The organism is Reyranella sp. CPCC 100927, assembly GCF_007859315.1.
Taxonomy (GTDB): Bacteria; Pseudomonadota; Alphaproteobacteria; order Reyranellales; family Reyranellaceae; genus Vineibacter.
In genome coordinates this window covers 1-85,631 of record NZ_VOHA01000030.1, presented here as the reverse complement: position 1 = coordinate 85,631, position 85,631 = coordinate 1, and the positions used below count along the sequence as shown (strand labels likewise).

87 protein-coding genes, 2 pseudogenes and 2 riboswitches are annotated in these 85,631 nt (G+C 67.3%); of the genes and pseudogenes, 41 read left to right on the top strand and 48 right to left on the bottom strand.

The genetic code is table 11. The annotated features are described in order from the left end of the window. Positions 1-94 precede the first annotated feature (94 nt). The 5 genes from FQU96_RS38290 to FQU96_RS38270 all read right to left on the bottom strand — a co-directional run bounded on the left by FQU96_RS38290 (position 95) and on the right by FQU96_RS38270 (position 4,266). The gene (locus tag FQU96_RS38290) at positions 95-565 is read right to left on the bottom strand and encodes a molybdenum cofactor biosynthesis protein MoaE (RefSeq protein ID WP_146546689.1); all 471 of its coding nucleotides are present in this window, start codon (positions 563-565) and stop codon (positions 95-97) included. A gap of 8 nt (positions 566-573) precedes the next feature. Continuing rightward, entirely contained in the window at positions 574-825 is a 252-nt protein-coding gene (gene moaD / locus FQU96_RS38285; protein ID WP_146546688.1) for a molybdopterin converting factor subunit 1, read from the bottom strand. Further along, positions 822-1,511, bottom strand: a complete 690-nt coding sequence (pgsA, locus tag FQU96_RS38280; RefSeq protein WP_218575036.1) for a CDP-diacylglycerol--glycerol-3-phosphate 3-phosphatidyltransferase — start codon at positions 1,509-1,511, stop codon at positions 822-824. The genes moaD and pgsA overlap by 4 nt, the downstream gene beginning before the upstream one ends. Further along, positions 1,486-3,513 carry an excinuclease ABC subunit UvrC gene (uvrC, locus tag FQU96_RS38275; protein WP_146546687.1) on the bottom strand — a complete coding sequence of 676 codons (2,028 nt, stop codon included), beginning with the start codon at positions 3,511-3,513 and terminating at the stop codon, positions 1,486-1,488. The genes pgsA and uvrC overlap by 26 nt, the downstream gene beginning before the upstream one ends. A gap of 342 nt (positions 3,514-3,855) precedes the next feature. Beyond that, positions 3,856-4,266, bottom strand: a complete 411-nt coding sequence (locus tag FQU96_RS38270) for a dihydroneopterin aldolase (RefSeq protein WP_146546686.1) — start codon at positions 4,264-4,266, stop codon at positions 3,856-3,858. A gap of 161 nt (positions 4,267-4,427) precedes the next feature. Here FQU96_RS38270 and FQU96_RS38265 point away from each other — a divergent pair, with 161 nt between their 5' ends. From FQU96_RS38265 to FQU96_RS38255, 3 genes are read left to right on the top strand one after another with little or no spacing between them, the layout of a single operon-like run. Further along, complete coding sequence (locus FQU96_RS38265; RefSeq protein WP_146546685.1) at positions 4,428-5,279, top strand: protein-disulfide reductase DsbD domain-containing protein; 852 nt, start codon at positions 4,428-4,430, stop codon at positions 5,277-5,279. Between the two features lie 26 nt (positions 5,280-5,305). Then, the gene (locus tag FQU96_RS38260) at positions 5,306-5,950 is read left to right on the top strand and encodes a redoxin family protein (RefSeq protein WP_146546684.1); all 645 of its coding nucleotides are present in this window, start codon (positions 5,306-5,308) and stop codon (positions 5,948-5,950) included. Between the two features lie 27 nt (positions 5,951-5,977). After that, positions 5,978-7,108 carry a DUF3500 domain-containing protein gene (locus FQU96_RS38255; protein ID WP_146546683.1) on the top strand — a complete coding sequence of 377 codons (1,131 nt, stop codon included), beginning with the start codon at positions 5,978-5,980 and terminating at the stop codon, positions 7,106-7,108. Positions 7,109-7,153: 45 nt separating this feature from the next. On the opposite strand, the gene FQU96_RS38250 is transcribed toward FQU96_RS38255, so the two are convergent. Beyond that, positions 7,154-8,077 (bottom strand): helix-turn-helix transcriptional regulator, encoded by a 924-nt coding sequence (locus tag FQU96_RS38250; protein ID WP_178131057.1) that lies wholly within the window; start codon positions 8,075-8,077, stop codon positions 7,154-7,156. 49 nt (positions 8,078-8,126) lie between these two features. Next, a complete protein-coding gene (locus FQU96_RS38245) occupies positions 8,127-8,507 on the bottom strand; it encodes a hypothetical protein (protein WP_146546681.1) in 381 nt (126 codons plus the stop codon). Positions 8,508-8,700: 193 nt separating this feature from the next. Here FQU96_RS38245 and FQU96_RS38240 point away from each other — a divergent pair, with 193 nt between their 5' ends. Both FQU96_RS38240 and FQU96_RS38235 read left to right on the top strand, forming a co-directional pair. Then, positions 8,701-10,449, top strand: coding sequence for a peroxidase family protein (locus FQU96_RS38240; protein ID WP_146546680.1), 1,749 nt, complete (start codon positions 8,701-8,703; stop codon positions 10,447-10,449). A gap of 49 nt (positions 10,450-10,498) precedes the next feature. After that, the gene (locus FQU96_RS38235) at positions 10,499-10,900 is read left to right on the top strand and encodes a hypothetical protein (protein ID WP_146546679.1); all 402 of its coding nucleotides are present in this window, start codon (positions 10,499-10,501) and stop codon (positions 10,898-10,900) included. Between the two features lie 34 nt (positions 10,901-10,934). On the opposite strand, the gene FQU96_RS38230 is transcribed toward FQU96_RS38235, so the two are convergent. The 4 genes from FQU96_RS38230 to FQU96_RS38215 form a co-directional block, all read right to left on the bottom strand. Continuing rightward, positions 10,935-12,998, bottom strand: a complete 2,064-nt coding sequence (locus FQU96_RS38230) for a BTAD domain-containing putative transcriptional regulator (protein WP_178131055.1) — start codon at positions 12,996-12,998, stop codon at positions 10,935-10,937. A 151-nt stretch (positions 12,999-13,149) separates the two neighbouring features. Then, complete coding sequence (locus FQU96_RS38225) at positions 13,150-14,421, bottom strand: YcaO-like family protein (RefSeq protein WP_146546677.1); 1,272 nt, start codon at positions 14,419-14,421, stop codon at positions 13,150-13,152. A gap of 75 nt (positions 14,422-14,496) precedes the next feature. Continuing rightward, positions 14,497-15,252, bottom strand: coding sequence for a PhoH family protein (locus tag FQU96_RS38220; protein WP_146546676.1), 756 nt, complete (start codon positions 15,250-15,252; stop codon positions 14,497-14,499). A 320-nt stretch (positions 15,253-15,572) separates the two neighbouring features. Then, positions 15,573-16,175, bottom strand: a complete 603-nt coding sequence (locus FQU96_RS38215; protein WP_146546675.1) for a YqgE/AlgH family protein — start codon at positions 16,173-16,175, stop codon at positions 15,573-15,575. 233 nt (positions 16,176-16,408) lie between these two features. Here FQU96_RS38215 and FQU96_RS38210 point away from each other — a divergent pair, with 233 nt between their 5' ends. Beyond that, entirely contained in the window at positions 16,409-18,493 is a 2,085-nt protein-coding gene (locus FQU96_RS38210) for a protein-disulfide reductase DsbD (protein WP_218575035.1), read from the top strand. Positions 18,494-18,598: 105 nt separating this feature from the next. On the opposite strand, the gene FQU96_RS38205 is transcribed toward FQU96_RS38210, so the two are convergent. Next, the gene (locus FQU96_RS38205; RefSeq protein ID WP_146546673.1) at positions 18,599-19,402 is read right to left on the bottom strand and encodes an IclR family transcriptional regulator; all 804 of its coding nucleotides are present in this window, start codon (positions 19,400-19,402) and stop codon (positions 18,599-18,601) included. Between the two features lie 109 nt (positions 19,403-19,511). On the opposite strand from FQU96_RS38205, the gene FQU96_RS38200 reads away from it, so the two are divergent. Both FQU96_RS38200 and FQU96_RS38195 read left to right on the top strand, forming a co-directional pair. After that, positions 19,512-20,861 (top strand): Rieske 2Fe-2S domain-containing protein, encoded by a 1,350-nt coding sequence (locus FQU96_RS38200; protein WP_146546672.1) that lies wholly within the window; start codon positions 19,512-19,514, stop codon positions 20,859-20,861. Between the two features lie 107 nt (positions 20,862-20,968). Continuing rightward, the gene (locus tag FQU96_RS38195; protein WP_178131053.1) at positions 20,969-21,943 is read left to right on the top strand and encodes a tripartite tricarboxylate transporter substrate binding protein; all 975 of its coding nucleotides are present in this window, start codon (positions 20,969-20,971) and stop codon (positions 21,941-21,943) included. Here FQU96_RS38195 and FQU96_RS38190 read toward each other — a convergent pair whose 3' ends face one another. Then, positions 21,944-22,441, bottom strand: coding sequence for a hypothetical protein (locus FQU96_RS38190; RefSeq protein WP_146546670.1), 498 nt, complete (start codon positions 22,439-22,441; stop codon positions 21,944-21,946). A gap of 130 nt (positions 22,442-22,571) precedes the next feature. Here FQU96_RS38190 and FQU96_RS38185 point away from each other — a divergent pair. After that, positions 22,572-23,054: pseudogene (locus FQU96_RS38185) on the top strand (peroxiredoxin). Positions 23,055-23,167: 113 nt separating this feature from the next. After that, positions 23,168-23,650, top strand: a complete 483-nt coding sequence (locus FQU96_RS38180) for a peroxiredoxin (protein ID WP_146546669.1) — start codon at positions 23,168-23,170, stop codon at positions 23,648-23,650. A 180-nt stretch (positions 23,651-23,830) separates the two neighbouring features. Here the strand turns inward: FQU96_RS38180 and rnhA are convergent, their stop codons facing one another. The 3 genes from rnhA to ispH are packed head-to-tail and all read right to left on the bottom strand — an operon-like array spanning position 23,831 to position 26,234. Then, positions 23,831-24,322, bottom strand: a complete 492-nt coding sequence (gene rnhA / locus FQU96_RS38175; RefSeq protein WP_146546668.1) for a ribonuclease HI — start codon at positions 24,320-24,322, stop codon at positions 23,831-23,833. Continuing rightward, complete coding sequence (locus FQU96_RS38170) at positions 24,319-25,278, bottom strand: homoserine kinase (protein ID WP_146546667.1); 960 nt, start codon at positions 25,276-25,278, stop codon at positions 24,319-24,321. The genes rnhA and FQU96_RS38170 overlap by 4 nt, the downstream gene beginning before the upstream one ends. Further along, positions 25,278-26,234 carry a 4-hydroxy-3-methylbut-2-enyl diphosphate reductase gene (gene ispH / locus FQU96_RS38165; protein WP_146546666.1) on the bottom strand — a complete coding sequence of 319 codons (957 nt, stop codon included), beginning with the start codon at positions 26,232-26,234 and terminating at the stop codon, positions 25,278-25,280. Before ispH ends, FQU96_RS38170 begins: the two co-directional genes overlap by 1 nt. A 108-nt stretch (positions 26,235-26,342) precedes the next feature. On the opposite strand from ispH, the gene FQU96_RS38160 reads away from it, so the two are divergent. After that, complete coding sequence (locus FQU96_RS38160) at positions 26,343-26,582, top strand: CDGSH iron-sulfur domain-containing protein (protein ID WP_146546665.1); 240 nt, start codon at positions 26,343-26,345, stop codon at positions 26,580-26,582. A 45-nt stretch (positions 26,583-26,627) separates the two neighbouring features. After that, complete coding sequence (locus FQU96_RS38155) at positions 26,628-27,167, top strand: hypothetical protein (RefSeq protein ID WP_146546664.1); 540 nt, start codon at positions 26,628-26,630, stop codon at positions 27,165-27,167. 85 nt (positions 27,168-27,252) lie between these two features. Here the strand turns inward: FQU96_RS38155 and FQU96_RS38150 are convergent, their stop codons facing one another. Further along, positions 27,253-27,828, bottom strand: coding sequence for a TetR/AcrR family transcriptional regulator (locus tag FQU96_RS38150; RefSeq protein ID WP_146546663.1), 576 nt, complete (start codon positions 27,826-27,828; stop codon positions 27,253-27,255). 338 nt (positions 27,829-28,166) lie between these two features. Then, positions 28,167-28,262: riboswitch (glycine riboswitch) on the top strand. A gap of 1 nt (position 28,263) precedes the next feature. Beyond that, positions 28,264-28,369: riboswitch (glycine riboswitch) on the top strand. A 51-nt stretch (positions 28,370-28,420) separates the two neighbouring features. Here FQU96_RS38150 and gcvT point away from each other — a divergent pair. The 4 genes from gcvT to gcvPB all read left to right on the top strand — a co-directional run bounded on the left by gcvT (position 28,421) and on the right by gcvPB (position 33,187). Further along, complete coding sequence (gcvT, locus tag FQU96_RS38145) at positions 28,421-29,548, top strand: glycine cleavage system aminomethyltransferase GcvT (RefSeq protein ID WP_146546662.1); 1,128 nt, start codon at positions 28,421-28,423, stop codon at positions 29,546-29,548. Between the two features lie 195 nt (positions 29,549-29,743). Beyond that, a complete protein-coding gene (gene gcvH / locus FQU96_RS38140) occupies positions 29,744-30,121 on the top strand; it encodes a glycine cleavage system protein GcvH (protein ID WP_146546661.1) in 378 nt (125 codons plus the stop codon). 127 nt (positions 30,122-30,248) lie between these two features. Then, positions 30,249-31,595: an aminomethyl-transferring glycine dehydrogenase subunit GcvPA gene (gene gcvPA, locus FQU96_RS38135; RefSeq protein ID WP_146546660.1), complete on the top strand. Its 1,347-nt coding sequence runs from the start codon at positions 30,249-30,251 to the stop codon at positions 31,593-31,595. Positions 31,596-31,642: 47 nt separating this feature from the next. Further along, positions 31,643-33,187: an aminomethyl-transferring glycine dehydrogenase subunit GcvPB gene (gene gcvPB, locus FQU96_RS38130; RefSeq protein WP_218575038.1), complete on the top strand. Its 1,545-nt coding sequence runs from the start codon at positions 31,643-31,645 to the stop codon at positions 33,185-33,187. 243 nt (positions 33,188-33,430) lie between these two features. On the opposite strand, the gene FQU96_RS38125 is transcribed toward gcvPB, so the two are convergent. From FQU96_RS38125 to FQU96_RS38105, 5 genes are all read right to left on the bottom strand, one after another. Next, entirely contained in the window at positions 33,431-34,045 is a 615-nt protein-coding gene (locus FQU96_RS38125; protein ID WP_146546658.1) for a hypothetical protein, read from the bottom strand. Between the two features lie 323 nt (positions 34,046-34,368). Further along, a complete protein-coding gene (locus tag FQU96_RS38120) occupies positions 34,369-35,154 on the bottom strand; it encodes an SDR family NAD(P)-dependent oxidoreductase (protein WP_146546657.1) in 786 nt (261 codons plus the stop codon). 29 nt (positions 35,155-35,183) lie between these two features. Further along, positions 35,184-36,185: an NADP-dependent oxidoreductase gene (locus FQU96_RS38115; protein WP_146546656.1), complete on the bottom strand. Its 1,002-nt coding sequence runs from the start codon at positions 36,183-36,185 to the stop codon at positions 35,184-35,186. 369 nt (positions 36,186-36,554) lie between these two features. Then, complete coding sequence (locus FQU96_RS38110; protein WP_146546655.1) at positions 36,555-37,028, bottom strand: redoxin domain-containing protein; 474 nt, start codon at positions 37,026-37,028, stop codon at positions 36,555-36,557. Positions 37,029-37,056: 28 nt separating this feature from the next. Continuing rightward, positions 37,057-37,785 (bottom strand): hypothetical protein, encoded by a 729-nt coding sequence (locus tag FQU96_RS38105; RefSeq protein ID WP_218575034.1) that lies wholly within the window; start codon positions 37,783-37,785, stop codon positions 37,057-37,059. 88 nt (positions 37,786-37,873) lie between these two features. On the opposite strand from FQU96_RS38105, the gene FQU96_RS38100 reads away from it, so the two are divergent. Further along, positions 37,874-38,434, top strand: a complete 561-nt coding sequence (locus FQU96_RS38100) for a MarR family winged helix-turn-helix transcriptional regulator (protein WP_146546654.1) — start codon at positions 37,874-37,876, stop codon at positions 38,432-38,434. A gap of 9 nt (positions 38,435-38,443) precedes the next feature. Here FQU96_RS38100 and FQU96_RS38095 read toward each other — a convergent pair whose 3' ends face one another. The 11 genes from FQU96_RS38095 to mddA all read right to left on the bottom strand — a co-directional run bounded on the left by FQU96_RS38095 (position 38,444) and on the right by mddA (position 46,549). Continuing rightward, positions 38,444-38,941, bottom strand: coding sequence for a hypothetical protein (locus FQU96_RS38095; RefSeq protein WP_146546653.1), 498 nt, complete (start codon positions 38,939-38,941; stop codon positions 38,444-38,446). 72 nt (positions 38,942-39,013) lie between these two features. Next, positions 39,014-39,508 carry a paraquat-inducible protein A gene (locus FQU96_RS38090; RefSeq protein WP_146546652.1) on the bottom strand — a complete coding sequence of 165 codons (495 nt, stop codon included), beginning with the start codon at positions 39,506-39,508 and terminating at the stop codon, positions 39,014-39,016. A gap of 181 nt (positions 39,509-39,689) precedes the next feature. Beyond that, entirely contained in the window at positions 39,690-40,223 is a 534-nt protein-coding gene (locus FQU96_RS38085; protein WP_146546651.1) for a F0F1 ATP synthase subunit B, read from the bottom strand. Then, positions 40,223-40,714 (bottom strand): F0F1 ATP synthase subunit B', encoded by a 492-nt coding sequence (locus FQU96_RS38080; RefSeq protein ID WP_146546650.1) that lies wholly within the window; start codon positions 40,712-40,714, stop codon positions 40,223-40,225. The genes FQU96_RS38085 and FQU96_RS38080 overlap by 1 nt, the downstream gene beginning before the upstream one ends. 68 nt (positions 40,715-40,782) lie before the next feature. Beyond that, the gene (locus tag FQU96_RS38075) at positions 40,783-41,007 is read right to left on the bottom strand and encodes an ATP synthase subunit C family protein (protein WP_146546649.1); all 225 of its coding nucleotides are present in this window, start codon (positions 41,005-41,007) and stop codon (positions 40,783-40,785) included. 80 nt (positions 41,008-41,087) lie between these two features. Then, a complete protein-coding gene (locus FQU96_RS38070) occupies positions 41,088-41,816 on the bottom strand; it encodes a F0F1 ATP synthase subunit A (RefSeq protein WP_146546648.1) in 729 nt (242 codons plus the stop codon). A gap of 35 nt (positions 41,817-41,851) precedes the next feature. Next, positions 41,852-42,184, bottom strand: a complete 333-nt coding sequence (locus FQU96_RS38065) for an AtpZ/AtpI family protein (protein ID WP_146546647.1) — start codon at positions 42,182-42,184, stop codon at positions 41,852-41,854. Positions 42,185-42,425: 241 nt separating this feature from the next. Next, the gene (locus tag FQU96_RS38060; protein ID WP_146546646.1) at positions 42,426-44,525 is read right to left on the bottom strand and encodes an alpha/beta hydrolase; all 2,100 of its coding nucleotides are present in this window, start codon (positions 44,523-44,525) and stop codon (positions 42,426-42,428) included. 4 nt (positions 44,526-44,529) lie between these two features. After that, the gene (locus FQU96_RS38055; RefSeq protein WP_146546645.1) at positions 44,530-45,144 is read right to left on the bottom strand and encodes a TetR/AcrR family transcriptional regulator; all 615 of its coding nucleotides are present in this window, start codon (positions 45,142-45,144) and stop codon (positions 44,530-44,532) included. Positions 45,145-45,275: 131 nt separating this feature from the next. Continuing rightward, positions 45,276-45,719, bottom strand: a complete 444-nt coding sequence (locus FQU96_RS38050; RefSeq protein ID WP_146546644.1) for a hypothetical protein — start codon at positions 45,717-45,719, stop codon at positions 45,276-45,278. Positions 45,720-45,766: 47 nt separating this feature from the next. Further along, on the bottom strand, positions 45,767-46,549 hold the full coding sequence (gene mddA / locus FQU96_RS38045) for a methanethiol S-methyltransferase (protein WP_146546643.1): 783 nt from the start codon (positions 46,547-46,549) through the stop codon (positions 45,767-45,769). A gap of 230 nt (positions 46,550-46,779) precedes the next feature. On the opposite strand from mddA, the gene FQU96_RS38040 reads away from it, so the two are divergent. Genes FQU96_RS38040 through chrA form a run of 3 tightly spaced genes read left to right on the top strand, consistent with a single transcriptional unit; the run spans position 46,780 to position 50,025 of the window. Then, positions 46,780-48,243: a thioredoxin family protein gene (locus tag FQU96_RS38040; RefSeq protein WP_178131051.1), complete on the top strand. Its 1,464-nt coding sequence runs from the start codon at positions 46,780-46,782 to the stop codon at positions 48,241-48,243. Next, positions 48,240-48,755 carry a UGSC family (seleno)protein gene (locus FQU96_RS43090; RefSeq protein WP_304623184.1) on the top strand — a complete coding sequence of 172 codons (516 nt, stop codon included), beginning with the start codon at positions 48,240-48,242 and terminating at the stop codon, positions 48,753-48,755. The genes FQU96_RS38040 and FQU96_RS43090 overlap by 4 nt, the downstream gene beginning before the upstream one ends. 40 nt (positions 48,756-48,795) lie before the next feature. Further along, positions 48,796-50,025 (top strand): chromate efflux transporter, encoded by a 1,230-nt coding sequence (gene chrA, locus FQU96_RS38030; RefSeq protein WP_178131049.1) that lies wholly within the window; start codon positions 48,796-48,798, stop codon positions 50,023-50,025. Here chrA and FQU96_RS38025 read toward each other — a convergent pair. Together FQU96_RS38025 and FQU96_RS38020 are read right to left on the bottom strand one after the other, a co-directional pair. Next, entirely contained in the window at positions 50,008-50,790 is a 783-nt protein-coding gene (locus FQU96_RS38025) for a class I SAM-dependent methyltransferase (RefSeq protein ID WP_146546642.1), read from the bottom strand. The genes chrA and FQU96_RS38025 overlap by 18 nt on opposite strands. A gap of 11 nt (positions 50,791-50,801) precedes the next feature. Next, positions 50,802-52,223, bottom strand: coding sequence for a M20/M25/M40 family metallo-hydrolase (locus FQU96_RS38020; protein WP_218575032.1), 1,422 nt, complete (start codon positions 52,221-52,223; stop codon positions 50,802-50,804). A gap of 204 nt (positions 52,224-52,427) precedes the next feature. Here FQU96_RS38020 and FQU96_RS38015 point away from each other — a divergent pair, with 204 nt between their 5' ends. Further along, positions 52,428-53,216: an FkbM family methyltransferase gene (locus FQU96_RS38015; protein WP_146546641.1), complete on the top strand. Its 789-nt coding sequence runs from the start codon at positions 52,428-52,430 to the stop codon at positions 53,214-53,216. 28 nt (positions 53,217-53,244) lie between these two features. Then, on the top strand, positions 53,245-53,871 hold the full coding sequence (locus FQU96_RS38010) for a hypothetical protein (protein WP_146546640.1): 627 nt from the start codon (positions 53,245-53,247) through the stop codon (positions 53,869-53,871). On the opposite strand, the gene FQU96_RS38005 is transcribed toward FQU96_RS38010, so the two are convergent. Next, the gene (locus FQU96_RS38005; protein ID WP_146546639.1) at positions 53,795-54,796 is read right to left on the bottom strand and encodes a LysR family transcriptional regulator; all 1,002 of its coding nucleotides are present in this window, start codon (positions 54,794-54,796) and stop codon (positions 53,795-53,797) included. The genes FQU96_RS38010 and FQU96_RS38005 overlap by 77 nt on opposite strands. A gap of 105 nt (positions 54,797-54,901) precedes the next feature. Here FQU96_RS38005 and wrbA point away from each other — a divergent pair, with 105 nt between their 5' ends. From wrbA to FQU96_RS37990, 3 genes are read left to right on the top strand one after another with little or no spacing between them, the layout of a single operon-like run. Next, positions 54,902-55,528 (top strand): NAD(P)H:quinone oxidoreductase, encoded by a 627-nt coding sequence (gene wrbA / locus FQU96_RS38000; RefSeq protein WP_146546638.1) that lies wholly within the window; start codon positions 54,902-54,904, stop codon positions 55,526-55,528. A gap of 1 nt (position 55,529) precedes the next feature. Continuing rightward, entirely contained in the window at positions 55,530-56,714 is a 1,185-nt protein-coding gene (locus tag FQU96_RS37995; RefSeq protein ID WP_146546637.1) for an MFS transporter, read from the top strand. A 50-nt stretch (positions 56,715-56,764) separates the two neighbouring features. Then, complete coding sequence (locus FQU96_RS37990) at positions 56,765-57,652, top strand: transporter (protein ID WP_178131047.1); 888 nt, start codon at positions 56,765-56,767, stop codon at positions 57,650-57,652. Positions 57,653-57,769: 117 nt separating this feature from the next. Here FQU96_RS37990 and FQU96_RS37985 read toward each other — a convergent pair whose 3' ends face one another. After that, a complete protein-coding gene (locus FQU96_RS37985; protein ID WP_146546635.1) occupies positions 57,770-58,990 on the bottom strand; it encodes an MFS transporter in 1,221 nt (406 codons plus the stop codon). Between the two features lie 245 nt (positions 58,991-59,235). Here FQU96_RS37985 and FQU96_RS37980 point away from each other — a divergent pair, with 245 nt between their 5' ends. After that, the gene (locus tag FQU96_RS37980) at positions 59,236-60,123 is read left to right on the top strand and encodes a LysR family transcriptional regulator (RefSeq protein WP_146546634.1); all 888 of its coding nucleotides are present in this window, start codon (positions 59,236-59,238) and stop codon (positions 60,121-60,123) included. 53 nt (positions 60,124-60,176) lie between these two features. On the opposite strand, the gene FQU96_RS37975 is transcribed toward FQU96_RS37980, so the two are convergent. Further along, positions 60,177-60,905, bottom strand: a complete 729-nt coding sequence (locus FQU96_RS37975) for a DUF899 family protein (RefSeq protein ID WP_146546633.1) — start codon at positions 60,903-60,905, stop codon at positions 60,177-60,179. Positions 60,906-61,091: 186 nt separating this feature from the next. Between FQU96_RS37975 and FQU96_RS37970 the strand changes: the two genes are divergently transcribed. Continuing rightward, a complete protein-coding gene (locus FQU96_RS37970; RefSeq protein WP_146546632.1) occupies positions 61,092-62,027 on the top strand; it encodes an alpha/beta fold hydrolase in 936 nt (311 codons plus the stop codon). A 474-nt stretch (positions 62,028-62,501) separates the two neighbouring features. Here FQU96_RS37970 and FQU96_RS37965 read toward each other — a convergent pair whose 3' ends face one another. After that, the gene (locus FQU96_RS37965; protein ID WP_146546631.1) at positions 62,502-63,260 is read right to left on the bottom strand and encodes an adenylate/guanylate cyclase domain-containing protein; all 759 of its coding nucleotides are present in this window, start codon (positions 63,258-63,260) and stop codon (positions 62,502-62,504) included. Between the two features lie 232 nt (positions 63,261-63,492). Then, positions 63,493-63,717 (bottom strand): hypothetical protein, encoded by a 225-nt coding sequence (locus FQU96_RS37960; protein WP_146546630.1) that lies wholly within the window; start codon positions 63,715-63,717, stop codon positions 63,493-63,495. Positions 63,718-63,859: 142 nt separating this feature from the next. Between FQU96_RS37960 and FQU96_RS37955 the strand changes: the two genes are divergently transcribed. Continuing rightward, positions 63,860-64,936 carry an alkene reductase gene (locus tag FQU96_RS37955; protein WP_146546629.1) on the top strand — a complete coding sequence of 359 codons (1,077 nt, stop codon included), beginning with the start codon at positions 63,860-63,862 and terminating at the stop codon, positions 64,934-64,936. Positions 64,937-65,092: 156 nt separating this feature from the next. Beyond that, positions 65,093-66,157 carry a tellurite resistance/C4-dicarboxylate transporter family protein gene (locus tag FQU96_RS37950; protein WP_146546628.1) on the top strand — a complete coding sequence of 355 codons (1,065 nt, stop codon included), beginning with the start codon at positions 65,093-65,095 and terminating at the stop codon, positions 66,155-66,157. Positions 66,158-66,188: 31 nt separating this feature from the next. Here FQU96_RS37950 and FQU96_RS37945 read toward each other — a convergent pair whose 3' ends face one another. Beyond that, positions 66,189-66,317: an SDR family oxidoreductase gene (locus tag FQU96_RS37945; RefSeq protein ID WP_178131045.1), complete on the bottom strand. Its 129-nt coding sequence runs from the start codon at positions 66,315-66,317 to the stop codon at positions 66,189-66,191. A 2-nt stretch (positions 66,318-66,319) separates the two neighbouring features. On the opposite strand from FQU96_RS37945, the gene FQU96_RS37940 reads away from it, so the two are divergent. The 9 genes from FQU96_RS37940 (at position 66,320) to FQU96_RS37900 (ending at position 76,165) form a co-directional block, all read left to right on the top strand. After that, a complete protein-coding gene (locus tag FQU96_RS37940; protein ID WP_178131043.1) occupies positions 66,320-66,673 on the top strand; it encodes an ROK family protein in 354 nt (117 codons plus the stop codon). 125 nt (positions 66,674-66,798) lie between these two features. Then, positions 66,799-67,545, top strand: coding sequence for an SDR family NAD(P)-dependent oxidoreductase (locus FQU96_RS37935; RefSeq protein ID WP_146546626.1), 747 nt, complete (start codon positions 66,799-66,801; stop codon positions 67,543-67,545). A gap of 547 nt (positions 67,546-68,092) precedes the next feature. Next, entirely contained in the window at positions 68,093-68,605 is a 513-nt protein-coding gene (locus FQU96_RS37930; RefSeq protein ID WP_146546625.1) for a hypothetical protein, read from the top strand. A 357-nt stretch (positions 68,606-68,962) separates the two neighbouring features. Further along, positions 68,963-70,069 carry an ABC transporter substrate-binding protein gene (locus FQU96_RS37925; RefSeq protein WP_178131041.1) on the top strand — a complete coding sequence of 369 codons (1,107 nt, stop codon included), beginning with the start codon at positions 68,963-68,965 and terminating at the stop codon, positions 70,067-70,069. A 245-nt stretch (positions 70,070-70,314) separates the two neighbouring features. Then, a complete protein-coding gene (locus FQU96_RS37920; protein ID WP_146546623.1) occupies positions 70,315-72,195 on the top strand; it encodes an ABC transporter permease in 1,881 nt (626 codons plus the stop codon). Positions 72,196-72,347: 152 nt separating this feature from the next. Beyond that, positions 72,348-73,130, top strand: a complete 783-nt coding sequence (locus tag FQU96_RS37915; RefSeq protein WP_255468804.1) for an ABC transporter ATP-binding protein — start codon at positions 72,348-72,350, stop codon at positions 73,128-73,130. Further along, complete coding sequence (locus FQU96_RS37910; RefSeq protein WP_255468802.1) at positions 73,123-73,860, top strand: ABC transporter ATP-binding protein; 738 nt, start codon at positions 73,123-73,125, stop codon at positions 73,858-73,860. Before FQU96_RS37915 ends, FQU96_RS37910 begins: the two co-directional genes overlap by 8 nt. 176 nt (positions 73,861-74,036) lie before the next feature. After that, positions 74,037-75,773, top strand: coding sequence for an FAD-binding protein (locus FQU96_RS37905; RefSeq protein WP_146546620.1), 1,737 nt, complete (start codon positions 74,037-74,039; stop codon positions 75,771-75,773). Beyond that, positions 75,770-76,165 (top strand): 2Fe-2S iron-sulfur cluster-binding protein, encoded by a 396-nt coding sequence (locus tag FQU96_RS37900; protein WP_146546619.1) that lies wholly within the window; start codon positions 75,770-75,772, stop codon positions 76,163-76,165. The genes FQU96_RS37905 and FQU96_RS37900 overlap by 4 nt, the downstream gene beginning before the upstream one ends. A gap of 116 nt (positions 76,166-76,281) precedes the next feature. Here FQU96_RS37900 and FQU96_RS37895 read toward each other — a convergent pair whose 3' ends face one another. From FQU96_RS37895 to FQU96_RS37875, 5 genes are all read right to left on the bottom strand, one after another. Continuing rightward, on the bottom strand, positions 76,282-76,683 hold the full coding sequence (locus FQU96_RS37895; protein ID WP_146546618.1) for a PIN domain nuclease: 402 nt from the start codon (positions 76,681-76,683) through the stop codon (positions 76,282-76,284). Next, positions 76,680-76,883 carry a type II toxin-antitoxin system VapB family antitoxin gene (locus FQU96_RS37890; RefSeq protein WP_146546617.1) on the bottom strand — a complete coding sequence of 68 codons (204 nt, stop codon included), beginning with the start codon at positions 76,881-76,883 and terminating at the stop codon, positions 76,680-76,682. Before FQU96_RS37890 ends, FQU96_RS37895 begins: the two co-directional genes overlap by 4 nt. Positions 76,884-76,994: 111 nt before the next feature. Then, positions 76,995-77,594 carry a hypothetical protein gene (locus tag FQU96_RS37885; protein WP_146546616.1) on the bottom strand — a complete coding sequence of 200 codons (600 nt, stop codon included), beginning with the start codon at positions 77,592-77,594 and terminating at the stop codon, positions 76,995-76,997. A 56-nt stretch (positions 77,595-77,650) separates the two neighbouring features. Then, complete coding sequence (locus tag FQU96_RS37880) at positions 77,651-78,070, bottom strand: hypothetical protein (protein WP_146546615.1); 420 nt, start codon at positions 78,068-78,070, stop codon at positions 77,651-77,653. 339 nt (positions 78,071-78,409) lie between these two features. Then, the gene (locus tag FQU96_RS37875) at positions 78,410-79,033 is read right to left on the bottom strand and encodes a nuclear transport factor 2 family protein (RefSeq protein ID WP_146546614.1); all 624 of its coding nucleotides are present in this window, start codon (positions 79,031-79,033) and stop codon (positions 78,410-78,412) included. A 180-nt stretch (positions 79,034-79,213) separates the two neighbouring features. Here FQU96_RS37875 and FQU96_RS37870 point away from each other — a divergent pair, with 180 nt between their 5' ends. The 3 genes from FQU96_RS37870 (at position 79,214) to FQU96_RS37860 (ending at position 82,339) form a co-directional block, all read left to right on the top strand. Next, complete coding sequence (locus FQU96_RS37870; protein ID WP_146546613.1) at positions 79,214-81,064, top strand: acetyl-CoA hydrolase/transferase C-terminal domain-containing protein; 1,851 nt, start codon at positions 79,214-79,216, stop codon at positions 81,062-81,064. A gap of 183 nt (positions 81,065-81,247) precedes the next feature. Then, entirely contained in the window at positions 81,248-82,063 is an 816-nt protein-coding gene (locus FQU96_RS37865) for a universal stress protein (RefSeq protein WP_146546612.1), read from the top strand. Positions 82,064-82,081: 18 nt separating this feature from the next. Next, positions 82,082-82,339 (top strand): hypothetical protein, encoded by a 258-nt coding sequence (locus FQU96_RS37860; RefSeq protein ID WP_146546611.1) that lies wholly within the window; start codon positions 82,082-82,084, stop codon positions 82,337-82,339. Positions 82,340-82,372: 33 nt separating this feature from the next. Here FQU96_RS37860 and FQU96_RS37855 read toward each other — a convergent pair whose 3' ends face one another. Together FQU96_RS37855 and FQU96_RS37850 are read right to left on the bottom strand one after the other, a co-directional pair. Continuing rightward, complete coding sequence (locus FQU96_RS37855) at positions 82,373-83,167, bottom strand: APH(3')-II family aminoglycoside O-phosphotransferase (RefSeq protein WP_146546610.1); 795 nt, start codon at positions 83,165-83,167, stop codon at positions 82,373-82,375. 90 nt (positions 83,168-83,257) lie between these two features. Continuing rightward, positions 83,258-85,631: pseudogene (locus FQU96_RS37850) on the bottom strand (chromosome segregation protein SMC); the annotation flags it as partial.

Sequence of the window (85,631 nt, the reverse complement as noted above, 5' to 3'; positions counted from 1 at the left end):
GAGAAAACTGTTACCCATGTGGTGAGCACAAACTGTTACCCATGTTGCGGCTGAAGACCTTCGGCCACCTCCCCCAGCGAAGCTGGGGGAGGGTTCAGCTCTTCTCCCACTTTTGGGCCGCTGCATCGTCGTCGCCGTGCGCGTCGACCCACTGCTCGCCCTTGGGCGTCTCTTCCAACTTCCAGAACGGCGCCTTGGTCTTGAGCCAGTCGATCAGGAAGCGGCAGGCATCGAAGGCGGCGTCGCGATGTGGCGAGGCGGTCAGCACCAGCACGATGCGCTCGCCCGGCTCGAGCCGGCCGTGGCGGTGCACGATCAACGTGGCATCGAGCGGCCAGCGCCGATGCGCCTCGGCGTCGATGTCGGCCAGCGCTTTCTCGGTCACGCCAGGCCAGTGCTCCAGGGTCATCGCCTGCACCGTGTCGCGATGATAGCCCTCGCGCACATGCAGATCGCGCACCAGCCCGATGAAGCTCACCACGGCGCCGATGCGCGGGGTGTCGCGCGTCAGCGCATCGATCTCGGCGCCGACATCGAAATCCTCGCGCTGCAGGCGGATGGCCATATCAGGGCTCAGCCGCCGGTGAAGGGCGGGAAAAACGCAACTTCGCGCGCACCCGTGATCGCGGCGTCGAACTGCACGACCTGCTGATCGACGGCGGCGCCGAAGATCTTGGCTTCGCTGAAGGCCTCGGCATGCCGCGGGCTGCGCTGCGACAGCCAGTCGACCAGATGCTGCACCGTGCGCACGTCGTCGGGCAGGACCACGTCTTCCTCGGCGACACCGGTCTTCTGCCGCAGCCAGGCGAAATACTTCACCTTCACGACGCTCTCCCGTCGGCCGGCCGCTTGTCGTCCTCGGATCGTGGCGGCGATGCCGGTCGCGGCGGTGGCACGGCGGCGGGATCGTCGAGCATGTGCTTTAGCCCGGTCCGCAGATAGTCGTAGCCGGTCCACAGCGTGAGCGCCGCCGCGAACCACAGCAGCGCCAGGCCCAGCAGCATCACCCAGTCCGGTCCGGCATTGCCGACCAGCAGGACGCACAGCGCCGCCATCTGGATCGCGGTCTTCCATTTCGCGGCATTGCTGACCGGCAGGCTGACGCGCAGCTCGGCCAGGAATTCGCGCAAGCCCGAGACCAGGATCTCGCGGCACAGGATGATCAGGGCCGGGATCACATGCACGCCCCGCAGCGTCTCGAAGGCGCACAGCAGCAACAGCACCGACGCCACCAGCAGCTTGTCGGCAATCGGATCCAGGAAGCGGCCCAGCCGCGAGACCTGCTGCCAGCGCCGCGCCAGCCAGCCGTCGAAATAGTCGGTCACGCTGGCGATGAAGAACAGCACGGCCGCCGTCCATTGCGCCCAGCCGCGATCGAGCCAGAACGACGCGACGACCAGCGGAATCGCCGCGATGCGTGCCAGGGTCAGCAGGTTGGGCAGGTTGAACAGCATCGATCTGCGGTGAGTGGCGGGGGTGCCGACTCTAGCCGCCGCTTCGGAAGTGGTCATAGATTTTCTTCGCCATGGTGCGTGAGACGCCGGGTACGGCCTGCAGGTCCTCCAGCGTCGCCGTCGCGACGGCACGGGCCGAGCCGAAATGATTGAGCAGGGCCCGCTTGCGGCTGGCGCCGATGCCGGGCACCTCGTCCAGTCCGGAACGCGAGATGCCCATCGAGCGCCGCGTACGGTGGGTGCCGATGGCGAAGCGGTGGGCCTCGTCGCGCAGGCGCTGCAGGAGATAGAGCACGGGATCGCGCGGCTCGAGCGCGAACGGCGGGCGGCCCGGCATGAAGAAACGCTCGCGGCCGGCGTCGCGGTCGGGGCCCTTGGCGATGGAGACCAGCGCCACGTCGTCGACGGCGAGCTCGGTGAAGACCTCCAGGGCGACATTGAGCTGGCCCAGTCCGCCGTCGATCAGCACCAGGTCGGGCCACAGGCCTTTGTCGCGCTCCGGATCCTCCTTCAGCGCGCGCTTGAAGCGCCGGGTCAGCACCTCGCGCATCATGCCGAAATCGTCGCCGGCGGTGATGGTGCCCGCCGCGATGTCATCGGGCGTCGGCACAGTGCCGGGCGCGGCGGCGGTGCGGATGTTGAACTTGCGGTACTGGTTCTTGTTGAAGCCTTCGGGACCGGCCACGATCATGCCGCCGACCGCGTCGCTGCCCTGGATGTGGCTGTTGTCGTAGACCTCGATGCGCTGCGGCGGCGCCTCCAGCCCGAATACCTGCGCCACGCCGTCCAGCAGCTTGCGCTGCGAGGCGCTTTCGGCGACGCGTCGGCCCAGGGCCTCGCGCGCGTTACCCAGCGCATGCTCCATCAGGTCGCGGCGCGGCCCGCGCTGCGGGCAGATGATCTCGATGCGCCGGCTGGCGCTCAGCGACAATGCCGCAGCCAGCAGATCGGCCTCGGGCAGCGCGTGGCTCACCAGGATCTCGCGCGGCACCGGGCGGCCGCTGTAGAACTGGCCGACGAAGGACGACAGGATCTCGCCGATCTCCAGCTCCTTGCCGTGGCTCGGGAAATAGGCCTTGTTGCCGAGATTGTTGCCGGCACGCACGAAAAAGACCTGCACGCAGACTTGGCCGCCTTCTTCATAGGCGGCGAAGACATCGGCTTCCTCGATGCCGGTAATTTCGATCGACTGGTGGGCCTGGATCGCTGTCAGAGCCCGGATGCGATCGCGCAGCACCGCGGCACGCTCGAACTCCAGGTTGGCGCTGGCCGTTTCCATGCGCTGCGAGAGGTGCCCCTGCACCTCATGGCTCTTGCCGCCGAGGAAGCCGCGCACGTCGTCGACGATCGTGGCGTATTCCTCGTCGGTGGCGCGCCCGACGCATGGCGCCACACAGCGCTTGATCTGGTACTGCAGGCAGGGCCGCGTGCGGTTGGCGAAGATCGAGTCCGAGCACGAGCGCAGCGGGAAGGCGCGCTGCAAGGTGTAGAGCGTCCGGTTGACGGCGCCGGCCGAGGCGAAGGGGCCGAAATACTCGTCGGTCTCGTTGCGCACGCCGCGATGCTTGGCCAGTTGCGCCCAGGGATGGTCGCGGCGGATCACGATATAGGGGAACGACTTGTCGTCGCGCAGCAGCACGTTGAAACGCGGCTTGAAGCGCTTGATCAGGTTGTTTTCCAGCAGCAGCGCTTCGGCTTCGCTGTCGGTGACGACGAATTCCATCGTCGTGGTCGCCTGGACCATGCGCATCAGGCGCGTCGACAGGCGGGTGGGCTGGGTATAGGCGGCGACCCGGTTCTTCAGGGTGCGCGCCTTACCGACGTAGAGCACGTCGCCCTTGGCGTCGATCATGCGATAGACGCCGGGCTTGCGCGGCAGGGTCTTGACGTAACTGGCGATGATGGCGGTGCCGGCCGCCAATGTTCCTTCCGCCGGCATCGCCTCGATGGCCGGGTCGATCTCGTCCACAGGCACCGCACCGTCCGGCACGCGTCCCTCGTCGGCGGGCCGAAGATCGGCCGGCACGGCAGCGGGGGAGGTGTCGAGCTTACCGGACATCGCTGAATATCTTAGTCTTTCTGACCTTAAATCGGCCGTCCGTCTGGTTGTGACCAGTGGAAAATCCGCATCGGAGACGCCCACCGGTGGGTGGGCGTTCCTGTGTGGATGTGGATAACCCTGTGGGTCAGCGCAACGGGCCGCGGATGAGCGGCGGATCGCCGACATTGACAGCCATCGTTTACAGTTTCGCCGAAAGACGAAGGTGCCGCAGGCAGTCGATTGTTCAGCTTTGGAAAAGGTCGCCTTGATAAAACTGTAACCAAGCTGTCAATAGGACAGTGCCTCTCCCGTATCGGCCTGGAATCACCCTCGGACGGCCTGTGTACAGTTTCCGGCTCGTCAGCCGGCGTGGCGCTCGATTTCCACACCCACCGCGGCGGCATCGGCAAAGACCTCGAGCTTCTCGACCCGCACGCGGGCGGTCCGCACGCGCCGGTCACGCAGGCACAGCGTCGCCACCCGTTCGGCCAGCGTTTCCACCAGGTTGACGTGGCCCTCAGCAGTGAGTGCCCGCACGCCTGTCACGATAGCCTCGTAATCGACCACGTTGGCCAGGCGGTCGTTCAGCGACCGGCCGTCTTCGGGCACCAGCAGCTCGATATTGATGCGCACGCGCTGCGGCGCCTTCTTTTCGCGCCGGTGGACGCCGATCCGCGCCGTGGCGATCAGATCGCGCACAAAGACGCGGCGCACGGTGGCTGCGGCAGCAGCAGCCGGTGGACGCAGCGGCTGGACAACGGATCGGGCCATGGCTGCTTTGCCTCGCGTCCGAGCAAGTGGGCGGCGACCATAGTGTGTGGGGCTGCACGCCGCAATCAGCCATCGCGCCGCAATCGCGACTGCGTGAGTTGACCCCGTGGCATGGCCCCGCAGACCATGGGCACTGAGGATCGGTATCGTCGGAGTGGTACATGGCAAGCGGATGGACCGGTGCAGCGATCGTGTCGGCTCTGGCGATGGCGATCGCGCCGGCATGGGCGCAGATCGAATCGGCGCCGGTTGTCACGGACCGCACCCGCGCCACGCTGGTCGCGGATGGCACGGCGGCACCGGGCGCGGCGCTGCCCATCGTCCTGCACCTGCAGCTTAAGCCGGGCTGGCACACCTACTGGCGCAATCCCGGCGATTCGGGCGAGCCGGCATCGGTGGTGTTGCATGTACGGGGCACGGATATCAAAGGTCCCGACGTGTGGCCGGTGCCCGAGCGGATCGATGCCGCCGGCATCATCAGCTATGGCCACCACGGCGACGTGGTCCTGATCACCACGATCCCAGCGGCGGCGGTGATCGCTGGTTCCGACCTTCAGATCGACGCCGAGGCGACCTGGCTGGTCTGCGAAAAGGTGTGCGTCCCCGAGACGGGACGCTTTGCGCTTCGTGTGCCGGTCGCGGCGGGCGCGGCGCCGGCCGGCGCGCACAGCCTGCAGAAGCGGGTACCGCCATTGCCGTCGATCACGTCGGCGTCGTTCGCCAGGACGGCGCAGAGCCTGACCTTGCATGTGCCGGTGGCGTCGCTGGGTGCGGCGGACGGCCGCGTCAGCGGGGTCTACTTCTTTCCCGAGCGCGGCGATTTGGTCGATCATTCGGCGCCACAGGTCCTGCAGCCGACAGACAACGATGTGGCGCTTGCCATGCCGGTCACCCAGCTTCCCGCGGCGTCCGTGACGATCATGCGCGGCGTGCTGGCGATCACCCGCCAGCGCAGCGATGGCACGCAGCATACCGAGGCTTTTCAGCTCGCCGCGCAGCCGGCGGCACCCTAGTTCACCCCACGCAGGAGGCCGGTCTCATGACACGTTCAACGCTTTTCACTCGCCGCACGTCGCTCTTGGCATTGGGCGGCGCGGCGGCAACGCTGGCCGTGCCCGGCGTCGTTTGGGCCAAGCCGCAGGTCGGTGCGCCGTCGCCGGCTTTCAGCGGCGTCGGTAGCGACGGCAAGCCCTACAAGCTCGCCGACTACCGCGGCAAGACCGTGGTCCTGGAATGGACCAACCACGAGTGCCCCTATGTCGCCAAGCACTATCGCTCCGGCAACATGCAGGCGCTGCAGAAGGACGCGGCGACCGGCGGAGTTGTGTGGCTGAGCGTGATCTCCTCGATGCCGGATTCGCAAGGCTATGTCAGCGCTGCTCAGGCCAACGATCTCAGCAAGGCGCGCAATGCGGTGCCGGCCGCGGTTCTGCTCGATCCGGACGGCATCATCGGCCGCGCCTACGATGCGCGCGTCACGCCGACCATGGCCATCATCGACGGCAAGGGCACCCTGATCTATCTCGGCGGCATCGACAGCATCCGCTCCACCGACCTGGCCGATGTGCCCAAGGCGACGCCCTACGTGAAGGATGCGCTGCGTCAGCATGCGGCAGGACAGCCGATCACCCACGCGGTGACCCAGGCCTACGGCTGCACCATCAAGTACAAGCCGACGGCGTAGCGCAACCCGTCGCCCGGAGGGCACGGCATGCCCCACGATGGCGTGATCGGACCGCATTCCCATGGGACCGAAGGTCCCGACACCCACGACGATGGTCACGGTCACGCCCGTCATGCCTATCCGCACGACCACGGGGCGTCCGGGCATCGGGCGCCGCCGACACGCAGGGCCATTCTCGCAGCCGGGACGAGTCTTCTGGCACCGCTCACGCCGGTGACGGCGAAGGCACAGGTCGTTGAACGCATGGCGCGCGCGGCGATGGACTGGCTGGCCGAGCTTGATGCGCCGCGGCGGGAGCGCGCCATCGTCACCTTCGGCGATGGCGAGCGCGAGAACTGGCACTACGTGCCGCGGTCACGCCGCGGGCTTGCGCTGCGCGACATGTCGGAAAGCCAGCGTGCGCGGGCGATGGCGCTGTTGGACAGCGGCCTGGGCAGCGCCGGCGTTGCCCGCATTCAGGGCGTGCGCCATCTCGAAGGTGTCTTGCGGCAACACCAGGGCGCCTGGCGCGATCCTGACAACTACGCGCTGACCATCTTCGGTGCACCCGGCGCGTATCCCTGGGGTTGGCGCTTCGAAGGCCATCACCTGTCGCTGAACTTTGCCGTCATCGCGCCTGATCGCATTGCCGTGACGCCGGCGTTCTGGGGGGCCAATCCGGCGCGCACGTCGGATGGTTTCCGCCTGATGGGTGCCGTCGAGGATCTCGGGCGCGCGCTGGTCCGCGGCCTGCCGGACTCCGCGCGCCGCACCGCGACAATCGCTGAACGCAGTCTGGGCGACATCGTTGCCGGTCCCGGCCGCGAGCGCGACCTGGGGGCGCCCCGTGGCCTGGCGCTGGCGGACATGGACGAGGCGGCCCGCAATCGGGCCCTGGCGATCATCGGCGGTTTTCTTGAGGCACTGGCGCCCGACGTTGCTGCCATGCAGCGGCGCCGGGTGATGGAGGTCGGTGCTGCCACCATGCGCTTCGCCTGGGCCGGCCCGCTGGATGAAGGCCGCGCGTACTATTTCCGGCTGCAGGGTGCGACGACGCTGGTCGAACTCGACAACAGCCAGGACGATGCCAACCACGTCCACTCGGTCTGGCGCGACCTGGTCGCCGATTTCGGCCGCGACGCGCTGGGCGACCACTATCGCCGGCAGCCGCACCGCTGATCGCCGCATCGAGGGTGGGCGAACGCCAGGCCCACGGCTGCACCATCAAGTACAAGCCGACGGCGTAGGGACCGGCGAGGCGCGTCGATCGGGATCGTGCGGGCTATCGGCGCAGTAGCATTGGGCCGGCGCCACAAGCGAACACACCGCCGCGGCCTGTGGATGTTGCTCGTCCGCGCCGTCGCTCGCCGGTAGCGTGGTGCGCCTTGCGCAGCCCTGCGTTCGCTTGATTGCGATCGGCGACGCCACCGCCGGCAGGCCGCAGAGCAGACGGGCAAGGCCGACCTGGGAATGGACACCCAGCTTCTCGAAGCAACTGCCGAGATGGCTCTTCATGGTTGGCGTCGACACCTTCAATCGCGCCGCTGTCTGCGGTCCGCCGAAGCCGCCACCCACCAGGGCCGCCACGCGGGCCTCCGTCGGCGTAAGGCCTGCCGCCGACTGCAGCACCGCCTCGACGTTGCGCAGCTGGGGTTCGGGGTCGACGATCAACACCAGTGCCAGCTGACCACTGCTCGCCCTCTCACTCGCGACGGGAGCCGGCAGCATGGACGCAGCCAGGACCAGGAGTGCAGCGCGGCCAGACGGCCGGGACAGGCGCACGGGGCCGTGCACGTGCGTGTCGTCCGTCGGTTTGGCGGACAGGGCTGCGGCAAAGCACCGGTTTAGGGCTTTGCCTTCGGCCGGCAGCGCCGCCACCGGGCGCAGGCAACCGGCGCGATCCAGATGGAGTCCGTCACCTTCCCGCAACAGGGTCGTGGCCGCCGGATTGGCGTGCACGACGCGGTGGTGAACATCCAGCAGCAGCGCCGGCCCTGGCATGAATTCCAAAACGTACCCGACCTGATTCAGTCCCAGTCGGGTCATTTCCGGCGCGGGTTCGATGGAAACATCACGGAGCGGGCGGCCGCTGCTGGCCGCATCGATGCTGCGGGCGCGCCAGGCGGTGTGATTGTTGAGGCCACCCATGACATATTCCTCCAAGGCAGCGATGCTCGTGAAATGCCACGTCGGATTGTCAGGCGATCTCGACGGCATCGAAGATCCAGCCGCGACAAGCCTTGGTGAGGGTATCGATGCCAACGACCTTCAGGCGTCGCGGTCCGGGGCTGTCGAAGACGACGACCGAGCCGATGGCCTTGAAGAAGTTCGGATCGGTGGTTCCGGCAGGCAGTCCGGGCAGGATCATGAAAACGGCGGCGCCCTCCAGGGCAACGGTCCGACGGGCATAGAGCGTGTTGCCGATGTCGCCCGAGGCTGGCGCCGCGGCGATGGTCAGCAGGTTGCCGCGCAGCGTGACGCGCAGGCGTTCGACCTGGGGCTCTGTTGTCGGCTGGTCGGGCGTGTGGCAGGCGGAGAACTGCAGCCGGTTCTGCATTAGGATCGAAAAGTCGTTCATGCCGTCCCCGACGTCTGCTGCGGCGTTCCGGGCCTGTCATCGGCCCACCCGCATTGAGCCGCAGGATGCGTAAACGCAGCGTGAGTGCGTGGCGGCATGGGCGCGTGGCTTGCGGTTTGCAGCGATTCACAGTGCATTTACGCTGCCGTCCATAGAGTGGCGGAAAGGCTGGCCCAGGGGCGTGGGAGGGCACATGGCAGGACATGGACCACAGTCGCTGGCCGTTCTCGGGAAGCACCTGCTGGCGCCCACGGCGCCGGCCGGGAACGCGGCCGGCAGGGGCTTTCGTCATCTGCTTGCGGGAGATCCGCGCTTCCGCCCCTTCCACTATGATGGTCGGCCGGTCGATCTCGATGACGCGGCGCAGCTGAAGGCCTTGCGCGCCACGATTGGCAGGCTGTCAGCCATGTTGGAACGACCGCCAACGGCAGCGGAGGCCAAATTTTTCGAAGACCCGACCGATCCGACCGACGAACTGAACAACACCAAGGTGCCGGCCGGCTACACATACCTTCTGCAGCTTGTCGCTCACGACCTCGTCCAAAGCGCGGCATCCCTGTCGATGGTCGGCGACGGTCGCCTCGCCTTGCACAACAATCGTACCCAGTCTCTGGCGCTGCAGACGCTCTACGGCGATGGCCCCGCGGGCCTGCCGCTGATCTACAGGCAAGCATCGCCGCCTGTAGCTGGGGATGAGGCGCAGACTTCCGCTTACCTCCGCCTGGGTTCGATGCAAAGCGGCGATCAGAAATGTCCGTTTCGCGATCTTGCCCGGATCAACATCGCATCATCGCAGGAAGAACCGTCGGCGGGGTTGCCTGACGTGGTGATCGCCGATATCCGCAACGATGACCACGCGATCCTGTCGCAGCTGACGACGGTGTTTCATCTTTTTCACAACGGCATCGTCGCGCTGCTCGAGCAAGCCTCGCCGGCAGACGCGGTCCCTGATGGCGGCGATCCGGCGTTCGGACGCTATGCTCTGGCGCGATGCATCACGACGCTGGTGTATCGCGAGATCATACGGCGCGACCTGTTGCCGTTGATCCTTCATCCAGCGGTGGCTGAGGCATACAAAGACAGCGACGCTCCGCTGATCGAGCCTTTTGACGGCCGCATCCCGCTGGAGTTTTCATATGGTGCTTTCCGGCTGGGCCACGCCATGGTGCGGCCCCGGTATCTGATCAACGGTAACGAAGCCTCCAAGTTCTCCTTGCAGGACATTCTCGATCAGACATCGAAACGTCGTCCCCAAGCCATGCCGTTCACGTTCGACTGGGCGGTGGCGTGGTCGCTCTTCTTCGACATGGGTGAGGTGCAGCCCAATCTCAGTCGGCGTATCCGGCCATTCTACAGCACCCAGTTCCTGCACCCCGGAGTCTTTCCGGCATTCGACGAAACCGACAGGATCGGCCTCGCCTATCGCGACATGCTGAGCGCGGCGTTCGCCGGGCTCTGGTCGGTACCGGCGCTTGTCGAACGGCTCCGCGACATGCCGCGACTGGGGCGGTTCTTCCAGGAGTCCTGGGTTGCCGACCGGGAGAAGCGGGAGGCGGCGCTGAGCGCTTGGCTCAACGAGTCGATGCCTCCGGGTGATCTCCTGCCGTCGGGCGATGTCGAGGCGCTGGTCAAAGACCCGCCGCTGCCGTTCTTCCTGCTGTTCGAGGCCTGGCATGATCCGGCTTCGGAAGGCCGGCGGTTCGGTCCGGTCGCCTCTGGGATTGTCGCAGATGTCATCATCGGTGCCCTGGCGCAGGAGCGCCTTGTCGCCGATGAAGGGCGTACGGGCCTGAACGAGATCGTCACGCGTCTGGTGGGCGGGCGAATACCACCGGACAGACTGAACAGCATTGCGGGCATTCGCACGATGGCGGACATGATCAAGGCCACGGCGCGAATGCACGGACTGGATGAGGCCGGAACGACACCGGCGTTCCTCTAGCGGCATCGACTGTTCAAGCGTTCCACGTCAAGCGAACGGGAGAGAGAACATGGCCATCGATCGGGTCACGGTAACTGGAAGCTTTGTGAAGTTCGGCGAACTGGTGAAGCAATGGGCCAAGGACCCCGGCACCAGGCCGACGTCCCTCGCGGCGTTTCGCGATCAATGCGCGGCGCGCCAGGTGACCGTGCAGATACCGTCTTATGTCGAGGGTGTCGTCTTCGTTCAGCACCAGAAGGAAGTGCTGACGATCCACCTGCCACCCGCCGACATGCTGAAGGATGCCGAGCAGCAGCTGGAGAATGGCGGCGCCTATCCGCTTCCCCCGTTCTATCCGGAGCGTTTCGGGGCACCGCAGCTTCAGTTCCCGGACACGCCGGCAGGAAAGAAGGCGCGCAAGGACTTTCATAGCGAGAGGATCGGTGACTACTGCATCTCGCTGTGCGTCTGATGCCGGCATCCGGTGCGCCGCGATCACCCGGCCGCTACATGAGATCGCGCCAGGCGGCGCGATGCTCGATCGCGCCGGCATCCGGCGCGCCGGCACCCACCAGGCCATCGCGCAGGCGGCGCCAGTCGTCCGCATGGGCGATGGGATAGAGGTGCAGCAGCCAGCGGAACAGGTTGAGGTCGGTCGCCGCCAGGGCGCCTTTCCACTGCGGCCGCAAGGCATCCAGGAAGGCGCGCAGGTCGCGCCGTGCGTCGTCGATTCGGCCGAGGTGGTACAGGGCCGCCGCGCGCCACGCGACGTTGCTCAGGACAGCGTCGCCCGAACGCTGGCTGGCCGCCACGCAGCCCTCGTCGTCGCCGCCGAGGAAGCTCACGGTCGATTCGTACACCCAGTGCGTGCGAAACGGTGAGGGTGCGATCAGCCGGGCCTGGTGCGCGAGGTCATTGGCGCGCGCCGATTGGCCGGCGAAGCCATAGGACAGCGCCGCGGAGATCAATACCCAGGGATCGTTTTCGTTGAGTTCGGTGGCGAGGCCCATGTGGATCTCGGCACTGGAGTGGCTGCCGGCCATCTGCAGCGCCCAGCCCAGGGCCAACTGCGCGCGCGAGTCGACAGGGTCGAGCTGAACCGCCATGCGGGCCAGCCGCAGCGCCTCCTGTTCCCGTTCGGATGTGCGGAAGAGACCGGGCTGTGCGATATGCGCGCCGGTGTTGATCTGCGCCAGGCTGCTGTAGGCCGGCGAGAAGTGCGGCGCCTCGGCGATGGTGGCCTGGAAGATCTCGGCCGTCTGCTTCCACTCCCCGGGACTGAAGCTGCGAATGATCACCTGGGCGCGCAGCCAGCGATCATAGATATCGGGCGGGATGCCGGGTTCGCTCGCCACGCGGTTGAGCCGGTTGACGGAGACGTGGACGTTCAGCGAAACGGCGATGCGCCGGATGATGGCTTGCTGTGCCTCGAACCAGTTGGCGAGCGTGATGTCGTAGCGGTCGCTCCAGACAAAGATGCCGGTCTGCGTATCGCGCAGCGTCAGGACCAGGCGAATGGCATGGGGTGTCGTAAGCGCGCTGGCATCGATGCGGTACTGCGCCGTGGCGTCGGGGCGGGCGACGCCGGCAGCGCCGTCCTGCGAATCGTCACGTACGTACCACTCGCGAAAGCGCACCAGGCTGGCGACAAGCTCGAGGCGGAAACCGTGAACCAGATAGCGCTGGTCCGGGCTGGTGCCGTCGATATCGAAAGCACCGATGGTGATGACCATGTTCCGCGGCGGCGCGTGCACCGGCGCGCTCTGCAATGGCAACAGTGCGGGGCTGCCGGGCGCGTGGTCGGCCTGCCCCGGCGTTTCTTCGGGCGGCGACGTCCGGAAGGCGGTGAACTGGTCATCCGGCGTCATCAAGCTGCGGATGCCGACCACCAGCTTCTGCGTCTCCGCCGACGGCTCGACGTCGAACTCGCTTTCCAGAAGATCCCACAGGCCCTTGTACAGCCGCAGTGCGGCGCCGAAATCGCCGCGGTCGGCACGCGCCTGGATGAGGTGCCGGCAGGCCTCCTCGTGGCTCGGGTCGAGGTGCATGATCGCATTGGCAACCGCTTCGCGCAGCGACGCATCGGCGGCCGTGCGCATGCTGGCCTCGAGGCCGCGCAACAAGCGGTCCTGCAGCGTCTGGCGCTTCGCCTGCAACCAAGTCCGGAACGCCGGATCGACGTTGTCATAATCTTGTAGGAGTGTTTCCGGCAGGCGCGCGGTGTCGACCAGTTTGGGATGGGCGTGGCCGTTGTCGGCCGCGGCGACGATGTCCTTGAGATCGACGGTCAGGCGGGTGCGATCCAGCGACAATGACCGTTTGTCGATCAGGAACCCGTCGAAATCGGCCGCGCGGAACGCTTCGCGGATTTCATGGATCACCTGGCGCAGCGAGGCGCGTGCCTTTTCCTCCGGGGTTTCGCTCCAGAACAGGCCGACCAGTCGTTCGCGGGTTTCGACCTGGTCGCTGATCGCCAGATAAGCGATCAGCGCGCGTGCCTTGCGGCTGACGATCGGCAGCGGTGCACCGGCCAGCATCAGCTCAAGTCGGGGAACCGTGGTGACATCCAATTGGGTTGGTCCGCGGACCAACGGCGGCGTCCCCCGACCCCGACGCTCCGGCTGCGCTGCTAACGCCATTGGTTGCTCCCGATGCGCGACACTACGGGAGCGGCTGCGCCATCGTCCAGCGCGATCGGGCGCGCATCCCGATGCGCCCGATTCAGAGCAGTTCGATGCCGTGCGTGTGTTGCGCACCACCGCCATGGGCGTCGATCGCGGCAGCCAGTCGTGCGGTAACAAGCGTCGAGGGCAGGGCCTGCAAGGCCGGCGCCACGGCCCGCACCACCGGCAGCTCGATATCCGCCCGCGACAGGTCAAGCCAGCAGGCCGCGACTCCCTGCGCTGCCAGCCGTTCCAGGACGGCGTGTGGCGCGGCAGCGATGCGCTGTGCGTCCATGCGCCGGGGCATGCCGATGCCATGCAGCAGCTGACATTTTGATGCGTCCAGCTGCGTGGCGCGGCGCAGGTGCCGGCGATCGGAGTCGCTGAGCGCGGCATCGCCCGCTTCGCGCCGTTTGGCGGCGATGACCGTCAGTGCCAGTTCAACCTGCATCATCTCGAGGGTCGCAGCCTGCGCGGCCACGCCGGCGTCCAGGCGGGCGGCGATGCCGCAGGCCACCTCGAAGCCGGCGTCGTTCGCCGAGAGGGCCGCGATGACCGGGATGTCGAACTCGGTCGAGATATCCAGCAGCCAGCTCGATCGGCCGTCGGCGCCACCCCGCAGAAGGGGCAGCAGACGGGCGGCCTCCAGCGCCGCGGGCGCGTCGGCTGCCACGGGCCGGCCGCACCGGCCGCCGAGCCACCAGAGCGCCGCGGCGTCGCGCTCGATCAGTTCCAGAAGCGCATGCAGCGCCGCCGCTTCGAACGAGGTACCGGCCGCGCACCCGGTACTCAAGGCGCCGCGCGGCGTGATGCCCAGCCGCCCGTCCTGGCGCCGCAGGCAAAGGTCGGCTGGCAGCAGCGCGGTACGCCCCGACAGGGGCAGCACGCCCTCGACCCAGTCGAGCGTATCAGGTGCGCCATCACTGCCGTGCTGCTCGATCCACCGCGCAATCTCGGAAGTGACTCGGTCACCGAGATCGGCGAGGGGCGCCGACAGCCGGATATCATCAGGGCGTTCGACTTGCGCCAGGTACTCGACGCCTTCGCCGATGCATGACGCCACCGCGCGGTCGCGCGACATGCCCGTGCCGCCAGCGTTGACCCGGACCGGTTTGCCGTCCGGCCAGCCCGCCACCGTCGCCTGGGCGCCGACGAAATGGGAGTTCGCCGCGAACGGCGATCGCAGCGTGAAGATGCGGTCGAAGTGACGGCGCGCCCGCGCGGTGGCGGTGCCGAACTGCCGTTCGATCGACGCCAACAGGTCGCGACCCGCGGCGGAGTCGAAATCGAGCAGGGAGAGCAAGCCGGCATGCCGGCCGTCAGCGTGCATGACTGCCTTCCCGGCCGACGACACAGGCGCAACCGCCGGGGTTGCGCCTGTGTGCTGGATGGAGAGAACCTCTTTTTACAGAACGCCCAGCATGCGGCCCACCAGCGGGTGGCGCACGACGTCGGCCTGGGTCAGGCGCACCACGGCGATTTCCTCCTGGCCGTCGAGCCGGCGTGCGATCTCGCTGAGGCCCGACAACTCGGGCAGCAGGTCGGTCTGGTCGGGATCGCCGGTCAGCACCATGGTCGAGTGCCAGCCCAGCCGGGTCAGCAGCATCTTGAGCTGGCCGTAGGTGCAGTTCTGCGCCTCGTCGATCAGCACGAAGGCGTTGTTGAGCGTGCGGCCGCGCATGAAGGCGACCGGCGCGATCTCGATGCTCCCGTCATCGAGGCAGGCGCGCAGCCGCTTGGGGCCCATGCGGTCGTTCAGCGCATCGAACAGCGGTCGCAGATAGGGGTCGAGCTTCTCGCGCATGTCGCCCGGCAGGTAGCCCAGGCTCTCGCCGGCCTCGACCGCCGGGCGCGACAGCACGATGCGGGCAATGCGCTTGCGCTCCAGCGCCTCGACCGCGGCGGCGATTGCGAGATAGGTCTTGCCGGTGCCGGCCGGCCCCAGGGCCACGGTGAGCGACCGGCTGTCGATCGCCTCCATCAGCTGCCGCTGGTTGTCGCTGCGCGGCCGGATATTGCGGATGTAGCTCTGGTCCCTTTGTTGCTCCCTTTGCTGCACCTCGAAAGGCACGACCGTGCGTGGTGAATCGAAGAACAGGCTGTGCACTCTCCCGGTTTCGTCGGTTTCAAGACGGCTGCGACGCGCGGCACGCTTGGCCATGAACCACTCCGCTACAGGTTTGAGCTGAGGATCGCCCGGGCCGCCAAACGACAAACGCCTCCCCGAGGGGAGGCGCGAAAAGGACGGATCGGGCGGATGCGAAGGTTGCGGTGCGACATCCGGTACGGTCGGCGCTGGCGCCGTCGTCGCCGGTAGATCCGAGAGGGATCGGAGCCCGCTGGAGGATTGCCTGCCTCCTTCGCAACGCACAAACCGTACGCTGTCTGCAGCGGACTGTCACCTGATTTTGGGAATTGTCGCAGAAATTTAATACAAGATATTGATTTTTCTGCGATTTGGCCCGATCCGGCCCCGGCGGGTCAGGCCCGGCCGTAAGTCGACGAGAACGTACCGGGATCGTTGCCCAGCTGGCCCAGCTTGCCGCCCAGTTTGGCCAGCGACCGGTTCCACTTGCCGTCGTAATCCTCGTCGAAAATCAGGGCTTCGTCGGCCGGCACCACGAACCAGCCGCTTTCCTGCAGCTCACGGTCGAGCTGGCCGGCGGCCCAGCCGCTGTGGCCCAGCGCCAGGATGGCCTTGGTCGGCCCGGCGCCGCGCGCCATGTCGCGCAGAATTTCCAGTGACGCGGTCAGGCCCAGCTTGTCGCCGCCGACGGCAGCCGTGTCGTCGCGCTTGTAGTCGAGGCTGTGCAGGACGAAGCCGCGCTCCGGTTCGACCGGACCGCCCCAGACGGTGAACCGCAGATCGCCGTCGGTCGGCGGATCGATATCCAATTGCTGGAACAGCTCGGCCGGTGTCGGCGAGGCCAGCGCCTTGTTGAGCACCAGGCCCAGCGCACCCTTGTCGTCGTGCAGACACATGTAGATCACGGTGTGCTTGAACCGCGGATCCGTCATGGCAGGGGTCGCCACCAGCAATTTGCCGCTGATGTAACCCGAGGAGGAGGCATCTGGCTGCGCCATGGATCTTGGCTACCGCGATCCGGCGCGCGGCGCAATGCCGCTCTCGACACGCGCTTGTGAAGCATTGCGATTGTCACAACCGGCGTATTTACGGCCTGTATTGTCTTGGTCATCAACTGCCGCCGCAGGCGGCAGTGAGAGTGCGCGGCAGAGGCCGCGCCAGGTAGTGGGTCAACATGTTGGCATCGGTTCTGCGAAGAGGGGTGTGTGTCGTCGTCGCGGCGATGGGATTCATGCCCACGATGGCGGCGGCTGCCGGTTCCGACTGGGTACGCACCGAGCAGACGCAAGTGCGGCTGATCTCCGCCGTCGACGGCGTCGGTGATTCGCGCACCGTCACGCTCGGTCTGCAGTTCACCCTGAAGCCGGGTTGGAAGATCTACTGGCGCGCCCCCGGCGACGCCGGCTTCCCGCCCAGCATCGACTGGAGCGGCTCGGCCAATCTCGGCACCACGCAGATGCTGTGGCCGGCGCCGCATCGCTTCGACGTCGCCGGCCTCTCGACCATCGGCTACAAGGGCGATGTCGTGCTGCCGATCCAGGTGACGCTGGCCGAGCCGGGCAAGCCGCTGTCGGTGAAGGCCAAGGTCGACTACCTGACGTGCGACGACGTCTGCATTCCCTACACGGCAGCCTTCACCCTGGACCTGCCGGCGGCGGCGGCGCGGCCCAGTGGCGAGGCGCCGCTGATCGCCGGTGCGATGTCGGCACTGCCGCGCGCCGCCGGCGTCGACAGCATCGCCTTCACCGCACCGATACTGGCGGAGATCGATGCGCCGGGCGGCAAGGAGGGTGAGCAGGCTGTGATGCTCTCGCTCGTCGTGGACGCGACGCAGCCGTTGAAGAATCCCGATCTGTTCGTCGAGCATCCCAAGATCATCGTGGCCGAGCCGCCCTCGGTTCAGATCGAGGAGGGCGGCCGGCGCGCGGTGATCACGTCGGTGCTGGTGGGCGACAAGCTGAAAGCAGCCGACCTGGCGGCCGGCAACCTCACCCTCACGCTGGTCGACGACACGCAGGCCGTCGAAGGAACGGTGCGAGCGACTACGGGCGCCATGCCGGCGGCCACCGGCAGCAGCGCATCCGGTAACGACCTGTGGTCGATCCTGCTGGTGGCGCTGCTGGGCGGCCTGGTCTTGAACCTCATGCCCTGCGTGCTGCCGGTGCTGTCGCTGAAGGTGATGGGCGCGATCGGTCACGGCGGTGCGGCGCCGGCGCGCGTGCGGGCCGGCTTCCTGGCCTCGGCGGCGGGCGTGATCGCGTCGTTCCTGGTCCTCGCCGCCGTTGCGGTCGGCTTGAAGCAGGCCGGGCTCGCCGTCGGTTGGGGCATCCAGTTCCAGCAGCCGGCCTTCATCGGCTTCATGGTGGTGGTGGTCCTGCTGTTCGCCCTCAACCTGGCCGGTGTGTTCGAGATCCCGCTGCCCGGTTGGTTGGCCGAGAGCGCCGTGGCGGGCGAACAGCGGGCCGGCCGCTCCGAACTGGCCGGGCATTTCGTGGCCGGTGCGTTTGCCACCCTGCTCGCGACGCCCTGTTCGGCGCCGTTCGTCGGCACGGCCCTGTCGTTTGCCCTCTCGCGCGGTCCGCTCGATATCGTCGCCGTATTCCTGGCACTGGGCGTCGGACTGGCGGCACCCTACCTGCTGCTGGCGCTGTTTCCACGCTGGGCGGCGCGCCTGCCCAAGCCGGGCGCCTGGATGGTGATCTTGAAGAAGGTGCTGTCGCTGGCGCTGTTCGCCACCGCGGTCTGGCTGCTGTCGGTGCTGTTGGGCGCCGCCGGCACGCCGGCGGTGATCGCTGCCGTGGTCGCCGCCGTGCTGATGTCGGCGTTGCTGATGGCACGCCGCAGGGTCGGTCGCGTCGCCATTCCGGCGGCCGTCGCGGCGGCGCTCGCCGCCATGGTGCTGCCGGCCGTGTTGGCCTCGACGGCGGGACCGGCGACCGCGGCGGTCGACGGCCGCTGGGTCCGCCTCGATCCGACGCGCGATATCGCTGCCCAGGTGCGCCAGGCGACGGCGGGCGGCAAGGTGGTGCTGGTCGACGTGACCGCCGACTGGTGCGTCACCTGCCAGGTCAACAAGAAGCTGGTGTTGAACGCCGAGAGCATCGTGCAGCGCCTCGCCGAGGCCCAGGCGGTGTCGCTCAAGGTCGACTGGACGCGGCCCAGCGACGCCATCTCCCAGTACCTCGCCGCCAACAACCGCTACGGCATTCCCTTCAACATCGTCTACGGCCCCGGCGCTCCCCTGGGCATCGCGCTGCCCGAACTGCTCACCGTCGAGGTGGTCACGCAGGCGCTGGAGAAAGCCGCGGGTCGTTAGTTTTTTTGGACCACGCGCGTCCACGCGCGCATCTCGTGCGAAAGCCTTGCTCGCTCTGCGCTTCGCTTCGAGCGCGTGCGGGCGTGGATGCCCGCGATCCGGAACTCACCCGATCTGATCGCGGATCATGCGGGCGCAGGCCAGCAGCGCCGGCGCCAGGGTCGGCTCGAACTGTTTGGCGCGCCGCGTCCATGATGGCGAGACGGCGTTGAGCACCAGCAGCTCGCGGTTCGCCAGTCGGCCGACCGGAACCGCCAGCGCGAAGATGCCGGGCCGCCGATCGCCGTACGATACGCAATAGCCCGTGTCGCGGAATGCCGCGAGGGTCCGCGTGATCGTTGCGCCGTGCTGGCGCCACAGGTCGGGAGTCTTGATGCGCAGCTCGTTCAGCAGCGCCGTGCGTTCGCGCGGCGCGCAGCCGGCGATGTAGGCGCGGCCGATCGCGCTCGAGGCGATGGGATGCGTCATGCCGATGTCGGAGAGCTGGAACGACGACGTCGCCCGGCTGCGGCAGGTCTCGACATAGACCATGTTGGTGCGATCGCGCATGCCCAGCGACACCGAGCCGCTGACCTGGCGCGCCAGCGCCTCCATCGCCGGCCGCACGACCTGGCGAAAGGCGAACGAGGCGATCAGCGGGTAGCCCAGCGACAGCACCGCCGGTCCCAGCCGGTAGTGGCCGGCCGCCTGGTCGGGTCGCAGGTAGCCCATCGCCGCCAGGGTGTAGGTGAAGCGCGAGATGGTCGGCTTGGGCAGGCCGGTGCGGCGCGCCAGCTCGGCGGTGGCCAGCACCGGCTGCTGCGGCGTGAAGCAGCGCAGGATCTCCAGCCCGCGCGCCAGGGTCGTGGCGAACTGGCGGTCGCCGGCATGCTCGGCGAAGCCGGCAGGGGTGCGATGGATGATGCTCATCGGCGTTCCGCATAGTCGAACGGCATATGGAACAATGAAACGCCGGCGTGGAACGATCCAGCGCTGGTTTCTCCCCGGCGGAACGGGGAAGCAAGAAGAGGAGGCGCCGATGCTCAGCCGGCAGGACAACGAGCTGCTGACCCGTACCGACTCCGGCACGGCGATGGGCGACTATTTCCGCCGCTTCTGGCAGCCGGTGCTGCTGTCGCGCGAATTGCCCGAGCCCGACGGTGCGCCCAAGCGCGTGCAGGTCCTGGGCGAGACCCTGCTGGCGTTTCGCGATACCCAGGGCCGCGTCGGCCTGGTCGAGCCGCGCTGCCCGCATCGCGGCGCCGATCTCTATTTCGGCCGCAACGGCGAGTGCGGCCTGCGTTGCGTCTTCCACGGCTGGAAGTTCGACGTCGACGGCAAGTGCCTGGAAACGCCGACCCTGCCGCCGGCATCGACTTTCCGCGACAAGGTGTCGATCAAGGCCTATCCGACGCGCGAGTTCGGCGACGTGATCTGGGCCTACATGGGACCGGCGGCGCACCTGCCCGAGCTGCCGCATCTGGAGTTCGCGCTGCTGCCGCCAGCGCACCGCTATGTCAGCAAGAAGCTGCAGGAGTGCAACTGGGCGCAGTCGGTCGAAGGCGGTATCGACACCGCGCACTTCTCGTTCCTGCACATGGTCGTGCCGCAGGCGGCGGGCGACGCCGAGACATTCATGAAGGGCGCCGCCATGGGCGACCAGGCGGTGAAGAACGATCGCGTGCGCTGGGTGCGCGACGATCCGATGCCGCGCTTCGAGGTGACGCAGCATGCCGGTGGTCTGCTGATCGGCGCCGCGCGCACGGCGGACGACGACCAGCTCTACTGGCGCATCACGCAGTTCCTGGTGCCCAACCATTCCTTCGCGCCGGCGGCGTTTCCCGGCGAGACGCATTACGGCCAGACCTGGGTGCCGATCACCGACACCAGCTGCTGGATCTATACCTACTCGTGGAATCCCGACCGGCCGCTGACGGAACAGGAGCGGGCGCAGTTCGCGGCCGGCCATGGCGTGCATTCGGCGGTCGACGACGACTACGTGCCGCTGCGCAACCGGTCGAACGAATACCTGATCGACCGCGAGGCGCAGCGCCATCGCAGCTACAGCGGCATCCAGGGCGTCTCGGAGCAGGACGCCTGCATCCAGGACAGCCAGGGCTTCATCCACGACCGCACGCGCGAGATCCTGGGACCCACCGATCTCGCCATCATGCGCTTCCGCCGCCTGATGCTGGAGGGCGCCAAAGGCCTGCAGGACGGTCGCGAACCGCCCGAAGCGGCGCATCCCGAGGCCTACACGGTGCGCGCCGGTGGCTGGGTGACGCAGGGCGACAAGAAGCTCGCCGAGGTGATGACCGAGCGCTTCGGCCACCCGACAGGCGATGCCAACGCGCTCTACCAGGACAAGACGCTGCGTCGCGCCGGTTGATTGCCCGTCATTCCGAGCGCAGCGCGGAATCTCCTCGACATGACGCAGCGACGCCAATGCGCGCGAGATCCCTCGTGCGTCGGGTGACACGTGAAAGGAAAAAACGCATGACAACGCGACGGGCGGTGCTGTGCGCCGGCGGGCTGGCGGCACTGGGGCTGGCTCCCGCGCGCGCGCAACCATATCCGGCGCGGCCGCTGCGCCTGATTGTGCCGTATCCGCCGGGTGGTGTGGGCGACACGTTCGGCCGCGCCCTGGGCGAGGGGCTGTCGGCCGGGCTCGGTCAGCCCGTCGTCATCGACAACAAGCCGGGTGGCAGCCAGATCATCGGCGCCCAGGCGGCGGCCGAGGCTGCCGCCGATGGCTACACGCTGTTTCTGGGCAGCGTCAGCAGCCTGGCGATGAACGTGGCCCAGCATGCAAGCCTGCCCTACGACCCGCTGACCAGTTTCGCACCCGTATCGCTGGGCTTCACATCGCCGCTCTACCTCGTCGTTCATCCCGACGTGCCGGTCACGTCGGTGCGCGAGCTCATCGCTTATGCCAAAGCCAATCCCGGCAAGCTCTCCTTTGCCTCGATCGGGCCGGGATCGTCGCTGCATCTGGCGGGCGAGATCTTCAATCGCATGGCGGGCCTCGACATGCTGCACGTGCCCTACAAGGGCAGCATGCCGGCGTTGACCGACATCATGGCGGGCCGCGTCCAGGTGATCTTCGATGCCGGCACCTCGGCGCTGCCGCAGGTGCGGGCCGGCCGGCTGCGCGTGTTGGCGGTGACCAGCGCCGAGCGGTTCAGCGGCACGCCCGACATCCCGACCATCGCCGAAAGCGGCCTGCCGGGCTACGACATGACCCTCTGGTTCGGGATCGTCACCCGCGCCGGCGCACCTGATGCGGCGATCCAGACGCTGTCGGCGGCGATCGGCGCGGTCCTTGACAGGTCCGATCTGAAGGCGCGCTTTCTGGATCTCGGCGTGCAGCTGTCGCCCAGTTCACCTGAAGCCTTCCGTGCGCTCATCGCGCGCGAGGTCTCGCGCTGGACGCGCATCATTCGCGACGAGGTCAAGCTCGAGCCGCAGTGATCACGGCGCGGGCTGCAGGTTGGTATCGCACAGCCGGCATCCCGCCAGGCCCTGGAAGACGTCGTGCTGGGGGCAGCGCCGCACCAGATCGGCATCGGGTGCCGCGCGCCAATCGCCGAAATGCGCCGACACGGTCGGCACGGGCGTGAAGCTTTCGACCATGGTGCGATAGGTCTCCAGATAGCCCTGCGCGAAGGGCGGATCGTAGGTCAGCAGGTTCCACCCGTGCCGGGTCAGCGCCTTGTCGATGACGGCGAGCAGGAAGCGGCGCTCCTCGGGTGCGTCCGACGTCCACGGCAGTTCGTCCAATGCGAAGCCGGCGAAGCCGTAGCCGAAGCGCTGGCTGTCGGCGAACAGCAAGGCCAGGTTCTGCTGCCACGGCGTGTGCGCCAGCGGACAGCTCGCCAGGGTCATGACGTCCAGGAAGACGTCGGTTCCGCCGTTGGAGAGGTAAAGGTCGAGCCCCTCGCCGCGCGTGATGGAGTAGGTGTTGCCCATATCGGTCCAATCTAGGCATCGGGCTGCTGTTGCCAAGGGCCCGGCGTGGACAACCGCGGGAGGCGTCACTACGGTCGGTGTGGCCATCAGCGGATGGCCGTACATGCACTATGAGGAAGGACAGGTGGATATGGCGACTGTAGGGGACAAGGTACCATCGGCGACTCTGCGCTATATGACGGGGGAAGGCCCCCAGGCGATCACCACCGCGCAGCTGTTCGCGCCGGGCAAGAAGGTGGTTGTCTTCGCGCTGCCCGGGGCATTCACGCCGACTTGAAGTGCCAAGCATGTGCCAGGTTTTCTGGCCAACCACGATGCGATCAAGGCCAAAGGCGTCGACACGATCGCCTGCATTTCCGTAAACGATCCGTTTGTCATGGGCGCCTGGGCCAAGGACCAGGGCACTGGTGACAAAGTCATGATGCTCGGTGACGGCAACGGCGAGTTCACCGAAGCGATGGGACTTGTGCTCGATGCCACGCGCAACGGGCTGGGGCGGCGCTCGCAGCGCTACGCCATGGTCGTCGAGGATGGCACCATCAAGGGGCTCTTCGTCGAGAAGCCGGGCGCCTTCGAGGTGTCGGCGGCTGAGGCGGTGCTCAAGGGATTGTAACTGTAACAACCCCGGTATGGCGAAAGGCGGGATGCACGATCCCGCCTTTCGTTTTGCCGCGATCCGTGCTGATCTGCCGCCCAGCGTGAGAGTTACCGCCAATGGAGGATGCTATGGCGAAAGTAGGCGACAAGGTTCCCAGCGCGACCCTGATGCACAAGGGTGCCGATGGTATCAAGCCGATGCCGACGGACGAGCTGTTCGCGGCCGGCAAGAAGGTGGTGGTGTTCGCCGTGCCGGGCGCCTTCACGCCGACCTGTTCGGCTAAGCACGTGCCCAGCTTCGTGGCCAATTTCGATGCCATCACGGCCAAGGGCGTCGACACCATCGCCTGCATCTCGGTCAACGATGCCTTCGTGATGGACGCCTGGGGCAAGGACCAGAACAGCGACGGCAAGGTGCTGATGCTGGCCGACGGCAACGGCGATTTCACCGAAAAGATGGGCCTGGTGATGGACGGCTCGAAGTTCGGTCTTGGCAAGCGTTCGCAGCGCTATGCCATGGTGGTCCAGGACGGTGTCATCAAGACGCTGAACGTCGAAGCGCCGGGCGCCTTCGACGTGTCGAGCGGCGATGCCATCCTGAAAGCGCTGTAAGCGGCATCACGGTCTGCGAAAGGGCGGCTCCGGCCGCCCTTTCTTTTTGGCGATGCAATCCGTAGCGAACGATGCTGGTGACGGCTGGGACCGCGCCGCTCCAGCGGCGCTCGTGATGCGTCGCTGAAGCGACGCAGTCCGACGTCATCAGCCGCCGCCGAAGTCCTGCCCCGAACGTACTCAACCCGTCGACGGCAGAGGCTTCTCGGAAGCCCGGCTTTCGCGCAGCTCCTTGATCGCGGCGCGTGCCAGGGCGTCGGCGCGCTCGTTCTCGGGGTGGCCGGCGTGCCCTTTCACCCAGTGCCATTCGATGCGGTGCGAATGCAGCGCTACCTCCAGCCGCTGCCAGAGGTCGACGTTCTTCACCGGCTTCTTGTCGGCCGTGCGCCAGCCGTTGCGCTTCCAACCGTGGATCCACTTGGTGATACCGTCGCGCAGGTAGACGCTGTCGGTGAACAGCTGCACGATGCTGGGCCGCTTCAGCGCTTCCAGCGCCATGATCGCGGCCATCATCTCCATGCGGTTGTTGGTCGTGGTGGCCTCGCTGCCCGACAACTCGCGCTCGACATCCTTGTAGCGCAACAAAGCACCCCAGCCGCCGGGGCCGGGATTGCCGCTGCAGGCGCCGTCGGTGAAGATCTCGACGGCGGGATCAGGCGCTGTGTCGGTCATAGGCCGTAATCGTCCGGGCCGCCGGCGCCGCGGTGGAAGCGCAGCCGCGCCAGGTATTCCAGCGGGTCCTTGCGTTTGACCATGGCACCGGGCGGCGTATGCAGCCAGTCGTAGAGCCGCGTCAGCAGGAAGCGCATCGCGGCGCCCCGCGCCAGCAGCGGCAGGGCGTGGCGCTCGGCCGCCGACAGCGGCCGCACCTGCTGGTAGCCGCTCACCAGGGCGCGCGCCTTGGTGACGTTGAAGCTGCGGTCGGCCTCGAAGCACCAGGCGTTCAGGCAGATCGCCACGTCATAGGCCAGCAGGTCGTTGCAGGCGAAATAGAAGTCGATCACGCCGCTCAGCGTCTCATGCAGGAACAGCACGTTGTCCTGAAACAGGTCGGCGTGGATGACGCCGGCGGGCAGATCGCGCGGCCAGTCGCGCTCGAGCACGGCGAGGTCGGCAGCCAGTTCGTCGGCCAGGCCGGGTGCGACTTCGTGCGCCCGCATGCGGGTGCTGTCGAACAGCGGGCGCCACCCGGCGACGGACAGTGCGTTGGGACGCTTCAGCGTGAAGTCGGCTGCCGCCAGATGCAGGCGCGCCATCGCCGCGCCGACCGGCGCGCAATGGTCGACCGTGATGCGCCGCGGCCACAGCCCCGACAGGAAGGTGATGATCGCCGCCGGCCGGCCGGCCAGGGTGCGCAGCGCGCGGCCGTCGCGACCATGCACCGGCGTCGGGCAGGGAATGCCGCGCGCCGCCAGGTGGTCCATCAGGCCGAGGAAGAACGGCAGGTCGCGCGGATCGACGCGCTTTTCGTACAACGTCAGGAAATAGGTGCCGCGCGTGGTGGCCAGAAGGTAGTTGGAATTCTCCACGCCTTCGGCGATGCCCTTGCACGATTGCGGCTCGCCGATGTCGTATTCGGCCAGGAACGCATCGAGCTGGTCGTCGGCAACCTCGGTATAGACGGCCATCAAGCCACCAGGGCGCGTGGCAGCCTGAACACCGTGTTTTCGTCGGTCACGCGTACTTCCTCGATGGTCACGGCATAGCGGGCACGGCAGGCGGCGAGCAGCTCCTCGACCAGAAGCTCGGGCGCCGACGCGCCAGCCGTGATCCCCAATCGCCATACACCATCGAGCCAGCGCCAGTCCATGTCGGCAGCGCGTTGCACCAGCGTCGCCTTGGGGCATCCGTAGGCGCGCGCCACTTCGACCAGCCGCATCGAGTTCGACGAGTTGGGCGCACCGATCACGATCAAGCCGTCGCAGTCCGTTGCGATCGCCTTCACCGCCGCCTGCCGGTTGGTGGTCGCGTAGCAGATGTCTTCGCGCTTGGGGCCATTGAGATGCGGGAAGCGGCGCTGCAGGACGGCGACGATCTGTGCCGTATCGTCGACCGACAGGGTTGTCTGCGTGACGAACGAGAGGCTGTCGGCGTCGGCGATTTCCAGTCGCTCGGCCTGCTCGACCGTTTCGACCAGGATCACGGCACCCGGCGGCAGCTGGCCCATGGTGCCGACCACTTCCGGATGGCCGCTGTGTCCGATCAGGATCACGGTGCGGCCGGCGGCATGGTGGCGTTCGGTTTCGCGGTGGACCTTGGACACCAGCGGACAGGTGGCGTCGACATGGATCATGTGGCGTCGCGCCGCCTCGGCCGGCACGGCCTTGGGCACGCCATGGGCGCTGAAGACCACCGGCCGGCCGTCCGGCACCTGGTCCAGCTCCTCGACGAAGATGGCGCCCTTCGCCTCCAGGTTTTCGACGACGAAGCGGTTGTGCACGATTTCGTGGCGCACATAGACGGGCGGCCCGAATTTCAGCAGGACGCGTTCGACGATCTGGATCGCCCGGTCGACGCCGGCGCAGAAGCCGCGCGGGCTGGCGAGCAGGATGGTCAGGGGCGGCTTGGCGGCGGCGGATGGCATGGTTGATCGGAAGGTTCGCTTGTCGCGGCTGCGGAGCATCCTCTAGAATCGGCTCGCACCGGCGGCGTAAGACACCCTACCAGACCGCCCATTCGCGAGGAAGCAACCATGGCCAGCCCTGTTGTCGCGGCCAAGGCACCCATCAAGACGGCCGTCGAGGCCGGCAAGGACTATTGGTGGTGTGCCTGTGGCAAGAGTACCAAGCAACCTTTCTGTGACGGCAGTCACAAGGGCTCTGAGTTCACGCCCGTGAAATACACGCCGACCACGTCGGGCGACGTCTGGTTCTGTGCCTGCAAGCACAGCGGCAAGAGTCCGATGTGTGACGGCACGCACAAGACCGTATAGAACGCTGCCATTCCGGCCGGGCCTGGCCGCCAGAAAGGACGATCGATGAAAGTGCGTTTGCTTACCCTGCTGGCGCCGGGGGCGCTCGCCGCCGGCCTGGCAGCTTGCGGCCCGTCGACCCAGGAAGTGTCGGATCTGCGCCAGGCCTGCCCGCAGGCCATGCGCGTTCAGGATGCCGCCACGCTGACACGCTTTCGGCCCAGCGGTGGACGCGATCGCACCGATGTGATGTTCCAGGCCGAGCTGAGCAAGGTCGACATCGCCTGCGACCCGCGACGCGGCAGCGTCTATGTCGAGCTCACGCTGGATATCGTCGTCAACGAAGGCCCGGCCTTGACCGACCGCACCGCCAATGTCGGTTATTTCGTGCGCCTGATGGATCCCGCTGGCACCATCGTGCAGGGCCGCAATTTTTCCGCCGACTATCGGTTCTCGGGTAATCGCAACCGGCAGGGCTCATCGGAGCAGCTGACGCTGAATGTTCCGCTGCGCGAGGGTCAGCAGGGCGGTGCCTTCACGGTCGCCGTCGGACTGCTGCCGACGGCCGAGGAACTCGAGTTCAATCGCCGCGGCGGCCGCCAGTAGTCGCTGTCGCCGCGTTGCTCCCAAATGCAGCGAGGGCTCCCCGTCACGGGAGCCCTCGCTTGCATTGGGGATTGACGGTTATCGTTCAGCCGGGCTTGGCATTCAGCACCGCCCAAACAGCCTCGACGAATGTCGGCGCATGGTCGGTGAGCGAACCGGTGATGCGGCCATAGACCTTGAAGGTCGCCGCCTGCAGTACGACACCGACCACCGAGGCGGTCAGCGCATCGATATCGCGCTTGGGGATCTCGCCGGCGGAGATCGCTTGCGCGATGACGTCGCGCACCACATCGACCGGATTGGGTAGATCTTCCGACAGGCTCGCCAGGAAGTGGTGCTGGGTCAGCAGATGGTAGGCGAAGGTCGTCCAGTCGCGGTCGGCCCAGTCGCAGTAACAGCGCACAATGGCTTCCGCCTTCTGGCGCAGTTTCTTGTGCGGTCGGATGGCCTCGAGGAGCGCTTCCGCCAGCGCCACGTGATGGCGTGTGAAGAGCTCCAAAGCGAGCGCGTCCTTGCTCGGAAAGTACCGGTAGATGGTACCCTCAGCGACCGACGCGGCCATTGCGATCTCGCGTGTCGTCGTTTCCGCGACGCCTCGCGCCATGAAGAGCGTCAAGGCTGCGCGCTCGACTCGCTTCTTGGTGTCATCCGCCTTACCCATGGCGGGATTATTAATGGTGAGCAGCCGCTTAGGGAAGACCCGATTTTAGGCCAACCCTCGGGAATCCCGGCGCTTTTGTCGGATGTCGAACAATATTGCCGCAACGTTGCGCCGACCCGGCCTGTGACCATTTGAGGCGCCGTCCTGGGTTCGGCTCTGAACGTGTAGTCGTTCGCAGGCTAACGAAGCCGCCGGCGCGGTGCCTGACGGCCGCCCGGACGCGGGCAGCCGGGACGAATTTGCAGCCGCAGAATTGGTTGTCCACGACAAATCGACCACGCCGGCAGCGGCCTGCCGTTGCGCTGCAATGGGGCCGCGGTTTATGGTCGGCCGGTCAGATGATCCCCGTGGGAGAGAGCCTGTCGCTTCGGCGGCAGGCCGCCGAAGGAGCAACCGCCCCGGAAACTCTCAGGCCACCGGACCGCGGGGGGATGGCACTCTGGAAAGCGGTCGTGACCGGCGGGGCCGGCGCGATCCACCGACGAGGTAAGTTGGGCGCGTTCGCGCGGCCGACCAATCTTTCAGGTCACCGGACAGAGGGGGCGTGGCCGGCGGATGACCGCCGGTGCGTCCCATCGTGTCGAGGTGGCTGGTGGCCGAAACGACCGCGTCCGACTCCCTGAAACGCACGCCGCTTTATGCGCTGCATGTTGAACTCGGCGGCAAGATCGTGCCGTTCGCCGGCTATGAGATGCCGGTGCAGTTCCCGATGGGGATCCTGAACGAGCACCTGCACACGCGCCGCGCGGTGGGCCTGTTCGACGTCTCGCACATGGGGCAGGTCCGGCTCACGGCCAAGCCCGGCAAGAGCGCCGCGGCTGCCATCGAGCGGCTGGTGCCGGGCGACATCGCTGGCCTGAAGCCCGGCCAGATGCGCTACACCCAGCTCACCAACGGGCAGGGCGGTATCCTCGACGACTTCATGGTGACCAGTACCGGCGATCACCTGCTGATGGTCTTCAATGCCGCCTGCAAGGACGCCGACCTGGCGCATGTCCGCCAGCACCTGTCGGACGACGTCGAGATCGAGCCGATGTTTGCGCGCGGGCTGCTGGCGCTGCAGGGGCCCGAGGCGGTCGACGTGCTGGGCAGGCATGCGCCGCAGGTGCGCGCCATGACGTTCATGACCGGCAGCTTCGTCGTGATCGACGGTGCCGAGTGCTATGTCACGCGCTCGGGCTACACGGGGTGCGACGGTTACGAAATCTCGACACCGGGCGATGCCGCCGAGCGCATCGCCAGGCTGCTGCTCAAGGACGACAGGGTGAAGCCCATCGGCCTGGGCGCGCGCGACTCGTTGCGGCTCGAGGCCGGGCTTTGCCTCTATGGTCATGACATCGACACCACCACGACGCCGGTCGAGGCCGGACTGACGTGGAGCATCGGCAAGGAGCGTCGCGCCAAGGGTGGCTTTCCGGGCGATGAGATCATCATCCGCCAGATCGCCTCGGGACCGCCGCGACGGCGCGTCGGCTTGCGGCCGGAGGGTCGCACCATCGCGCGCGAAGGCACCGAGATCGTCGATGCTTCCGGTGCCGTTGTGGGCAAGGTGACCAGCGGCGGCTTCGGCCCGTCGCTCAACGGTCCGTTGGCGATGGGCTACGTCGAGCGCGCGCACGCCGCAGCGGGCACGAAGCTCGCCTTGCTGGTGCGCGGCAAGCCGGCGCCGGCCGAGATCGTCGCCATGCCCTTCGTGAAGCACACGTACTGGCGGGGTTGAGGTGATGGTTTGCGACGCTGTCTTCACCTCTCCCGCATGCGGGAGAGGTCGACGGGCGCGGAGCGCCCGTCGGGTGAGGGGCCTCACACGATGCGTCTTGTCCTTAGCCCCTCACCTTCCCATTGCGCTGCGCGCAATGGGCCCCTTCCTCTCCCGCTCGCGGGAGAGGAGTTGTTTTTCCTTCCAGAGGACACCATGGCGACAGTGAAATACACCGACGAGCACGAGTGGGTCAGCGTCGAGAACGGCGTCGGCACGGTCGGCATTACCGACTACGCCCAGGAGCAGCTCGGCGACGTCGTGTTCGTCGAGGTGCCGGACGTCGGCCGCACCGTCGCCAAGGGCGAAGCGGTGGCCGTCGTCGAGTCGGTGAAGGCCGCCAGCGACATCTATGCGCCGGCCTCGGGCGAGATCGTCGAGGCCAACGCCGCGCTCGCCGATGCGCCGGGCGACGTGAACCTGGAGCCGACCGGCAAGGGTTGGTTCTTCAAGATCAAGCTCGCCGATCCGTCGGAACTCGACGGTCTGATGGACCAGGCCAAGTACGACGCCTTCGTCAAGAGCCTGGCGTAGTTCAAACAGGCTGTCATTCCGAGCGAAGCGAGGAATCTTGTTGGCATGACGCACGGTGCGTCCCTCGAGAAGATCCCTCGCTACGCTCGGGATGACGGATAAGCAGAGAGATCGACGGAGTCCCTGGATGCGATACCTCCCCCTCACCGACACCGATCGCCGCGAGATGCTGGCGACCATCGGCGCGCGGTCGATCGACGATCTCTTCCGTGATGTGCCGCCATCGGTGCGCCTGCCCGGCCCGATCGCCGGCCTTTCCAGCCACATGGGCGAGCTGGAGGTCGAGCGCCGGCTGGGTCGCATGGCCGCCCGGAATATCGCGGCATCCGACGTGCCGTTCTTCGTCGGCGCCGGCGCCTACAAGCATCATGTGCCGGCCAGCGTCGATCATCTGATCCAGCGTGGCGAGTTCCTGACGTCATACACGCCCTACCAGCCCGAGATCACCCAGGGCACGCTGCAGTATCTGTTCGAGTTCCAGACCCAGATCACCATGCTGACCGGCATGGAGGTCGCCAACGCCTCGATGTACGACGGCAGTACGGGCGCCTCCGAAGCCGTGCTGATGGCCAACCGCGTCACGCGCCGCAACAAGGCGGTGCTGTCGGGCGGCCTGCATCCCCACTATCGCTCGGTGATCGAGACCACGGCGCACTGGCAGGGCTTCCGCACCGTCGGCGCGCCCGTCGACGCCGACGGCATCGAGGATCTCAGCGCCCTGGTCGACAAGGAAGTTTCCTGCGTCGTGGTGCAGAACCCCAGCGTGTTCGGCCACGTGCGCGACCTCACGCCATTGGCCGAGGCCTGTCACGCCGCCGGCGCGCTGCTGGTGGTGGTGGTGACCGAGGTCGTGTCGCTCGGCCTGCTGACGCCGCCGGGCGATATGGGCGCCGACATTGTGGTGTGCGAAGGCCAGTCGCTGGGCGTCGGCCTGAACTTCGGCGGCCCCTATGTCGGGCTCTTCGCCACCCGCGAGAAGCTGCTGCGCCAGATGCCCGGCCGCCTGGTGGGCGAGACGGTCGACGCCGACGGCAAGCGTGGCTTCGTGCTGACCTTGAGCACGCGCGAACAGCACATCAGGCGCGAGAAGGCGACGTCGAACATCTGCACCAACTCCGGGCTGTGTGCGCTCGCCTTCACCATCCACCTGACGTTGCTGGGCGAGCGTGGCTTCACGCGGCTGGCCGAGATCAATCATGCCACCGCCGTGCGCGCCGCCGAGCGGCTGGCCAAGGTGCCGGGTGTGAAGGTGCTGAACGAGACGTTCTTCAACGAGTTCACGGTGATGCTGCCCAAGCCGGCGGCACCGGTGATCGAAGCATTGGCCGCCAGGCGCATCCTCGGCGGCGTGCCGGTATCGCGGCTGATCCCCGATGCGCCGCTCAGTGCCGACCTGCTGCTGGTCGCCGTGACCGAAACCGTGACGGATGCCGATATCGAGGCGCTCGCCACTGGCCTTGCCGAGGTGCTGTGATGGTTCAGTCGACCGATCTCTCGCAGGGCCGCAGCGGCACCATTGCGATGTCCGCCGCCGCTGTCGAAACCTCGACCGGCAACCGCGGCCTGCAGCTCGAGGAACGGCTGATCTTCGAATATGCGCACGCCGATCGCAGCGGCGTCGACCTGCCCGAGCCGCCCAAGGTGAAGGATCGCCTCGGCGGCCTGCGTCGGCGTGGCGCCATCGGACTGCCCGGCCTTGCCGAGCCGCAGGTGGTGCAGCACTACACCCGGCTCAGTCAGAAGAACTACGCCATCGACAGCGGCCTCTATCCGCTGGGTTCGTGCACCATGAAGCACAACCCGCGACTCAACGAGCGCATGGCGCGGCTGCCCGGTTTCGGCGACGTCCATCCGCTGCAGCCGCAATCGACCGTGCCGGGCGCCATCGAGCTGATCGGCGAACTCGCCGGCTGGCTCACCACGCTCACCGGCATGCCGGCGGTGGCGATGTCGCCGGCGGCCGGCGCGCATGGTGAGATGTGCGGCATGATGGCGATCGCCGCGGCCCTGCGGGCGCGCGGCGAAGGCCACCGCAAGACCGTGCTGGTGCCGGAGTCGGCGCACGGCACCAACCCCGCGACCGCGGCGGCGCTGGGTTTCACCGTGAAGCCGATCGCGGCCACCGCGGATGGCCGCGTCGATGTCGCGGCGCTCAAGGCGGCGCTGGGGCCGGACGTGGCGGCGATCATGTTGACCAACCCCAACACCTGCGGCCTTTTCGAGCGCGACATCCGCGAGGTCGGCGACGCGGTGTCGGCGGCCGGCGCCTACTTCTATTGCGACGGCGCCAACTACAACGCCATCGTCGGCCGCGTGCGGCCGGGCGATCTCGGCGTCGATTGCATGCACATCAACCTGCACAAGACCTTCTCGACACCGCATGGCGGCGGCGGGCCGGGCTCGGGTCCTGTGGTGCTGTCGGCGCGGCTGGCGCCCTACGCGCCGCGCCCATGGGTGGTGCACGATGCCAACGGCTGGCGCCTGATCGAGGAGGGCGGTGCGATCGACGGCGAGCCACTGGGCCGGCTGAAGGCGTTCCACGGCCAGATGGGCATGTTCGTGCGGGCGCTGGCCTACATGCTGAGCCATGGCGCCGATGGCCTGCGCCAGGTCGCCGAGGATGCCGTCCTGAACGCCAATTACGTCATGGCGCGCCTGCAAGTCGCGCTGACGCCCGCGTACGACGGGCCGTGCATGCACGAATGCCTGTTCGACGATAATTTCCTGAAGGATACCGGCGTCAGTACGCTGGATTTCGCCAAGGCGATGATCGACGAGGGCTACCACCCGATGACCATGTACTTCCCGCTGGTCGTGCATGGCGCCATGCTGATCGAGCCGACCGAGACCCAGAGCAAGCGGTCGCTGGACGAGTTCTGCGACGCCATGCTGCATCTGGCGCGCAAGGCGAAGTCGGGCACCGCCGCCGACGACTTCAAGGCCGCCCCGCGCTTCGCCCCGCGCCGCCGCCTGGACGAGACGCTCGCTGCCCGCAAGCCGGTGCTGCGCTGGCGCCCCACCAACCGCGGCCCCGACGACGGCCCGCTGAAGCAGGCCGCGGAGTAGGAAAAATCCCTTCTCCCCGCGAAGGCGGGGAGAAGGTGGACGCCGCACAGCGGCGGCCGGATGAGGGGCTTCCGCAGCGTCACGACAAGAGGCGATTCTGGTGGCACTACGCGATCCGCGCCAAGACCGCGAAGCCCCGCGTCCGCCGCAGGTGCTGTCGACGCAAACGTCAGGCTTCTTCGTGTCCATCAAAACGTGAAGTGCTGCGGCGCGACCGGAGGCCGCGCCGCAATCGGAGCGATCTCACTCGCTGTTTGGATGAGAAGCGGTGAGCGTGGTCGGATTGGCGTTGTAGACCGACGGGTAGCGTTGCGACCAGTTGGGCGGACCGCCATCGGAAGGATAGCTCAGCACGAGGCCTTCATACTGGTCGAGCTGGCCGTAGGGGCAGGGCGCCGTGCGGGTATACCGCCCGGACGACTGCAGCTCGGTGCCGACCACGACATAGGCCTGCGCCGCAGCGGCCATGCCGCGGATGAAGGTGTCGCCGTTGCCCGTCATGCCCAGCGCCGTGATGAAGGCGCCGTCACCCTGGCGCGCCGTTTCGGGGCCGACGATGCGGCCAACCAGGCAAGCGCGGATCCAGATCTTGTCCACCAGCCCGCGCCAGGCACTGAACAGGCCGGCGTCGGCGGCGCCGAAGCCCTCGCCGAGCTGCAGGTAGGCCGGCGCGCCGTGGCAGGAGATCACGATTTCCTTGAGCTTGCCGCCTGGCGCACCGCGCGCCACACAGGCGGTCCAATCAAGGATGTGACGCTTGGTGTCGGATGCGGAAACCTCCCAGGTATTCCACATCTGTACGCGAACCGGAGCCCGTGCATCGTTCAGGCCCATGTGGGGCGCCTTGATGGAGATCATGGTTCACTCCATTCATGAGTGAGTAATCATATCATTCATATGATAAGAGTCAAGTGAGCGATCAGCTTTCGACAAGTAACGCCGTGATCTCGAGACCTGTCATCCCGAGCGTAGCGAGGGATCTTTCGATGCAGACGCACCCGTGCGTCACTTGCAGAAGATCCCTCGCTCTGCTCGGGATGACGGGCTGTGTCAGCGACGAGTGATTCCCGGTACTACGCCGCCCGCAAGCCGTGCGACTCCAACGGCTTCAAGCGCGGCATCAGAGCCTGCCGCGATAGCGTGGTTACCGGTTGGTCAGGCCGCGGGCGCGCAAGTCACGGTCAGATGGGCCTGCCCGTATACGGCATCGAGGCGGTAAGGCCGCCGTCGACCGGGATCGCCTGGCCGTTGACGTAGGACGCTTCATCGCTCGCCAGGAACAATCCCATCGCCGCCAGCTCGTGCGGCTGGCCGGCGCGCTTCAGCGGATTGAGCTGACCAATCTTGTCGGCGGTGCCGCGCTCCTTGGCCCGGTCGAACACGGGCTTCGTCATGCCGGTTTCGATCAGGCCCGGGCAGACCGCGTTGACGCGCACGCCGGTGCCGGAGAGCGAGTAGGCGGTGGTCTGCACCAGGCTGATGACGCCGGCCTTGCTGGCGCCGTAGGGGTGACCACTGGCACCGGCCTTCAGGCCGGCGACGGACGCGGTGCAGATGATCGAGCCAGAGCCCTGCCTGGTCATGTGCGGAATCGAATGCTTGATGGCCAGGAACGGGCCGATCAGATTGACGCGCAGCACGTCCTGCCAGTGCTCCACGGTCTGATCAGCAAGCGGCACCAGACCGCCGCTGACACCGGCATTGGCCCATATTGCATCGAGCTTGCCGTACGTCGACAGCGCCTTGTCGATGAAGGCTTTCACGTCCGCCTCGGCGCCCGCATCAGCGGTGACGGTTTGGACCGTGCCGCCGGCGTCGCGCACGAGCTTCGCTGTTTCATTCACACCGTCGGTGCGATCGACCGCGATCAGTTTCGCGCCTTCCTTGGTGAACAGCAACGCGGCGGCGCGGCCGATACCGCTTCCCGCGCCGGTGATAATGACGGATTTGCCCTCGAGGCGGCCCATGTCTCTCTCCCTGGTGGCGGGGCAGCGCGCTACACGCTGACCATGCGCTTGCCGCGATTTTCGCCGGCGAGCAACCCGATCAGCGCCTGCGGCGTGTTCTCAAGTCCGTTGATGATGTCCTCCTCCACCTTCAGCTTGCCGGAGGCGACCCAGGACTGCAGGTCCGCGAGCGCGGCATCGCGCTGGTCCATGTAGTCCATCACGATGAAACCTTGCATGGTCAGGCGTTTCACCACGATCAGGCCGGGCACGCCGCGCGGTCCGTGCGCGGAGGGGATCCCGTCATACTGCGAGATCGCGCCGCAGCAGGCGATGCGGCCGCGGTTGTTCATTTGCGAGAGGCAGGCTTCCAGAATGTCGCCGCCGACATTGTCGAAATAGACGTCGATGCCCTTGGGCGCCGCTGCGCGCAGCGCCTTGTAGGTGGCGCCGTCCTTGTAGTCGACCGCGGCGTCGAAGCCGAGCGCACTGGTCAGCCAGTGGCATTTATCCTTGCCGCCGGCGATGCCGACGACGCGGCAGCCCTTGATCTTCGCGATCTGGCCCACGATCGAGCCGACGGACCCGGCGGCGGCCGACACCACCACGGTCTCGCCTTGCCGGGGGTTGCCGACATGGAGCAAGCCGAAATAGGCGGTCAGGCCCGCAACGCCGTAGACGCTCAGCAGATGCGTCATCGGTTCCAGCTTCGGCATCTTCGACAGATGCTTTGCGGGCACCGCGGCGTAGTCCTGCCAGCCGGTGTCGCCGAACACGATGTCGCCCTGCTTCAGGCTGGGGTCTTTCGACGACACCACCTCGGCGATGCTGCCGCCGGCCATCACGGTGTTGGCTTCGACCGCGGCACGGTAGGTGGCGCCGTGCATCCAGGCGCGGTTGGCTGCGTCGAGCGAGATGTAGCGCGTGCGCACCAGCGCCTCGCCGTCCTTCGGCTCGGGGATCGCGCCGTTGGTCAGACGAAAATGCTCGGGACCAAGCTTGCCGGTCGGCTTTTCGACAAGCAGGATCTGGCGATTGACGGTGTCGTTCATGGCGATGTCCCCCTCGCATCGGTCGTTCATCCCGCAACGGGCCACGCTGCCGGCGGCACGAAGGCTACGTCACGCGAACGCGTCGTAAAAGGTGCAATGAGCCGACATTCAATCCTGGGAGCGCGGGCGTCTCGCCCGCTCATGTCTTATCAGGCGAAATTTTGCTTTCGCCGTGGTGATGCGGGCGAGACGCCCGCGCTCCCAGGGAACTCGTTCTAGCTAGCACCTGGAATCGCGGGTCACTGATACTGCTGTCCTCCCGAGCGTAGCGAGGGATCTTCTGCAAGAGACGCACGGGTGCGCCTGCATCAAAAGATCCCTCGCTGCGCTCGGGATGACAGCGCGATCCCATTCGGGCGATAGCCGGGACTAGCGTTCGACGAGCAGCGCCATGATCTCGGCGCCCAGCGCCAGGTCGGCGACATGACCGAACGCCTGGCGCCGCAATCGGCCGGCGCGGTCGATCAGCAGCAGCGTCGGCGTGCCCTGCATGTTGTACGCGCGCATCGTGGCCGGCAACGGATCATCGCCCTCGTACGCATCGACGCCGACCGGAAATTGAATGCGGTTCTCGTGGATGAAGGCCTTGAGCGACACCGGACGCATCGCGTCATGATGCTCGAAGACCGTGTGCAGTCCGATGGTGGCGACCCTGTTGCCGTCGAAGATTTCGTGTACGCGCTTGGCCTGCGGGATCGATTCCTGCACGCAGCCCGGACACAGCATCTGGAAGGCGAAAGCAACGACCACCTTGCCGCGCAGCGCTTCGAGCGTCAGCGGCGTCTCGCTGTTGATCCATTCGCTGATGCGCCACTCGGGCGCCGGCTTGCTGGTCGTTGGCACGATGGCATCTCCTTCCACGTCCGCGCGCTCAGCGCGCGACGCGGCCCGGCAGGCTGAGATCGCCTGATGTTACCTTGAAGACGTTCTCCACGCACAACAGCGGGTCGTGCACGTTGGCATTGACGCGCAGGCCGGCGGTGACGCCGTCATACTTGAAGTCCCTGGGCGCGCCGATGTCCTTCAGCGGTACGCGGATCTCGACCTTGTCGGTGCCGAAGCCGGGACGGTAACCCGGGCTGTCGATCAGCAGCGGCAGGCCGGGCCAGGTCTTGGGCAGTTTCGGCTTGGCGCCCGGCGGGATGTCCTTGACCTTGAGGCCGGCGGGGCCGCAGGCGGCATCCTTCACCAGTACAACCCAATGGCTGTGCCATTTGGCGCCATCGTTCTTCGGGTCGCCATCGCCGTTCTCGTCCTCCAGCGGCGTGTCGTCGAAGTCAGGGTGGATGGCGGCGGCCAGCGCCAGGATGCCCTGTGCGGTCTCGAAACCGGCAGCGGCGCTGTCGAGCGAGGTCGGCCAGACGTAGGTGTACACCGGCGCGCCCGCGAGCTTGCCGTTGCGGTCGGGGATCAGCGCGCCCGGCGTGCCGGATGTCGCGTGCGTGAACACCAAGGTGTCGCCCTCGACCCGGACTTCCGTGCGCACCAGATCGAAGCCCGGCGCCACCTTGGCGCTGGGGTTGGCCTTGATGGGATCGTGCGCCAGCGCCGGCCAGGCGACGCTGGCGGCGACGGCAAACAGCGCAATGCCTCTCATCATCTCTCCCCTCCGCCTAAATAGTATCGCGGCGATACAATATGGCGATCCCGATCTTGTCAAGATGGTTTATTGGCGATACCAATAGACCATGAGCGGCGACAGGCTCTTCGATCTGGTTGAGCGCATCGGCGCGCTGCTGCGCAGCGAACTGCGCCGGCTGGGTGCGCCTCATGGCCTTGAGCCGGTGCACCTGCAGGCGCTGGCGTATCTCGCGCGCGCCAATCGCTACAGCGACACGCCGATCGCCGTGGCCGAGTTCCTCGGCCTCACCAAGGGCAATGTCTCGCAGCGCCTGATCGCGCTGGAGAAGGCGGGCTTGCTGCGCCGCCGGCCCGACCGCGATGATGCGCGTGTAGTGCACCTGGTGCCGACGGCCAAAGCGCAGACGCTACTGGAGGCGCTATCACCGCCGCCGGCATGGCGCACCGCGACGGCGGCGGTCGCCGGCGATCAGGAAGGGGTGGAAACCGCTCTCGCAACCTTGCTGTCTGCGCTGCAGGGCGCCAACGGGCGGCGCACGTTCGGCCAGTGCCGAAGCTGCCGTTTCCTGCAGCGCAAGGACGGCGCGTTCACCTGCGGCCTGACGCACGATCCCCTCGAGCCGGACCACACGCTGCGCCTCTGCCGCGAGCACGAACCCGCGGCGTGACGGCGCGCCTCAGAATCGAGAAATGTCGGGATGCGCCGGAAAGCCGTCGGGCGTGACGTTCAGATAGGCCGAACCGCGATGGTAGTAGAGGACAGCCGGCGTCTGGACGGCGCCGAGATTGGCGACCTGGACGAACGGCGCGGCGTTTTTGAAGGCCTGCATGGCGGCATGGTATGCCGCTGGATCGTTGCCCATGGCCGGCCTGGGGCGGCGTTCGAGCAAGGGTGTGGGCGGACCGTATCCGGCTGTGTTGCGGGTGATCCGGAAAACGAACGACTTTGTCGCCGACTGGGCGCGGAAAAAGGTATCGCATTCGCGACAGGGATAGGCATCCTGGACGAAGAGGAAGACGCTCAGCCCGCGGAAATTCCGATCGCCGCGGTGGCCGGTGTAGTGGGCGTAGGCCTCGCGTTCGGCATGCTCCCGGTCGCCGTTCGCTGAACCTTGCTGCGGTTGTCCCCAGTTCGTGCTTCCCGGCGTGATCCCATAGCAACTGGATACAACCATGGCCCATGCCCCCATCAGGCGTCACGTTGCCGGCGTACAAGAACATGACGCCACGGAGCGGGCAACCGGTCTTCAGCGTGCCTCGTCGGCCTCGCGCCGGTAGCGCTCGATCAGCCAGGTGATCAGGTTGGTGATCAAGGTCGACGCGCCGAACAGGTAGATGCCGATCTCCGGCCGCAGGCGCACCAGGAAGCCGCCCTGCAGCGAGGCGACCACGACCGCGACGACCAGCACGTCGAGCATCGACCATTTGCCGGCGCCGCCGGCGAGCGCGTGCAACGCCTGGTGCCGGCCATGCGGTGCGAACCACAGCCACGCCGCCAGGACCAGCTTGGCGATCGGGAACGCCACCGAGAACAGCGCGAGCACGATGGCCAGCGGCCATGATCCGCCCTGCCACAGGTCGCCGATGCCCGACAGCACCGACAGCGTTTCGTCGACCAGCCGCAGGCGCGTCACGCGCACCGCCGGCAGCACCAGGCCGGCCACCAGCAGGCCGATGGCAATCACCCAGACGACGGCCAGCACGATGGTGCGGCGAGGAAAGCGGTCGGCCAGCGAGTTCATGGCATGACATTACGGACGTGCGACAAGATCTGTCATCCCGAGCGTAGCGAGGGATCTCCTGAAAGTGGCGCACGTCTTTTCGCAGGAGATCCCTCGCTACGCTCGGGATGACGGTCTGAACCCAAGAAAAAGCCCCGTGCGGTGGCCGCACGGGGCTTGAACGATGCGTTGGTCGCGGCGCTCAGTGCAAGCGCTTGGGCAGCTCGGCGATGGCCTGGTCGATCAGCTCGCCGCCCTGGCCGGCAGCCAGGCGCTCCTGCATCAGCTGGCGCGTGGCGCTGATGGCGGCGGCGACGGCGGCGTTGCGCACGTCGGTGGCGGCCTGAGCCTCGGCATTGGCGATGCGGTCCAGCGCCTGACGCTCGCGCAGCTTGATCGCGGCCTCGAGCTCGGCCTCGGCCTTGACCTTCATGCGCTCGGCCTCGGCCTTGGACTGGGCGATGATGCCCTCGGCTTCCTTGTAGGCCTCGGACTGCTTGCGCTGGTAGTCGGCCAGCAGGTCCTGGGCCTCGCGGCGCAGCGTCTCGGCCTCGTCGATCTGCTTGCGGATGCGATCGGCGCGTGCATCCAGCATGTCGGTCAAGGTCTTGCGGACCTTCCAGACCATCAGTGCGACGAAGATGACAAAGGCGACAGCAACCCAGAACTCGGGCGACTGCAGCAGCGGCTCCTTGTGGCCGCCCGCAGGGTCGGCGGCGTAGGCGGTACCGAACATCAGGCACCTCCCTTCAGCGCCGAGTCGACCGCGGCGGTGAGTTTGCCCTGATCGGCCTGGGCGCCGGTCAGCTTGGTGAACGCCGACTGTGCTACCTCGGCGGCCATGGTCTTGACACCGGCCATGGCCGCGGCGCGCGCCTCGGCAATACGACGCTCGGCGGCAACCAGCTGGGCATTGATGCGATCGCTGACTTCCTGCTGGCGGCGTGCCGATTCGGCACCGGCCGCGTCGGCGGTCTGCCGCGCCAGGGTCTGGGCCTGGCCGCGCGCGTCGGCCAGCGCCTTTTCATAGGCGGCGATCACTGACTTGGTCTCTTCCTTCAGCTTCTGCGCCGTCTCCAGGTCGCCCTGGATCTTGTCCTCGCGCTGCTTCAGGACGCCGGCGACCTGAGGCATCGCCAGCCGCCACATGATGACGTAGAGGACGACGAAGCTGACCACCAGCCAGAAGAGCTGTGTGCCGAAAAAGGCTGGATCGAGTTGCGGCATGGGCCGTTCCCGCGAAGCCGTGCGCCACCGCCGGTCCTACGACCGTCGGCGGCTTGCGGCGAGCGTGATCAGGTGAACAGGATCAGGAACGAGATCAGCAGCGCGAACAGCGCCACCGACTCGGTGAGCGCGAAGCCCAGCATGCCGATGCCGAACACCTGGCCGCGGGCGGCCGGGTTGCGGCCGATGGTGCCGACCAGGGACGAGAAGATGTTGCCGATGCCGGCGCCGACGCCCGCGAGGGCGATCACCGCAAGACCGGCACCGATCATCTTTGCACTGGCGAGATCCATGATTGCTTGTCCTTTCCGTTTTCCAGTTATCCGTTTATGCGCGAGGCCGACCACCCTGGCGTCGCGCGGTACACGCGTGATCAGTGGTCCATGTGGAGTGCATCGTTGAGGTAGATGCAGGTCAAGATGGCGAACACGTAGGCCTGCAGGAAGGCGACCAGCACCTCGAAGCCGGTCAGCGCCACGTTGACGGCCAGCGGCAGCCAGCCGCCCAGCACGCCCAGCGCCACCACGAAGCCCGAGAACACCTTCAGCATGGTGTGGCCGGCCATCATGTTGGCGAACAGACGGATCGCCAGGCTGACCGGCCGGGTCAGGTACGAGAGGATCTCGATCGGGATGATCAGGATCAGCATCGCTGCCGGCACGCCCTTGGGGACGAAGAACGACAGGAAGTGGAAGCCATGCTTGATGAAGCCGATCACCGTCACGCCGATGAACACCACGATCGCCATGCCGAAGGTGACGACGATGTGGCTGGTGAAGGTGAAGCTGTAAGGGATCAGGCCCAGCAGGTTACCGGCCAGGATGAACATGAACAGCGTGAAGATGAACGGGAAGAACACCCGCCCGGCGTTGCCGGCCTGCTCTTGCAGCAGGTTGGCGACAAACTCGTAGGACATTTCCGCCATGGACTGCCATCGGCCCGGCACCAGCGCCCGCTGACGCGTGCCCAGCACCAGGAACAGGGTCACGACCACGACCGCGATCGTCATCCACAGTGCGGAATTGGTATAGGAAATGTCGACGTTGCCGAGCTTGATCGGGATCAACCGTTCGATCTTGAACTGCTCGATAGGACTCGCCACGCCATCCCCCAACTTGCTCGGCCGTGCGGCCGCCTTCAGGTGCCGTCGCTGCCGTCGCGCCGACCCAGGTAGGCCGTGGCGCGATAGACGTTCAACATGCCGGCGGCGCTGCCCAGGAAGAAGAACACCACCATCAGCCACGGCTTGGTGCCGAGCCAGAGGTCCAGCACATAACCGATCCCGACGCCGACCGCGACAGCCGCCACCAGCTCGGTCCCCATACGCATGGCCAAGCCGAAGCCGGTCATGGGCGGCTTGCCGCCCGGGACCGTTTTGCCATCGCCGGACTGTTGCTTGTTGGCGGCCCGCGCTGCGGTGACCCGCGCGTCGAGATCCTCAAGCGACGTCGGCTTGCGCTCATCGGCCATGTTCAGGAGGCTTCCGAACAGCAAACGCCAAGCTTCACACCGACCAGGTACGATTGCACCGAGCCCATGCAAAGCCGCGCGGAACCTAGGGAAAGGCCTGGGGGGTGTCAAGCTTCATTGCGGCAGGGTTAAGGCGTTGAAAATGCCGCAGGATCGGGCAATTGGCAGTGCCATTCCTCCGACCGTCGCCTCGCTCTGCGAGGTCAGACGGGCCGCAATCGCCGTGACGGCGGTCCCAACGTCACAGAAGACCGGCGAGCATGCGGGCGGCGCGGATGGCGCCATCGGCGTCGACGGCCCGGAACGTCACCGGTGCGCGCAGCGCTGCGATCATGGCGTCGGCGATGATGTCGGGCGTGGCCGTCGCAAAATCCATGCGCCGTCCGGCCTGGTGGCGGTCGAGGCGATGGGCGACATGGAATTGCTGCTCGAAATGATGGCCCAGCGGGAAATAGAGAAACGGCGTCTGTGCCGCCGTCAGCTCCATGCAGGTCGTCAGGCCGCCTTGGACGACTGCCAGATCGCAGGCGGCGAGGTGGCGATCGAGATCGGGCACGAATGCGCGCACGTCGACATCGGCCGGTGCGGCGAGCGCGCGCGGGTCGATGCGCGGGCCCGCGACCAGGACCATGCGCATCTCGGGCATTTGCCTTTTGACGATCGGCCAGCTCTGCAGGATGCGCTTGATCAGCGGCACGCCGACGCCCGACCCGCCGACCGTCACGATGCATACGCGTTCGTCGGGGCGATAGCCCAGCGCGCGCCGCAGGTCCGCGCGGCTGCCAAAGGTCCGGGGGTGCGCGCCCAGGATGTAGCCTGCGAAGTCGAAATGCTGGGGCACCCAGTCGCGCATCGCCGGCAGGTCGCGGCCGAACGACTGTGGGATGATATCGTCCGGATCGCCGACGAAGATGGCGCGATCGCGCACGCCGGGATGGCGTTCGATATGCTCGATCATCTCGGCGTTGTAGTCGGTGGTGAGCGCCGCCTCGGGGTTGCCGCCTGACGGCATCGGCAGGTAGCCGACGAAGTCGGTGAACCAGGCGAGCGGCGCGCGTTTCAGTTCCGGATGTTCATGCCAATAGTGATCGACGTCCCAGGCTTCGTCGGCGATCACCAGGTCGTAGCGCGTGGCCTCGACCGCGTCCTGGAAGGTCATGAAATTGGCGATCAGCACCTCGTCCATGCGCCGCAGCGCCTGGAAGCAATGCAGATCGTGCTCGCCCGACTCCAGCTCGAAGTGGCGCGACTCGCTGGCCAGGCGTCGGCTGAGCGGATGGATGCGTTCGCCATTGCCCGCGAGCAGGCGCGTGACGGGATCCTGCGCCAGCCAGTCGACCTCGAGATCGGGCTGCAGCTGGCGCAAGGCGCGCGCAATGGCAAGGTCGCGCCGTCCGTGACCCAGGCCGATGGGGGAGGACAGATAGAGCACCTTCCTGCCCGACCGGCGCGCCGCCCGTTTCGGCACTGTCTTGCCGAGCGTGCGATCCAGGAAGTCGGCGATCAGCGCATTGCATTTCGCCGGAAAGCGGCCCGCCGGGTTGTGGCCGCCGCCTGCGATCGTCACCAGCTCGGCGCCGGTTGCCGCGGCGACGGCCTGTGCCCGCGCGTGCGGCTGGATGCGGTCATCGGCGCCGTGGATGATCAACAGGGGACAGCGGATCTTGCGGTACATCGCCTCGCTGACATCGTGGCTTGGCGCAATGGCCCGCGCGTCCACGGTCTTGGCCAGCACGGCGCCTGATGTGTCGGCAGCCCAGGCGAGGCCATCCTCGATCTGCTTGGTCGAATGCGGTTCGCTGAAGATGTTGCGCACGAAGTGATCGGCGAAGTCCGGATAGTCGGTCATCCAGTACGCACGATTGTACTTGTCCCAGCTCTCGAACCGCTCGCGTTGCGCAAGAAAATGTTGCGGGGCCGCGTAGGGGTAGGCCGGTCCGATGCTGGCGGACGTCCCGACCAGAACCGCGGCCTTCACCCGCTCGGGATGATAGGCCGCCATCATCATGGCGAGCATGCCGCCGAAGGACAGGCCGACGAGTATCGCTTCGCCGGCGTCGGTTGCATCCATGACGGCCAGCGCATCGGCGAAATAGTTGTCGAGCGAGTAGGCGGCTACATCATCGGGCCGATCCGACTTGCCGTTGCCGCGCCCGTCATAGGTGATGCAGCGGAAGCGTTCGCTGAAGTAGGGCAGCTGCGCCTTGTAGACGCGCGAATGAACGATGCTCCAGGGCGGCGGGAAGACGATGGTTTCCGGGCCCTCGCCGTAGGTCTCCCAGTAGAGCTTCACGCCGTCGCGTTCGATGAAGCCATCCTTGCTCGGGAGCTTGGCGCGCATGGTTTTACCCGCTCGACGCGGCGTCTTCCGCCTGGCGCAAGAGATCGCCGATACGCCGCAGCGCGCGGCGCAGCGGCACGCTCTTGCTCTCGAGGCCGAGCAGCTGCAGGCTCTCGGCGCCAATGAACGCATTGGAGATCAGCGCCGCGACTTCCTCCGGCGTGAACGGGCCCAGGCTGCCATGCGCCCGTTCGGCCCGGCGCGCCGCGGCGATGATCAGATCGACCCACCCCCGAATGGCGGCGCGCACGACCTTGGCGATCGTCGGATCGGCCCAGCTCGCCGCGATCAGTTCCTGCAGGACGCGGACATAGCCCGACGCGATGTCGTCATCGAGGTAGTCGCACGCCCGGTCGAGCTGTTGGGAGAATGTCAGCGTCGTGTCGGTGAACATCGCGCTCTGGCGATCGAGCAGCTGGGCATTGAGGTATTCGAAGAGCGCCAGCATCATCCCTTGCTTGGAGCCGAAGTGATAATGGATCTGGCTCAGCGGCACGCCGGCCTCCGCCGCGACATCGCGTGTCGAGAGCCCGGCGTAGCCGGTGCGGCGCAGCACGACCTTGGCGGCTTCGAGCAGCGTTACGCTGGTTTCCGGCTTCTTCGCCACTGCGCGGGTCATTTTACCTCGTCATCATCGCCCGTTGCGGGGAAGGGTCGCAGGATTGCCGGCGGATGGCTACGGGTGCCTGGTGCCGGATCCGTGCCGGTGGGCAGAGCGTCGACACCGGGCAAGATCCTGGAAAAAATGAATCAGGATTTGAATGTACCTTTGAATGTGAAAACGACGATACTGCCGACACCAAATGATGCAACCGACACATTGTTACCTTGAATTCTCGGTCCTTTGACGGTCCACGGCGCGTTCTTCCAGACCGTCAAATCGTGGCTGGACTGCTCTGACAGCAGCAGGCTGTCGGCCTTGATGGTCAATTGCAAGAAATGGACCTTCCTGGCTACTGGAAAGGCCAGGAGCGCCGCATCACTGCGCATGAACAAGCTGATCTTCTTTGAGTGATTCACGCCCTTCATGAAGGTTTCAACGTCAAGCTGGGTCGTGGTCTGTTCGGACAGCATGATCCAGCTCTTGGAACTCTCGGTGGAATCGCCGCTGCCGAGGGCAATGACCGGCACGGTGCGGCTTACCGGTTTGTTGCTTGTCATCCATTCGGCCCATGACGAGATGCTGAGTGCCATTTGCAGCCTCCTCGGATTTCCGATCGCAAACCTTTGCCGGTTGATGGCTACGGGTGCTTGGCGCCGGTGGGCACCGGATCCGTGCCGGTGTCGCCGGCGGCCTTGCGGCCGGGGAGCGGGATGAGCATCCCCACCTGTTCGCGATAACGCCGGTATTGGTCGCCGAACAGCGCGATCAGGTCGCGTTCCTCCAGGTAGATCCCGATCAGGATGTAGCCGGTCGTCGCGACCGCGAAGAGCAGGTGGCCCATCGTCATGGACGGCGTCGCCCAGAAGGCGAGCAGGAAGCCGAGATAGATCGGATGGCGCACCCGCTTGTAGAGGAAAGGCGTCTTGAACGTGGGTGGCGGCAGCGACCGGCGGCGCAGCCGGGCATAGACCTGGCGCAGGCCGAACAGCTCGAAGTGGTTGATCAGGAACGTGCTGAGCAACACCAGCCCCCAGCCGATCCAGAAGATCGCCTGCAGCACCGCGACGCCGGCGGGATGCGTGACCGACCACACCGGCTGCGGCAGCGGCCGCCACTGCCAGTACAGCAGCAGCAACGCCAGGCTGGCCAGCAGCACATAGGTCGTCCGCTCGACCGGGTGTGGCACGATCTGCGTCCACCAGCGCTTGAACCCCGGCCGCGCCATGACGCTGTGTTGAATCGCGAAGAGACCCAGCAGCAGGACGTCGACGACGATCGCCAGGCCGAGCGGGCCCGGCGTGCCGCTGTCGACCGTCTTGGGCACCGGCAGGTTGCCGACGAAAGCGATCGCGTAGAGGAAGGTCCCGAAGAAGATCAGATAGACCACGACGCCGTAGAGCACCGAAGCGAAGCCGGCCATGGCGGATGCCTCCCTTTAGATTTGTTCGGTCGACCGACCGATATACATAAAATAATTCGGTCGGCCGACCGAGTCAAGCGGATCGGTGGAAACGCTCGCGAAGGGAGGTGGCGTTATGCCAGCGCGGCGGGACGACAGACCCGACGCCACAACGCCCCTATGCGATTGCCCGGGTTTGACCGGACCCTGCACCGGGCTAAGCTCACGGCGATCCTGCGGAGAATGCCGTCATGGCTGCGCTGTCGCCTTCCTCGAACGTCCTGCCGCAAGACGGCTTCGTCGTCTTCGCCAAGGAGGACTGCCCGACCTGCCAACTCGTCGCGCCGGTGTTGCGCACCCTGGCGCGCGCCGATCACAGGCTGGTCGTCTACTCGCAGGACGATCCGGCTTTCCCGGCCGACCTCGACGTGGTCGACGACACGTCCCTGGAGCAGTCGTTCCGCCTCGATGTCGAGACCGTGCCGACCCTGATCCGGTTGCGCGACGGCCGCGAGGTGGCGCGCACGGTGGGCTGGGACCGCGGCGAATGGGAACGGATCACCGGCCTGCAGGCGCTGGGCGATGGCCTGCCCGGATTCCGGCCCGGCTGCGGATCGAAGAGCCGCGATCCCGGCGTCTACGAACACCTCGTCGCCCGTTTCGGCAATCCCGGCCTGGGTGCGCGCAAGATCACGCTGAGCGACTGGGACGACGAGGCCGAGGCCTGCTTCGATCGCGGCTGGACCGATGGCCTGCCGGTGGTGGCGCCGACCGACGCGCGCATCCTGCGCATGCTGGGCGGCACGACGCGCAAGCCCGACGAGATCGTCGGCCTGATCCCGCCCAACCTGGCGCCATGCACGGTCGAGAAGGTGGCGATCAATGCCGTGATGGCGGGCTGCAAGCCGGAATACATGCCGGTGGTGCTGGCGGTGGTGGAGGCCGCGCTCGATCCGGTCTTCACCATGCACGGCCTCTTGTGCACCACCTGCTTCTCGGGCCCGGTGATCGTGGTCAACGGGCCGATCACGCGCGCCATCGGCATGAACTGGGGCATCAACGCGCTGGGGCAGGGCAATCGCGCCAACCTCACCATCGGCCGCGCGCTGCAGCTGGTCATCCGCAATGTCGGCGGCGGCCGGCCAGGCGAGATCGACCGCTCCACCATCGGCTCGCCGGGCAAGATCAGCTGCTGCTTCGCCGAGGACGAGACCGATCCGGACTGGCAGCCGCTGTCGGTGGCGCGCGGCATTGCGCCGGGCAGGAACGCGGTGACCTTGTTCCAGGGCTATGGCCTGCAGGCCTGCATGGATCAGCGCTCGCGCACGGCCGAGGAGCTGTCGCGCTCGCTGGCGCTGTCGCTGTCGGCGGTGATGCACCCCAAGCTCTACAGCGCGACGGCGGCGATGCTGGTGCTGTCGCCCGAACACTATGCGATCTTCCGCAGCGCCGGTTGGGATCGCGCCCGCATCGAGGACAGCCTGCTCGCCGACTCCACCCGCCCGGGCAAGGATCTCGTGGCCGGTGCCCAGGGCATCGCCGAGGGCATGCCGGCGAAGTTCGCCGATATGATGGTGCCCAAGTTCTGGCGCGGCGGCCTGCTGGTCGTGCGCGCCGGCGGTCCGGCCGGGCTGTTCTCCGGCATCCTCGCCGGCTGGCCCGGCACCGGCATCCGTGATCAGACTCAACCCGTGACCAGGGAGATCCAGCCATGAGTTTCTCGATGCGTGATCCCACCGCCGAGACCGGCAGCCAGCGCCGGCCGCGCACGCCGCCGCCGGCATCGCTGGAAGGCGCCACCGTGGCGCTGCTCGACATCGGCAAGCTGCGCGGCAGCGAATACATCGACCGCCTGCAGGCGCGGCTCGACGAGCGCGGCATCGCGTCGAAGCGTTATCGCAAGCCGACACCCTCGCGCGTGGCGTCGACGGCGTTGCTGCAGCAGATCGCGACCGAGGCGCAGGTCGCGGTCATCGCGCTGGCCGATTGAGGCTCCTGCATATCGTGCAGTCTGCACGACATCGCTGATCTCGACGGACGCGGCATCGCCGCCGTCAACGTCACGACCGAAGTGTTCGCGGATGCGGCCGCGGTGCAATGCGACTCGCTGGGACTCGATCCGGCGCTGATCTACCTGCCGCACCCGATCCAGAACCGCACCACCGCTGAACTGCACGCGCTGGCCGACGCCACTGTTGAACAGATCGTGGCCCTGCTTCAGCGTTGACGCCTCGCCCCGTGCGAGCGGGGCGAGGAGAGAAAGCCCGATGGATGGTCAAGACGACGCGCAGCCGATGGTCGCCGCGGGCCCGGGCTCGCCGTGGGAAGTGTTCGCGGTCTTCCTGAAGCTGGGCCTGACGTCGTTCGGCGGGCCGATCGCGCATCTCGGCTATTTCCGTGATGAGCTGGTCGTGCGCCGGCGATGGATCGACGAGCCGGGCTACGCCGACCTCGTGGCGCTCTGCCAGTTCCTGCCGGGGCCGGCGTCCAGCCAGGTCGGCTTTTCGCTCGGCGTGCTGCGCGGTGGCGGCCTGCTGGGCGGGCTTGCGGCATGGTTCGCCTTCACCATGCCGTCGGCCGTCTTTCTGTTCGCCTGTGCGCTGGGCGCGGCGGCGTTCACCGGGCCGGTCGCATCCGGCGTGCTGCACGGCCTGAAGCTGGTCGCCGTCGCGGTGGTGGCGCAGGCGATCTGGGGCATGGCACGCAGCCTGGCGCCGGACTCGCCGCGCGCCGGCATCGCGCTGGCCGCGATTGTCGTCGCGGTGTTTGTCGGCGGATCGTGGGGCCAGATCGGCGCCATTGCGCTGGGCGCCGTGGCCGGATGCTGGCTCTGCCGCGCGCCGCCGGCGGCGGTGTCGGGGCACCTGCGCTTTCCGGTGTCGCGCCGTGCGGGCGTGCTGGCGCTCGCTGCGTTCGCGGCGCTGCTGGTCGTTACGCCGCTGATCGCCGGCGCGACCGGCAACCCGGCCGCCGCCCTGTTCGATGCCTTCTATCGTTCCGGCGCGCTGGTCTTCGGCGGCGGTCATGTCGTGCTGCCGCTGCTGCAGGTCGCGGTGGTGGCGCCCGGATGGGTCAGCGACGCGGCGTTCCTGGCCGGCTACGGCCTGGCGCAGGCGGTGCCCGGGCCGCTCTTCACCTTCGCCGCCTATCTCGGCGCCGTCATGGGGCCGGCGCCGCACGGCCTTGCCGGCGCGGCCATCGCCCTGGTCGGCGTCTTCCTGCCCGGCCTGCTGCTGGTCTACGGCATGCTGCCGTTCTGGGACGCGTTGCGCACGCGCCCCCTGGCGCAAGCCGCCATGCGCGGCACCAACGCGGCGGTCGTCGGCATCCTGGCCGCCGCGCTCTACGATCCGGTGTGGACCAGCGCCGTGCTGTCGTCGCGCGACTTCGTGCTGGCGCTGGCCGGCTTCCTGCTGCTCACGGTGTGGAAGGCGCCGCCCTGGATCGTCGTCCTCGTACTGGCGGCGGCTGGTGCCGTATCACGCACGCTCGGCTGAGGCTCGGTGCGCCATGTAGAGATGCGTTTCGTAGTCGAACGCGAAGGCGCCGCCGTAGCCGTCGATCGCGGTGGCGATGGCGTCGAACACCGCCGCGCGCTGGGCCGGTGCCATCACCTGGTGATCCGACCGTGTGCGCAGGAAGGCCAGGTAGCTCGCCGTGGTGTGGCGCCATTGCCAGGGATAACAGCGGTGCGTGACCGGGCCGAAAAACGCCGACGCCTCGAACGCGGGCTTGAACGGACCGTCGGGCAGGTACCAGGCCTCCGGCGGCGGCCCCTGATAGCCGATGTGCCGCTGGTATATCTGTTTGAACTGCGCGAGCAGCGGTGGGTCGAGTCCGACCGGAACGTGGCCGAAGACGGCGAGCGTTCCGTCCGACGCCAGCACCTCGGCCGCCTTGGCGAATCCCATGTCGGGCGAGACCCAGTGCCAGGATTGCGCCGCGGTGATCAGGCGGAACGGCGTCGCGGCCGGCGACCACGCCTCGAAAGTGGCTTCGGCAAATGCGACGTCGGGGAACGCGGCCAGCGCCTCGCGCGCGGCGCCGATCATCTGCGGTCCCGGATCGAGGGCCAGCATGGCAAAGCCGCGCGTGGCGAAACTCTTGGTGGCCTGGCCCGTGCCGCAGCCGACATCGAGGATGACATCGCCGGACCGCAGGCCCGCATACGCGATGACATCGTCGATCAGGGCATCGGAATAGTCGGGTCGCACGGCCTGATACGCCCGTGCGACCTGGTCGAAGGCAAAGCGTTGCTCCATGACGTCTGATCCTAGGGTTGCTGTGCGTAGAGTTTCACGACCTCGTGCAGGAAGTCGCGGCCCTCGTAGAGCGAGCGCACACGGATGCGCTCGTTCAGGCCGTGTACGCCGTTGCCGTCGGGATCGCCGAACATGCCGGACAGGCCATAGGTCGCGATGCCGGCGGCCAGCAGGAAGCGGCCGTCGGTGGCGCCGGTCGCCATGGTCGGCACCAGCGGCACGCCCGGCCACATCTTGCCGGCCACCGCCTCGACCGGCCCGAGGATCTCGCGCGACAGCGGCGGCGCCGGCACGGTCGCGTTCTGGCGTCCGGCGGCGCTGATCGACACTTTCGGATCATCGATGGCGCGGATCAGTTGCTGGCGCACGTCATCGGCCGCGGTGCCGGGGAACATCCGACAGTTGACGTTGGCCCGCGCCCGCTGCGGCAGCGCGTTGCGCGCATGGCCGCCCTCGATCATCGTGGCCACGCACGTGGTGCGCAGCATGGAACGCCAGCTCGGATCGCGCGAGACGATCGCGTCGGCCCTGGCGTCGGTGGGGTCGGCCAGCAGCGCTTTCATCGCCGCGCCGGTGTCGCCGCCGGTCACCTCGGCCATGCGGGTGAAATACCCGCGCGTGGCGTCGTTCATCTGCACCGGAAACGAGTAGGCGCTGACCCGGCCCAGCGCCGCCGACAGCGTATAGATCGCATTCTCCGGCACCGGCCGCGAGCTGTGCCCGCCGGCATGCGTCGTCTCGAGGCTGAAGTCCTGGTAGACCTTCTCGCCGGCCTGGATGCCCATCGAGATGCGGTTGCCCTTGTCGTCGAGCCGGCCGCCGGCGCCTTCGTTCAGCGCAAAGGCGGCCTCCACACGCGCCCGATGATTCTGGATCAGCCAGCGCACGCCGTTGAAGGGCCAGGCGCCTTCCTCGCCGCAAGTCAGCGCCAGCTTGATGTCGCGCTTGGGCTTGAAGCCCTCCTGGCGATAGCGGATCAGGCTGTCGACGAAGACCGCCGCCATCGCCTTGTCGTCGACGGTGCCGCGGCCATAGAAGTAGCCGTTCTCCTCGATCAGGGTGAACGGATCGCGCGCCCAGTCCTCGCGCTTGGCCTCGACCACGTCGATATGGGCCAGCAGCAGCATCGCCTTGGCGGCCGGATCGGATCCGCGCAGCACCGCCGTCAGGCCGCCTTCCTTGGGATGATCGGGTGCCGTGAACACCCAGACGTCGTCGGCCGGAAAGCCGGCCTGCGTCAGCCGGGCCGCCATGCGCCGTGCCGCCAGCGTGCAGTCGCCGTTGGGATAGGCGGTGTTGGTTTCGACCAGTTCCTTGTAGAGGGCGCGGAACGCGGTCTGGTCGGGTCGCGCCGGATCGGCGTTGGCCCCTGTCGGCAGCACGGCCACGACGGCCCAGAGCGACAAGAGGCGCATCATCCGCATGACGCTCATCGCCGGTCTCCCTTTCGGTGAGGACGAAGTCGTTACAGCCGAGTTGCAGTATAGCGGCAAACCACGCGCGGGCGGTATACCGTGTGACCCGCCCACGCAGTTCATCGATGATGCGGCCACCGTTCTGCCGGATTCGCATTGGACGCTGTCAGGCGAATTGGCGCGAGATTGACGAGGTGGTCGCAGGTGTCATTATCGGCCGACATGAAGGACATCTATGCGATCGAGGGCTTGATTCGCACCACAGGCGACGTCGCCATTCCGATGGGCGGCGTGTTGTTGCGCTTCGACCTTCGACATGTGCACGAGCGCCGGTATGTGGGGCGGTTGCTGACCGACCTGCGATACCCGCAGATGGATCTCGATGAGATGCTGTTTCGCCGGTTCGTCCAACATGGCGATGGCGTGCTCGATGCCGGTGCCAATATCGGTGTGACAGCGGCAATGGCGCTTGCCGCCGGCGCGTCGCACGTCCTGGCGTTTGAAGCCGATAGTGACTTGGCTGCGCGCATCCCGAGAGAGCCGCGGATCACGGTGCACGCTTGGGCTCTCGGCGATCGGGCCGGGCAAGGTCGTCTTCTGTTGTCCGATGCGCACAATCAGGGCAATACGTTGCGCGCGGATATGAAAGCGTTGTTCACGCAGCTCTACTCGGATCGGACGAAGAGCGTTCAGGTTGAGGCGCTGGACAACGTCTCCGATGCTGCTCGTTGTCAGGTGTGGAAGCTTGACGTTGAAGGGGCGGAAGCGGATGTGCTTCGAGGGGCCACGCGCCTCCTTGCGGAGTCACCGCCGCGCATCATTCTGGCCGAGATCTACGATCAGTATTTCGACGAGGTCATGGCCGCTGTCCCGCCGAGCTACGGGCGGCGCCGGGCTGTGATCCGGGAGGAGAATTACACACTGGAGTTGGTCGAAGCAAAGCCGGGAACCCAACCGGCTTTGTTCTCTCAGCTGACCAGTCCAACGTATGTTTTCGAGAGGGCCTGGTAAGACGTCGGATCAATGCGAGGACGCCGGTATGCGCAGTGACATGCTGATTCGGCGCGGTGCGGTGATGGCTTTCCTGTCCGTCATCTGCGCCGCGGTGATGCTGATCCCGTCCGGTGCGCATGCCTGTGCATGCTGTACGGACACCGGTCAGCGGCGCGTCGCGACGGAAAAGCTCAGCGACTATCAGCGCGGCGAAATCGCCCGCCTGCGCTTTGCGCCGGCCGCCAGCCTGTTCACGGGCGCTGCCGATCCGCAAGACCTGAAGGGCCTGCGGGCGACGACGAGTTCGTACGATCTCGAGGTGCGGCGGACGGGCGGCGACATCGTCTTTGCGTTCAGCGACAACGGCAAGCCGGCGGGCACCTTGGCGCTGGCATGGCCGGAGCAGATCGCGGTCTTCGAGGTCGATCCGCGCACGGACACGCGCGAGGGTGGCCTGGGCCCGCGGCTGTACAAGGAGTGGCGGCTGACCGGCAAGCTCGTCGGCACCGGCATCTTCGCGCCCTCCAACCATGACGCCACGCGCATCACGCTGATCCTGCAAGGCGGCGGCAACAGCTGTACCAGTGCCGAGGATTTCACCGCGTGGACGCTGGTCGTCGACGGGCCGAACGCGGCCTATTCCTTCCTGGGCGCGTTGGTTCCGCCTCAGTGACGTCAAGGCCGCCGTCGGGCCCGTCCGCCGCCAGCCGCATCAGCGCGGCGCGGAAATGGCGGGCGGCCGGGCGCAGCGGCTCGTCGAGGCGGTGCGCGAGATAGGTTTCCGACACCATCTGGCTCTGGCGGCCCAGCGCCGGTGTGCTGACCCGCACCAGCCGGCCTTCCGCGAGGTCGCGGTCGACCTGCCAGTGCGGCAGGCGCCCCCAGCCGACGCCGGCCAGGATCAACGCATGCTTGGCGTCCTGGGTGGAGACGCGGCAGGTCTGCGGTGACAGCACGCCGAAGGCGCGTCCGGCCGAACGCGTCGTCGGATCGGCCAGCACGATCTGCAGATGATCGGCGAGGTCGGCGATGCCGAGGCCGCCGTCGCCGTGCCGCGCCAGCGGATGCGTGGCCGCCACCACCGCGACCTGCACGACCGCCGACAGCGCTTCGAGCGTGATGCGCGGATCGCGGAAGTCCTCGCCGACAGTGACGGCCAGCACGCAGCGCTTGTCGACCAGCGCCTGGATCGGTCCGCCCATCGGCTCGATCGCCAGCCGCACCGTCACCGACGGATAGGCCGCCCGCATCGCGATGATCGCCTGGCCGACCTGGTGGATGGGATAGAGCGTGTCGATCACCAGCGACAGGTCGAGCTCGACGCCGTCGCCCAGGCCGCGCGCCCGGGCCCGCATGGCGTCGACCCGCAGCAGCACGTCGCGCGCGTTGGCCAGCAGCGCCTGGCCGGTCGGCGTCAGCGCCGGCCGATGTCCCGAACGGTCGAACAGCACGACGCCCAGTTGCGCCTCCAGGTTGGCGATGGCGGCGCTCACGCCTGACTGCACGCGCGCGAGCTTGCTGGCGCCGGCGCGGAAGCTGCCGCTGTCGGCGACCGTCACGAACGTGCGGATCTGGTCCAGGGTCAGGCCATCCAGCATGATCAGTCCATGTGATCAACTTGATCGCAATTCTATCACTCCATTCGGCCAGCCGGGACACCTATCTCCCCGTCGCGGCGCATCGGGCCGCGGATGGGAGACCTCATGGCGGGCGTGCTGGTGCTTTATTACTCCTCCTACGGCCACATCGAGACGATGGCGAACGCGATGGCGGCGGGCGTGCGCGAGGCCGGCGCCGCGGTGGCCGTGAAGCGGGTTCCCGAACTGGTCCCCGCGGCGGTCGCGGCCGAGGCGGGCTACCGCGTCGACCAGCCGGCACCCGTCGCCACCGTCGCCGAACTGCCCGACTATGACGCGATCATCATCGGCACGCCCACGCGCTACGGCACCGTGGCGGCCCAGATGAAGAACTTCCTCGACCAGACCGGCGGACTGTTCGCCGACAACAAACTGGTCGGCAAGGTCGGCAGCGCCTTCACCTCGACCGGCAGCCAGCACGGCGGCCATGCCACGACCATCCAGTCGGTCCACACCGTGATGCTGCATCTGGGCATGGTGATCGTCGGCCTGCCTTATACCTTCACCGGCCTGTCGCGCATGGACGAGATCAGCGGCGGCTCGCCGTTCGGCGCCTCCACCGTCGCCGACGGCGAGAACCACGCGGTGCGCCAGCCCAGCGCCAACGAGCTGGACGCCGCCCGTTTCCAGGGACGGCACGTCGCGCGCATCGCGCAAGTCTTGGCGGCGGGCCGGGTCGCCGAGGCGACCTAGCATGCCCGCAACAACGACACGGTGGGGCGTCGTCGCGCTGGTCGTGGCCGCCGGCCTGGTGGCGGCGCTGCAGGTCGGCAAGGCGGCGATCGCGACGCCGATGCTGCAGGCCGATCTCGGGCTCGGCCTGGCAGCGGTCGGCTGGCTGACCAGCATCTTCGCCGTGCTGGGCCTGGTCGGCGGCATCCCCGTGGGCGCCGCCGTCGCCAGCATCGGCGCCCGCCGCGTGCTGGTCGCCGGCCTGCTCGCCACCGCGGCCGCGGCGGCAGTCGGTGCCGTGGCCACCGCCTATCCGCTGCTGCTGGCCACGCGGGTGGTGGAAGGCGCCGGCTTCCTGCTGATCAGCGTCGCGGCGCCGTCGCTTCTCGAGGATGTCGTGGCGCCGCGGCAGCGCGATCTCGCCTTCGCGTTCTGGAGCTGCTTCATGCCGGCGGGCATTGCGCTGGCGCTGCTGGCCGGCCCGCTGCTGGGCGGCTGGCACGCGATCTGGTGGACCAGCAGTGCCGTGACGGTGCTGGTCCTGCTGGGCGTGCTCGCGGTCGTGCCGGCGCGCGCTGGACGCCAGCCGTGGTCATGGCACCGCCTGGCGGCCGACACCGGCACGATCCTGCGCGCCGGCAGTCCGCTGCTGCTGGCCGCCGCCTTCGGGCTCTACAGCCTGATGTTCTTCGCGCTGTTCAGCTTCCTGCCCGTGCTGCTGATGACGCGCATGCAGGTCGACCATCAGACCGCCGGCCTGCTCAGCGCGCTGGCGAGCGCCGTCAACATCCTGGGCAACCTGGCCGCCGGCATGGTGCTGGCGCGCGGCGGCAGCCGGGTGATGCTGCTGTCAGGCGCCAATGTCGTGATGGGCGCAACGGGCCTGGTCATCTTCCTGGCGTTGCTGCCCGACACGCCGACACTGCTGCTGTGCCTGGTGTTCTCGGCGGTGGGCGGCCTGATCCCCGCGACCCTGCTGTCCTCGACGCCGATGGCGGCACCCGTCGCCCGCCTGACGCCCGTCGTCTTCGGCCTGGTCATGCAGGGCAACAACCTCGGCCAGGTCGTCGGCCCGGTCGCGGTGGGCAGCGTCATCGATGCGCAGGGCTGGGGTGCTGCGGCGTTGATCGTGGCCGGCGCCGCCGTTCTCGCCGTGGTGACCGCCGGCGCGCTCGCGCGCGAGCTGCGGCGACCGGCATCGCCGTGACAAGACCAGGCATGCGCCGCGCATGGCGCGGCACGGCAGGCGCGAGCGTCATGGCCGCGACGCTCTGGACGGCGCCGGCCATGGCGCAAGTGTCGCTGCCGCCGGTCAACCTCGGCGACACCAGCTTCCTGGATGGCGTCGCCGGTCCCGGTGGGCTGATCGAGGAAACACTGTCAGTTGGAACGGCGCGTTCCTTCCGCGACGGGCGCGGCCGCAGGGCGGCAACGCCGCGGGATCTGTCGACGGTCAGCGCGCTCACGCACATCGCCTATATTTCGCACCAGAAGGTGTTCGGCGCCTATTGGGGTGCCGAGATCGTGCTGCCCGTGGCGCGGGTCGCGCTCGATGTCGCGCCCGGCGTGCGTGGCCGCACGACCGGCATCGGCGACCTGTTCATCAGCCCGGTCCTGCTGCAATGGCCCGAGCAGCGCCTGTTCGGCCGCCCGTTCTGGCAGCGCCTCAACCTCAACGTCAGCGTGCCGACGGGACGCTACAGCAGCCGGCGTCTGGTGAATGCCGGCAGCAACGTGGTCCAGGTCAACCCGCACTACGCCTTCACGTGGATGGCGTCGGACACATGGGACGTCAGCGGCCGGCTGCACTACCTCTGGGTCTCGGCCAACGACGATCCGCCCGACGGCCTGGGCGCCCGCTCGATCCAGCCGGGCCAGGCGCTGCACGCCAATCTCTCGCTGTCGCGCGCGGTCGCCGACGGCTTGCGGCTCGGCCTGTCGGGCTACGTCCTGCAGCAGATCACGTCGGATCGCATCGACGGTGTCGCGCAAAAGCGCTCGCGTGAACGTGTCGTGGGCATCGGCCCCGGCGTGCAGTGGCGCCATGACGCTGTCACGCTCACCGCCAACGCCTACTGGGAAACGGCAGCCCGCGACCGCCCCGAACAGATCCGCGTCCTGCTGCGCTTCAGTCATACGTTCTAGACCAGCCGGGTATGAGATCACCACAGAGACACAGAGGGCACAGAGATCACAGAGGGTGACGTCCCTCTCCGTGTCCTCTGTGCCCTCTGTGTCTCTGTGGTGAAGCCTTCGTCGTGATCAAACCCGAGGCGCGGCCGGCGGAAAGCCGTGGCGCTTGGCCTGCCAGGCCACCAGCAACGTCGGCACCAGCAGGGCGACCAGCAGCCACGGCATGACGGCGACACCCGCGGTCTCCAGCACGATGCCGCCGGCCAGTCCGCCGCCGGCGATGGCGATGTTCCACACCGTGACGATCATCGATTGCGCGACATCGCCGGCATCGCCCGCGGCATGGCGCAAGGCGGTCTGCAACAGCGTGGCGATGCCGCCATAGGACAGTCCCCACAACCCGACGCCGGCATAGACGACGGCGGCGACATCGCCCCACAGCCCCAGCGCGGCGGCGGCCACTGCGAACAGCACGGTGCTGGCCAGCACCAGCGCGCGCAGCCAGCGATCGATCAGCACGCCGGTGATCCAGATGCCGGCCAGCGCCGCGGTGCCGAAGACCAGCAGCACGACATCGATCGCGCGCGCGAGGCCGGCGGGAACGACGAAAGGCGCGATGTAGGTGTAGAGCAGGTTCTGCGCCAGCGCGAAGGCCAAGGTGACGAACAGCACCGGCCGGATGCCGGGCAGCATGAACACGGCGGCGACCGGCAGGCGCCGCTCGGCGGCCTGGCCGGGGAAATCGGGAACCTTCGCCAGGACCCAGCCGATCAGGATCAGGGTCAATCCGCTCATGATGCCGAAGGCGACGCGCCAGCCGACGACGTTGCCGAGAAAGGTGCCCGCCGGAATCCCCAGCGACAGCGCCAGCGGGATGCCGACCATGGCGACGGCAATGGCGCGTCCTTTCAGGTGCTCGGGCACCATGCGCGTGGCAAAGCCCGACAGCAGTGCCCACAGCAGTCCGGCGAACACGCCGGCCAGGAAGCGCGCGGCCAGCGTCAGTGCGTAGCTGGTCGACAGTGCCGTGACCAGGTTGACGACGGCGAAGCCGCCGACCGCGATCAGCAGCAGCGGGCGTCGCCGCCAGCCTTGGGTCGCGATCGTGAGCGGGATCGCCGTCGCCAGGCTGCCGATGGCATAGAGCGTCACCAGCTGGCCGACCAGCGCTTCCGATACGCCGAGGTCGGCGCTCATGGCCGGCAGCACGCCCGCCGGCAGCGCTTCGGTGAGCACGGTGATGAAGCCGGCCATGGCCAGCGCCAGCAGGCCGGCCATCGGCAGGCCTTGATGCCGCGCTGATCCGGCGTGGCCGCCGCGTGGGGCCAGCGTGTCGGTCGTCGATGTCATGTAAACCACCAATCGAAAAGCGAGCGAGAGATCGGCGGTTAGATAAGGGCATCGGTCACCCAGGAGAATTGCGCTTCAGTTCCAGACATATCGGACGTATCTGTCCGTAATCGACTCGTGCCCGGGCGACGGTCATTCCGGGCGCAGCGAGGGATCTTTCGTCATGGACGGTCCGCACACTGCCAAAGATTCCTCGCTCCGCTCGGAATGACAGCCACCGAAGGCCCACCACGGGAGAGTTCACCATGGACAGTCTCGGTTCGCTCAATGCCTTCATGCAGGCTGCCGACACGCGCAGCTTCACCCTGGCGGGCCGGCAGCTGGGCGTGTCGTCCTCCGCTGTCGGCAAGGCGGTGGCGCGGTTGGAAGAGCGCCTGGGCGTGCGGCTGTTCCACCGCTCGACACGCACCATCACCCTGACGCCCGAGGGCGCGCTCTTTCTCGAACGCTGCCGGCGCATCCTGTGCGAGATCGACGCCGCCGAGCAGGAGCTGGCGCAGACGCAGGGCGCGCCGCGCGGCAGGCTGCGGGTCAGCCTGCCGATCATCGGCATGCTGGTGATGCCGGCGCTGAGCGCCTTCATGCGGGCCTATCCCGAGGTCGCGCTCGACCTCGACTTCAGCGACCGCCTGGTCGATGTGATCGACGAGGGCTTCGATGTCGTGATCCGCGCCGGCGAGGCCCGCGACTCGCGGCTGATGACCCGCTCGCTGGGTACGTTCCGCTCCAAGCTCGTCGGCACGTCGGGCTACTTCGCGCGCGCCGGCGTGCCGCGCAAACCGGAAGACCTCACGGCGCATGCCTGTCTGCATCACCGCTTCGCCACCACCAGCAAGCTCGAGCGCTGGCCGCTGCGCCGTGGGCGGCGCGACATCGCCATCGACCTGCCGGTCACCGCCGTGGCCAACACCATCGAGCCGCTGATCCACATGGCCGAGCAGGGACTGGGGATTGCCTGTCTGCCCGATTTCGCCATCCGCCCGCAGCTCGCGGCGGGCACGCTGGTGTCCGTGCTCGAGCCGCACGTCCACCACAGCGGCACCTTCCGCATCCTGTGGCCGTCGAGTCGTCACCTGTCGCCCAAGCTCCGGGTCTTCGTCGACTTCATGGCGCAGAAGTTGTTTGCGGCGTGACGCGCCTGTCGATGGGAAGCAACGGCAGGCGCTTATGGTGCGGACGGCCGCGTTCAGGCTTTGCCCGTCCCCAGGTCGTCGGAATGCCCGGCCTTCACGCGCGGCCACTGGACGATGGGACGTCCATCGGTGCGGTAGTAGTGCCCGCCTTGCCACCGCGGCCAGCCGGCGGGCGAGTCCTCCCAGGCCTCCTGCCGCCCGTAAACCGTCAGGTCGAGCAAGGCGTAGCTGTTGCCCATCATCTCGACGCCGCGCCCCGTCGTCCAATAGGTCTCGAAGACTTGCGATCCTTCCCGCAGGTAGCTGACGAGATGCATCATGCCGATTCGCCGTCCCACCAGCAGCGTGTCGAGCGAGCCCTGCGCCGAGTACCACGGCGTCTGCCAGCCCATGAAGTCGCGGTACCGGGCGCTTTCGGCGTACGGCCCCTGGCAGAACGTGGCGTAGGTGACATCGCGGGAATGCAGGAACGACAGCTCGCGGACCTGCGCGGTATAGAGGGTGCACCCCTCGCACTGCTTCGGCGCCGGCTGGCCGGCATGCCACATGAAGTAGTAGGCGAGCAGCATCCGGCGACCTTCAAACGCATCCAACAGCGTCACGGTGCCCTGGTCGCCGACCAGCGGCGTTGCGCCATCCACCGCGACCATGGGCAGTCGTCGGCGGGCTGCGGCAATGGCGTCTTCTTCCCGGGTGTGAGCCTTCTCGCGCGCCCGCAGCGTATCCAGTTCCGCTTGGAACGTGGCCCGATCGACGATCGCAGGTACATCTTTTGTCGTCATCGCTCCGTCTCCATCGTGTGCCATCTCCTGCTCACACTAGGTGTCCGATCATGCGCCGCGGGAGTGACAAGTGTGGCGGGATTCCGGGGGCGGGCGCTGGCAGGTCCGGCGGTGGAAACGACGGACGCCCGATGCGATCGCGTCGTCTGGCCGTTCCACCGCCGCGGTGGTAGTGCTGGACAGGTCATGACGACGTTCAACGATCACGCGTCCCACCGGGCGATCGCCGATCTCGGCGCGGCGCCTCTTCTGGCGGGCTTCCGTCTCCTCGATGTCGCCGTCGGCGCCGACATCACCATCCGGGCGGCGGTCGGCGGCAAGGGACCGCCGCTTCTGCTGCTGCACGGCCATCCGCAGACCCACGTGACATGGCGCAAGATCGCGCCGGCATTGGCGGAGCGGTTCACGGTCGTCGCCGCCGATTTGCGCGGCTACGGCGACAGCAGCAAGCCACCGGGTGGCGAGAACCACAGGGCCTATGCCAAGCGCAGCATGGCCCGCGACCAGGTCGCGCTGATGCAGGCGTTGGGACATCCGCGTTTCGCCGTCGCCGGTCATGACCGCGGCGGCCGTGTCGCCCATCGCATGGCGCTTGATCATCCCGACACCGTCACGCGCATCGCCGTCATGGACGTCGTGCCGACGGCGACCATGTATGCGCGCACCGACAAGGAGCTCGCGACCCGTTATTTCTGGTGGTTCTTTCTCATCCAGCCGGCGCCGCTGCCGGAGCGCCTGATCGCCGCCGATCCTGAATTCTTTCTGCGCCGGCACATCGATGGCCAGCTCAAGACGCCCGGCGCCACCGAGCCCGAGGCCTTTGCCGAGTACCTGCGCTGCTACAGCGACCCGGCGACGCGTCACGCCATCTGCGAGGACTACCGCGCCGCCGCGACGATCGACCTGGTCCACGATGCCGAGGACGCCGACGCGCGGATCAGGGTACCGCTGCTCGCGATCTGGGGCGCGAAGGGTTCGATCGACGTGCTGTTCGACGTTCCCGAAGCCTGGCGCGAGAAGGCGCTCCACGTCGAGGGACGCGCCTTCGATTGCGGCCACACGCTGCAGGAAGAGCGGCCCCAGGAGACGATCACGGCACTGCTGGATTTCTTTTCATCGTGATGTGCAGGCGCAGGACCAAGCGAAGGACCCTGCGGTGTGTCGCCCGCACGAACGCGCGGTCCCGAGGAAGAAGAATTCACCACGGAGGCACAGAGGACACAGAGGCACACGGAGATAAGGCCACGGCGCACCTTCGGCGCGCGCGAAGAATGTTCTCTGTATTACTGACCTCAAGAATCGTCGTGCACTGCGACGATTTCTCCTTGCGGTGGCTCGGCCAGTGAATGCCGTCCTGGCGACGGCTGGGACCGCGCCGCTCCAGCGGCGCTCATGATCCGCCGCTGCGCGTCGGGGCGTCGCTGGAGCGACGCGGTCCGACCCGTCACCAGCGCCATCACGCACTCGCTTCACCTTACTTTGGTTGCGGCCAACGGCCGTGCTGTGTCCTCTGTGCCTCCGTGGTGAATTCTTCATGTCGCACATGTGAGCCGGCGCGGTCGGCGCACTTGTGCCGCAGCGCTCCCGCTTGCGCCGTCAGTGGCCTTTGCCCAGGACATGGGCCGTGACAGGGTGCTCGATGCCCTTGAGCGACAGCGAGCGCGTCTGGGCGCCGGCGACGAGATCGGCGGCTTGTGCGGCGGCCGCCGCCGAGACCAGGATTTCGCCGGCCGCTGCCTGCGATTCGAGCCGGGCTGTCAGATTGACGGCGCCGCCGATCGCAGTGAATTCGCTGCGGAACGTCGAGAATTCGCCGATCTCGACCAGGCCGGTGTGAACGCCGACGCCGACACCAACGCCGTCGGCCGCCGGCTCACCCTGGCGCGACGCCAGATCGTTGAGTGCCGCCGTGCAATGCCGCTGGATGTCGAGCGCCGCTTGTACGGCGGCGCTGGCATGGTGCGCGATCTTGATCGGAAAGTTGAAGATCGCCATCAGGCCGTCGCCCATCTGCTTGTTGACGATGCCGTCGTTGTTCCAGATGGCCTGGGCGCATTGATCCTGGAACAGGCTGACGATCTCGCTCAGGACCACGGGGTTTATCCGCTCCGACAAATGGGTATAGCCCCGGATATCGGCGAACAGGATGGTGACGGTGGCCGAGATATGCCGCTGTTTCTTGACGAAGCTGAACGAACGCTCGCAGATCGTGCAGATGTTCGGGTTCATCTTGCTTCGCGTGATGCCGCAGACGCGGAACGGGAATGCCAGAGGACCCCGGATCGGGATTGGCACGCGCATCTGGTCCCAACAGCCACGGCAAATGCGAGCGTGGTCGCGCGCGGTGGATGGCATCTTGCTCGACGTCCTGGTTTTGATCGGCCAGCCGAGCATCTCCCCCGCCGGATGGCCTCGCCGAATCAGATTGTCGCGTTCGACGGTCTTTGGCAACGCAAAGTCGTTGTTCGACGGCAGATGGGCTTTCCTGAGCGCGCGACCATATGACCGCCTCGAAGTCGGGCGTATTTGATTGGTCCTAAGAAGTCGGGTCCGCTGATGATCGCATCTTCTTGAACGCGGTCGCGCTTCACCGGGCGGGTTGCCAGTTCTGCAGCAGCCGATCGGGAAAGGCTTCCACCAGGAAGGTGACGAACGCCGTCACCTTCGGATTGACCAGCCACCGCGGGCGATGCAGCGCCCTGAGTTCGATCGGTCGCACCGTCGGCGGCGTTACCACCAGCATCTCGTCGCGCGAAACAGCGCCCGACCAGGCGTTCCTCGGCGTGCGGGTTGACGCGAATGAAAGCGTCATAGCGGTCCATGATTGGCCCACTTTCGAGACGATCCATCTCAACAATGGCATCTTCGATCCGATATCGGAACGACTCATATGGGCAGGCAATGCAACGCGCTGTTCCGGACCGGACGGCGCGCATGTCCAGAGGAGCATACCGATGAGCAGCGTTTGGGATCCCATCACGGTCGGCCGCATCAGCCTGCCGCACCGCTTTGCCATGTCGCCGATGACCCGCAGCCGGGCCGCGGACGACGGCACGCCGGGCGACCTCGCCGCCGAATACTACAGCCAGCGGGCCGCGCTCGGGTTGCTGATCACGGAAGGTACGCAGCCCTCGGCGGACGGGCAGGGCTATCTGAGCACGCCCGGCATCTACACCGATCGCCATGTCGAGGGCTGGCGCCGCATCACCCAGGCGGTGCACGGCCGTGGTGGTCGTCTCTTCGTCCAGCTGATGCATGTTGGCCGCATGGGCCACCCCGACAACCCGCCGCACCACCGCCTGCCGGTGGCGCCGTCGGCCATCGCGTCGGGCGAGACGCTGCACACCCGCAACGGTCCCCAGCCGACGCCAACGCCGCGGATGCTGACGGCGGACGAGATCCGCGCCACGATTGCCGATTACCGCCATGCCGCGGCCAGGAGCATCGAAGCCGGCGCCGACGGCGTCGAGATCCACGGCGCCAACGGCTACCTGATCCAGCAATTCTTCTCGCCCAATGCCAACACGCGCACCGACGCCTATGGCGCTTCGATGGTGAACCGGGCGCGTTTCGGGCTCGAGGTTGCGGCGGCGATCGCCGCCGAGATCGGACCCGATCGCACCGGCATTCGCCTGTCGCCCGGGTCGCGGCTGGGCGGCATCGTCGAGGGCGACGACCATGAAGCGCTCTACCTTCATGTGGTCGAGGAACTCGCCAGGCTCGATCTCGCCTACCTGCATATCGCGCATGGCGGCAACGATGCGCTGCTGAAGCGCATCCGCGCCGCCTGGCCGCGGACCCTGCTGGTCAACCGCATCAACCGTCCGCTCGAGGCGGCGATGGCCGACATCGAGGCCGGCCTCGCCGACATCGCGCCCGTGGGGCGCTGGGCACTGGCCAACCCCGATTTCATCGAGCGTTTCCGTCGCGGTGCTGCGCTCAACCCACCTGATGCGTCGACGTTCTACAGCGCCGGCGCGCGCGGCTACACCGACTACCCGCGCCTCGCCGACAGCCGCCCGGCAATTTAGGCCGGACGGGCCTGCATCGCTGAGCGGTGCAAGGTGCACGTGGAGCGGACGGCGTTACGGGAATATGGTGCGGTCGAGGCTGGCGGCAGACGTCTGCGGCGTCGGCCTCGAAGCAGCACCATCGTTGCGCGTTCGGTGGACAGTGGGGACAGGGGCATGAAGCTTCGTTTCGAGCGTGGTCGGCGCGATGAGCTGAAAACCCTGCATCCCGCCTACTACGCGCTCGTCATGGCCACCGGGATCGTGTCGATCGCCGCCGATCTTCACGGCGTGGCGCTGGTGCCGATCGTCCTGTTCTGGCTCAACGCCCTGTTTCTCGCCGTGCTGCTGGCGGCGACGCTGGCGCGCGTCCTGCGCCATCCCCGTGCTTTCGCCGCCGACATCGCAAGCCACAGCCGCGGTGTCGGCTTTTTCACGGCGGTGGCCGCCACCGCCGTGTTCGGCACGCAGAGCCTGTTGCTGCTGGCGGCCACCGATGTGGCCATCGTGTGTTGGATCGTCGCGGTGGCGCTGTGGGCCGTCGTCACCTACGGCGTTCTCGCGGTGCTCACGGTCAAGGCCGACAAGCCCAGCCTGGCCGAGGGCCTCAATGGCGGCTGGCTGGTCATCGTCGTGGCGGCGCAGTCGGTGGCGATCCTGACCGTCCTGGTCCTGCCGGACGCGGTGCCGGCGCATCTGCATCAGCCGCTGATGTTCGCGGCACTGGTGCTGTGGCTGGGTGGCGGCGCCGTCTATCTCTGGATCATGACGCTGATCTTCTTCCGCTACACGTTCGTGCGGATGTCGCCCGCGGATCTGACGCCCACCTACTGGATCAACATGGGGGCCGTGGCGATTTCCGCGCTGGCCGGATCCATCCTGGCCGAGCACGCCGCGCTGTCGCCTGTCGTCGGCGACATCGCGGCCTTCATGAAGGGCGGTGCCTTGTTCTTCTGGGCCGTGGCCAGCTGGTGGATCCCCATGCTCGTGGTGCTGGGCGTGTGGCGCTACCTGATCCGCGGTGTGCCCTTCGCCTACGATCCGCTCTATTGGGGCGGCGTCTTTCCGTTGGGCATGTACGCCGTCTCCAGCTGGCATCTGACGCGCATCGTCGATGCGCCGTTCCTGTTGCCGCTGTCCAAGGCGTTCATGCTGATCGCGCTCGCCGCCTGGGCCGCGACCTTCATTGGTATGCTCGACAGCTTCGTGGTGCGGGCTGCGCACCGCGCCTCGGTGCCTTGAGCGCGTCTCGTCTGCCAGCCTGGCGTACGGATCAGCGCAGGCCGGCGTCGACGATCAGCGATTGCCTGGTGATCGTGCGGCTGTCGTTTGCGGCGAGGAAGAGGGCGGCGCGCGCGACCTCCTCCTCGAGCAGCGTCTTCTTCAGCGACTGGGGCTGCACGCTTGCGCCGGTCGCTGACGATCGACGACGTGATCGGACGCGCCGCCGCGGGCGATACCAGCTGCCGCCATGCCATCGCGGGCACCGCCGACGCGGCTGGTCGGGGCCTGGGCATCATCGGCTCCATTCTCAATCCAGGTGTTGTCGTGGTGGGCAGCCGTGGCTTGGCGGCTGGGCAGTTGCTGCTCGAACCGCTCGAAGCCGCATACGAGCGTCACACGCTGTTGAAACGCGCGCAACTCAGCCGGGCGCACCGAGTCAGGGTCATACCCGCGCGCTTTGCCGGGGACGGTCCACTGATGGGAGCCGTGACTCTGGTGTTGCGGCGCTATGGCGAGCTGCAAAACGAGATGTGAAGGACGGTATCACCAATAGGCCTGATCCCCGGCATCTTGGCTTCGGATATGATGGGTGAATGCGGCGGCGATGGCGCGTCCATGCGCCCGAGAAGCCGGCAGGACGACGAGGAGACAGCAGCACCATGAACATCGATTTTGCGGGTAAGAAGGCCATCATCTGCGGCGGCAGCCGGGGCATTGGCAAGGCGATCGCGCTGGGCTTTGCGACCTGCGGCGGCGACGTATCGATCTGCGCCCGCGACCGCAAGGCTCTGGAGGAAACCCGGTCCGAAATCGCCAAGCTCGGCCGCAAGGCCCATGCCGCCAGTGCCGACCTATCGCAGGGCGAGGCAGTGCGCGGCTATGTGCGCGACGCCATCGCCGCTTTGGGTGGTGTCGATCTCCTGGTCAACAACGCATCGGCCTTCGGATCGTCGGATGACGATAAGGGCTGGACCAGCAGCCTTGCCGTCGACATGGTGTCGATCGTGCATGCGACACAGGAGGCACTGCCGGCGCTGAAGCAATCACAGGGAAGCGTGGTGAACATTTCCTCCATCGCCGCGCTTCATCCCGCTGCCCGGCAACCGCCTTACGGTGCGATCAAGGCGGCGGTGATCCACTACACCACGACGCAGGCGGCGATGTATGCCGTGGACCGGGTCCGGGTGAACTGCATCGCTCCCGGTTCGATCGAGTTTCCCGGCGGCGTGTGGGACCGGCGGAAGACCGAGAACCCGACGCTTTACAACGCGACACTGGCGTCGATTCCGTTCGGGCGCATGGGGCATCCCGAGGAAGTGGCGAACGTCGCGCTGTTCCTCGCCTCGCCGCTGGCATCGTGGGTGACCGGCCAGACGATCGCGGTTGCCGGTGCGCAGGGATTGTAGGCGATTGTTCTTCGTAGATCAGGGCGAGGGCACGTCTTTGGCGTGCCGGCCCGGCGTTTCGGTCGTTGCGTCGGCGGTGCTCGGGAGTCCAACTTTCGGAAGGCAGTGCCTTGATCGGGAATGCGTCCGCGATGAACGGCGCGACGGAGCACTCGCAGAGACCGGCGGGCCGGAGCGTGCAAGCGTCGGCTGCCACTGTCTTCCTGACAGCTTGTGATTTTATTGGCCCATGCTGTCATTCCGAGCGTAGCGAGGAATCTTTCAGCGGTTTATGAGCCGTTCACGGCCGAAAAGATCCCTCGCTACGCTCGGGATGACAGGCGTGGGCTCAAAATCACAGGCTGTCAGGACGACGGCTATGGCGTTCCATCACACGATGAACCGCTTTCGACGTAGCACTCGCGCCTCGGCGTAAGGCTGGTGCCGTTCCCTTACCATCGACCCACTTCTTCTCTGGAAAATCAGCGGCGAAGTGTCGTCCAAGGCCAAGACGACAGGTCATCCCGCGATGACAGTGTCCGACGACGCTTCATCGTTCGGAGATCCTATGGCCGCGCCGTTGGTAGTTGCCGCTGGCACTGTGGTCGCCTTGTTGGGTGGCTATTTTCTGCTGAAGAAAATTGAACAGCTCATGGGTCGCAGCGTGACTCTCGCCGAGGAGGCCTATTTCGTCACCCATCCCTGGGTCGCCTTGAAAGTGAAGTCGACGGCCAAGAAAGCGTACGACACGGAGGCCGCCATCTTCGGCCGCACGGGTGAAGACGATGAGGGTGATGCGTTCAGGCATTGTTTCTGGAGCGCCGTGCTGACGCGCGAGGTCGGTTTCAAGGAAGCGGGGTTCGTGACCTCGCTGCATGAACAGATTCCCGACAACCCCGTGCGTCGACAGGACATGGACCTGTTCAACAATGCCGCGGGACGCATGCGGGTCCAACTCGGCGACGACGCGTATATGGTGCGCCAGGTCTTGAAGCTGCTGCTCGATGGCCGACTGTCGGTCATCGCGCCCAACGCAGCCAAACGTCAGATCGCCCAAAAGTACTACGACGAACACCCTTAGAGCGGATCACCTGCCGTTGCGCGCGACCGCCGGGACGTGAAGTACATCCGGCCCGTTGCTCGCCGCCTGGGCCGCGACCTTCATTGGTCTGCTCGACGGCTTTCTGATGCGGGCGGCGCACCCAGCGTCATCGTCCTGATGGAAACGGCATGACGGGCGGTTGTGGATGCCGCTGACACCCACGCGTTTCCTTAAGGGTGTGTTAAGAAAAACTTGAAGTGACCATTAAGAATCATGCGTTGTCGTTCCGTTGCTGAAAAAACATAAGGTCCGGCTCCTCGGTGGCGCCGCCATGCAGTCGTGTGCAGCGCCGCCGTCCCGCTCGCTATTGGACCTGTTTTTCTCATGCGTTCTCTCTTGTCCCGCCTCCTCGCGGCAGCGTTCATCACTGTCACACTGTCGGCCGCCGCCAGGGCGGCCGAGCCGATCACCATCGGCTTCTTCTCGCATCTGTCCGGGAACTTCGCCGAGTACGGCGCGAGCTTCAGAAACGCGGTGGAGCTCTACCTCGACAAGATCAACGCCGACGGCGGCATTGACGGTCGTCCGGTCAAGCTGCTGGTCGAGGACGATCGCAACTCGCCCCAGGAGGCCGCGACGGTAGCGCGCAAGATCGTCGCCGCGCCGGGTGTGGTGCTGGCCATCGGGTCATGGTCCACCACGGCGTCGCTGGCGGCGGCGCCGATCTTCGCCGAAGCCAAAATCGCGCAGATCAGCCCGACGTCGTCGCACCCTGATTTCAGTCGCCAGAGCGCTTACCAGTTCCGGCAGAACAACACGGATGACATCCTGGCGCAGTACAACGCCGACACCATCCACAAGAAGCTCAAGGCCGGTCGCATCGCCATTCCTTATTCGCAGGACGACTGGGGTGTGTTCACCGTCAAGGCCACGGCCGCGGCGATCGAGAAGGATGGCGGCAAGGTGCTGCTGACCGAGGCCGTGATCCCGGGCGCCAAGGACTTTCGTCCGCTGGTCAGCAAGATCAAGGCCGCCAAGCCGGACGGCGTGTTCCTCGCCCTGCCTTACCAGGAAGCGTCGATCTTCATCCAGCAGCTGCGCCAGGCCGGCGTCGATGTCCCGGCGGGCGGCGGCATCCCGCTGACCTCGCCGAAGTTCATCGAGCTCGCCGGCAAGGCCGCCGACGGCGTGGTGGTGCACAGCATCTTCTTCGCCGGCGATCCGTCGAAGAAGGCTTTCGTCGACGCCTACAAGACCAAGTACAATCGCCTGCCCGACCAGTTCGCCGCGCTTGCCTACGATGCCGCCGGCGTTGGCGTGGCTGCCATCCGCCGCGTGATCCAGTCCGGCAAGCCGCTGACCGGCCAGTCTGTGCGGGACGAACTGGCCAACGGGCCGGCCTACCCGGGTCTGACCGGCGTGACCAAGTACGAGAACGGCAATGTGAAAAAGAATCCGACTTTCCTCGTCGTACGCGACGGCGGCTTCCACCTGCTCGACTGATGAGCGTGAAGGCAACCACAGTGGCGGGCATTCCCTTCTCCTCGCGCAGGCGGGGAGAAGAGAGGAATCATCGCAGTGTGCGACGATTCTGGAGGTCAGTAGTACAGAGGTCATACAGAGAAAACACCAATGCATGTCGAAGGAATGCAACGCGTTCTTCTCCGTGCTGTCCCCGTGTCTCTGTGTCTCTGTGGTTGGTCTTCGTGCACTGCCCCAGACAACGCCGCACGCGATAGCGATCCACCATGCTCGAACTCTTCGCCAGCCAGGTCGTCAACGGCCTGGCGATCGGCCAGGTCTACGCACTGATCGCGTTGGGCTTCACGTTGGTCTTCGGCGTCTCCAATCTCATCAACTTCGCGCAGGGCGCGTTGTTCATGCTCGGCGCCTTCATCGCCTTCAGCGGCGTGACGGTGCTGCATCTGCCGCTGCCGGCGGCGGCTGTGCTGTCGGTCGTCGTCGTCTCGCTGCTGGGCATGCTGCTCGAGCGCGTGGCGCTGCGCCCGCTCGAGAACGCGCCCTACATTGCACCGGTGCTGTCCACGCTGGCCATCAGCCTCATCATCGATCAGCTCGCCGAGATCATCTGGTCGCCCGAGGGCCAGGCCTTCCCGGTGCCGTTCGAGGAAGCGACCTACTTTTTCGGCGCCGCCTACGTGACCAGCACCGACCTGCTGATCTTCGGCTTTGGCGCCGTGACCACGGTCGCGCTCACGCTGTTCCTCTCTCGCTCGTGGCTCGGTCGCACCTTGCGCGCCACGGCGCAGGACCGCGACGCCGCCGCGCAGCTCGGCGTACGCACCGGCAACGTGAAGGGCATGGCTTTTGCGCTGGCCGGCTTGCTCGGCGCGCTCAGCGGCATCCTGGTGGCGCTGTACTTCAAGAGTGTGTTCCCGCAGATGGGCTTGCCCTACGGGCTCAAGGGGTTCGCCGCGGCGCTGCTCGGTGGGCTCACCAGCATGCCGGGCGCCGTGCTGGGCGGGTTGCTGCTGGGCGTGGTCGAGACGCTGGCCAGCGCCTATGTGGGCGAAGGCTACCGCGATCTCGTGGCGTTCACGCTCGTGCTCGTGTTCCTCGTGTTTCGCCCGCAGGGCTTGTTGGGCAACCGGCGGCTTGATGCACTGGGCGGCGCCGGTGGCGCCGCGGGTGCCATGCCGAGCACCAGCGTGCTGACATCGGCCTCCAGCCAGCGCGGCGCGGTGCGGACGCTGGACCTGCCGCCGTGGGGCTTCCTTGCGGTTGGCGCCGTCCTGGCGCTGCTGCCTGCCGTTACCCAGAGCGCCTACGTTCTGCAGGCCGTCGCCTACGCCATGATCTTCGCGCTGCTCGTGGCGAGCGTGACGCTGGTCTCGGGTGCGCTGGGCATGCTGTCGATCGGGCATGCGGCATTCTATGGCGTGGGTGCCTATGCGGTCGGCCTGCTGGCGCGCAATGCCGGCTGGCCGGCCGAGGCCGCGATTGCCGGTGCCGCGCTGGTGACGGCGGCGGTCGCGGTGGCGAGCGCACTGCCGCTGCTGAAGCTCAGCGGCCACACCGTGGCGCTGGGCACGCTTGCCGTCGGGCAGATCGGCTACCTCGTGTTCATGACCTGGCTCGAGGTGACGCGTGGACCGATGGGCTTCATCAACATACCGGCGCCGCGTCTGGCCGTTCTGGGCGGGCTCAATTTGTCCAGTCTGGTGCAGAAGTTCTGGCTGATCGCGGCCGTGGCGGCGCTGGCGCTGGCGCTCGCACAGCGGCTGCTCGATTCAGGTATCGGTCGGGTCTGGCGCGGTATTCGCGAGGACCGGCTGGCTGCCCATGCGGCCGGGCTGCCGGTGCGCCGCTACATCCTGTTGGGCTTCGCCTTGTCGGGCGTGCTGGCGGGCACGGCCGGTGGCCTGTTCGCCTATGTACAAAGCGTGGTGAGTCCCGAGAGCTTCACGGTCGGCGTATCGATCCTGCTGCTCACCATCGCGGTGCTCGGCGGCCTGGGCAATCTCACGGGTGCGGCGCTCGCGGGTTTCGCGCTGACCTTGCTGCCCGAACTTCTGCGGCCGTTCGCCGAGTGGCGCATGATCGTCTACGGCGTCGCGCTGCTGATCATGCTCCGGCTGCGTCCTCACGGCCTTCTGGGGGCGCGTTGATCATGTCTCGATCGGACCCTGGGAGCGCGGGTATCCCGCCCGCTCATGCCGGGCGGGCCAGAGGCCCGCGCTCCCAGGACTGTGAAGCCGCTGCCGGCCTCCACGTCGAGCGGCTGAGTCGCCATTTCAGCGGCGTGAAGGCGGTTGACGGTGTGAGCTTCCACCTCGCTCCTGGCGAGACGGTGGCGCTGGTCGGCCCCAACGGCGCCGGCAAGTCGACGGTGATCCAGTTGCTGAGCGGCGTGGAGCGGCCCACGTCAGGCCGCATCATGCTCGATGGTCGGCGCATCGATGGCCTGGCGCCCGAGCGCATCGCGCGGCTGGGGCTGGGACGCAGCTTCCAGACCTCGCGCGTCTTCCCGGCGCTCACCGTGTGGGACAGCGTGCTGCTGGGTACTCAGGCCGGGCTGTTGCGCGATGGCCATGGCGGCGGCCGGCTCGCCAACCCGTTGGCCGAGCTGGCGGGCGAATTGCTGGGTCTGCCGGGCTGGCGGGGTCGACGGACCCGGGCCGCGACGCGCGCGGCGGCGGCACTGCAACGCTTCGGCGAGCGACTGTGGCCGCGGCGCGATCAGCCCGCCTTCAGCCTGTCGTACGCCAATCGTCGGCGGTTGGAGATCGCCCGCGTGCTGGCCGCGCAGCCGCGCTTCGTGCTGCTTGACGAGCCGGCGGCCGGCATGAACCCCAGCGAGACGGCCGAACTGACCGACCTGCTGCTGGCGCTGCGCGCCGAGCAGCCCGCGCTCGGTATCCTCGTCGTGGAGCACAAGCTCTCGCTCGTACGCCGCATCGCCGATCGGGTGGTGGTGCTCAATCAGGGTCGCGTGCTCGCCACCGGCACGCCGGCCCAGGCGCTGGACCACCCCGAGGTGGTCGAAGCCTATCTGGGCCGCGCCCGCACGCGGCCCGTCGAGTCGGATGCCCATCTTGGTTGAGTCCTCTGCCGCCACGCCACTGCTCGTGATCGATGCCATCGACGTGCATTACGGTGCCGTGCAGGCGCTCTTCGGCGTGAGCCTCGACGTGCATGCCGGCGAGGTCGTGTCGGTGCTCGGCGGCAACGCGTCGGGCAAATCGACCACGCTCAAGTCGGTGCTCGGCCTCGTTGCGCCCACGCGCGGTCGCATCGTGCTCGACGGTCGCACCATCCACGGCTGGCCGCCGGCCGACGTGATCGACCTCGGCGTCGCCAGCGTGCCCGAGGGCCGGCGCGTGTTCCCCGAGATGTCGGTGTACGAGAACCTGTTGATGGGCGCCTATCCGCGCCGCCGTGACAAGGTGGCGATCGCACAGGATCTCGACGCGGTGTTCGATGCCTTTCCGCGCCTGGCCGAGCGGCGCGGTCAGCCGGCCGGTACGCTCTCCGGCGGCGAGCAGCAGATGCTGGCGCTGGGCCGCGCCTGGCTGCGCCGGGGGCGCCTCATCTGCATCGACGAGCCGTCGATGGGCCTGTCGCCACGGTTTGTCGATGCCGTCTACGAGGTGCTGTTCCGCTGGAAGGAAGCGGGCCAAACCATCCTGCTGGTCGAGCAGAACGCGCGCATCGCGCTGGAACTCGCCGACCGCGCCTACGTGCTGCAACACGGCCACGTCGTTCTGCAGGGCCGCGCCGCTGATCTTGCGGCCGACCCGGCCGTGCAGAAAGCCTATCTCGGTGCGACGTGATGAGCGTCGAGCATGCTGCCGGGCGCGACGGTGCTGGCGACGGCTGGGACCGAACCACCGCAAGGAGAATCGCCGCAGCGTGCGATCTGGTCTTCGCCGTGCCCCTCTGTGATCTCTGTGCTTCTGTGGTTTATTTTTCCCGCTCGACCGCGACCTTGCGCTAGTCACCCAACGACATGTCCACCGAAAATCAAACACCCCACATCCTCGACACCGACGTGCTGGTGATCGGTGCCGGCGGTGCCGGCATGAGCGCTGCGATCGCTGCCGGCGAGACCGGCCGCCGGGTGCTGCTGGCCGACCGCAGCCTCATCGGCCGCGGTGGCGCCACCATCATGGCCCAGATGACCGTGGCCGCCGCGCTGGGCGAGCAGGAGCCCGATCACTGGCGCCACCATTTGCGCGATACGCTCGCGGCCGGCCGCGGCCTGTGCAGCGAACCCCTGGCGCGCCTGCTGTGCGAGGAGGGTGTCGATGCGATTCGCCGGCTGGACCGTTGGGGCGTCGGCTGGGCTCGCGCCGACGGCCACCTGACGCAGGCTCAGGCGCCCGGCCATGATCGCCCGCGCTGCGTGTATGTCGACTATCTCAACACCGGCCCAGCTGTCGCCAAGACCCTGCGGACGCAGGTCGTGCGCGCACCAGGCGTGCGCCGCGTCGGCGATCTCGTCATTGTCGACCTGGTGTTGCACGAAGGTCGCGCCGTGGGTGCCGTCGCGCTGCACTTGGCTTCGGGCGAACCGGTGCTCGTCCGTGCCGGCGCGACGGTGATCGCCACCGGCGGCCTCACGCGCCTGTACCGTCGCAACAGCGCGTCGCTCAACATGGGCGGCGACGGTTTTGCGCTGGCGCTGCGCGCCGGCGCGCGGCTGGTCGACATGGAGTTCGTGCAGTTCTTTCCGATCGGTCACCTGGCGCCGCGGCTGGTGGGCTTCGATCCGATCATGTGGGATCCGTTCCGCTACAAGCTTGGTGGCCGACTGCTCAACCGCGACGGCGAGGAGTTCGTCGCGCGCTACGGCAACGCCGCCGAGGGCCAGCGCTATACCACCACGCGGGATGCGGCCACCTACGCCATCCTCAAGGAAGTCGAGTCCGGCCGCGGTTCACCCGCCGGCGGTGCCTGGCTGAGCTTCCGCCACGTGCCTGAAGCGGCATTGCGGGCGGCGTTCGGGCCGATCATCGACCGGCTGGCCGCGGCGGGAATCGACCTGACGCAACAGATGATCGAAGTGGCCCCGATCGCGCACTACCACATGGGTGGCATCCGCGTTGATACGCGGTTGGCCACCGACGTCCCCGGGCTTTATGCCGCCGGCGAGGCCGTGGGCGGTGCCAATGGTGCCAACCGGCTGTCGGGCAACGCGATCACCGAGGCCGTGGCGTTTGGTCTGCGCGCCGGCCGCTCTGCCGCCGCCGACGGGGTCGCGCCGCCGACGCTCGACGTGCTGCGCACGCTGGCCGCACCGGTGCTCGCGCTGCTGGCGCCGGCAACGTCCGTGGCCCGCGAGCCGAATGTCGCGGCGCTCATCGAGGACCTGCAGGCCACGATGCAGGCGCATGTCGGTCCCTTCCGCAGCGACGCCGGCCTGCGCCAGGCGCTCGCCATGCTCGCCGCACTGCGGGCGCGCGCCGGTGCCACATTGCCGGGTGGCGGTGCGCAGGATCCGGTGCGGCTGGACGCGCTCGACCTGCGCAACATGCTGCTGGTGGCCGAGGCTGTCGCGCGCAGTGCGCTGGCGCGGACGGAAAGCCGTGGTGCGCACCAGCGCGAAGACCATCCTGCCCAGGACGAAGCCTGGACCCTCAACCACACCATCGCCTGGCATGACGGACGCTGGGCGCTCGCCACCCAGCCGGTCGAGCGCCTTGCCGACCTGTCCGCGGCCCAGGCCGAGGAGGCCACGGCATGACGTCGTCCGATACTGAACAGACCATACGGTTGCGCGTTCATCGCGGCTGCGCCCGATCCGGGTCGACCCTGCAGGAGTATGCGATACCCGGTACGGCGGCGGCCTCGCTGCTCGACGGCCTGCGCTGGGTGCGCGCCCATGTCGACGACACCTTGGCCTTCCGCTACGCCTGCATCAACGCCAATGCCTGCAAGGAGTGCATGGTGCGGCTCGACGGCAAGACGGTCTACGCCTGCCTGGCGCGGCTGGAGCCCGGGCACACCTACGAGATCGGGCCGCTGCCCAACAAGCCGCTGGTGCGCGACCTGGTCACCGACATCGCACCGGCCAAGGAAAGGCTGCTCGATCTCTCCGGATCCCGCGAGGGCGGGGAGGGAGAAGATGAGGCGTAAGACGCTCTGGCCATATCCGATCGATGAACGATCGCAAGGCCAGTGGGACCATATGAGGCAGTGGCACGAGCTTGTAAGTGCATCAGCCAGGGGCGTCGCCTCGCAAAGGCACGGCTTCATGCAACCGTCGGCACCTCGATCAGTCCCAGATGGCGGGTCATGAGACGGAAGTCGCTGTCGTTATGAAGCAGCGGCCGGCGATTCTCGATGCACCATGTACCGATCAACAGGTCGATCGTCTTGCGGACGGTGATGCCACGTCGGCGCAAGAAACGGAAGTTGCGCGCTGCCGCGACGGCGATCGCATGGCCGGCCATCGGCGCGATGGTGAAGCGACTGAGCAAAGCTTCGACGTTTCGAGCCACCCGTTCGTTGTCGAGGCCTTGCAAAACCTCGCACAGCATGAGGTCACCGACGATGATTTCATCCATGCCCAGAGTTGCACGTAACCGCCGGACGTGAGGTACATCCCGGCCATTGAGAAAGTCGATCCAGACGCTACTGTCGACAACGATCACGCGGTTCCTCGTCCTTTGCGGCTCTGGGCGAGATTGCCGCGCCAACGGTACTTCCCGAAAGATGCATCGACTTCCTGCTGCCGCCGCAACCTGATCATCAGGCGCAGTGCCTGTTCGACCGTCTGCTTCTTGGTTGCTTGTCCGGAAACTTTTTGGGCTTCCGCCATCAGGGAGTCATCAATCTCGATATTGGTGCGCATCGGTGATGTGTCGCGATGTGTAGTGATCATCGATAGTATACACATCTCCTCTCGTCTTGCACAGGCTACTCACCGCCGCGAGGTGAGACGGAAGAGGCCAGTGCCGGCGCGTCAGCCTGTCTTCCACCAGACCAGGATCAGGGCGCCGGCGATGCAGGTGAGCCACCACCCGATCATGAACCTGTCGAACAAGGTCCGCGGCCAGCGGTGCGGGGGCAGCGATACGGCCGGCTTTGCCGCAGCGCCGGCTGCATCGGCGGCACGGCGTGCCACGTCGGCCTGCGCCAGCGCGGCGGGCAGGGTACGCACCACCGCTTCGCAATCCCGGGCCATTTCATCCGACGTCAGAAGCGTATCTTCGATCCAGCCTGCCGCGCGCCATCGCTCCGCCAGAGCCCACTGCACATGAGCTACCGCCATTGCGGAATCGAGTCCACGGGCCTCGAAGCTCAGCAGATGATCGCCGAACGTCGTCAGGTGGGGCGGCAGGTCGCTGTCGCCGCCGATCAGCGCCTCCAGCGGCTCAATCCCGTAGTCGAAGCCGGTTTCGCGGCCGTCGAGCCTGACGGGGACCCATTTGCCGGGATGACGGTCGAGCCGGAAGTCGTTCGGAAACGATAGTCGCGCCCCATGGTGGGCGATCGCGTCGGATAGCGTTGCGCTATCGGGCAGCCGCGCCTTCTCGACGATCAGTGCGCTGTACGTGGCCATGGCGCGCCCTCAGCGCAGGCGAGGGATGTGCCGTGCGAGGGGCGGGCGAACGACGCCTACTTGGCCAGCTTCACCCGGTCGAGCACGGCCTGAAAATCCTGGGTGGTGATCTTCTGGGCATGGATGAGGACGTGCGCCCGCGGGTTCTCCAGCGTCAGCGCCGTGACCAGCACTTCCTGGGGCTTGCCCATGAAGTGCGACGTGCGGCTCACCACCACGTTCTTGCCCAGAAGTCTGCCCTTCAGGTTTTCGGCTGATGCCATCGGGCCGCCGTCGCGCGCCACCTGGGGCGTCCACACGATGACTGTCAGTTGCGACTCGCCGCGGGCAAACGTCGCCATGCACTCCTGGGTCATCGTCTTGGTCGGGGCTTGCGCCACGGGCACGTCCCGGCATGCCGCCGCTTTCGTTGCGGTCCAGTCGACGGGCAATGTCAGCATCAGAATGCCGACGATCCACGATGCCACCGCTTCCATGCCGATCACTCCCCAGTCGAATCGCTGAAAGATCGCGGCCGAAGACGGCGAAACATGGGCGATGCCTCACTTCGCGTTTCGGGCATTGAGTTGCCAATTTGTTCTTGTTCTTCATTGGAGAATGTTGTATGTACGTGCGAGGAGGACCAGCTTCGTGGTGATCGAACCAATGAACCCAGGAAGCGTCTCTTCGTCGGACCACCGGGACTTTCTGGCCGTAACTGGCCCCATCTGGCCGCCGCCTGGCCAACGCCGAGCGCCTCTCGCAACGCCTTGAAATCAGGAGCGGAAATGACTTTCTGGCCGTATCTGCCCTTTCTGCCGCGATGAGTCGCCAGCCTAGGCCGGGCCACCACCGGGAAACGCCGACGGCGCGCCGGCAAGCCAGGCGCGGCCATGTGCGTAGAGGTCGGCCACCACGTCGCCCTTCAACTGCGGCAGGTCCTTCTTGATGGTGAAGCCCAGCTTGGTCTGCAGGTAGGCGAGGTGGCGATAGCCTTCGGGGAAGCTGTCGAGCAGCGTCGCATCCAGGGTCAGGGTGGCGCTGGGGCTCACCGGGTCCATGCGATCCTTCTCGTAGATCGGCTGGCGGCGCACGATCGCCCAGCGTCCGTTGCGCTTGGCGAAGAAGTCGAAGAAGCGACCGGTGCAGACGACATCGACCAGCACGCCGTCGACCAGGCCGCGCTGGCTGATCGTCATCTTGGTCTGCGCCGTGGCGCGGTGGTCGTTGAGATCGACGCTGATGCCGCCGAGGAAGTGCAGGATGCTGACGCCGCGCTCGAAGCCGCTGCGGCTGACCTCGATGAACGTCTCGGCCGGGCCCTGGAACCACGTGGCGGTCATCCAGCCGTCGTCGTGCCACACGGTGCGGAAGCGTTCCCAGTCGCCGGCATCGCGCCAGATCGCCCAGTTCTGCACGACCTCGGCAATCGCCAGCCTCTCCAAGGCATCATTCGGCACGGCGGGTCTCCTTCCGTATTTTTCCAGCAGGGGCAGGGCTACCGCATATGAGGCCTATCGTCATCCCTCGCCATGATGCGGGTGCGCACAGCGCCCGCCGCGATATCCTGCGGGATCGGAATGGTCCGCGCACCGGCCCCAACCTCGGGGTGAGGTCGCGTATTGACGCCAAGGAGTCGCATGCACCCGGTCCGTTATGAAGATCCCGCGGCGCTGGCCGATGCCATCATCGCTGCCGTCGGCAAGACCATCGTGTTGGCGCTGCCGCTGGGGCTGGGCAAGGCCAACCATGTGGTGAACGCGCTGTTCGCGCGCGCCATGGCCGACCCGTCGATCACGCTGCGCATCTTCACGGCGCTCACCCTGGAGAAGCCGCGCGGCGGCAGCGACCTGGAGCGGCGCTTCCTGGGACCCATCACGGAGCGGCTGTTCGGTGGCTATCCCGATCTTGCCTATGTGCCGGGCCGGCGCGCCGGTACCTTGCCGACCAACATCGAGGTCAACGAGTTCTTCATGCTGGCCGGCCGCTGGCTCGCGGCGCCGGCGGCGCAGCAGGACTACATCTCGGCCAACTACACCCATGCGGCGCGCTACGTGCTCGACCGCGGCGTCAACGTCGTGGCGCAACTGGTGGCGCCGCGGACGGTCGACGGCGAACCGCGCTACAGCCTGAGCTGCAATCCCGATCTCACGTTGGACCTGCTGGCGGCACGCGATGCCGGCCGCGCCAACTTCCTGCTGGTGGGACAGACCAACGCGGAACTGCCGTTCATGATCGGCGACGGCGATCTGCCGGCACGGCAGTTCAGCCACATGCTCGACAGCCCGGCAACGCAGTTCCCCCTGTTCGCGCCGCCCAAGGCGGCGGTCAGCCTCACGGAATATGCGATCGGCTTCCATGCCGCGCGTCTGATCCGTGACGGCGGCACGTTGCAGATCGGCATCGGCTCGGTCGGCGATGCCGTGTGTCAGGCGCTGATCCTGCGCCAGCGCGAGAACGCGCTCTATCGCGACACGGTCATGCGTCTGTCGGCCGTGCCGCCTGAACCGTTCGAGGCCGCTCCTTTCACATCAGGCCTGTACGGCGCCACCGAGATGCTGGTCGACGGCTTCCTCGACCTGATGAAGCACGGCATCCTGAGCCGCGAGGTCGACGGTGCCGTGGTCCACGCCGCCTTCTTCCTCGGACCCAAGGCGTTCTACCAGGCGCTGCGCGAGATGCCCGACGCGGCGCGCGCCCGCATCCGCATGACGCCGGTGGGCTTCGTCAACGAACTCTTCGGCGACGAAGCCGGCAAGCGTCGGGCGCGCGTCGATGCGCGCTTCGTGAACAACGCCATGATGGCGACGCTGCTGGGCGCCGTCGTCTCCGACGGCCTGGAGGATGGCCGCATCGTGAGCGGCGTCGGCGGTCAGTACAATTTCGTGGCCCAGGCCTTCGCGCTGGAAGACGCGCGCTCGATCATCACGCTGAACGCCACGCGGGTGGACAGCCATCGCACGCTCTCCAACATCCGCTGGTCCTACGGCCACACGACGATCCCGCGACATCTGCGCGACATCATCGTGACGGAGTACGGCGTTGCCGACCTGCGCGGCAAGACGGACGGCGAATGTGTGGCGGCCATGCTGCAGGTCACCGATTCGCGTTTTCAGGAAGCGCTGCTGCGCGAGGCCAAGGCCGCCGGCAAGATCGACGCCGCCTACCAGATCCCGGCCACCTATCGCGACAACACGCCGGCGCGGATCGAGCGCGCCCTGGCGCCGGTGCGCGAGCGCGGCCTGGCGCCGTCGTTCCCGTTCGGCACCGACTTCACGCCGGTCGAACTGCGTCTCATCCCGGCGCTGACCCAGCTCAAGGCGGCATCCTCAAGCGTTGCGTCACTCTGCCGCCTGTTCTGGCGCGGCCTTCGCGCCGGCACGATATCGGAGTCACAAGCCATGTGCCTCGAGCGGCTGGGATTGCATGATGCCGCCACGATTAGAGACCGCATCCAGCGGACCCTGGTCCGCGCCGTGCTCGCCGACTGACCCCTGGGAGCGCGGGCGTCCCGCCCGCTCATGTCAGGAGGAAAGCAAGCCGGGCGCGCTCCGGGAGCATGCTTCCATCCGGACCCTTCGCTGCGCCCGAGGTGAAGGGATCGGAACCGTGGTCGTGTCCGGGCGTTGAATTGAAAACAAAAGGTCGTGCTCGCTGAGATCCGGAGGGGTCAGATGACACTGCGCACGTTGCTGGTGCATGCCGATGCGGATGACCGCTTCTCCCACCGCCTGTCGCTGGCCCTGGCGCTGGCGCGCGCCGACAAGGCGCGCGTGCGCGTGCTGTATGCCTTGAAGGCACCGCTGTCGGTCGGTCTCTACAGCGAACCCATGGGCGCGCCGGCGCTGGATCTGGTGCAGCAGGAAATCGATGCCGAAAAGAAGCGCAGCGAGGCGTTGCATCACGCGGTCGAGCAGACGATGCGTGCGGAACGTGTCAACTGGGATTGGCGCACCGTCAATGGACTGGCGGGCGAGGTGATCGCCGCGGCGGGCGCGACGGCCGATATCATCGTGATGGGACAGGAGCGTGACGGCGCCATGTCGGCACCGGTGGCGCAGGTTGCTCTGTCCTCCGGGCGACCGGTCCTGTGCGTGCCGCACACCGGCAGCTTCGACACGTACGGCCGGCGTGTACTGGTGGCCTGGCGCGGGACGCGCGAGTCGGCGCGGGCGCTGCACGATGCCCTGCCGCTGCTGGCGCGGGCCGAGCATGTCGTCCTGTTCACCGCCGGCGATAGCGATACTGACATCGGTGCCGCCGACGCCGTCAGTCACCTGGCCGATCACGGCATCAAGGCGGAGCTGCGGCAGACCACGCTGGGCGATCTCGATGCCGGTGCCGCCATCCTGAATGCCGTGTCCGACAACGCGGCCGATCTGCTGGTGATGGGTGCCTACGGTCACAGCCGCGTGCGCGAGTTCGTGTTCGGCGGCGCGACGCGCACCGTGCTGCGCTCGATGACCGTGCCGACCTTGATTTCACACTGAGACAGCCGGAGCCGCGCGATGGCCAAGTCCGCAACCGTGACACCGACCAAGGAATTCGATCGCCCCGCCGACGTGCTGCGGGCGGCACACCTGTCGCGCGATCAGAAGATCGCCGTACTGAAGCAGTGGGAACTCGATGCGCGCCTGCTGCAGACCGCGACCGAGGAGGGCATGGGCGGCGGCGAGCCGAACCTGCTGGACGAGGTCAAGAAGGCGCTGGCGTCACTCGATGCCGGCAAAACCGACAGCCAGGGCCCGACCAAGACCGGGATGTAATGTGGTTCCTCCCCAGCGTCGCTGGGGAGGGCATCAAAAGAACTCGTCCAGCAATCGGTAGTACGCCAGGCGATCGGCGTCCGCGTCAGGCAGGCCGTAGTGCTGCAGGAACGGCGCAACCCACGCCGCGCCGAGATTGTACGTGATGCTCCAGCAGGCCAGCGCGATGTCCTGATAGCGATCGGCGACACCCAGGCGCCCGCAATCGATGAATCCGCTGAACCGGCCGGCATCGGCCATCAGGTTGGGCAGGCAGGCGTCGCCGTGTGTAACCACCAGGTCCTCGGCGGCAGCGGGTCGGCGTGACATGAGCTCCTCGAAGACGCTGGTCGCCGTTCTGCCCCGGCGCTCGTCGTCGAAATCGCTGTCGTCCACGATACAGGCGGTGACGCGCTCCCGTGCCATCGCGATGCGGCGATCCAGCCGGTGATCGAACGGGCAGCGGGCAATGTCGAGCGCATGCAGGCCCCGCAGGGCGGTCGCGGTCAGCGCCACGATCGCCGACGGCGAGAGGTGAGGCGATGAAGCAAGGTCATGGCCACCCAGCGCGCTGATCAGCAGCCAATGCCGGTCGGCGGTACTGTCGGCCGCGAGCACGCGTGGACAGGCGATGCCCTGCGCGCCGAGCCAGCGCAAGCGCTCGGCCTCGCCGGTCAGTTCGCCGAACGGGTCGATCGGCTCCGTCTTGGCGAACAGTACCGTGCCGTCGTCCGCGGTCAGCCGGAACACGGCCGCCGCCGATCGCCCGATCGTCTGCTGCGACCAGCGATGGGACGCCAGACGCTGCCGCCGCCACGCCGGCGGCAACTCATCCAGGGAAGCCGTCATGGTGCTCATCTTCTTCCCGCCCCCACGCCGTGGAGGCGGTGGCACCCCTGGGAGCGCGGGCCTCTGGCCCGCCCATGTGCGCTCCCGGGATTACGCCGCGACGGTGCCTTCCAGCACGCGGTCGGCCTGCTCGAGATCGACCGAGACCAGGATCGACACGCCGCGCTCGGCCATGGTGACACCGTAGAGCCGGTGCATCTTGGCCATCGTTACCCGGTGGTGGGTGATGATCAGGAAGCGCGTGTCGGAGCGCTGTGCGATGTCGGCCACGAGATCGCAGAAGCGCTCGACGTTGGCGTCGTCCAGCGGTGCGTCGACCTCGTCCAGCACGCAGATCGGCGCCGGGTTGGTCATGAACACCGCGAACAGCAGCGACAGTGCCGTCAGCGCCTGCTCGCCGCCCGACAGCAGCGACATCACCTGCAGCTTCTTGCCCGGCGGCGAGGCGACGATCTCCAGGCCGGCCTCGAGCGGGTCTTCCGACTCGGTCAGCCGCAGTTCGGCGCGGCCACCGCCGAAGAGCTTGGTGAACAGCTCCTGGAAGTGGCGGTTGACGTTCTCGAACGCCGCCACGAAGCGCTCGCGGCCCTCGCGGTTGAGGCTGGCGATGCCCTGGCGCAGGCGGCCGATGGCGGCCGTCAGGTCGTCGCGCTCGCCGGTCATGGCGATGATTTGCTGGTCGAGCTCAGCGGCCTCTTCCTCGGCGCGCAGGTTGACAGCGCCCATGCTCTCGCGCTCGTTGACCAGGCGCTCCAGCCGGCGCTCGGCCTGCGCCATGTCGGGCAGCTCCTCGAGGCTCTGGGCTTCGGCCGCCTCCAGGATCTGTTCCGGGACCAGCCGCAGGCGTTCGGCGATACGCTCGACGACGGCGTGACGGTCGCGCTCGGTCTGCTCGGCCAGACCCTCGCGGCGGACCCGCTGCTCGCGCGCTTCGGCAAGGTCACGTTCGACCTGCTTCAGGGCCTTGTCGGCCGCCTCGAGCTTGTTGTCGGCCTCGGCCAGAAGGTCGGCCGCGGTGCGGCGCTCCTCCTCTGCCGTCGCGATGTCGTCTTCCAGGGTCGAGCGCTGGCTGGCGAGTTGCTCGGGCCGCGCATCGAGCTCGGCGAGATGCTCGGCCAGCGCCTCGCGCCGCTCGTCGAGCGCCGCGATCTGCCGCGCCGCATCGTCGAGGCGGCCTTGCCAGCCCAGGCTGTCCGACTCGATCTGGCGCAGGCGTTGCGCCCGCAGCTCGGTCTCGCGCGCCAGGGTATCGCAGGCGGACTGCCGCTCGACCAGGGCCGTGCGCAACTCGGCCAGCTGGGCCCGCAGCGCGGCGGCCTCCTGGCGATCCGACGACGGGTCGGGGATCCACGACCGGCGTGCCTCGCGGAAGGTGCGGCGCATCTCCAGATCGGCGATCTCGCCGCCCACCTGGGCCGCGACCTCGTCGGCCGCCGACAGGCGCGAGGTGAGGGCGGCCGTGCGCCGCGCCACGTCGACGGCGCGATCGCGCGTTTCGCTGGCGGCGTGCTCGGCCTGGCCGACCATGGATGCGGTTGCCGCTCGCACCTCGGCCAGTGCCCGGCGGGCCGTCTGCTCGTCGGCCTGCATGCGCGCCACGATCTCGCGCTCGTTCTCGCGCGCCGTCGCAACGATGTCCTGTTCCTCGGCCTGCGCCGCCGCGACCAGCTGGCGCTCGGCCTGGCGGGCGCGCTCGACCAGCGCGGCGCCGAACTGGCGCGAGCGCTCGACCACCAGCCGCTCGGCCTGGCGCGCCGCCTCGACCGCGGCGCGCGCCGCGATGTGCTTGGTTTCCACCGCGGTCAGCTCGCCCTGCACGACGTCGAGCTGGGCTCGGACCTCGGCAAGCTTGTTGCGCTGGCTCAGGCGATTGGCGGCGGCGGTCGGCGCACCGGCCTTCACCGTGAAGCCGTCCCAGCGCCACACCGCGCCGTCGCGCGTGACCAGCTGCTGGCCCGCCTTCAGTTGCGCATGCAGGCGATGGCCGGTCTCTTCATCGCCGACGATGCCGATGAACTGCAGCCGCCGCGCCAGTTCGGCCGGGGCCTGCACATGGCTCGTCAGCGGCTCGGCGCCCTCAGGTAGCACCGGCGTGTCGTCCATCGTCCCCAGCGCCTGCCAGTAGAGCGGGGCGCCTTGATCATAGGAGGCCTCGAGGTCCTCGCCGAAGGCGGCGCCCAGCGCCGCTTCGTAGCCCGGCGCCACGGTCAGCGCGTCGATCAGCGGCGGCCACAGGCTGCCGGCGGCCGAGCGCAGCGCGGCGGCGATGCCGGCCTCCTCGGCCTTCAGCCGCGTCACGCGCGCCGACGCCTTGTGCACCAGGTCGGCCACCTTGGCGGCCTCGTTCTCGGCCGCCATCCGCTCGGCGGCGCGGGCCCGTTCACACTCCAGCCGGTCGGCTTCGGCGCGGGCGAGGGCGTCGCGCACCTGCGCCGCGGCCTGGCCTTGCGCTGCGCGCACGGCC

Bases quoted from the DNA above. Each gene is read 5' to 3' on its own strand.
- FQU96_RS38150 (WP_146546663.1), bottom strand. From the start codon at position 27,828: ATGGGTAAGGCGGATGACACCAAGAAGCGAGTCGAGCGCGCAGCCTTG.
- FQU96_RS38160 (WP_146546665.1), top strand. From the start codon at position 26,343: ATGGCCAGCCCTGTTGTCGCGGCCAAGGCACCCATCAAGACGGCCGTC.
- FQU96_RS38015 (WP_146546641.1), top strand. From the start codon at position 52,428: ATGAAGGACATCTATGCGATCGAGGGCTTGATTCGCACCACAGGCGAC.
- FQU96_RS38170 (WP_146546667.1), bottom strand. From the start codon at position 25,278: ATGGCCGTCTATACCGAGGTTGCCGACGACCAGCTCGATGCGTTCCTG.
- FQU96_RS38040 (WP_178131051.1), top strand. From the start codon at position 46,780: ATGGCTGCGCTGTCGCCTTCCTCGAACGTCCTGCCGCAAGACGGCTTC.
- FQU96_RS38245 (WP_146546681.1), bottom strand. From the start codon at position 8,507: ATGAACGACTTTTCGATCCTAATGCAGAACCGGCTGCAGTTCTCCGCC.
- FQU96_RS38005 (WP_146546639.1), bottom strand. From the start codon at position 54,796: ATGCTGGATGGCCTGACCCTGGACCAGATCCGCACGTTCGTGACGGTC.
- FQU96_RS37880 (WP_146546615.1), bottom strand. From the start codon at position 78,070: ATGGAAGCGGTGGCATCGTGGATCGTCGGCATTCTGATGCTGACATTG.
- FQU96_RS38115 (WP_146546656.1), bottom strand. From the start codon at position 36,185: ATGAACGACACCGTCAATCGCCAGATCCTGCTTGTCGAAAAGCCGACC.
- FQU96_RS38065 (WP_146546647.1), bottom strand. From the start codon at position 42,184: ATGGCCGATGAGCGCAAGCCGACGTCGCTTGAGGATCTCGACGCGCGG.
- wrbA (WP_146546638.1), top strand. From the start codon at position 54,902: ATGGCGGGCGTGCTGGTGCTTTATTACTCCTCCTACGGCCACATCGAG.
- rnhA (WP_146546668.1), bottom strand. From the start codon at position 24,322: ATGACCGACACAGCGCCTGATCCCGCCGTCGAGATCTTCACCGACGGC.
- FQU96_RS37935 (WP_146546626.1), top strand. From the start codon at position 66,799: ATGAACATCGATTTTGCGGGTAAGAAGGCCATCATCTGCGGCGGCAGC.
- FQU96_RS38155 (WP_146546664.1), top strand. From the start codon at position 26,628: ATGAAAGTGCGTTTGCTTACCCTGCTGGCGCCGGGGGCGCTCGCCGCC.
- FQU96_RS38060 (WP_146546646.1), bottom strand. From the start codon at position 44,525: ATGCGCGCCAAGCTCCCGAGCAAGGATGGCTTCATCGAACGCGACGGC.
- FQU96_RS37905 (WP_146546620.1), top strand. From the start codon at position 74,037: ATGTCCACCGAAAATCAAACACCCCACATCCTCGACACCGACGTGCTG.
- FQU96_RS37980 (WP_146546634.1), top strand. From the start codon at position 59,236: ATGGACAGTCTCGGTTCGCTCAATGCCTTCATGCAGGCTGCCGACACG.
- FQU96_RS38235 (WP_146546679.1), top strand. From the start codon at position 10,499: ATGGCCATCGATCGGGTCACGGTAACTGGAAGCTTTGTGAAGTTCGGC.
- gcvPA (WP_146546660.1), top strand. From the start codon at position 30,249: ATGCGATACCTCCCCCTCACCGACACCGATCGCCGCGAGATGCTGGCG.
- FQU96_RS37890 (WP_146546617.1), bottom strand. From the start codon at position 76,883: ATGCGCACCAATATCGAGATTGATGACTCCCTGATGGCGGAAGCCCAA.
- FQU96_RS37950 (WP_146546628.1), top strand. From the start codon at position 65,093: ATGAAGCTTCGTTTCGAGCGTGGTCGGCGCGATGAGCTGAAAACCCTG.
- FQU96_RS37970 (WP_146546632.1), top strand. From the start codon at position 61,092: ATGACGACGTTCAACGATCACGCGTCCCACCGGGCGATCGCCGATCTC.
- gcvH (WP_146546661.1), top strand. From the start codon at position 29,744: ATGGCGACAGTGAAATACACCGACGAGCACGAGTGGGTCAGCGTCGAG.
- FQU96_RS38265 (WP_146546685.1), top strand. From the start codon at position 4,428: ATGGCAAGCGGATGGACCGGTGCAGCGATCGTGTCGGCTCTGGCGATG.
- FQU96_RS38025 (WP_146546642.1), bottom strand. From the start codon at position 50,790: ATGGAGCAACGCTTTGCCTTCGACCAGGTCGCACGGGCGTATCAGGCC.
- FQU96_RS38055 (WP_146546645.1), bottom strand. From the start codon at position 45,144: ATGACCCGCGCAGTGGCGAAGAAGCCGGAAACCAGCGTAACGCTGCTC.
- FQU96_RS38250 (WP_178131057.1), bottom strand. From the start codon at position 8,077: ATGGGTGGCCTCAACAATCACACCGCCTGGCGCGCCCGCAGCATCGAT.
- FQU96_RS38100 (WP_146546654.1), top strand. From the start codon at position 37,874: ATGAGCGGCGACAGGCTCTTCGATCTGGTTGAGCGCATCGGCGCGCTG.
- FQU96_RS38240 (WP_146546680.1), top strand. From the start codon at position 8,701: ATGGCAGGACATGGACCACAGTCGCTGGCCGTTCTCGGGAAGCACCTG.
- FQU96_RS37865 (WP_146546612.1), top strand. From the start codon at position 81,248: ATGACACTGCGCACGTTGCTGGTGCATGCCGATGCGGATGACCGCTTC.
- FQU96_RS37870 (WP_146546613.1), top strand. From the start codon at position 79,214: ATGCACCCGGTCCGTTATGAAGATCCCGCGGCGCTGGCCGATGCCATC.
- FQU96_RS38010 (WP_146546640.1), top strand. From the start codon at position 53,245: ATGCGCAGTGACATGCTGATTCGGCGCGGTGCGGTGATGGCTTTCCTG.
- chrA (WP_178131049.1), top strand. From the start codon at position 48,796: ATGGATGGTCAAGACGACGCGCAGCCGATGGTCGCCGCGGGCCCGGGC.
- FQU96_RS38085 (WP_146546651.1), bottom strand. From the start codon at position 40,223: ATGTTCGGTACCGCCTACGCCGCCGACCCTGCGGGCGGCCACAAGGAG.
- FQU96_RS37990 (WP_178131047.1), top strand. From the start codon at position 56,765: ATGGCCGCGACGCTCTGGACGGCGCCGGCCATGGCGCAAGTGTCGCTG.
- FQU96_RS37920 (WP_146546623.1), top strand. From the start codon at position 70,315: ATGCTCGAACTCTTCGCCAGCCAGGTCGTCAACGGCCTGGCGATCGGC.
- ispH (WP_146546666.1), bottom strand. From the start codon at position 26,234: ATGCCATCCGCCGCCGCCAAGCCGCCCCTGACCATCCTGCTCGCCAGC.
- FQU96_RS38105 (WP_218575034.1), bottom strand. From the start codon at position 37,785: ATGATGAGAGGCATTGCGCTGTTTGCCGTCGCCGCCAGCGTCGCCTGG.
- mddA (WP_146546643.1), bottom strand. From the start codon at position 46,549: ATGGCCGGCTTCGCTTCGGTGCTCTACGGCGTCGTGGTCTATCTGATC.
- FQU96_RS38200 (WP_146546672.1), top strand. From the start codon at position 19,512: ATGCTCAGCCGGCAGGACAACGAGCTGCTGACCCGTACCGACTCCGGC.
- FQU96_RS38090 (WP_146546652.1), bottom strand. From the start codon at position 39,508: ATGAACTCGCTGGCCGACCGCTTTCCTCGCCGCACCATCGTGCTGGCC.
- FQU96_RS37975 (WP_146546633.1), bottom strand. From the start codon at position 60,905: ATGACGACAAAAGATGTACCTGCGATCGTCGATCGGGCCACGTTCCAA.
- FQU96_RS38205 (WP_146546673.1), bottom strand. From the start codon at position 19,402: ATGAGCATCATCCATCGCACCCCTGCCGGCTTCGCCGAGCATGCCGGC.
- FQU96_RS38020 (WP_218575032.1), bottom strand. From the start codon at position 52,223: ATGAGCGTCATGCGGATGATGCGCCTCTTGTCGCTCTGGGCCGTCGTG.
- FQU96_RS38180 (WP_146546669.1), top strand. From the start codon at position 23,168: ATGGCGAAAGTAGGCGACAAGGTTCCCAGCGCGACCCTGATGCACAAG.
- FQU96_RS38120 (WP_146546657.1), bottom strand. From the start codon at position 35,154: ATGGGCCGCCTCGAGGGCAAATCCGTCATTATCACCGGCGCGGGAAGC.
- FQU96_RS38195 (WP_178131053.1), top strand. From the start codon at position 20,969: ATGACAACGCGACGGGCGGTGCTGTGCGCCGGCGGGCTGGCGGCACTG.
- FQU96_RS38270 (WP_146546686.1), bottom strand. From the start codon at position 4,266: ATGGCCCGATCCGTTGTCCAGCCGCTGCGTCCACCGGCTGCTGCTGCC.
- FQU96_RS37955 (WP_146546629.1), top strand. From the start codon at position 63,860: ATGAGCAGCGTTTGGGATCCCATCACGGTCGGCCGCATCAGCCTGCCG.
- FQU96_RS37885 (WP_146546616.1), bottom strand. From the start codon at position 77,594: ATGGCCACGTACAGCGCACTGATCGTCGAGAAGGCGCGGCTGCCCGAT.
- uvrC (WP_146546687.1), bottom strand. From the start codon at position 3,513: ATGTCCGGTAAGCTCGACACCTCCCCCGCTGCCGTGCCGGCCGATCTT.
- FQU96_RS38075 (WP_146546649.1), bottom strand. From the start codon at position 41,007: ATGGATCTCGCCAGTGCAAAGATGATCGGTGCCGGTCTTGCGGTGATC.
- FQU96_RS38050 (WP_146546644.1), bottom strand. From the start codon at position 45,719: ATGGCACTCAGCATCTCGTCATGGGCCGAATGGATGACAAGCAACAAA.
- FQU96_RS38210 (WP_218575035.1), top strand. From the start codon at position 16,409: ATGCCCACGATGGCGGCGGCTGCCGGTTCCGACTGGGTACGCACCGAG.
- FQU96_RS37930 (WP_146546625.1), top strand. From the start codon at position 68,093: ATGGCCGCGCCGTTGGTAGTTGCCGCTGGCACTGTGGTCGCCTTGTTG.
- FQU96_RS37995 (WP_146546637.1), top strand. From the start codon at position 55,530: ATGCCCGCAACAACGACACGGTGGGGCGTCGTCGCGCTGGTCGTGGCC.
- FQU96_RS38215 (WP_146546675.1), bottom strand. From the start codon at position 16,175: ATGGCGCAGCCAGATGCCTCCTCCTCGGGTTACATCAGCGGCAAATTG.
- FQU96_RS38255 (WP_146546683.1), top strand. From the start codon at position 5,978: ATGCCCCACGATGGCGTGATCGGACCGCATTCCCATGGGACCGAAGGT.
- FQU96_RS37985 (WP_146546635.1), bottom strand. From the start codon at position 58,990: ATGACATCGACGACCGACACGCTGGCCCCACGCGGCGGCCACGCCGGA.
- FQU96_RS37900 (WP_146546619.1), top strand. From the start codon at position 75,770: ATGACGTCGTCCGATACTGAACAGACCATACGGTTGCGCGTTCATCGC.
- FQU96_RS38260 (WP_146546684.1), top strand. From the start codon at position 5,306: ATGACACGTTCAACGCTTTTCACTCGCCGCACGTCGCTCTTGGCATTG.
- FQU96_RS37855 (WP_146546610.1), bottom strand. From the start codon at position 83,167: ATGACGGCTTCCCTGGATGAGTTGCCGCCGGCGTGGCGGCGGCAGCGT.
- FQU96_RS37860 (WP_146546611.1), top strand. From the start codon at position 82,082: ATGGCCAAGTCCGCAACCGTGACACCGACCAAGGAATTCGATCGCCCC.
- FQU96_RS38125 (WP_146546658.1), bottom strand. From the start codon at position 34,045: ATGATCTCCATCAAGGCGCCCCACATGGGCCTGAACGATGCACGGGCT.
- FQU96_RS37960 (WP_146546630.1), bottom strand. From the start codon at position 63,717: ATGACGCTTTCATTCGCGTCAACCCGCACGCCGAGGAACGCCTGGTCG.
- FQU96_RS38190 (WP_146546670.1), bottom strand. From the start codon at position 22,441: ATGGGCAACACCTACTCCATCACGCGCGGCGAGGGGCTCGACCTTTAC.
- FQU96_RS38290 (WP_146546689.1), bottom strand. From the start codon at position 565: ATGGCCATCCGCCTGCAGCGCGAGGATTTCGATGTCGGCGCCGAGATC.
- FQU96_RS37965 (WP_146546631.1), bottom strand. From the start codon at position 63,260: ATGCCATCCACCGCGCGCGACCACGCTCGCATTTGCCGTGGCTGTTGG.
- FQU96_RS38080 (WP_146546650.1), bottom strand. From the start codon at position 40,714: ATGCCGCAACTCGATCCAGCCTTTTTCGGCACACAGCTCTTCTGGCTG.
- gcvPB (WP_218575038.1), top strand. From the start codon at position 31,643: ATGTCCGCCGCCGCTGTCGAAACCTCGACCGGCAACCGCGGCCTGCAG.
- FQU96_RS38095 (WP_146546653.1), bottom strand. From the start codon at position 38,941: ATGGTTGTATCCAGTTGCTATGGGATCACGCCGGGAAGCACGAACTGG.
- FQU96_RS38225 (WP_146546677.1), bottom strand. From the start codon at position 14,421: ATGCACGCTGACGGCCGGCATGCCGGCTTGCTCTCCCTGCTCGATTTC.
- pgsA (WP_218575036.1), bottom strand. From the start codon at position 1,511: ATGACCACTTCCGAAGCGGCGGCTAGAGTCGGCACCCCCGCCACTCAC.
- FQU96_RS38220 (WP_146546676.1), bottom strand. From the start codon at position 15,252: ATGGCCAAGCGTGCCGCGCGTCGCAGCCGTCTTGAAACCGACGAAACC.